The following is a 111,766-nucleotide window of genomic DNA, read 5'->3' on the forward strand; positions in this document are numbered from 1 at the left end:
GGGCAAGGCCAACACTGGGGCGGACTCCGACCGACAGAATGACGAGGTCCGCTTCGAGAGTCGTCGAGTTCGTGAGCTCCACAGTGACCCCGCCGCCGGTGCGCGGCGCGAACGCGGCAGCACCCGTCGAGAGGTGAAGAGTGATTCCGCGGCTACGGAGGTGGTGTTCAACGGGAACCGACATCTCGTGGTCGAGAGGCGGAAGAATTTGGTCGCTCAATTCCACGACATCCACGAGCGCACCACGGTGCTTCAGGTTTTCGGCCATCTCAAGGCCGATGTAGCCAGCACCGATAACGACACAACGCACGGGACCGCGAGCGCCACTGGCCGCCTTCTCTAGGTCAGCATCGAGTTCGGCTTTGATGGCATCCATGTCGCCAATGCGACGGAGGACATGCACCTCGGGAAGGTCGATACCCGGCAGCGGTGGGCGGATGGCTTCCGCACCCGTGCACAGGGCGAGGTTGTCGTAACTTTCGACATACTCACGCCCGGTGTCGACCTCACGTACCGAAACGGTTTTGGCCTGGCGGTCAATCGCAGTGACCTCGTGAGCGATACGCACTTCGATGTTGAGAGACTCGCGCAGGCTCTCGGGCGTCTGCAGAAGCAGTCGGTCTCTCTCAGTGATGACTTCACCAATGTGGTACGGCAATCCGCAGTTCGCGAATGACACGTGATGGCCGCGCTCCAGCACGACAATGTCTGCACTTTCGTCAAGCCTGCGCGCGCGGGCTGCAACCGACGCGCCTCCAGCAACTCCTCCAACAACGACCAACTTCATGGGATGCCATGCCTTCTGCGGCGACCTCTGGGCTATGCCTTTCACAGTCCATCAATGCACCGCTATATATCTCACGCTACTCCTGTGCAGTGCTTGGTGTGGGAGTACTTGGGGCTTGTCGCGATGCACCATTGGGGCGTATCTCCTGGCTGGTTTTCCACAGCTCGGCTGCGGCATCCATAGGGCTGTTTGCTAGTCTGCGAACCTGCCACTGTGCCAGCGCTCCGGAGCCCTGTAACACCGCCGCGGCATCCGAGAGGGTTCGAATGTATTCACCGATCGTCTTTGACTACTGGTTGCCAACGTACGAACGCGAGCCCGCCTTCGACGCGCTGTATGTGGTGCGAGTCGCAGAAACGCTCCCGACGAACACCGCCGTCACGCTGCTGGATGTCGCCGCCGGACCCAGCATCGTCAGCCTCGTGACGTCATTCGCCGAGCGTCTCGATTTCACCAATGGGCAACGCATTAGTGCCGAGCAATTGCGCTCCGAACTCGATGCCGCCGGAGTCGCTCTCAACGGTACCGATCAACTTTTCTACCTCCCCCGGCACGCTCAAGACACCCTTCGCGCCGAGGTGCTTCCTGAGACAACGCGCCAACTGACTGAAGCGGATGCTGCCGAGTTCGAGAAGTTCACCGCAGCCATTCCAGAACGAGAACTCGACGAAGCATTCGTGGAACTTGATCACTGGCTCGTCTACGGAACCTTTGCGGATGACCAACTCGTTGCGGCGTCCAGCATGTACCCGTGGCGCGGCTCGCAGCTTGCCGATCTCGGCATCATCACCCTGCCGGAGTACCGAGGTCGCGGGCTCGCCACCCGCACCGTTCGCGCCATCAGTGCGCGTGCGCTCGCCGAGGGCTACGAACCGCAATACCGCTGCCAGCCCGACAACGCTGGCTCTGTCGCTGTTGCCCTCGCCGCCGGCTTCACCCTCTTCGGGCAGTGGGATGTCGTGCCACTGAACGACTGACCTGCAGTGGTCGCGGCTCAGTCGGAGATAGCGGCAAGGATCGTGTCGCAGAGCGCCATCGTGCGCACGTTATCCGCTGCCGACGGGCTGAGTTCTTTGGTGCCCTGCAGCACTCCGACGAAGTGTTTCATCTCACCGATGTAACCACGCAGATACAGATCTTTGAGACTCCCGGAGCCAGGAGAGTTCGATACGTCGAACGTCACGGACCGCTCGGCAAGGGTTTCGCCCGGCCCGGCAGCAGTGCCGGCAACTTCGCCCGTGAGCACCTGGATGCGGCTCAGGTCGGAGACCCGCACGACGCCGTTAGTGCACGTGACGCTGAGCTCTTCGGTTTCGCGCGACCAGGCGCGGGTGGAGACGAAGTTCAACGATCCGATCACTCCGCTTTCGTGGCGCACGAGAACAATGATCGAGAGCGCGTCGCCCGACGCATTCTGCACCGCGGAAACGTCCACAACGTCACCGAAGACATCTCGCACGAGGTCGATGAGGTGAATGACCGCCTGGGTGATGAACTCGACCGGCGTGAAGTCGGGCTTCCACGCGGCAAAACCAAACTCGCAGGCGTAGGACAAGACGGGGCCCTGCTCTGTTCCCTCTCCAATGAGGGTTTTGAGCTGGGTGTAGGCCGGGGCGAATCGCTTCATGAATCCGAGCATCACGGGCACGCCAGCATCCGCGGCGATTTCGGCAATTTCTCGGGCTTCGGCCGAGGTTGACCCGAGCGGCTTCTCGACAAACACGGCGACGCCCGCGCGAACACAGTCGGCAACGACGTCAGCCTGCAGATGAGGTGCAAGCGACACCACAATGCCGTCGAGGTTCGAGGCTTCGATGAGCGCGAGGTGGTTCGGGAAGATCGGGTGGATGCCACGGGCTTCCGCCTCAGCGATGCGGGCAGGGTTGCGCTCCGCAACGCCAACCAGAGGGACGCCCGTCGCGGCAAACGCGGGATAGAGGTTGAGCGAGGAGTGGCGGCCTGCGCCGACAAATCCGATTCGGGGCTGCGCAGCGGTCGGCATAGTTCCTCACATCCTCTGTGCCCGAGCGGCACTGCCCCATTGTCTCCCACTCTCGCGGTGGCGCGGCCGCGTGAGGAGCTATGGTGTGCGGGTTTGCGCTGGCTGGTGCGTGCATCTGGAATTGTCCGGCTCAATGTCAGGAGCGACTGCTTCACTACCTCCATGGATGCCGCATCGCTCAGTTCTGACGGGTACGACGCTGATTTCTTGGGTGTTCCTGTGCCGTGGCCCTCCCCGGCCTCAGGAGCGCCGATTCGTGAGTTGCCGTATGCGCATTTCTCGGTAAATCTGGATCCGCTGCGGGGTCTCGCCAGCGCCACCGGCGTGAACATCGATGGCGATCAACTCGTTGATGTGGGTCGCGGCAATGACTGGCATCTGGATTCGCGCATCCCGGAGCATGAGCAAACCGGCGAAGCGGTGTACGCCCGCAACGATCTCGACCGCGGGCATCTTGTGCGCAGGCGCGACCCGGTCTGGGGCGACGGGGCGACCGCAAGCCAAGCCAACTACGACACCTTTGCGTTCACGAACGCCGCGCCTCAAGCTGCGGGCTTCAACCAATCGAAAGAGTTATGGCTCGGGCTCGAAGACCACGTGTTGGAGTATGCGCGCACGAACCACAACCGCATCAGTGTGTTTACGGCGCCCGTGCTCGGCAACGACGATCCGGTGTACCGGGGTGTGGGCATCCCGCAACTGTTTTGGAAGATCGCCGCGTGGGTAACAACGATCGATGGCGCCGTCGAACTTCGCGCCGCCGGATTCGTTCTTGACCAACGCCCTCAGCTCGCCGATGTCGATCTTGATGAGGCACGCGCCCAAGCACTCGCTAACGGTACTCCCCCGCCGCTCGGACCATTCCGCACCTTCCAAGTGCCCATCGTTGATATTGCCGAACTCACCGGATTGACCATGGACGCGCTCAGCGCGGCGGATGTGCTCGAGCCCATTCTTGCTGCGACTGACGATCGTCACGAAGCGCGGTGGGTCGAGTTGAGCTCGGCCGAAAGCGTGCGACTGTAGTTCGCGCTTGGCCCTAGGCGCGCGAGTCGCTACCCGCGACATCGGCAATCGCGTCCGCGAGGTCGGGATACTCGAACGTGAAGCCCGCCTCGGTGAGCGTGCCGGGGATGACCCAGCGGCTCTTGAGGATGAGTTCGGGTTCGGTTCTGAGAACCCACATAGCCGGCTCGAGCATCCAACGCCAAGCGGGCAAACCAAACGGTGCACCAACCGCTGTGCGCAGGATGCCCATGAGCGTGCGGTTGTCGGAGGGGTTGGGGCTCGCGAGGTTGACCGGCCCGGCAATCGTGTCGGTGTCGCGCACGAATCGGGCCGCCCTGACCACATCGTCGAGGTGAATCCAGCTGAACTTTTGGCGCCCGCCCGTCTTATGCCCTTCGGCGCGACCGCTGCCGGTTGGTGTCGGGCCGATGCCGCGATAGCGGTTGTGGCCGAACCACCAGCCGTCAATTTGGGGGCCGCCGAGACCGATGCGCGCAAGGCGCAGCAGCAGGTTGGTGGCGGGGCCATCGCCCAGCACGATTGCCATGCGGAGGGCAACGCGGCGCGTGTGCGGCAGGTCGCCTGCGAAGAATTCGTTCTCCCAGTTGCGGGCAACATCCACCGAGAAGCCCTTGCCGAGTTCACCGTTGTCGTCGCTGTTGGGGCGGTCGGTTGAGTGGCGGTAGATCGTCGCCGTGGAGGCGTTCATCCAGATCGCAGGCGGGGCGGATGCCGCGGCAATCGCTTTGCGCAAGGCCCGAGTTGTCTCCACTCGCGAGCGCAGAATCTCGGTGCGGTTCGCGACGGTGTAGCGGCAGTTGACGGATTTGCCGGCAAGGTTCACGACGATCGCCGAGCCGTCGATGAGCTGGGCAATCGCAGCGGGATCGTCCCACGTGACGGCGGCGCTGCGGCCGATGAACCGCACGTCGTAGCCGTCGTCGCGGAAGGCGTCGGCAATTGCTGGCCCGACAAAACCACTGGCGCCGGCGATCACCGCGATTGGCTGCGGTGGCTGCGGTTCTGTCGCTGGCTGTGCCGCTGCCGGTTCCGCTGCCGCTTGCTCCGCTGCCATGACGCCCCCATCAGACTGAAATTTTCTCAGTCCAGCCTATCGAGTTTGCGTGCCCCACTCCCGCAGCTAGGACTGCGCTGGCACCGCTGCCCGCACTAGTTCCCGCGCCAGTTCGATGCTCGCCGAGAGAGTGTCGAGCGAGAGTTGCTGCGTGACGAGGGCGCCCTCGTGCAGCACCAAGAGTTGAGTAGCGAGCGTGTCGGGAGCCGAGCATCCGGCCGCCGTGGCGAGCTCAAGGAACAGGTCGATCAGCCACTGCTTCTGTTTCATGGCGACCACGTGAGCGGGGTGGGTCGCGTCGGGCAGTTCGGCGAGAGCATTGATGAAGGCGCAGCCGCGCGGGTTGTTCTGGTTCCAGGTGCGCTGGGCTTCGAGAGGGGCGAGCACTGCCTCGACCGGTGATTCGGCGAAGGCAATGGTTTCGCGAACCAGCAATTGCCAGCGCTGTTCGCGTTCTTCGAGGTAGGCGACCACGAGCTGATCTTTGGAGCCGAACTGGTTGTAGAGGGTGCGCTTGGTCACGCCCGAGTGTTCGGCGATGAGATCGACACCGACCGCCGTAATGCCACGGCTATAGAAGAGGTCACCGGCGGCATCCAGAATGCGGTGCCCTGCGGCCGTCATCAGTTTGGTCTCCGACATTCGACACTCCTTTACCGATCGGTGTACTGTGGGTTTAGTTCACCGATCAGTATACCCACGAGGAGACCCCCATGGACGTTCCCACCACCATGCGCGCCGTACAGCTCACCCAGCACGGAGGGCCCGAGGTTCTGCGCGTGACCGAGGTTGCAACTCCCACTCCGGGGGCTAACGAAGTTCTCGTGAAAGTGAGCGCCGCGGCCCTCAACAACACCGACCTGTGGACTCGCGAAGGCGAGTATGGCCTACCGGGCCCGCGCGCCGGCTGGCGTGGGCCGCTCGAATTCCCGCGCATCCAGGGAGCGGATGTTGCTGGGCACGTTGTCGCGGTTGGCGAAGGCGTCGACGCGAGCATCCTTGGTTCTCGCGTGGTCATCGACCCCGCCATCTATGACGTTGACGAACCCGACGCGAACATCACGGGACTCATGGGCAGCGAACGCGACGGCGGGTACGCCGAATACGTGATCGCGCCGGCCGACCGCATCCACGATGTGACCGAGTCACCCCTCAGCGACGACCAACTCGCCGCCCTGCCCATCTCCTACGGCACCGCGCTCGGCATGATCGAGCGTGGCCGGTTGCAGTCGGGCGAAACCGTGTTGGTGTCGGGAGCATCCGGTGGCGTCGGCGTTGCGCTCGTGCAGTTGGCGCGTGCCCGTGGCGCCCGCGTGATCGCGATCAGCAGCGGCTCCAAGATTCAGGCGGTTCGGGATGCCGGCGCCGACGTCGTTGTCGACCGCGCGACCGACGTGCCCCAGCAAGTACGCGCGGCCGCCCCTAATGGCATTGATGTCGTTCTCGATGTTGTCGCCGGAGACCTCGTTCACGACGGACTCCCCCTATTGCGCAAGGCCGGCCGCTGGGTCGTCGCCGGAGCCCTCGGCGGTCACACGATCAGCTTCGACGTGCGCGACCTCTACCTGCACAACCTGCAACTCATCGGCTCCACGATGCACACCCCCGAGCACTTCGAACTGCTTATGGAGATGGCACGACAGGGAGAAATCGCGCCCCTCGTCGCGGCGACGTTCCCGCTCGAGCAGGCTGCCGAAGCTCAGGAAGAACTCGCTCGCCGGGCGCACGTCGGCAAGATTGTGTTGCACCCTTAGCCTCACGCAGCGCGACCGACGGCCTTATTGCCGTCACGGTGCTCGACGGCAATAAAGCCGTCAGCGGCCACCGTGCTCGCCCTGCTGCGGTCGCGTTGCTCCCCACAGGCCGCCACCTCATTTAGGCTGAACCCAGCGGTCTGAGCGACCGAATACCGGCAAGAGGATTCCGCCCATGACGACCACCCCCGAGTACGTTCCGACCATCGTTCTGTCGAAGGCTTCCGCCGGTGGTGCACACGAAAAGCCGGAGCTCACGGCGCTGATTCATGGGCTCGAAGCATCCATGAAATCGGCCATCGAAGCCACGGGTGCTTGCGTCATCAGTGTTGATGGTTTTACCGACGCTGACGTGGATGCTGCGCTCAGCCAGGCAGACGGCGTCGTGCTGCTCGGAGGTGGCGACGTTGACCCCGACGAGTACGGGGCGACCGAGCGTCATCCGAAGCTTTACAACATCGACCGCACGACTGACCGCGTCGACATCGAGCTCGTGAACCAGGCCACCGAACGTCGCCTGCCCGTGCTCGCGATCTGCCGCGGGATGCACATCGTGAACGTAGCGCGCGGTGGCACGCTCATCCAACACCTCGAGCCGAGCGCTGTCGTACACAGTGGCGGCGGAGTCGACGCGATGGTCGATCACGACGTGACCCTCGACCCGGCATCACAACTCTCCGAGTTGTACGGCGAGGGCACGATGACGATTCGCTCAGGCCATCACCAAGCGGTGGATGTCGTGGGCGCCGGCCTCACCGCCACCGGTCACGCCGCCGACGGCGTGGTCGAAGCGGTAGAAAGCACCGACCCGACCTCTCCCCTTATTGCGGTGCAGTGGCATCCCGAAGACGGCGCGGCGAGCGAGCGTGACCGCGAACTGCTTTTCGGCTGGCTCACCGCGCAGGCGCGCGAGTTTCACGCAATGCGAGCGAACGCCAGCGCGTAGTTCGCGGCGCACCGAGGCGCAGTACCGAAAGGCTCAACGATGAGAGTTAGCGAACACGAGATCAGCTCTGAGGTGTCACTGTGCCTACCCAACGGCAAGCTCAATCCGAAAGCGGTGGGCTGGACACGTCGACCGCTCCACAACACCGATCGAATCGGCCACGGGAGCTACGGCTGGGGCCGCAACAAGCGCTGGGAGTACTGGGGCATCACAACGCCGACGCACATTCTCGCGTTGACGGTCTCCTCACTGGACTACGCCGCCGTTCACGAAGTGTGGGTACTCGACCGTGCAACGCAGGAGTCGTTCGGCTCCAGCGCCGTGGGGATCCTCGGCAGCAGCGTGACACTCCCTGGCACGATTGCGGCTGGACCGTCACGAGCCCACACCGCCGCCATCACCATCGAGATCGATGAGTTGCCGAACGGTACGCGGTTGCGCGCCAGCACCACTGCTGGCAACTCCCCCGTAAGCTTCGACGTGGTCGCAGAGCGCCCAGCAGGCCACGAGGCTCTCGGTGTTGTCGTGCCGTGGAATTCTCGGCTCTTTCAATACACCGTGAAGGATGTTGCACGCCCCGCCCACGGAACACTCACGATCGACGGGCACGAGTTCTCCGTTCCCGCCGGTGAGTCGTGGGCAGTCCTCGACCATGGCCGGGGCCGCTGGCCGTATTCCCTGAGCTGGAACTGGGGCGCGGCGTCCGGAACCTGCGACGGCCACACGGTCGGTCTGCAAATTGGCGGGCAGTGGACGAATGGCACCGGTTCGACCGAGAACTCAGTTCTTGTCGACGGCCGCCTGCACAAGATCAGCGAAGAACTTACCTGGAGTTACAACGAGAACGACTGGCTCGCACCGTGGCACATTGGCGGTGAGCTCGCCGACCTCACCTTCACCCCGTTCTACGATCGAATCTCGACCATGAACATGCTGATTGTGGCTTCCAACACCCACCAGTGTTTCGGGCACTACTCCGGGTGGGTCGCGACAGAAAAAGGGGACCGGATTCGTGTCGACGGCCTGCTCGGCTGGGCAGAAGCAGTCCACAATCGCTGGTGATCCTACGACCAGCGCACAGGGTATAGCGCGACGAAACTAGCGAACAGCTACTAGCGAACCGCCATGGCGGCGCGAACACCCTCGTTGACGATTTCGCCACCGGCGACATTCAACCCGCGAGCAAGAGCGGGCGACGCAGCCGCAGCAGCATCCCAACCGTGATTCGCGATTGCGACAACGAACGGCAGCGTCGCGTTGCTGAGCGCGCGGGTCGAGGTGCGCGGAACAGCGCCGGGCATGTTGGCAACGCAGTAGTACAGCGAGTTGTGAACGGTGAAAGTGGGGTCGTCGTAGGTCGTGGCGTGGGTGCCTTCAAAGCATCCGCCCTGGTCGACCGCAATGTCGACGAGCACCGAACCGGGCTTCATCGACGCGACCATTTCGTCGGTGACGAGCTTGGGTGCGGCAGCGCCGGGGATCAGCACCGAACCGATCACAAGGTCGGCCTCGAGCAGCTGCTCGGCGATTTCGTAGCGCGTCGAAACGCGGGTCTGAACTTCACCGTTGAAGCGAACTTCGAGCGCGCGGAGACGCGGCAGCGAAATGTCGATGATCGTCACGCTGGCGCCGAGACCGAGCGCGTTGGCGGCAGCGTGCTCACCGGCAACACCGCCACCGATAACGACAACCTTGGCCTTGGGGGTTCCGGCAACTCCACCAAGCAGTTGGCCGCTGCCACCCTCAGCCTTGAGCAGAGCGTGAGCGCCAGCGACGATGGAGAGTCGACCGGCGACCTCACTCATCGGGGCAAGAAGGGGAAGCGAACGGTCGTCGCCCTGAACGGTCTCGTAAGCAACCGCGGTCGTTCCCGACGTCACAAGCGCTTCGGTCAGCGCGCGGTCTGCCGCGAGGTGCAAGTAAGTGAAAAGTACGAGGTCTTCGCGAAAGTAGCCATACTCCGAAGCGATCGGCTCCTTGACCTTCACAACGAGCTCGGCGGATGCCCATACCTCGGCAGCGTCAGCAACAATCTGGGCGCCTGCTGCCGCGTACAGCTCATCCGTGAAGCCACTACCGATACCGGCGCCAGCCTGAATGGTGACGGCGTGCCCGCCAGCCACCAAGGTGTCCACACCCGCCGGGGTTATCGCAACACGATTTTCGTTGTTCTTGATTTCAGCGGGTACAGAAATGCGCATCGACTTACCTTTCGCAGCGGAGTGGAGTTGCTCAACCCTGTCAGAAATTCTGTCTTTTGTGGAAAAGTCAGAATTTTGATCGGAAAGTAGTTCGCGAAGGCCTCATTTCGTGCCAAAATTGCGTTCAATCGCCCCTCTAGCCGAAGGATCTTCGAGTGACTGACGAACTTGACCCGATCGACACGAAGATCCTCACCCTTCTCTCTCGGGATGCCCGGATGAGCAACGCGGCGATCGCGAGCACCGTCGGCATTGCGGCATCCACCGCTCACACTCGCATCAAGTCGCTTTTCGACCGCGGCCTCATCACGGGGTATCACGCAGCGCTCAACCAAGAAAAACTCGGCCGCGGCCTGCAAGCGATCATCGGAGTCTCGCTGCGCCCGGGCGCTCGGCAGGAAAGCATCCAGGCCTTTACGGAAGAAATCCGCCGACTTCCCGAAGTGATTCAGCTGTTCTTCGTCGGTGGCGGCGACGACTTTCTCGTGCACATTGCCGTCGCGAACTCGTCAAAAGTTCGGCTTTTCGTCGTCGACCACCTGTCGGCCCGCCACAGCGTTGCCTCCACCAACACGAGCATGATCTTCGAGTATCACCGCAACGCGGTCGCTACGGACTTCGCCTAGAAAAGGTCGAAGCGCGGGTTCGTGAGCGGCCAATCGCGTTCGATCCATGCCGGCACGAACGTATCGAGCGCGGCTTCAAGGTCGGTGCCGACGTACTCGTCACGCACCCACCAGGAAACGTCGGCATCCGCTGTCTCGTCGTCGCTGGGGTCGATATAAACACAGCCGATGAGCTCCGTCTCGTTCTCGTCGAAGAGCGCAAAGTTGAACGACTCGTGGGTCTGCATTTCGTCGGCATGCCGCTGCAGGTCGGCGCGATCTTGCTCGGCGGTCATCGTCGCCGGCGGCCAACCCCAGGCCTCACCGTAGATCGACCAGAGCCGTCGCTGCGAGCCCATCACGGCATCCATATCGAGCTCAGTATCGGAGGCGCGGATTGGACGGAGGTGGTGTCCCGTCGGCAAAGCGACGTGGGTCGGATGCTGCCAGCCGGGCGGCAGCCACGATTCGGCAGACGGTGACGTGTCGCTGGGGTCAGTCATTGGGGCCCTTCCTAGCTGAACGCTCTAACGCAGTAGTCCATTCTCGTACGCGTGCGCCACGATTTGCACCCGAGAGGTGAGCGACAGCTTCGCAAGAATGCTGCGGATATGGCTCTTCACTGTCGTCTCCCCGATGTACGCGGTTTGCGCGATCTCTGCGTTGCTCAGCCCTCGCGCCGCCAACAAGAAAACTTCTTTCTCGCGCACCGAGAGAACATCAATTGCTTCGGCGACACGCTCGCGCTGCACGGATGATGTTTGCGCTCGGATGAGGTCTACCGTGTCACTCGCAGCGATCACCGACTGCCCGGCGTGCACTGCCCGAATCGCTGCAAGGATGAACTCTGGAGTCGCATCCTTCACTAGAAACCCCTCGGCGCCAGCCTGAATCGCGCGGACCACCGCCTGATCACGCTGGAAGGTTGTCAGCATGATGATCTTCGGGCCTAGTCGGGGTGCTGACCCTTCACTCGCTTCACGTTCTCCCGCGACCTCGACGAGCGCATTCATGATGCGCGACGTCGCCTCGATGCCGTCGAGGAGCGGCATCCGAATGTCCATCAACAGAACGTCGGGGTCGACCTCGCGAGCCAAGGTGACCGCCGCTTCTCCGTCGTAGGCGGCACCCACGAAGGCGAGGTCGTCCTGTGACTCAATCAACATCTGGATACCCGAGCAGAACAACTGGTGATCGTCAGCTATCGCAACACGAATGGGGCTCATTGAGCGGCCACCTCGTCTGCAACCAGCGGCTTCTCGTAGCGTTCTCCGTCACCCGAGTTTTCCTCGCTGGTTGAGGGAATGAAAGCGGTGACGAGATAGACATCGCGCTCATCAGCGGCACCCGTCGTGAGCCACCCGCCCGCTAACCGTGCACGCTCGCGCATTCCGTGCAGCCCCCGAGTCGTGCGCGGAGCGGCCTCCGCGACCGAACCATCGACCGCCGGAGCACCTGTCGAAGAAACGCTCAACGCCAAACCCGGCCCGCGCCAGTCCAGGGTGATGCGTGCCGCGGGTTCCCGCCCGGCATGTTTCAGAGCATTTGTCAGCGCTTCTTGAACGATTCTGTACACGGCGAGGTGTTGGCCAGGCGTGAGCGGTCGAGGGTACCCGAAACTCTCGATCGCGGCGGCAAGCCCGGCCCCGCGCATCCGCTCAACCAGTTCGTCGAGATTCTCGAGCGTCGGGTTCGAATGCCCCTCAGGCTCAGACACCAACGACTCGATAAGGATGCGCACCTCCGAGAGCGACGAGCGCGCTGAACCCGCGATCCGCTCCAATGACTCTCCCATCGCATCGGGCCGCTGGGGGCCAATAAACCGAGCGCCGTCGGCCTGAGCGATGATCACAGCGAGCGAGTGAGCCATGATGTCGTGCACGTCCTGGGCAATACGGTCGCGCTCACGAGACACGATTAGATCGATCTCGGCAGAGTGGAGTTCCTCGACAGTCGCACCGAACTTGGCATCCGTCTCGTGGAGTTGCCGCGAAGACCGAAGCCCGGAAGCAACTGCCCACGTGCCGATCGCACAGGCAAGGCTTGCTGCGAGCACGAGAAAGAACGTCTGATGCACCGGAAGGCTCCCGAGGAAGCGTGACCCGACCCAGGCTGGCCAGCCGGCCCCGTCAGAGAGAAGTGGCACCCCCGTGAGTAGCGCGCACATCACGGCGTACGACAGCATTATGGGAAGCGCCACAAGACGGATTCGCTTGCGCGCGCTCGAGCTCACGATGAAACACGCAATCACAATGCCGAAGTAGACAGGCCACGTCGTCTCGCCATAGCGGGCAGGCGAGAAGGCAAGCTGGAATAGCAGCACGGCTCCCGGGAGCAAGATCGCGATATGAGGATAGGCGCGCGCCAAGCCGATGGCTGCCGCGATGACCGCGAGAGTGAACGGGTAGGCGGGCCAAGGCGCACCGATAGTGCGACCAGTTTCCGCGAGGATCCACAGCACGTAGAAAACGACGGCGACGGTCGGCTCGAGCAGCCAGCGATATTTGCGAAGAGTAATGAGCATGCGGCAATGCTAGATGCGTGACTCAGAGAGAACCTCACGAATTGGCGGAGTTCATCCCTATGGAGGAGGAAGGCCGCCTCTAAGGCGGAGCACGGGCCGCACGAAGCCGTGCAGCGCTGAGCGGAGAAAACGAGGGGCAGCTACAGCCCCTCGCCTTCGGCCTATCCCGCCGTAAGAACCGTCCAGGTGTCTCCGCCATCGAATGACTCGACGAGTCCGCGCTCGTCGATCAGGGCAATGCGGTCACCCTCTGCCCCAACCGCAAGGGCGAAAGCTGTGCCCTGCACGGTTCCGCGGTCAGACCACGCCTCTGTCTCAGCCGAACGCACCCAGACGATGCCTTCGACATCCACTCCCACGAGCACACCAGGCGCTTGCGGCGCTGCGGCAAGCAAATACAGCAGTGGCGCCCCCGCCGTCAGCGCGAATGACTGCCCCGCATCATCGCTCACCGTTAGGCCATCTGGCGTGGTGGCGTACAGCCGGTCAACACTGCTCGGGTCAGCAACGAGTGAATAGGCTTCAATGCTCGCACCGGCGCTCCAGGTCACCCCGCCATCTGTGCTTGCCGACAGCGGCGCACCGTCCGATGACAATCCGTACAGCTGGCTGGGGTCATTCTGGTTGACCGTGAGCGAGTGGAAATCTGTGGCCCCGGCTAGCGAGACGCTCGCCCATGACTCCCCCGCATCAGCGCTCGAGAGCAGCCCCAAGTTGGGACCGTCAAAGGCGTTAGAGCTGGGATCCGGATGCCCCGAGACGAAGTACTGGTCGCCCGCCGCCGCGAAGCCCATCGCGTCGAACGACTCTCCGCCAAGCGGACCGCTCAACTCACCCGTGGCATCCACCCGGTAAATACCCGAATGGCTTGCCACGAGAATGTTCTCGCTGGAGTCGATGCCGAGGCCATGCACGTGCTCGAAAACGCTGAGAGCTGACGGCGTGCTGTCCGCCTCCACAATCGGCGTTACCGCGGTGCACCCGGTCAAGGCAATAGCAGTAATGGTTGTCACGGCTGCGAGCGCACCGGGGTTCATGGTAATTCTGTTCTTCACTGTGTTCCTTCTCATTCGTACTCAAATCGGCGGCGCCCCGAAAGGAGCCGTAAAGATCTCGGCTAAGCCGACATCCCGCCGATTAGGTGCGATTGATAGAAAGCGCGTGAAGCGAAGGTGCGGGAGCGCCCAGGATGGCGCCGGTGCTCTGCGAGTGAGAGGCCGTCAGCGGACCCGCAAGTGCACACTGCGAGCGCAACGAGGCCGGGGCGACGACACCGGTCAACGCAGCAACCGGGGTGCAGTCCACCATCGACATCGACGAATCGGAGTCGCTCGGGCAGGGGCAATGCTCGGCGCTCGAAGGCTCCGAGTCGTGCGATGCTGCGGCGGATTGGGCGATAGCGTGGCCGGTCATAGCCGGAGCCGCCCCTGCTGCCGCTGAGTGCATAGCGAGAAGCGCCACCACTGCCAGCAGTGTTGCGATCACCAGAAGGGCAGCACGAAGCGATTGAACAACGTTCGTCGCCTGCTGCGTCACGGTCACCCTCCCTGCCTTACGTCCCACTGATCGTAATCGACGGCGCACTCTCGCTAGCTGGGCGATAGCCGATAACGAAGACGGGCTGCGCTTCTCAGCGCCGAGCTTCTGGACCCAGATGATAGGTCAGTGCCTGCCGCACGCACTCGCTCAACTCGTCGACCGGGATCTTGTCGCCGACGTTGAACTGCACCGCGCGGTCGCCCTCATACGCGAAGGTATCGCCGAACTGGGTCCGAAAGTCGCTGACTAAGTTCGTGCTGCAGATAAAGAACATCGCATAGTCGTGTGCCGACTTCGCGTTCGTCGGCGCGATACGGATCGTGCTGCCGCTGCGCGTCTCCTTCGTGAGGTACGCGGGCTCGCCCCACTTCAAGGTTTCAGTGATCATGCCAACACCGTCCGTTTCGGATGCCGTGGCAAGAATCAGAGCGCGAAGCCTGAGCAACTCGGCGCGCATCGCCTCGGGGTAGTCGTTGAAGGTCGCTGCGACCTCGGGCGGCATAGCTGCGCTGCCTGAAGCCGCACCCACACTCGTGTTCGTCTTCGCCGACTCACTCATGCTTCGACGCTACCGCTTCTCTTGGCGACGCACCATCTCCGCAATCCACAGCGGTGCATAGGGAGAGGTGCAGCCCCGCGGGGCGGGGTAGTCCTCCAGCACCTCGAGCCGTTCGCCAATCTCGAGCGCTCGCTCGGCGGTCAGTGCCCAGCCGGCGCTACGCACTCCGGCATCCGGGTCATCCGTCCACGCCGCCCGCAACTCTTCGAAGTGGGGGCTCTTCTTGACGACATAGTTGATCAACCAGTCGCGCACCTTCGATGCCCTCGCCTGGCGCACCATGGCATCCAACTCGGCGGCAGTGAACTCTGTGGGCCGACAGATGAGCAGCGCCAAGAGTTGCGCGGGGGCGTCATCCGTTTCCCACAATTCGACGGCGAGTGGATGCTGCGCCTTGAGCCGTTTCGCAATTGCCCGCAGCGTGCTGAGGTTCACCCCATGGTCGTCGCCGTGGCGCTCGTTAATGGCGCGAGCCTTTGGATCCTCGAGCGCCGCCAACTCAGCCATCACCTCAGTTGCTGCAGTGGTATTCACGCCCCGACGCTACTCCGCCTGCGCCTCCCGTGCGCGAGCACTGAGCACGGTCAGATCGAGGCCAGAAAACTCCACCAAAGATTTAGTTGCTTAAGGTAAGTAATATAGTTACTCTCGCTAAGTACTTAAGGAGATGAGCCATGATTGACGAGACGGATGCCGCAGGCCTGCTCACGGGAATGGTCACGATCAGCCGCACCTTTCGCAAGGCTGGTCAACGAAGTCGCGAGCGCAGCCTCGCGGGCACGAAGTACGGATTTTTGCGGTGCCTGATCGACTCTGATGCTCGCCTCGGTGAGCTCGCCAACCAGCTCATCGTCTCGGCGCCCGTCGCCTCCCGCGCTGTTGAAGCCCTCGAGGCCGAAGAGCTCGTCGAACGCCGCCCCGACCCGAGCGATGCGCGCGCCATCCTCATCTCTATCACCGACCACGGGCGCGCGGCAGTGGCCGAAGGCGACAGCCACATCATCCGCAAGTTTGCTACCGCCCTTGACGACTGGTCTCCCGAAGAAGCCGAGCGCGCCATCCGCCTGCTCAGCGTGCTCAACGAACGACTGGCTGACGTACTTCAGCCCTCCGAAGCTTCGGCCGACGCTGAAACCAGCGCTGCGCCCGACACCACCCCAATCAACTGACGCCCTCACCACTAAAGACGAAAAAGAGAACAACGAATGACAGCAACTGCGCGCACCACAACGCAATCGCCCGACGCCTCCGGCGCACCAGCTACGTATACCCACCGCGAAATCTTGCAAGTGATGACCGGCCTCCTTGCCGCCCTCTTCACCGCCATGATCTCCACCACGATCGTGTCAACCGCGTTGCCGACGATCATCGCCGAGCTTGACGGAACTCAGCGCCAGTACACCTGGGTGATCACCGCCAGCCTGCTGACAATGACCATCACCACCCCGATCTGGGGCAAGCTCTCTGACCTCTACAACAAGAAGATGCTGACCCAGCTCTCCATCGTCTTCTTCCTCGTCGGCTCCATCGCCGCCGGATTCGCTGGCTCCATCGGCGTTCTGATGATCGCCCGCGCGCTCCAAGGAATCGCCATGGGTGGCCTCACCGCCCTCGTGCAATCGATCATGGGATCGATCATCGCCCCGCGTGAGCGTGGACGCTACGCCGGCTACATGGGTGCGGTCATGGCAGTCGCCACCGTCTCCGGGCCGCTGCTCGGTGGCATCATCACCGACTCCCTCGGATGGCGCTGGTGCTTTTTCGTCAGCCTGCCGCTGGCGATCATCGCGCTCATTGTGCTGCAACTGAAGCTTCACCTGCCCACCAACCCGCACGCTAAGACTCAGCTTGACTACCTCGGAGCCGTTCTCGTCTCCATCACGGCAGCACTGCCGATGCTCTGGGTGACTTTCGCCGGAAGCGACTACGACTGGATTTCGTGGCAGTCGGGCGTCTTTCTCGCCGCCTTCCTCATCGTCGGCTTCTTCGCTGTCGTCGTCGAGCTACGCGCTCCCGCCCCCATGATTCCCCTGCGTCTCCTCGGAAATTCGACAACAATCTGGATGATCATCGCCAGCGTCGGCATCGGTGTCGGCATGTTTGGCTCCGGGGTGTTCCTCACCCAGTACTTCCAGCTCGGTACCGGCGCGACCCCGACCCAAGCGGGACTGATGACCATTCCGATGATCATCGCCCAACTGCTGTCCGCCACCATCGGTGGAATCATCGTCAGCCGCATCGGTCGCTGGAAGCCCGTCATGCTCGTCGGCAGCATCCTGATGCTCGCTGGCCTCAGCGGCCTCGGCACCATCACCCACGACACCCCGTATTGGGCTGTCGCGATCTACATGGCCCTCATGGGTGTCGGCATCGGCGCCCTCGTGCAGAACGTGGTGCTCGCCGTGCAGAACACCGTGGACGTCAAGGACGTGGGATCAGCATCCGCTGCAATTGCGTTCTTCCGCTCGCTCGGTGGCGCTGTTGGCGTGACCATCCTGGGTGCTGTGCTCGCGAATCGCGTGACCAGCAACATCAAGGATGACCTTGCCGAGATCGGCGTCGACCCCAGCGCGCTCTCGAATGGTTCCGGCGAAACCAGCCTCGATATCACTGGCCTGCCCGACGTCATCCAGACGGCATTCCACCACGCCTACGCGGATGCGTTCGGTTCCATCTTCATGATCGCCGCGTTCGTCACCGCCACCGCAGTGATCGCCATCGCCGTAGCTCGCGGCTCAGTGCTCCGCACCACAATTGGCATGGCACCTCCCGCTGGCGTTGCCGAGAGTGATGCTGATGCTGAAGCTGAAGCTGAGACGGATGTTGAGACGGATGGTGCTGTCGAGACGACCGGTGAGGTCGCGACAACCGACGACGCACCCGACACCTCACAGGAACACACAGATCGATCCAGCACAGACTAAACCGCGCTGACCGGCTTCACCAGAATGGCCCGATGAACACTTCGCCCTCGTGGCGAGTGCGAATCGGGCCGTTCTGTTTAACAGCTGTGCGGCCCGTGCCAGCGTTGGGCACTACGCAAGCGTCGAGCGTTACGCGAGCTCGCGAATAGCGGCCACGAACGCATCGATGTCGGCCGGTTGATGCGCGAACGACACCACAATGCGCACGACACCGGGCTCCCAGCGGTTGGTGTAGAAACCGAAGCCGCGATCGTGGAGCGCACCAGAAAGTTCGTCGGAGAAGACAGCGAAGAGGATGTTGCTCCCCGGCTCGCTGGTGACCGTCACGCCCGCAACATCCGCGATTCCCGTTCGCAGGCGCGCCGCCATGGCATTGGCTTGGCGGGCGTTATCGAGCCAGAGGTCGTCGGTGAGGTACGCGTCGAGTTGTGCGGCCTGAAAACGCATCTTGGAGGTGAGCTGGCCGCCGCGCTTGTGGCGGAACGACAGCTCTGTGGCGAGGCTCGGATCGAAGCAGACGATGGCATCCGCAGTGAGGGCACCATTCTTGGTGGCCCCAAACGAGAGCATGTCGACGCCGAGTTTCCACGTCATTTCGGCAGGGCTCACGTCGAGCGCGACAAGAGCATTGGCGAAGCGAGCACCATCCATGTGGATACGCAGGCCAGCCTCGCGGGCGATCGACGTGAGTTCGCGCAGTTCACCAATCGTGTACACACTGCCGGTCTCGGTGACCTGGGTGATACTGAGCACGGATGCCTGCACGCTGTGCACATCGCCGCGACCAGCCTTCACGGCTACCCGCAACTCGTCGGGATCAATCTTGGAGTGCTCGCCGCCGAGCAACACGATCTTGGAGCCGTCGGTGAAGAACTCCGGCGCACCGGCTTCGTCATTCTGGATGTGGCTGTCGGCGTGCGCGAGGATGCTGCCCCAGGGGCGCGTTAGCGATGCGAGCCCGATTCCGTTCGCTGCCGATCCGGTGCCGACCGCAAAAACTTCGAGTTCGCACTCGAACGCTGCCGCCATCTTGGTGCGCATCTGGGCGGTGAGCGCATCATTGCCATACGGGGCCGCCGGGCCAGCGGATGCCGCAACGACGGCATCCAAAATCTGGGGCGAAGCGCCTGCAGCGTTGTCACTCAAGTAGCCGCGCAGGATGGAGTCGGTCGGGGTCATGGCAGCTTTCGGTAACGAGAAATGTGGGAGGCCAGTCGATGATATCTCCCGGCGGCTGTGCGGGATAGGAACGCGCTCACCCAGAAGGCAGGTCGCAATACTTTTGCGTGTGACGCAACGGGTCGATGCCCTTTCGAGGGCTATGTTCTGATTCTTGCTGCCACTACTCTAGGAACATGAGCATTTTTGCAGTATCCAGCGATGTCGTGAATCCTCTGATGCCTCAGGGGTTCGACATCCTGTTCTCCTCGATGTTCGTGTTCGTGCTTCTCGTCAACTTGGCAGCACTCGTGCTTGTCGTTACGGCACTCGTGTCCATCTCGCGCCATCGCCACATGCTTGTCGGCACCGAACTAGCTCTGTGGGTCGCGATTACGGTGATCGGGACCGGCCTCGGAGCGATTGCTTGGTTTGCGATTGGCCGCCGAAAAGCGCGCGACAACTCTCCCGAAGAGGCGCTGCCAGTGCGCGACTGAGCACCGGATGTTACAAACATCGAAAATGCTCTAATGAAGCCTCGACAGACAGCCCCCACAGGGGTTAACTCAAAGGGAGAGAATTCCCGCGGAGTTGCGGGATGTTTCCCAGCAGTGTCTGAGGTCCTCAATAGTGTGAACTCGAAGGAGTAAAAAACTATGACGATTACCACGCCACGACCGACTGAAGGAACAGCCGACCGCATGCGCCCCACCGTAGCCTGGACGACTATCCAAGCCGGACTCTGGGTCGGCAACACCGCCGGTGAGTTTGCCGGCATGATCGAGCGGAGCTCCGCTGGTGAGTTCTTTGTCACCGACCACCGCGCCCGGCCGCTCGGCACCTGCGCCACCCTCGACGACGCGAAAGCCCGTCATCAGAGGCAGTTGCAGGCCGCCCAAGCTGCACGAAAGCCCACGATCTAAGCCCAACGCTTGATATTAGAATCTGCGCATGTAATCATATTCGCATGAGCGCAGATATCTCCGAGTGGGCGGATCCCGCCGACGACTACGTGTCGGTCGCCGTTGAAATTTTCTCCCTGCTCGCGGATGCCACCCGGTTTCGCATCGTGCTCGCCCTCCGCGAAGGAGAACTCGCCGTGGGAGAAATTGGCGAACGCGTTTCTAAACCACAGGCCACAGTCTCTCAACACCTCGCGAAACTGCGCATGAGCCGAGTCGTGACAACGCGCCACGAAGGCGCCCGTGTCTACTACCGCCTCAGCAACGACCACGCCCTCGAGCTCATCCGCGTCGCTGTCTATCAAGCCGAGCACGCGGTTGACGACACTGTGCGCCACAGCCACCACGCGCCATCCACACCCCTCGGTGATGCCAGGAGCACCAACCCTGTCACCGCCGGCGGCACCAGCACCGGCACCGGCACCGGCACCAGCACCGGCACCGGCACAGACGGGCCCCGCTAATGGGCGCCGGGCACGACCACGCCGCTGGCACCAACAACCGCACTCGGCTCCTCATCGCCTTCATCATTACGGTCGGCGTTGTTATCGCCCAGGCCATCGGCGCCATCGTCACGGGCAGCCTCGCGCTGCTCGTCGATACCGCCCATATGCTCACCGACTCAGCGGGGCTCCTCATGGCACTGCTCGCCGCCGGCCTCATGCAACGCCCCGCCACCAGCAAACACTCCTGGGGCCTCAAGCGCACCGAAGTGCTGAGCGCGATGGCGCAATCAACGCTGCTGTTTGCGGTCGGAATTTACGCACTCGTCGAAGGTATTCGCCGTCTCTTCGACCCACCCGAGATTCAACCGACCGGCTTGCTGATTTTCGGCATCATTGGCCTCGTCGCTAACCTCGCTGCGATGATGGTGCTCACCAGCGGCCGCAACTCCAACCTCAACATGAAGGCGGCGTTTCTCGAAGTCGTCAACGATGCCCTCGGCTCCGTGGGCGTCATCGTCAGCGCAATCGTGATTGCCCTCTTCGGCTGGTACCAAGCGGATGCCGTGGTCGGTATTCTGATCGCCATTTTGATCGTGCCCCGCACCATCATCCTGCTCAAGGCAAGCCTCGGGGTGCTGCTGGAATCGACGCCCAAGGGTATCGACCCCGAAGCAGTGCGCGCCCACATTCTGGCGATGGATCATGTCACCGCGGTGCACGATCTGCACATCACGCGCATCTCGTCTGACCTGCCCGTGCTCACCGCTCACGTCATCGTCGGCGACGCCTGCTTCCGTGACGGTCATGCCGCCGAGATGCTGCCCGCCCTGCAAAAGTGCGTCGCCGAACACTTTGAACTCAGCATCGAACACTCAACATTCCAGATCGAACCCGAAAGCAACATCGACGAAGAGCACGTGCACCACCACTAGCGGGTCATGCTTCATTGGCCATTACTGCCGGTATCTCACCGACGGATAGAGAACGCACTATTTCGCGCGCTGCCCCGGGATCGCTGCAAGCAGTTCGCGCGTATATTCGTGCTGCGGATTCGAGAGCACCTCGCGCGCAGTGCCCGACTCAAGAACCGTGCCCGAACGCATCACCGCAATGTGGTCAGAGATCTGACGGATCACGCCAAGGTCGTGGGAGATGAAGAGGTAGCTGAGCCCGAACTGCACCTGCAGGTCGACCAACAGTTGCAAAATTTGTTCCTGCACTGAGACATCCAGAGCAGATACGGGTTCATCGAGCACGATCAACTCGGGGCCGATCGCAAGCGAACGCGCGATGGCGACGCGCTGACGCTGACCGCCCGAAAGCTCGGTGGGGCGACGCTGGGCTAGCGAGGGGCTGAGGCTCACGTGCTCGAGCAGTTCGCGTGCTACTTCGGCACGGTGGGTGCGGTCACCCACCCGGAAGGCGCGCAGCGGCTCAGCGATGATCTTCTCGATCGACATCTTGGGGTCGAGCGAACCGAACGGGTTTTGGTAGACGACCTGCACGCGACGGCGCAATTGGCGCAGAGCCTCGCCCGACAGCGAAGTGACATCGGTGCCGTCGAAGCTCACAGTGCCTGAATCGGCCGACGCAATGCGCGCCGCGATGCGAGCGGTGGTGGTCTTGCCCGAGCCCGACTCCCCCACGATCGAGAAAGTCGAGCCGCGAGGCACCACGAACGAGACATCGTCCACGGCGCGCAACACTTGCGAGCCTCCACCCTGGCGGCGCAGAGCGAAGGTCTTGACCAGGTTCGAGACCTCAAGAATGTTGTCAGCGGGCTCGGCATCCGCCCCGCTGTCGGCGGCGACGGCTGCTGTTCCGGATGCCGTGGCTGAGCCCGCAGGCTGCGCTGGGCGGGTGTGGGTGAAGAGCTTTCCCGCGCTCGATTGCTGGTTCTCGCCGAGAGCCGTTACCGACGGGGTGAGGCGTCTGCTCGCCAACCCCGGAGCGGATTCCACGAGTTTCTTCGTGTACTCGTGGGTGGGCGCCGACAGCACCTGTTCGGTCGTACCCTGCTCGACAATTTCGCCATTGCTCATCACGGCGACGTAGTCAGCACGGTCGGCGGCGACAGCAAGGTCGTGGGTGACGAGAACGACGGAGGTGTTGTGGCGGCGCACGAGTTCGTCGATGTTGTCGAGAACGTGGCGTTGCACGGTCACGTCGAGGGCACTCGTCGGCTCGTCCGCGATGACGAGTTGGGGGTTGCAGGCCCACGCGATTCCGATGAGCACGCGTTGGCGCATGCCGCCCGAGAGTTCGTGCGGAAACTGGGTGGCGCGAGCATCCGGATCGGGCAGCCCGACCTCATCGAGAATGCGCACGGCTTCGGCCGCTGCTGCAGCCTTGTCGAGCTTGAGGTGCAGGCGCAGCGCCTCGGCGATTTGGTCGCCCACGCGCATGAGCGGGTTGAGCGACTTGCTGGGGTCTTGCGGCACGAAGCCGATGCGGCCACCGCGAATGGAACGCAGCTCGCGCTCCGACATCGGGCCGAGATTGCGCCCTTCGAACTCGATCGAGCCACTGTCGATGCGACCTCCGGATGCCAGCCGCCGAATCAGTGCCTGCGAGGTCGTGCTTTTTCCCGAGCCCGATTCGCCGACAATCGCCACGATCTTGCCGCGCGGAACGACGAAGCTGATGCCGCGCACCGCCGCCACGGAGCCGGAGCGAGTGGCGTACGAAACGTGCAGGTCACGCACGACGAGAATGTTGTCGTCGGCTGCGGCACCGACGCCGACAACCGAGTTCGCACCGGACTCTGCTTTCGCACCAGAACCATGCTCGATCATTCGTCGCCTCCGATCGCTCGTGCTACCCGGTTCACGGCAAGCACGACCACAAGAATTACGGCACCCGGAATGATGCTGAGGCCGGGATTGGTGGCCACATAGTCGCGGCCGGCGGAGACGAGCGCACCCCACTCGGGAGCGGGCGGCGGAGCGCCGAAGCCCAAGAAGGTGAGGGCCGAGACCGAGAGGATGGCCGTGCCCAGCTCGAGCGCCGCCATCGCAATCACGGGGCGGGCCGCGTTGGGCAGGACGTGCTGCACCAGAATCGCGGGCGCCCGAACGCCCAGCGTGCGGGCCGCTTCGACGTACTCTTCGCTGCGGATGCGGATCACTTGCGAGCGCATGACGCGCGCGAAGCTGCCGGCAGCCCCGAGCCCGACACCAAGGGCGAGAGACAAGGGTCCGAAGCCGAGGCTGGCGACGACGATCAGAGCGAGAAGAACTCCGGGAACGGCGATCAGCACATCCACGAAGCGCATGATGATGAAGTCAGTGCGGCCGCCGACGAAGCCCGAGATCAGCCCCACGACGGCGCCCACAACAACGCCGACGACAACAGCGAGGGATGCCGAGAGCAGCGAGAGAGCGGCTCCATAAATAACGCGAGAGTAGAGGTCGCGGCCCAAGTTGTCGGTGCCGAACAGGTACTGAGCGCTCGGTGGCAGCAGCCGGTCTGTCGCGACCGACTCGAAGGGATCGTGGGTCGCGAGCAACTGGGGAGCCAGAGAGGCCACGATCGCCACCGCGATAATGATGAGCCCGAGAACGAAGCCGGGCTTGCGCAGATTCGTCACTTCTTCGCCCCCAGTCGAGCGCGCGAGGGAACGCCGCCCCCGATGCGCGTGCGCGGGTCGATGAAGCCGTAAGCGACATCCACGAGCAGGTTGACGAGCGCATAGATCGCGCCGACCACCAGCACGACGCCTTGGATGACGTTGATGTCGCGAGCGAGCACGGCGTTAACGGTCATGCGGCCGATTCCGTCCCGCGAAAAGACGGTCTCGACGACGGCGGTTCCGCCCGCCAAGTAGCCGATGAGCAAGCCGAGGATCGTGATGGAGGGCAGCAGGGCGTTGCGCAGCAGGTGCTTCGTGAAGATGCGGCGCGGCGGCACACCCTTGGCCACGGCGGTAAAGACATAGGGACTGTTCTGGGCTTCGAGCACGGCAGAAGAGAAGACCTGGAAGAAGAGAGCACCGACGGGCAGGGCGAGCGTGATCGCGGGCAGAATGGCCGCGTCGACGCTGCGAGCGCCGGCCGAGGGCAGCCAGCCGAGAGTGAAGGCGAAGACGCTGATCAACAGCAGGCCGCTCAGGAAGGCGGGCACCGCGATCCCGAATGGCGGAATCTGCAGCAGCAGTTGGCGTAGCCACGGCCACGGTGCGGCGTAGGCCAGGAAAGTGATGAGAACGGCGGAGGTGACGCCGAAGAGCAGAGCGAGTGAGGCGATCTGCACGCTGAAGGGGAAGGCCCGGCCGATCATCTCGGTCACGGGAACACCGGTAGCGATGGAGATTCCGAGGTCACCTTGGGCTGCCGCAATGAGGTGGCCAAAGTACTGCTGCCAGAGTGTTCCGTCGAGGCCGTACTGCACGCGCAGGGCATCGAGTTCAGCCGGATCGATGACCGTTGATGCGCCGCCCTTTGCTGCAAGGGCGGCGATCAACGGGTCACCGGGCAGGAAATGGACCAGCACGAAAACGAGCGTGTAGGTAGCCACGACAACGAACAGGAACTGTCCGAGTTTGGGCAGCAAGTAGCCTGCCCAGGCTTTCACCTGTGTCACGACTGACGCTTTTTCATGCTGGTCACATCACCTAGGGAGAGTTATTCCGAGACGCTGACGTCGTACATGATCAGTCGCGACGACGAGTCGAAGGTCAGACCAGAAACGTTGGCGGTTGAGGCGTGCACCTGAGCAACTTCGAGAAGCGGGATCAGGTACGCACGGTCAATAATCATCTCCTGAATTTCGGCGATGAGTGCCGTGCGCTCGGTGGTGTCTGCCGTGCTGGCCTGCTCGTTGAGCAGTGATTCCAGTTCAGCGTCATCGATGATGGCCCACTTCGAGACGGCATCCTTCGAGAACGTGACCCGCAAAACGTCGGGGTCAGTGCGCGTGAGGCTCGCGCTCAAGAAGTCGTAGTCGCCGGTCGCGATGGCTCCGAAGAAGTCTCCGGCGGTCACGATGTTGAGCTGCAGGTCGATGCCAGCCTTAGCGAGCTGAATCTGAGTTGCCTCCAGAACATCCTGGCCGTAGAACGCGGTAACGCTCATGGTGAGACGCTGGCCATCCTTCTCGCGGATGCCGTCAGAGCCGACTACCCAACCGTTATCTTCGAGCAACTCAGTGGCTGCATCGAGGTCGTAGGCCATGGCGTCTTCCTGGCTGCTGTAGCCAGGAGTGGCGGAGCTCAGCGCGCTCGAAGCGGGCTGCGACTGCGACGAACCGGTGAGTGCCGTGATTTCTGCACGGTCGGTAGCGAGCAGCATTGCCTTACGCACGATCTCGTCGCTGACGACGGGACGCGTGGTGTTGGGCACGAGGCTCGTGGGCATTCCGGGGTTTCCGCGAGCGTAGATGTTGTAGTCCGCGGTGTCGAAGCGGGCCTCATCTGCGGCAGGAAGGTCCTGGATGATGTCGAATTCGCCGGTCTGGAGTCCACCGGTGCGCACGCCTGCCTCCGGCGTGATCGGGAACGTGACGGTGTCAACGAGTGCTTCACCGCTGTGGCCGCGAAGTTCGGATGCCCAGTCGTAACCGACACGCTTGGCGATCACGACGGAGTCGTTAGCCACGTAGGAGTCGATCGTGAAGGGACCAGTGCCGACGACAGTCTGGCAACGGTCTTCGGGGCTGAGCTCGGTGGTGGCGTCAGAGACGAGGCCGAGCGTGATGGTGCTGGCACCCTGCAAGAACTGAGCGTTCGACGACTCGAAGTTCACGGTCACCGTGTTCTCGTCAACAGCGGTGCTGCCTTCGTAACCGGCGAGGTACTGCGAGGCGAGAGATGCGGTGGAACCCATCTCAAAGAGAGCGTCGAGGTTCTTGACCACGGTGTCTGCGGTCAGCGCAGTCTCATCGCTGAAGGTGACGTCATCACGCAGTTCGAAAGTGAACTCGGTGAGGTCATCGTTGGTTTCCCAGCTCTCTGCGAGCCACGGCACCAGTTCGCCGGTTTCGGCATCCTGATCAATGAGCGAGTCAACAACCTGGCGGCCAATGTTGAGCGCGGTGGTGAGGGTGACCTGCTGAGGGTCGAGGCACACGGGGTCACCCGTGACTGCCATCGTGATATCCGTCTTGGGCGAAGCGGCTGGCCCTGCCGCGCAAGAGGCCAACAGGCCCAGTGCGGCAAGTGCTCCGATGGGCGCAATGCCCCAGCGAAGTACTCGGTTTTTCGGGGAGTTCATACTCGGTCCTTTCAGTGCTGAAGACGCAACGTGGTGAGCGTTGCGGTGGTACTGCGGAATGTGATGCGGATGCTGCGAGTGGAGCTGGTGCTGCTGGAGGGTTCTACTGCTGCGTGTTATGCGGTGGTGCTGCCCCGCATTACTGCGGGAGTTCCCCGAACACGACGACACCGCGCGAGACAACCGCGACGATGTTTTCGGTACGAAGCTGAGTGATGTCTTCCCACGGACGGCCCTTGAGTACGACAAAGTCGGCGCCCATTCCGGTCGCGAGGGTTCCCACCTTGGCGGCCAGACCGATTGCATCGGCCGCATCCGAGGTCGCGGACTGCAGCGCACGTTCTGCGCTCCAGCCGAACATCTCGGCCATCAGACGTACTTCTTCCATCTGATCGCCGAATTTTACGAAGATGCCATTGGCATCGGTGCCGAGCACGAAGCGCACTCCGGCGCGACCCGCTGCGGTGAAGTTGGTGTTGCGCTCGATCACAACGGCTTGCGCCTTTTCTTGCGCTTCCGCCGAGACCGGGATGCGGGCTTCGGCGATCACGTCGTTGATCATGAGCGTGGGCGCCACCGAGATGTTGCGCTCGAGCAGTGTTGGCCACTGCTCTTCGGTGATGCCGGTGCCGTGTTCGAGAGAGTCGACTCCGGCATCCAAGGCAATCTGGTTGCCCTCGGTGGAGTGGCTGTGCGCGGCGACCTTGAGGCCGAGAGCGTGGGCTTCGTCGAGGGTTGTCTCGATTTCGGCGGTGGTCTGGTTGCGCCAGCCGACCTTGTCGCCGGTGGAGAGCACGCCACCACTGGTGAAGATCTTGATGCCGTCAACACCGGCGCGAGCGTATTCGCGTACGAGCTTGCGGCACTCGTCTGGACTGTCGGCGGTGGGTGTGCGGTGCGGGTAGTGCGGCGGGATGAAGAGATCGCCGTGACCCGCGGTCATGCCGACGGGGCCGTGCACAAGAATGCGCGGGCCCTGCTGAATGCCCTGATCGAAGGCGCGCTTGACGGCGAGCTGTCGACCATCACCGGAAAGATCGCGCAGGGTGGTGACTCCGTTGCGAGCAGCCTGATGAGCGTTCGCCGCGATGTGGAAGACCTGCTCTTCCCACGGAGTAAGCAGTGGCCACGAAACCCAGTCGACCTTGTCCGGTCCGGCGTAGCCGCCGAGGTGAACGTGAGTGTCGATGAGGCCGGGAATCACGCTGTATTCGGATGCCGTGGTTGCGGCGTCCGAGTCGGTGGCGTTGGCGTCGTTCACGGTTTCTACCGCGTCGATCCGGTCGCCCGTCCAGCTGATGGAGCCAATGCCGTGCGCGGCCGTGCCATCCCATAGCGATATTCCCTCGATGCGCTGGGATATTTCGGTCACGAATGGCTCCTTCAACTTATGATTTGTATGACGCTAGCAGAAGAGTGGCACTTGTAAACAAGTGACAGTACTCTGAAACACAGCAGCGGACACGTCGAATGAGGTGCGCCACAAGCGCACACCACGCGCCCTGTCGCGCCGCCTGAGAGGAATCAACGATGAAAGCCCTCTACAAGGACAAGGCCGGACCAGGCCTCATATTGGCCGAACGCCCCGAGCCCACCCCCCAGCGTGGCGAGGTGAAAATTAGGGTCGCTCGCACCGGAATTTGCGGCACTGACCTGCATATTGAGTCGTGGGATGCCTGGGCCGCCGGTGCCATCAAGGCTCCCCTGATTCCCGGCCACGAGTTCTCGGGTCACGTTGTTGAGCTGGGCGAAGGAGTGACGTCGGTCGAGGTCGGCGCCCTCGTTTCCGGCGAAGGCCACGTCGTCTGCGGGCACTGCCGCAACTGTCGCGCCGGCCGCCGCCACCTCTGCAAATTCACTTCAAGCATTGGTGTAAACCGCGATGGCGCTTTCGCCGAGTTCGTCGTGATTCCCGAACAGAACGTCTGGGCGCATCCGCTCGACATCGACCCCGAGCTCGCCGCCATCTTCGACCCGCTAGGCAATGCCGTTCACACGGCGCTGTCGTTCCCCATGGTGGGCGAAGACGTCTTGATCACTGGCGCCGGGCCGATCGGTCTCATGGCGGCGAAGGTCGCTCGCCACATCGGCGCTCGCCACATCGTGATGACCGACGTGAACGAAGAGCGTCTGCAGCTCGCGCGCGACATGGGCGTCGATCTCGCGATCAACGTCTCGACAACGCGCATTGCCGAAGCTCAAGAACAGCTCGGCATGAAAGAGGGCTTCGACATCGGGCTCGAAATGAGCGGTCACCCCACAGCGCTTCCCGAGATGATCGGCAACATGAATCAGGGCGGCCGCATCGCGATGCTCGGCCTGCCCGCCGAACCCATCGGCATCGACTGGGCCACCGTCGTGACCCACATGATCACCATCAAGGGCATCTACGGCCGCGAAATGTTCGAGACCTGGTACGCCATGAACGCCATGGTGCACACCGGTTTGGATGTCTCTGCCGTTGTCACCGACCGCTTCCCCGCCGAACAGTGGGAAGAAGCCTTCGCGACCGCCCGCCGCGGCAACAGCGGCAAGGTCATCATCGACTGGTCCTAGTCGACCACCCCGCTGAAGCCATCCCGGCCCGCCACCCCACAACTTTCAGGAGCACCGCATGTACGGAACAGTTCGCGACCAACTCACCACGACCCTCGATGAGATCCGCTCGGCCGGTCTCTACAAGACCGAGCGCCAGCTCGAGACCGCGCAATCGGCCCACGTGGAAGCGGGCGGCAAGCCCGTGCTCAACTTCTGCGCCAACAACTACCTCGGCTTGGCCAACCACCCGCGCCTCGTCGCCGCCGCCAAGAACGCCCTCGACGAGTGGGGTTTCGGCATGGCGAGCGTGCGCTTCATCTGCGGCACCCAGACCCAGCACGTTGAGCTCGAAAACCGGCTTTCGGCGCTGCTGAGCATGGAGGCGACCATCCTGTTCCCCTCCTGCTACGACGCGAACGGTGGCCTCTTCGAGGTGCTGCTGGGCGCCGAGGATGCCGTGATTTCGGATGAGCTGAACCATGCCTCGATCATTGACGGCATCCGCCTCTCGAAGGCCGCGCGCTACCGCTACAAGAATCGCGACATGGCCGACCTCGAAGCCCAGTTGATTGCCGCGAAGGATGCCCGCCGCCGCCTCATCGTCACCGACGGTGTCTTCTCGATGGACGGCTACCTCGCCCCGCTCGAAGCGATCTGCGACCTGGCCGAACAGTACGACGCGATGGTCATGGTCGACGACTCGCACGCTGTCGGGTTCGTCGGCGAGACCGGAGCCGGAACGCCCGAGCACTGCGGCGTCTCCGACCGCGTCGACATCATCTCGGGCACGCTCGGCAAAGCCCTGGGCGGAGCATCCGGCGGCTACATCAGCGCCCACTCCGAGATTGTGGAACTGCTGCGCCAGCGTGCGCGCCCGTACCTGTTCTCGAACGCCGTTGCACCCTCGGTGGTTGCCGGCTCAATCGAAGCCCTCAACCTCGTGGCCGAAGGGGCCGAGAGCCGGGCTCAGTTGAAGGAGAATGCGGAGCAATTCCGCAGCGGGATGGCCGAGGCCGGGTTCACGCTACTGCCGGGCGAGCATCCGATCATTCCGGTCATGTTTGCCGACGAGCACGAAGCAGGGGCCATGGCGGATGCCCTGCTCACGCTCGGCGTCTACGTGATCGCGTTCTCGTTCCCGGTCGTGCCGTTGGGCAAAGCTCGTATTCGCGTACAGTTGTCGGCTGGACACTCAAGCGAGGACATCAGCCGCTGCGTTGAGGCTTTTGTGGCCGCCCGAGAGTCGATCGCCGCATAGGAGCGCACATGGAAATTACGGTCCCCGAAGGCCGCATCGTTACTGGATCGCTCACCGAAGACGAGCGAATTCTCAGTGGCGTGCTTCGCCATGTGCGTGAGGCTGCTCGCGACTCCAACTTTCTGCTTCCCGGCGAGCTCAAGCTTGCCGAGTGGTTGAACTGCAGTCGCCCGCAGGTTCGGGTGGCGCTTGCGCAGTTGGAGCGCCAGGGGATTGTGATTCGCAGTCAGGGAGCCGCCACCGTCGTCGACCCGGTTGCGCTGCGATTGAGTGCTCGCTTCGAGGCGAGTGTCTCGTACGGCGAGGTACTCGCGCGCATGGGTTACACGCCTTCCGTCGAGATCTTGACGGCCGAAACGATTGAGCTACCCGCCGATCTCGCTCCCCTGCTGTCGCCGCTCAGCACCAACTGTGCCGTGAAGATCGTGCTGCGCTGGTACGCCGACGACCAGGCCGCGATGGTCGCCGAGTACACGATCCCGTTGCCCGCTGGCGAGCACGACCCGATCAACCCCACCGCCCCGGTCTACGAGTCGGCCAAGAACCTCTGGGGCGAAGGCATCGCGTGGGAAATCGTGACCGCCGGTGTTGCCCTGCTCGACGACAAGTACGCCGACCTGCTGCAGCTCGATAAGGGCACCGAAGCCAAAATGTGGGAGACCATCGGCGTCACCCTCAGCGGCGAGCGCATCTTCTACGCCCTCGAACACCACCACCCCACCCTCGTCATGTACTCCTTCGTGCGCACCATGCGAGCGCCGTGGAGTGCGATCCCCGGGCACTAGCTCGATGCGTGAGTCGCAGCCCGCGGCGGTCGGATGCTGATCTTCTGAGTTTCGGAATTTTGCGGTAGTGGCACCCTGTTGGCATAGACATGAGAGCAATTGTTTACACCGAGACCGGCGACCCCTCCGTACTTCAGCTAGTCGAGAGGCCGGTGACTGAACCCGGGCCCGACGAAGTGCGCGTGCGCATTGTGGTCAGCGGGGTGAACCCCACCGACTGGAAGTCACGCCGCGGTGCGGCATCCGTTCAGGCCTTGCCGTTTGACGAGGTTGTTCCCGGGCAAGACGGTGCCGGCATCGTGGAAGCGATCGGCTCTGACGTTCACCATGTTGCCGTCGGTGACCGCGTGTGGCTGGCGATGGCGGCCTACCAGCGGTCGAATAGCGGCTCGAGCCAGGAGCAGGCCGTTATCCCGGCCGAACGCGTGTTCGCGTTGCCCGCGAGCGCAAGTTTCGATCAGGGTGCGAGCTTGGGCGTTCCGGCGGTCACGGCTTACCGCGCCCTCACGGTTGCCGAAGACGGGCCAGACGAACTGCATCCGACCGCTCTCAACGGCAAGGTCGTACTCGTTGCCGGTGGAGCTGGTGCCGTGGGTCATGCCGCCATTCAGCTTGCGCGCTGGGCCGGCGCGACCGTCATCACGACCGTGAGCGGGCCAGCGAAAGCAGCCCTCGCCACCGCGGCTGGTGCCCACCATGTGCTCACCTACACCGACGCCGACATCGTGGAGCAGATTCGCACGATTGCTCCCGAGGGTGTCGACCAGATTGTTGAGGTGGCCCCTTCCCAGAACGCGGACCTCAACCTCGCGGTCATCCGCAACCGAGGTTCGATCTCTATCTACGCCAACAACAGCCCCGAGCTGACTCTCGATGTGCGCCGCCACATCACGCTCAACGTGCGCTACCAATTCGTGCTGCTCTACACCGTCGGCATCGACGTGATTCGTGCCGCGGGCGCAGCGATCAACATCGCTCTTGAGGATGGTGCGCTCGGCGTCGGCGAAGAGACCGGCCTGCCGTTGCACCGTTTCTCGCTCGAGCAGACCGCGGATGCTCACGCTCTCGTTGAGAGCGGAGCCGTCGGCAAGGTGCTGATCGACGTTACGGCCGCGTGATGCTCGCCGGGCTGTAGTCGAGAATCTGGAAGCGACCACAATCGACCGTGGTTGAGGGCAGGTTTTCGGCCGCAGGCGGCAACGTGAAAGGCGCGCTCTGATCATCAACGATCAGAAAAGAAACGGCCGACGGGGCGAAGTCTGCTCGATCCACCAACCATTCGTAATCGTGGAGTGCGAAATCGGTTTGGATGATCTGGGCTGGGTCATTCAGGTGAGCCTTGACTGCTCGCGCACTCCAGAACTGGCCCGCTCCGATTGCGTCGGATTCGTTCACCCAGTCGACGGCACACTGAAGAGACGGATCGGTCGCCGTTGCCCGCTCGACCGCTGCCGGAAGCGCAAAGGCAGTCAGTACGCCACCGAGAAACGCCGGAAGCGCGGCCAGAGCCAACAGCCGACGCCACGGAACAGCGGCGAGTTTCGGCGGCCGAGCATCCGCCACCAAAACGACCAGGGCGAGTGCCGGCGCAAATGCCCACAGTTGCAAGTAGCGCACTGCGTCGGTTCCCAGAAGGATGAACCCGATCGTCGTCACCAACGGAGCAAACCATGAATAGGCAGCCACTACCGCAGAGCCGATTGCTCCCCGATGCAGCGAACGAACGGTCAGCCACGCGCCGAGCAGGGTCAGCACCAACACCACGACAACGGCCAGAACCCCCGTCGGCGTTGCGAGCCGCTCGCTGACGATGGACCAGTAGTACGCGAATAAGCCCCGAGAGCGCCCCGGTTTGAGGTAGTTGTCTGGATTTGCCACAATCCACGGGGCGAGGGGAATTCTCAGAAGGTACCCCAGAACCGAGCCGGCTCCCAGCGCCGCGATCAGCCGGGTTTGGGAACGCCCCCACGCTGCACCCGACCCGGTCACCACCACGACCAGAATCAGCGGTGCCGTTGCCCACGCAAGGTAGAGAGGGTTAGAAAAGACCGACACCGTTGCGACAGCGCACAGCGCGAACACCAGCGCGTACTGCGGCAGACTGCTACCCACAATTCGGCGGGCGATGCCGACCGAGAGTAACGCTCCGAGAACTGTTGCCGAGTAGTAGGTTGTCGTCGCTAACAACGACGCAAGTTGCGGACTATTCGCGTCGCCACCACTCTCCAGCACCGCGAGAGCACACACCGCCACAAACCCCGAGGTTGCCGCGAGCGCCGCCCGGTTGTCCGTTGCGACGGTGACGGCAGCCGCCCGAAAAACGAAGTAGAGCCCTACAAAGTTCAGCACAGCCGCTACAAACTGTGCCTGCTGGATGCCTAAGCCAACCGCCGCGAGCGCCAAAAAGACGAGCGTCTCCGGCACAAACAGCACCGCCGACATCGCCCAATTACTCGCCGTTCCTTCAAGGAGTGAGCGCGATAACAACGGCACAATCATGGAGTCGCCATCGAGAAACATCAGCTCGGCTCTGCCTGCGGGGCCGGCGAGCTGCGTCACCACACCCAGCGCTAAGCCCAGCGCACCCAAAAACCACAGGGACTCAAGCAGTAAGCGACGCCGCCGGCGCACGCTGTGCATGCGAGAGCGAGTTGCGACTGCAACAGCACTCATTCCACCCTGCTCTCTTTCCACCTGCTCTGGCGATAAGCAGAATCTAACACCGGCAATCGCCGCAGTCCCGTAAGCAACAACCGTGAGCGAGACGAGCATCCGCCACGAGCGAACACGCTGGTGGCCTGCCCTCGGGTGCTGTTGCATAAAGCCATGCGACACATACTCATTCTTGGCGGGACCGGATGGCTCGGCCGCGCGATCGCGCAGGCGGCGTTGCGCGGTGGTGCGAGCGTGACCTGCCTGGCACGAGGAGAATCGGGAACGGTTCCCGCCGGGGCTGCTCTCGTTCGCGCCGACCGCACTCAGCCCGGCGCCTACGACGGAGTACGTCGTGACTGGGATGACGTGATTGAGATTTCGCGCGACCCCGCACAGGTGGAGTCGGCACTGCAGGCGCTAGCCCAGCACGCAGCACATTGGACGTTCGTGTCGACCGTCTCAGTGTACGAACGCAATGACGAACCCGGTGCCGACGAGGCGGCAGCGCTGGTGGCCCCGGTGGATCTCGCGGACTATGGGCAAGCCAAAGTCACCGCGGAGCTCGCGAGTGCTCGCCACATCGGCGAGAAGCTGCTGATTGCCCGCCCCGGACTCATCGTGGGGCCTGGCGACCCGTCAGATCGTTTCGGTTACTGGCCCGCCCGACTTATGCGCGGAGGCCACGTGCTCACCCCCACCCTCGCCGACCGGTTTGTACAAGGGATCGACGTCGCCGACCTCGCCGAATGGATTGTTCGCGCCGGCCTCGCGGGCGCCACCGGCGCCATTAACGCGGTCGGCGATTCTCACCCGCTCGCCGAGTTTCTTCGCCTTACCGCGGAGACAACCGAGTTCAACGGTCACCTCGACGAGCGCGAAGATGCGTGGTTGTTAGCGAGAGACGTTGATTACTGGGCCGGACCACGATCGCTTCCACTCTGGATACCCGCCAGCGACTCTGGGTTTTTGCGACGAAACAACGACCGCTACCGAGCTGCCGGCGGCACGCTTCGCCCCCTTCGGGACACCATCCGGCGCGTTACAGATGATGAAATCGCCCGCGGCATCGACCGTGCACGACGATCTGGGCTCACGCCCGCTGACGAAGCCCACGCCCTCGCTGACGACTGACGGGGACTGGCAGCTGAATAACCGACTTAAGGCGCGGGGTGCTCGACGCCGGGTAGAGTCCAGATAGCGCAGGTGCGGGCGGCCGCCGAGAGCGTGAGCCCGGCGGCGGAGGTTGCCAGAATCGCCTCGCCGGAGAGGAACGCGGGGGTCGCGGCATCCGCCCCACTTGCAGCGTGCCCGGAAGCAGCCCCGTCGGAAGCGGTCGTCGCCGCCAACTCGACGCCGAGCGCATTGGCAGGCAACGTCACCGTCAGTGGCGAGCGCGCCACCACAACGAGAACGGTGGCGTCGGCATCCTCGCGCACGAAGACGAGCGCGTCATCCGCAATGTGCAGCCAGCGCAGACCGCCGTGCGACAGCGTGGGCAGTTCGCGTCGCAGCGCGATCAGCTGGCGATACACGTCGAGCGTGGGCGCCACGGCGGGGTCAGTTTCGGTTCCCCACGGGATGGGCGTGCGCGACATTTCGCCGTCGTCACCGCTGAGGCCGAACTCGTCGCCCGCGAAGACGACGGGCACTCCCGGCAGCGTCACCGAGAGAGCGAGCGCGAGCGGAACGTTCTCGGCGGGCGCGTGCGTGCTGAACCGCGCGGTGTCATGAGTGTCAAGGGGGTTCATGTTGCCGAGTCGGATGCGCCACGGAATGCTCGCCGTGAACCGTACCGTCATCTCGGCAAAGTCGCGGGCGCTGTAGTTCGGGATGCCACCGAGGGGTTGCCCGAAGAACCACGCCTCCGGATCGATCGAGCCATCCGCGGTGACGTGGGAGGTGTCGCCGGGTTCCGTGAGCCAGCCCCACACCGGCCGCGTGAACGACGGATACGTCATCGCGCCGTGCCAAGCATCACCCTGCAGATCGCTGGCGGCATCATTCGTCGATTCGGCCAGCAGCACGGTATCCGGATTCACAGATTCCATCGTGCGACGCGTGATTTGCCGAACTTCCTCGTTGAGGTCCTCGGCACCCATCCGGCCGGTCATGTTCGCGACATCCACGCGCCAACCGTCGAAGTTGTAGGGCTCCTTGAGCCAGTGGGCAACCACCGAATCGTCGCCCTCGATGAAGCGGCGACGCAGCTCGGCCGAGTTCCAGTTGAACTTGGGCAGGCTTGGCGTGCCCAACCAGCCGACGTACTCGGTGTGCTCGTCATTCGTGAAGTAGTAGAAGTCACCCTCGGGCGCCTCGGGTTTTCCGAGCGCGGCCTGGAACCATTCGTGCGCGTCACCGGAGTGGTTCGTCGTGAGGTCGCCGATGACCTTGAGGCCGCGAGCGTGGGCCTCCCGCACCAAACGGATCAGCGCTTCGCGCCCGCCCAACAGCTCATCGACATCCACGAAGCTCGACGCGTCGTAGCGATGGTTCGAGCGCGCCGGAAAGATCGGCGTCAAATACAGCATCGTGACGCCGAGCGCGGTCAGGTGGTCGAGGTGCTCGGTGATGCCGTCGAGGTCTCCCCCGTAAAACTGCTTCGAGCGGCCGGGCAGCACCGGGTCGACCGGCTCATCCCAGCGCGCGGCGATGGCCCACTCGGGCTTGGCATGAGAGTCGGCGGCGGATGATCGGGCAAAGCGATCAGGGAACACCTGGTACATCACCGTCTCCGCCAACCACTCCGGGGCAGCCGGAGTCGCGAGCAGCGCAAAGTCTTCGGCGTCGAGCGTTTCGAGCGAGTGCAGTCCGCTCTGGTTGAGCCACTCGATGCGGCCAGCCTTGCCGTGGCCCGGCGGCGCGGCGGTGCCGTCAGCGGCCGCACCGTGCGCGGCAGCACGGCCAGCGGCCGCCTCGTGCACGAGCAGCCACCGATAGCCATGCCGCGGGTTCTCGACAACCACTTCGGCCTGCCACCAGTCCCAGCCGGCGGCAGTTCCGGTGAGGCGAGCATCCGTCCAGCGTGGTTCGTGATCCGGATTCTCGCGCACCCGCACAGCCTTCAGCGGCCCGTAGCCGACCGGCACGCGAAGACGCAGCGTGACCGTATCGCCGAGCGCGGGCGTCTGCGTAGAGACGTGCAGCGCTGAGCCGTCGTGGTGCGGGAGGAGGGCATCCATTACTTCACGCTTCCTGCGGTCAGCCCGCCGACGATGTATTTCTGCAGGAACAAGAACAGAGTCATCACGGGGATGGCGGCGAGCACAGCGCCGGCCGCGAAGATGCTCCAGTTGCGCGAGAACTCTTGAGAGACGAATTGGTAGAGACCCACCGCGAGGGTCTGCTTGTCGGGGTCGATGAGCACGATGCTCGCGATCACGAACTCGCTCGTCGTGCCCACGAACGACAGCAGGCCAACGACAGCCAAGATCGGGGCAACGAGGCGCAGGATGATCGTGAAGAAGATACGTGCATGACCCGCACCATCGATCTTCGCCGCTTCATCGATGGAGGACGGAACCGTGTTGAAGAACCCGTACATCAGGTAGGTATTCACTCCGAGCGCGCCACCGAGGTAGACCATGATGAGCCCGATCTGGCTGTTGAGCCCGATCGCCGGGAAGATTTCGGAGATTCCCGAGAGCAACAAGAAGATGGCGACGACAGCGAGCAACTGCGGAAACATCTGCACGAGCAGCAGCGTGAGCAGCCCCACCCGGCGACCGATGAACCTCATACGCGAAAAGGCATATGCCGCGAGGGCGCCGAGGAAGACGGTACCGAGCGACGAGATACCGCCGATCAGTAGAGTGTTGCCAAACCACGCAGCGTACGGCTGCTGCGGTCGATTGAAGAGATCGACGTAGCTTTCAAAGCTGAAGTTCGAGAAGAGCGAGTTGGCGGTCACGAGGGTGCCGCCGGGGTTCAGCGACGCACTAAACACGTAGAGCAGCGGGAACGCGGCGAAGATCGACATGGCGATCCCGACGAGGTGACGCCAGCCGGTTTCGCGGAAATAGCGCTTGAAAGTCCGCTTCGGGTGCCCGACGGCAACGTCCGAGCGCATCGCGGCATCCGGGTTCTGCTTCTGAGTTGTTGCAGTCATCTCAGTTCAACTCCTCAAGCGATTTCGTGCGACGGAAACTGATGATGGCGATACCCGCCACCAGAATGAAGATGATGATCGCGAACGCGCTCGCGAGGCCGTAATCGCGGTTGGCTCCCACGAAGGCGACCTTGTAGACCATCGAAATTAGGATGTCCGTCGCGCCCACATTCACCCCCGCGGATACGTCGCGCGGCCCACCATTGGTGAGCATGTAGATGAGGTTGAAGTTGTTGAAGTTGAACGCAAACGACGAGATCAACAGCGGTGCAACGGAGACCAACAACAGGGGCAGCTTCACGAATCTAAAGATGGCCCACGGCTTCGCGCCATCCACTGTCGCAGCTTCGGTGAGCTCTTCAGGGATGGCCTGCAGCGCCCCCGTCGTCACCAGGAACATGTACGGAAACCCGAGCCAGAGATTCACGAACAGTATTGAGCCTTTGGCCAGCCACTCGTTCGTGAGCCACGGCACTTCGGCTCCGCCCAGCAGCACCACATTGATGAAGCCGAACTCTTGGTTCATCATTCCGGCCCACACCAGTGCCGACAAGAAGCTAGGGAACGCGTACGGCAAGATCATGATGATCCGGTAATACTTGCGGCTCTTCATCCGCTTGTCATTGAACACAATCGCCAAGAACAGTCCGAGTGCGAAGGTCGTGAATACCGAGAGGAACGCGAACGCGAAGGTCCACACGGTCACGCTAATCAGTGGACCACGGATGGAGTCCTCAGTGAACGCTCGAACGAAGTTGTCGAGCCCGACCTCAATTTTCCATCCCGGCAGCAGCTCTTGGCCGGCATCCGAGGTGAAGGCACCGGTGCCGATATCGGAGTACACGGTGCCGGAGTTCGTATCGCGCATCGTGCCCGCGGCTTCGTCGTACTCAAGCGACGAGGTGTAGAGGAAGGCGCTCGACCCGTCGGGGGTGCGCAGCATGCCGTCGTTGGGATCGTCGGTCAGTGGGACGCTGATGGCGGCGATCTCGGTCTGCTTGCCGAGGATGTCTTGGAAGCCCAGACTCGTATACCCGTCGAGGCCAACCGCGACGCCTCCCTCAAGCTGGGCGTTGTGCACCTCTTTGAGCGGCCGTTCGTTGCCACCGATGCTCACACTGCCGTCGGGTTCGGTGACGAGGAAGGAGATTTCGCCCAGTTGCTCGAGCACCGTCAGACGGTAGTTTGGCGAATCGGCGACGCGGTTCTGCGATGACAGCAGTAGCGAATTGACCGCATCCGCTTTCGTGGAATTGTGGCCGGTGCCATAGTTCGTGAACGCGATGTAGCCCGAGTACAGCAGCACAAAGATTTGGAAGATCGCGAGAAAGATCAGGCCCGGCGCGAGGTACTTGGCGGGCAGCTTGCCGCGGGAGAAGTAGATCCAGTTGACGAGCAGCGTGACCGCAACGACGAGTCCAGCCACGAGCCACGATTCGCTGCGCACGAGCACAAACAGCGCGTAGATCGCGATCGCGTCGACGACACCGAGACCCAGGATCTTGACGGACACAAGTTTCCAGCCACCGGAGGCGGCATCCGCAATTCTGGTCGCACGTTTCGCGCGGGCAGACTGCCGGATTGGGCCGGGATCAGTCTCGGGGGGTGTCGTCACGGGGATTCTCCATTGAAGGCGTGCAGGTCAGTCGAGCGGTGCGAACCGGGACTGCGTTCTGAGAAGGCAGTCCCGGCTCGGTGGTGCTGCAAGGAAGTGGCCGCCCGCGTGCAGACGGGCGGCCACCGTGAGCTATCCGGCGATAGCGGTTTCGATGTCGCCTGACATCTTCTGCCAGAGCGACGTTGCGTCGCCACCGTTGATGATGGCGGCTTCGGTGACACCCCAGAACTCCCAGACAGCTCCCATGGCGGGGATCGAGGGCATGGGCACTGCGTTCTCACCGACGGCACCGAACCCGGCAACGATCGGGTCGGCGCTTGCTGCTTCGAAGGATGCCGTGAGCGCTGGTGCGCGTCCGCCCACTTCGAACAGTGCGGTTTGAACTTCTTCGCTGCCCATGTAGTTGACGATGAACTCGTTCGCGGCGAGCGCATTCTCGCTCTTAGAACTGACGAAGAAGCCCTGCACTCCCACGAATGGTTGTGCGGTTTCGCCACCGGCAGAGGGGATCGGGTCGATCGCCACGTCGATGCCTGCTTCGACGGCGGCGGGCACGTTCCACGGTCCGGTCAGGTAGAAGGGCGATTCTCCGGCGATGAACTTTTCCTTGGCGAGGTCGCCAGTGATGTTGGTGTTGAGTACGCCTGCAGCGCCCTGTTCACCGAGCCAGGCCGCGAACTTGTCGCCACCCGCGTTGCCGATTTCGAGGGCGTCGGCGTCGTAGCTTCCGTCAGCGGCGGTGCCGAAGACGGGCGCACCGAACGAGGTCTGGAAGGGGTACAGGTGGTACGGGTCGGCCGCTTCAGGGTCGAGCCCCACCAAGAACGGGTATTCGGTTCCGGCAGCTTCGCCCATGGTGACCATCTCGTCGAAAGTCGCGGGGGTGCTGGGCGCGAGGGCCGTGTTGCGCACGAGAGCGATGTTTTCGATCGAGTAAGGAACGCCGTAGACCTGGCCTTCGTAGCTCATGGCGGTGATTCCGACGTCTTGGAAGGCATCCGCCTTGTCTCCGAGTTCGACGGGAGCAACGACACCGTTGGTCACGAAGGTTCCGAGCCAGTCGTGGGCGCCGATGACAACGTCGGGACCCTTCCCGGTGGGCACTTGGGCGATGAACTGGTCGCGAATGTCACCGAATTCTTTTTGTACAAGCTTGACCTCGACACCGGTCTCGGCAGTGAAGTCTGCTGCGGCGTCTTTGAGCACGGCTGCGCGATCGGCGTCGACCCACACGGTGAGTGCTTCGCCGGTTCCGGCGCTGTTATCTGCTGTGTCGGATGCTGCTGTGCATCCGGTCAGTACTAGCGATGCAGTAACTGTGAGTGCGCCTACGGCCCACAGTCCTTTGTTGTTCACCCTCATTGGTGCTGCCTTTCGTCAGTGAAAGCATTGCAAACTGCAAGCGCTTCCATGTATACCTCCTATGGGTCGGGTTCGGCAACAGCCTGTTCCAAAATTTTCAGCATTTATAGCGAGAGAAATGAGACGAACAATGTGGAAGCGCTTAGCTTTTGGGGCCAATGGCGATAGTGTGGCGGCTATGACTTCCGTGCTTCAGGACACCGAATGGTGGCGCTCCGCCGTTATTTACCAGATCTATCCGCGGTCATTTGCCGACGCAAACGGCGATGGAATGGGCGATCTGCTCGGCATCCGCGACCGACTTCCTGCGTTAGCTGAGCTCGGCGTCGACGCCGTGTGGCTTTCGCCGTTTTACACGTCACCGCAGCGCGATGCCGGCTACGACGTTGCTGACTACTGCGACGTGGATCCCCTCTTCGGCACGCTCGATGACTTCGACTCGATGACGAGTCGCGCCCACGAGCTGGGACTGCGGGTCATCGTCGACCTCGTGCCCAATCACTCCTCAAGCGACCACCGGTGGTTCCAGGCCGCACTTGCCGCGGAGCCCGGCAGCCCCGAGCGCGATCGCTACATGTTCCGCGACGGTCTCGGCGAGAACGGTGAGCTGCCACCCAACAACTGGCAGTCGGTGTTCGGCGGCGACGCCTGGACCCGCACAACGAACCCCGATGGCACGCTCGGTCAGTGGTACCTGCACCTCTTCGACACCACCCAACCCGATTTCAACTGGGAGAACCGCTGGGTGCGCGACCAGTTCGCCGACATCCTTCGCTTCTGGCTCGACCGCGACGTTGACGGCTTCCGTGTGGATGTCGCCCACGGCATGATCAAAGCCGACGGCCTGCCCGACTGGACTCCCCCGGTCGCCGGCGGCAGCATGGGCGGAGCCGGCACGACCGACGCCGAGCTTGCCGCATCCCGCGCACCGTTCTGGGCCCAAGACGGCGTGCACGAGATTTACCGCGAGTGGCGCGAGATTCTGAACAGCTACGACGGCGAGCGCATTCTGGCGGCCGAAGCGTGGGTCGATCCGCTCACCGACATGGCCAAGTGGGTGCGTCCGGATGAGATGCACCAGGCCTTCAATTTTCCTTACCTCGAGACACCGTGGGCTGCTGGCCCGCTGCGCTCCGTGATCGATGCCTCGATCAGCGCGTTTTCTGCTGTCGGAGCACCCAGCACGTGGGTGCTCTCTAACCACGATGTTGTTCGTCACGCGTCACGTCTCGCGCTGACTGCCGACAACCCACAGGGTCACGGCATCGGCCCGAAGTCAGCCGGCCTCCCGATTCCGGAGCTTGGGCTTCGTCGTGCCCGCGCCGCGACCGCCCTCATGCTCGCCCTGCCGGGCAGCGCCTACCTCTATCAGGGCGAAGAACTCGGCCTGCCCGAAGTAATCGACCTCCCCGATGAGGCCCGCCAAGACCCGACCTGGTTCCGCACCAATGGCGAGCGCTACGGTCGCGACGGCTGCCGCGTTCCGATCCCCTGGGAAGCAAACTCGCCCTCCTACGGCTTCGGCCCCACGGATGCCTCGTGGTTGCCGCAACCCGCAGAATGGGCAACTCTCGCCCGCGACGCCCAACGCGACGACAGCACCTCGACACTCTCGCTGTACCGCAACGCTCTCGCCCTGCGCCGCGCTCACGAGTTGGCCACCAACGAACTCGAATGGCTCGACACCGGCGCCGAAACGGTGCTCGGTTTCCGCACCGGCGACGTACGTGTCTTTGCCAACACCGGGGACGCCGCCGTGGCTCTCCCGGCCGGCGAAGTGCTGCTCGCGAGCGGCCCTCTCAGCAACGATCAGCTGCCGGCAGACACCACGGTGTGGCTGAGGGCATAGACCAACGCGGCTCCGAATTCTCGCGAATGGATGCCGGTCGATAGAATCAGCAGCGGCGCGACCGCTGTAGGGCGGCATCCATTCTCGTCAGAATCCAACGGAGGGCAGCTGATGGCTAGCATCGAAGATGTTGCTCAGCGCGCTGGTGTGTCCACCGCGACCGTGTCTCGGGCGCTCAGCGGCAACGGCCCCGTATCGGCGGCTGCGCGTCTCAAAGTGACGGAGGCTGCGGCCGCTCTCGACTATGTCGTCTCGTCGAGCGCGTCGAGTTTGGCATCGGGCCGCACCAAAAATGTCGGCCTCATGGTGCCGTATTTGACCCGCTGGTTCTTCACTTCTGTGGTGGAAGGCGCCCAGCAAGCGTTGATGCGCCACGGCTATGACGTCACTCTCTACAACCTTTCGGGCAGCGTCGCTGAACGCGAGAAGGTCTTCGACGTCTTCTTGCAACGCAAGCGCATCGACGGCATCATCACTGTTTCCCTCAAGCTTTCCCCCACTGAGGTGGAGCGGCTTCACGCCCTCGATCGCCCAGCGGTCGGAGTCGGTGGGCCGATCGACGGAGTGCGCACTCTGACCTTGGATGACGACGCCGTGTCGAGCCTCGCCACCGGCCACCTGTTGGCGCTCGGCCACACCAAGATTGCTCACATCGGTGGCTCTGAAGACTACGATCTCGAATTTCATATCCCCACGAATCGGCGCCACGGCTACGAAGCTGCTCTGCGCGAAGCGGGAATCGAGCCACGACCCGAGTTCTTTGCCACCGCCGACTTCACCATTCAGGGCGGCTATCACGCAGCCAAGCAGCTGCTCGGCAACCCGCTACTACGCCCGACAGCGATCTTCGCTTCGTCAGATGAGATGGCCATCGGCTGCATCTTGGCCGCCCGAGACCTCGGCCTCGTGGTGCCGCGCGATATTTCCATCATGGGAATCGACGGCCACGAACTCTCCGAGTTCTTCGGGCTCACCACGGTGTCGCAGTCCCCGCAGGCTCAGGGCGAGCATGCCGTCGAGATCCTGATGAACCTACTCGTGCCCGGCAAGCATCCCGAGATCCCCGAAAACTCACCGATCGACTACGAGCTCATCGTGCGGTCGAGCACGAGTCGTCCGCCCGAGTAGCCCCACCCAGTTCGGGTTACCTCGGGCTGTTCTCTCGTTTCGCTGTGGCACAATCAGAATCGAATGGCCTATTGCAGGCGTCGAGAGTCTGGGGGCAGACGTGAGCACTGGGAGAGATCACTCGTCTTTGCCTGCCGACTCTCTCGATCAGATAGCGGATGATCTGCAACGACTGCGGATCGCTGCCGGGGAAGTGTCGTACTCCGAGCTTGCATCGCGCATCGCTCATCGCCGTGAGGAAAACGGCGTTAGCCCTGCCGCTGCGCGGGTTGCCCGTTCGACGGTCTTCGACATCTTCCGCACCGGACGAAGCCGCATCAATGCGGGCCTTGTCGCCGAAATCGTCGTAGCGCTAGGCCACGATGAGGCAGAAGCCGAAGCCTGGCGATCACGATGTCTGGAGGTTCGTTCGACGGCGAAAGCCGCAGCCCCTCATGCTCCCCTTCCCCCAGCCCAGAATCCCGATTCACGCCTCGCCTTCGTCGTCGTCCTCATGGTGGCGGCTGTCGGCTTGAACCTCTTCGGCGGAAGCGTTGTCGCAAAGTTTGAACTACCAATCTTTCTCGACATGATCGGCACCGCAGTCGTCGCGATCGCTCTTGGCCCTTGGCAGGGTGCCCTCGTAGGACTCTCAACCAACGTCATCGGCGTCTTCGCAACAGTGCCGCAAACTCTGGCCTACGCCATCGTTAACGTCGTCGGAGCACTCGTGTGGGGGTATGGTGTTCGGTTGTGGCGCATGGACAAGTCGCGCTTGCGGTTCTTGCTGCTGAATGTGCTGGTTGCCCTCGCTTGCACCATCACTGCGGTGCCAATCACTGTGCTCGTCTTTGGCGGAGTCGCAGGCCACGCGGGTGACGACTTTATTGCGACGCTGCGGGCGATTGGTGACGGCCTGTGGGCGTCGGTCTTTACCGTCAACATCTCGATCTCACTCGCCGACAAGCTCATCACCGGTTACACGGCTCTCGCCATCATTCACCTGCTCGGCAGGCTTGGCCTGTCCGAAATCAGCCGCGGCAACGGCCCGCCGCTCAACACGCGACGCTGAGCCCCGGAGAGGTCGCCGACCGTTCGTCATGCGATTGCTCGCTCCCGAACTGCCGCGCAAACCGACGATCGGCCCAGCGCTGCGCGTCCTGATGGCGCGTCGCGAGTTCTGACGCTCGCTGCGCTGGTTCGAGCGACTCGAGATAGAGAGCGTCGGCGCGCGCGCAGAGGCCTGTCGCACTCGCCCACATCGTCTGTCGCGCCTGCGCGGGGGTCGTGCCTAGCTTCTCCCGCAGCTCTGCCTCGGGACCTTCGAAGGCGTGGGATAGCATTTCGGCGCGTTCCCCGAGGCGAGCGATCCACACCGATCGCATGGCGAATGTTCCGACCAGAATGACGAGCGAGAAGACCATCGCGAACGGAACGACGAAGAATCCGCCCACCGCAAGGGCCACAAGCAGGCTCTGGGCGAGCATCCGACCACGATCGTGGTTCTTCAGGTGTCGCGCTTTCTCAGCTACCTCAAGCGCGATCTTATGGTGGTCCTCGTTATAGGCGGTGAGCGCTCGGCGCAGCTCAGAGGTGACGGCAGCGAACTCTAGTTTGCCGATTCCCTTGAGGCGAGTGACATCGGTGCGTTGGATGATAGCGACTAGGTCGGGAGCAACGCATGAAGCGGTAATGAGCTGGCTATCCGCCTGCATCATCGCCTCGCTGAGGATGGCGGAAATAGCTCGTTTATCGTCGCTGGTGTGTATGGTCATGCCGCCCCTTTCGGTACTCACGGGTCTAGTCGTCAGCGTCCAGTACATCCCCTGCGAGCACTGCACCCGTGCGATTTCGACGATCCCGAACGAACCCGGACACCCCACGGATGGCGTCGCCGGGCTACTAAGAGTGGGGCTCTACAAGCCGGCGGGCGGCTTCGCGCACGGAGTCGCAGCGCGCTTTCTCGCTGCCTGCGAACTCGGGGCATCCGATGGAGCGCAGTTCGGCCGGAGCGCGCTCCCAGTTGCTGGCAACGGCCAGCAGCAGAGCGAGCAGCTCTTCGGGCTTCCACGAGGAATCGACGATCCCTCGTTGCTGGGCGTCGGCAATCACTTCGAGCTTGTGCTTGTAGCCCTCGACGCGCCCTTCAGAGAATGATCCGAGCGTTTCGGCATCGTGCAGCCAGGCCCACATGGTGACGCGTTGCGCGCTCTGGTCGTTGACGAAGTAGTTGTGCAGTCGCACGGTATATTCCACGAGATCAGCATCGATCGGCACGGCATGAGCGAGACGGTCGAGCCCGGTCTGCATGACGTGATCGAAGAGAGCGTCTTTGTCGCCAAACCAGGCGTAAATACGTTCCTTGCTCGCCTTCGCTGTTTCTGCGATGCGATTGATACGGGCGCCAGCGACGCCGTACTCCGCAAATTCGGCTGCTGCAGCCTCAATTACGCGCTGTTTTGTTTCGCGGCCGCGGAGTTGATCACGCGGCATTTCTGTCGAAACCACCAAACACCTCCTAATCGAACCGGTTGGTTTGACTTAGCCTACACGCCAACGTACTGTCGAACCAATTGGTTTGATAAGAACCAACGGGCTCGGAAACGAGCACCATGGTTTTGTTAGGAGTCAGCATGACAAACGTATTGATGGTCCTCTCGGCAGCGTCCTACCTGACGCTCGCTGACGAAACGCAGCACCCCACTGGAGTCTGGGCAGAAGAGTTCCTTGAGCCGTACCGCATCTTCACCGAAGCAGGCTGGAAGGTTCAGGTCGCCAGCCCCGCAGGAGTGGCCCCCACTTTTGATGCGATCAGTCTCAGCGAAGGTGGCGTCGGTTCCGCCGAACGCCTCGCTGACTTTGAGGCCCGCATCGCGGAACTCCAGCCGGTGCTGCAGCATCCGCTCCGCTTGGATGCCGTCAACGCCAGCGACTATGACGTGATCTTCTACCCCGGAGGCCACGGCCCCATGGAAGACCTCGCCGTCGACGACAACTCCGGCCAGCTCATTGTTGAGGCCGTGAAATCGAACACGACACTCGGTGTGCTCTGCCACGCCCCCGCAGCGCTGCTCGCCGCGAACGACAAGGCAACCGGCGAATGGGCCCTCAAGGGTCGCAAGATGACCGGCTTCGCGAACACTGAAGAAGAGCTTGGCGGTCTCGCCGACAAGGTCAAGTGGCTCGTCGAAACCCGCCTCGTTGAGCTGGGTGCCGACTACTCGAAGGCAGCAGAACCTTTCGCCCCGTACGTCGTCGTTGATGGCGCGCTGTACACCGGTCAGAACCCCGCATCATCCGTCGCCGTTGCTGAGCGCATCGTCGCCGACAAGTCATAACCAGCACACACTTCCCACTTTTCACACTTCATCAATTTCAAGGAGATTTTCATGACAACTGTTACAAGCACCCAATGGCAGCTAGCCTCACGCCCCACCGGCGTTCCGACCACCGACAACGTAGTGAAGGTTCACATCGAGCTCCCCGAGCTCGCTGATGGCGACGTTCGCGTACGCAACACCTTCCTCTCTGTCGACCCCTACATGCGTGGTCGCATGAACGAGGGCCGCTCGTACGTTGCTCCCTTCAACCTCGGCGAGACCATGGGCGGCGCAGCCGTTGGTGAAGTTATCGAGTCGAACGACGCATCACTGCCTGTTGGCACTCTTGTTCAGCACCAGCTCGGATGGCGCGACATCGCGCAGGCTCCTGCTGGCCAGTTCACGGCGCTCCCCAACGTTCCCGGCATCTCGCCTTCGCTGTTCCTCAGCGTCCTCGGCATCACCGGAATCACCGCCTGGACCGGACTCACCCAGATCGCGCACATCAAGGAAGGCGACACCGTCTTCGTTTCTGGCGCAGCAGGTGGGGTCGGCACCATGGTTGGCCAGATCGCCCGCCTCCTCGGCGCAGCACGCGTCGTCGGTTCCGCTGGCACCGACGAGAAGGTTGCACTGCTCACGAGCAAGTACGGCTACGACGCCGCCTTCAACTATAAGAATGGTGACATTGCTGGCCAGCTGGATGCTGCGGCCCCCGACGGCATCGACGTCTACTTCGACAACGTGGGTGGCGAGCACCTCTCGGCAGCCCTCGGCGCATTCAAGGATGGCGGCCGCGTGGCAGTCTGCGGCGTCATGTCCTTGATCAACGGCAAGGATGAGGGCATCAAGAACAGCGCCAACATCGTGACCCGTGGCTTGACCATCAAGGGCTTCACCATGGGCAGCTACTTCCACCTCGCCCCCGAGTTCGGTGCGGCAATGCAGGGATGGCTCTCCGAAGGCAAGATCGCCTACGACGAAACCATCACCGATGGCATCGACAACGCGCTCGACGCCTTCAACGGCATGATGAACGGTGCAAACACCGGCAAGGCGATCGTTCGCCTCTAACCGTTTCGCGACTGCCGACCCGAACGGCACGCACCGGCCGCACCTAGCGTGAAAGAGAAATGCCCCACAGCATCAGCTGTGGGGCATTTCTCTTGCCTAAGTCGCGTTCATCAACTCGTGAGCGCCGGGATGATCGCACCCGAGAACACCTGCCACGCGAGCGCGGTCTTCGCGACCAAGCTGAGCGTGATGTAGGTGCGCTCCCCCTGCAGGTAGCTCTTCCACTTACCCACTTGCTTGTATTGCAGCCACTGGTTGAGCGCGAACGTGTTGAAGAACACGAAGAGCGAAATCACGATGCCGACGACAAAGCTGGGGGCCGCTACTTCGTTCGCACTGCCCGGTCGCAAGAAGTAGATGAGGATAAGAATCCACGGCACGACGCCGACCATTGATCCGAAAATAAAGGGCAGCATCCCGCCGGAGCCTGGCTTCTCGTATTTCTCTTGCAAGGCGCCGAACAGAATCATCGCGGCGTTCACAGCGAAGACCGCGAAGAGGGCGGCGATATCGGTGACGCCGTTGATCGCGAGAATGAGCCAGATCATGATCGAGGAGCTGAGCGAGTACTCCGTCCAGCGGAAGTAGTTGCGACTCTCCAACAGACCCGTCTTGTAGCGCCCGAAGAACCACGGGCTCGAAACCAAAAAGTGGAAGAACGCGCTCAGCGCGAGAAAGGCCACAACGCCGACGCCGATATTGACCTCAAAAACGGTCACCCGCTCGGGCGGAATGGGCGCTCCGGGAGGGCCAGCCAAGTAGTCGGCCGTAACGGCGAACAACACTTGAGTGCTGAGCATTGTGAGAACAATCGCAAAGCCGATGGCCTGCAGCAGGTGCAGGCTGCCCGCCACAACGTTGTAGACGCGTAGTCGGTCGACTTGTTGTTCCGGTGAATAGGTCTTCTTTGACACGGGATATTCCCTTCGACGGTGGCTGCCACGTTAGCACCGGCCCACCCAGCGAACGAGTCCTCTAGCGCGGTCGTTCTCTTCCCCTTACGGCAGCGCGGCGAGCGGCCCATTTCTGCCGACAAACACCGTGCGATCCGCAGTGCCCGGCAAAGGGTGAAGGTGCAGTTTGTGAGCGAGCGCAACCGAAGCAGCATTGGCGGGGTGCACGACCGCCACGAGCAGTAAGGCCTCAATCGTGGTTCTCATATAGGCGAGAAGGGGACGCATCGCTTCGTACGCGATTCCTTGGCCCTGATACGCGGGATGCACAATCCAGCTCACCTCGAGACACCGCGCAGCGGCTGTGAGCGACCGCAGCTGCAGGGTGATCTCGCCCACCAGCTCGCCGTCGTGTTCAATGGCCAACGCCAGCACGTCATCCACGCGGCGCATCTGCGTTTGCCGTGTTCTCAATTTCAGCTGCCGCAAGGACGATCGCACGGTACGCTGCGGCCACGTCGTGTACTGGCGCACGTGCGGGCTCGATTGGATTTCGTGCCACCGTTCGGCGTCTGCCAACCGATGCGGTCGCAGCAGCAAGCGATCGGTATGGATGATCGGCACGCGCAGAGGCGATCCGAGCGTGGGCCGAGCATCACTTCTGGGCATGAACCTACCGAACCGATGTATCCGTCGAGCGTGCCAATCATGGTGTTCGCAGCAGTCTGACACAACGGCTGACACTATTCGGTCGCGGGGGTTCCGCTCCTGTAAACAGGAGGTAAATTACGCCGGATGCGCTTCAGCGTCGAGCACAGAGCGCGGGTGACTACCGCGCTTGGCGTCGGCGGCCAGGCGTCGACTTGCCCTTGGCTGCGGGTGCCCGACCTCTGCCCTTAGATGCCTTCGCTTTGCCACCGGGTTTTGCGACGGACTGTGCCGCTGATTTCGCGGACTTCTCTAATTGCCTCTCGGCGTCAAGAAGATACGCTTCGCCTTTCGGCGTGAGTTGGGTCGTACTCGCGGTGTTATCAAACAGCTCATAACCGAGCTGTGCTTCCAGAGATCTAACGGCCGCAATCAGGCTCGAGCGTGGCACACCACATTCTCGAGCCGCGTGGGCAAAGTGGAGGAGTCGCCCAGCGGCGACGAACTGTCTGAGCAGGGAAGGATCCATTACCCTCAGAGTAGGCGATCACGCTGCCCGCAGCGTCATTGCCGCCGTGCGTTATTGAGCCAGCAGGCCTGTAGAGACGAAGATTATTTCGCCATCGCTGCCATCGAATGGCGTGAACCCGAGTTTCTGCGCCAGAGCCATTGACGCGGTGTTTGTGGGGTGCACGAGCGCGAAAATCACTCGGGCTTCGAGGCGCGTAAATGCCAGCTCCAGCATCGCTCGGGCGGCTTCAAACGCGTAACCATGCCCCTGGGAGTCTGGGTGCAGAATCCAACTAATTTCAGCCGAGCGAGTGACTGTTTCGACGGACCTGAGGTGCAGGGAAACATCACCGATCAGGATGCCATCGTGTTCGACGGCCAGCGCCAGAAAGTCGTCTGCCTGCTTCAGCAACACATGGTGTGTGCGGTTCTTGAGGTGGCGGCGGGATTCTTCACGATTCCGCTCCGGCCACGAGGTAAATGCCCGCACTTGAGGGTCAGATTGGATCTCGAACCAGCGGTCGCTGTCGGCCATCGAGAAGGGGCGCAGCGTGAGCCGTTCTGTGTGGATGACCGGGGCTTCCACCGGAACAGGAAGTGAAGCTCCACGCATCAGTCGTGGACGTGTGATGCCGAACATAGTCATCGACCTCGGTTGACGTTTCGCGGTCGCGAGACCACGCGTCCGATTGAATTGTGTACTGACGTTTAACCTAACAGCACCGGTTTGCGCGACAACCTGCAAAACGCCATTGTGCTGCCCTGTTCGCAATTACAGGGAGTAATGGCAAACATCACGAAGAATCGTATTTGTACTCCTTCGCCGATGAGCTAACGGGGGAGATTTCTCCACCACCGCGTAACTACAAAACCCCCGGAATTCCGGGGGCCTCGGTTGTAGCTGAGGCGGGATTCGAACCCGCGACCTCACGATTATGAGACGTGTATCCGTTGTAGCCGCTCGTTATGCGAGCAGACACTTCCACCACCGAAACCGGCGCAGCTGAGGTTATCGCGCGCGGCTGCGTGCGCCCCATCAAGACCTCCACGGGCATTTGGGTGCGTTGCGGTTCTCGCATCAAGAGCAGCTGCGGCTCGTGCGCGGAACTGTACCGGGGCGACTGGGCATCCATCGCTCGCTCCGGCGTTTTCGACGGGCCGGTGCAGAACTATCGGTTCTACCTACTCACGCTGACCGCTCCTTCCTTCGGCTCGGTTCATCGTGTCCCTCGAAGCGAGAAGAAAACCGCGCCGGTGTGCGGTTGTGGCGTTCAGCACTCGGTGCAGGATGCGGGCTTGCGCGGTGTGCCGCTTCGCCCGTCGAGCTACGACTACGCGGGGCAGGCCGCATGGAACCGTGACGCGGGCCTGCTCTGGGATCGCACGCGGCGTCGGCTGCGGGATCGCTGGGACTCGGTGGAGTACTTCATTGTGCGGGAATGGCAAGACCGGGGCGTGCTGCACGTTCACGTTCTGGTTCGCATCGAGCGTTCCGAAGCTCCGGACGCTGCCGTCTTGCGTGAAGCGGCACGCTCGGCTGTCGCGTTCTCCAAGATCGACGGCGCGCGGGTCGAGTGGGGCGCACAAGCGAAGTGCGATGTGTTCCGGGCTGACGGTGACGGCGCAAAAACGATCTGGTATCTCTCCAAAGCGCTGAACTACGTCATGAAGGACGTCGTCCACCAGGGCGAGACAGTGCACCCACGAGTCTGGTCGCATCTGCTCGCGCTCGAGCAAGCAGCGCGGGCCATGCGTTGCGCGCCGGACTGTGAGCCGGAGTTCTGTCGTGGGCGCGTGCACGAGCGGTACGGCGCACGCTCTCAAGTGGTGAGCGCGTCCCGCCGCACGAAGCACCGCCCCGGCTGGTCGTTCACTGGCCTCACTCGCACAGTGCAGCGTCGGCTGCGGCTCGAGTGGTTTCTAGCAAACGTCGAAGCACCGGAAGCGGCGGCGCATCTAACGGAGCGAGCCGAGGCCCTCGAGGGCCGCTCGCTGCGCATCCGGCGAGAACTAGCCCCCTGTGCGGCGGCGGTTCCATGAGCGGGAAGGGAGGTGATGAGAATGGCTCAACCTGATTGCCAAATCTGCGCGATGATGGGCCTTCGCGCATGTGACGCATGCGGAAACCCCACCCCGCCGAAAGAAGAACGTGACGCGTTTGGGCGCGAGTTGTGCTCTTACTGCGTCTGACTGGTGGATGTAGCCGGCCATGAAGGTGGCTGGCTGGGCGGGTGTCGCGCGTGGCAGCCCCGGAGGGGCGAACGAGCGGCCCCGCACGGCCACCCGCCTACACTCCGGGCCATTGACTCGGCCACACCGGGGAGCCAACCACGAATCCGAGGGCAACCGTAGCGCGAAGCGCGTAGGGCGGCAGCCCCTTTCGCACAACAAGATCAGTGCACACGTTTCGTTGGCCCCGGGCCTCTGCTGTCTTGATAGAGCTGTGTCCCCTGGTTTGGCATTCGCTATAGTTCGGTAATGAACTCTGCTCAAGATCTAAGTATTCGGCGGCAACGCACAGGGACGATCGTCGTAGTCTCTGTTGCTGCAGCGTACCTAGTCATCGGCGGCCTCCTCCTGCTTAAAGTGCCTGGACTTCTGCTTCAGGAATGGCTCCCCAAAGGAAACACCGACGACTACGGAAAACTACTCGGCGTTGCTGCTCAGATAGTCCTCTTTGGTCTCGGAGGCGTAATCGCGATTGCGGGTGTCTCACTCAGCATCCTGCGACATCGCCAAGAACTCGCGGCCGCTGAACGCGACCGCCAAAGGCTTCGTGACGACCGCGAGCGAGAGCTTCGGGCTCGTTTTGTTACCGCGGTAGATCTCTTGAGCGCGGACAGCGCCACGAAGCGGACTGCCGCACTCTATGCGTTAGCAGCTTTAGCTGACGACTGGGACTCTTACGGGCGTGGCGACGAGGTTCAAGTTTGCGTAGATGTTATTTGCGGCTACCTTCGCGCACCCTTAGCTGAGGGGACCACCAGTACCCCAGTCGCCGAAGTAGCCGTAAGAAATGTCGGGTTTGCCCTCATCAACCAGCACCTTCTCGATCAAGCGCGCCATTCGTGGGGTGCGCGCACTATAAATCTCGCGAGGATTTATCTCGACCAACCAGCCATCTTCTTCCGACCCAGAATCCGAACCGGAGGGCACCTCACTTTTGATGGAGCGACGATTGCCGCCAAAGGGGCACTCAGCCTGGGCGAAGCGACAGTTCAGCAGGGCGGAACTATTTCAATGACCGGTGCGCGAATCGAGGAATTGGGCGAAGTTGAAATCGATGAATTGACCGTCTGTAAAGGTGGGTTGCTAGAGATGCGCCACGTGTCGGTCAGGTTAGTTGGTGCTGTTTCCATTACCAACTCAACAATCCTGAACGGTGCATTGTTGGATATCGACGAGGCCATTGTTCATTCTGGTGGCTACATCAATCTTGGCGGCTTAGCCATAGAGTCAAGAAACGGCGTCACTCTGCGCGGTGCGGAGATAGGTGAAGAAGCAGAGCTTTCCCTTTACTCTCTCTATTTCGCGGAGGGAGCGACCCTCTCGTTAGACCAATCGAAAACCCGCGGGAGTGGACAAATCTTGTTCGACGGCGCCACCATCCAGAACAATAAAGTCTTGCTGGACGGCGCAAAAATTGCATCCACCGGGCCGATCGAATTACCGTCCGGGGACTGGCTTCTCCCCGAAGCGAACTAAAATCAGAGCGCGTCTTGATCTTGTATAGAAGATTTCGGGAGAACTAAAAACTAGTCGCGTGCATCCTGTGCTTCGAGGGGGTTCTGCGCCCAACGGTTCACCGTGCTTGCTGCCACCCCGAGATACCTCGCGACGTCGCGCTGAGATAGCCCCTGACGCTCCAACGCATACTCGGCAATCGCGCGTTCCCAGTACTCGTAGTTCCTGCGGAACTGCTTGAGGCCCGAGAGAGTTCGGATAACGACGGCTTCAGTGCGCCTGTCGAGTTCATCGATAACGTCATCGTCCGTGACACCGTGAACGCGGATTTCTTGCAAGTCCCGCTTCACGTCATTGGCCTCTGCGCGGTTCGCGACAGTGTTTAGCTGCTCGGCAAGCGTCTCAATTAGAGCGCCGAGCTGGTCGAACGTAACTTCTTCGAGCGCTAGCGGCGGCGCGTCCTCGGGTTCTTTGCTCATTTCCCCAGCGTACCGCGATGCACCGATATTGCTCGTGATCGCGAACGAGTGCGTCACTGTTTGCGTTCGCTAACATTAACCTCTAGAGTGCTCCTATGTGCTAACACTGGCGCACTCATGGGAGAACGATGGAATCGCAAAGCGTAGGGACTCAAGCGGCACTAACCGCTGCGCTGCGCCCATCGGCGGTGACGCTCTCGGAGTTCCACGCGGAGTATCACTCGATCGTCAACGAAGACTTGGTTTCGAACGCGATTGCTGCGTACGAACGTGCTTGGCGATTACGAGTCAAACCGTCCCTCGGTGGATTGGCACTCGGAAAGCTAACGCCGCTGACCATCTCCCGCGCTCGCGCCTCGTGGAACGGCAGCGCTTCCACAAAACAGGATGCTCTCGCACTGCTGTCCCGACTGCTGGGCCTAGCCGTGATGGAAGGCCTCATTGCCTCGAATCCTTGCAAGTCTCTCCCTCGGTCACGCGGCAAAGCCAACGATGCTGACCCCGTAAGCCGCGCACTGAGCGACGTTCAGGTCGCACGAATGCTCACACTCGCGGACTTCCACCCGTTCGGACAGCGTTCGCTCGCGGGTCTCGCCTTCACCGGCTTGCGCCTAGGGGAACTTGTTGGGCTGCGCTGGGAGGACGTTGACGCGGGACAAGGCCTCATTACGGTGCGCCGAACCTACTCCCCCAACGGCAGCGGCAAACTCGAGATTCGCCCCACGAAGAGCGGGCACATCCGAAGCGTGCCAATCCTCAACGAACTGCTGCCGTGGCTCGAGCAGGCACAGCAAGCCGGATTCGACCATGTTTTCACGGGCGTGCGCGGCGGGCCGTTCGATAGCGGCAACCTGTCGCGGGCCGTGAGGTGGCCCCAAATTCGTGAACAGATCGCGACGTTCCCTGACGGTCGTGAGCTTCGGTTCCATGACCTCAGGCACACGTTCCTGACGCGGCTCGCGCGGGCGGGAAACTCGCCCCAGAACATCCAGCGCGTAGCTGGTCACGCGTCCATCACCACTACCGAGCTTTATACGCGCTCGTCGTCAACGGATGCAGCACTAGCAGTGCGAGAGAAGATGAACCCCTCGAATCGTGAGGTCACATTTCGAGGGGGTGAGAACGCGGCAAATCTGCGGATTCTCGGGCATCTTTAGTTGTAGCTGAGGCGGGATTCGAACCCGCGACCTCACGATTATGAGTCGTGCGCTCTCACCAACTGAGCTACTCAGCCGCATCATCCAATTACTGGATAAGCGAGCCCCCTGTGGGAATCGGACCCACTACCTCTTCCTTACCAAGGAAGTGCTCTACCAATGAGCTAAGGGGGCACACAAAAGCGCTGAACGCGCAATTGGCACCGTAAGAGACTAGCACCCGTTTAGGGCCTCTCAGTACGCTTTTGGGCCAAAATCGACCCTTCAAGAATATTAGTCGACAGCATTCACTGTGAGCCACGCATATGGGTCAACGGGAACACCATCGAGGTGTACTTCGAAGTGCAGATGTGCGCCATAGGCAATGCCAGTTTCGCCGACAAGTCCGATGAAATCGCCGGCGCTAATCTGTTGCCCAACCACGAGGGGACTGGAGTCGGTGATCATGTGGGCGTAAAGGCTTTCAACCTGCTGACCATTGATCACGTGGCTGATTACCGCATGGTAGCCGTAGCCCGACCAGTCGGCCTGGATGAGATCGACAGTGCCGTCGGCGATTGCGTAGATAGGCGTACCGGATGCGGCCGCAAAGTCTGTTCCCTTGTGGAATCCACTCGCGCGGTACCCGAAACCGTCTGTGATCGGCACCTCGTACGGGAACGGCCACCGCACTGCACCAGTGGTCGCAATGTATTCGTAGTCGGCACCGGCGTACTTCAACGCGAGCACTTCAGCGGACGAAACTACTTTGAGGTCATCGTGGGCGGTGACCTCGCCGCTCACATCGTCAGAGACAGCAAGAGATTGGGCGGTGCGGGCCGAGCCGACGTCGGCAAGATCCCCCTCAGGGGCGATCGCGGCTATGGCCACCGAGTTCTCATTGACGAACACATTTGAGGGCACTGAGACCCCCACGAGGATCGCACCGGCAAAGAGCATGGCGACGAGCGACAGGGCTTTGGATGCCGCGGCTTTCGTGCGGCGGCGGGGTGTTCCACTGGGCGCGAATGCTGCGCTCGACACCCAGACACGCTTCGACTTTACGGCGGAGCCACGGGGTGCGCGCGAGGCTGGCGCCGTGGCAGCCTTCGCTGCTTTCGCCGGCTTGAGCGCACGAGCACTCTTGGCCGCTTTGCCCGACTTTGTGCGCGGACGCTCGTCTGCGACATGTGCAGCCGGGGAAACCGAAACCGCTTGGGTAACGACAGCGGGATCAGGGGTGATGCCGAAGATGCTGAGCGGCTCGTCGGCCGACGCCTCCTGAGAAACAGAATCAGACGCGGCGGCGGCCGCGGATGCTGGCACCGTCGCGATGGGAGCCGTAAAGAGTCGTTCGGAAACCGTTGGTGCCCCCGCTGCCGGTGCAGTGGTGCCGAGCGCAGACGTTGGCATTGTGGCGGGTGCCGCAGGAATTGCGGGGGCTGCGTGTGCCTGTTGGGCACGCAATGAGCGCCTGCTCGGCAACGACGCTTCGACCACAGGAGTCGCTTCAGCTACCGGAGTTGCTATGACAACGGGGGCGGCTTCTGCCACCAGGGCCACGTCCGCGACCTGAGCCGCTTCTTCAACGCGAGCCGCTTCTTCAACGCGAGCCGCTTCAACGACGCGGATGACGTCGACGGCTGCTACCTGCTCGATCGGTGGCGCGGGCTCGACTACCGCGACGTAGTCGCTTGCAGGCTCCTCTGCCGAGTGGGGCGTAAACAGATCAGCGAGCACGGGAACAGTCGGCGCCTCCACCGACTGAGTCGCAGCGGACTGCTTGGTGCCGCGCTGCTTCGAACCGCGCTTCTGCTTTGCCTCTAGTTGGGCCACACGTTCGAGCTCACGCAGCTGCTTGCGTGTGAGCGGAACGTTGCCCGTGGTTCCCGGTTGCTGTGGGAACAGGTGATCGTGGCTCATAGGGCCAGACCTGTGGAGCGGGAGGAGAAAGTCGCTGCGGCGCAGGCGCTCGTCAGTGACATTCTTCTCCTCCACGCGATTCACCTGCTAGGTGTGAATGCATAATTCGGGCATGAACCCACGCGCGTACGGGTTGCACGCAGGTAACAGATTCATAAAGGCTAGCGCGCAAGTGGTCTAGTTGCCACACCTTTTCAAAGTGGTCTAGTTCACGCGTCCAGCTGCATCAATGCTGCCTCAAGTTTCTGGGCAACAGCTGGTTCCGCAGCAAGGATGAAGTCCTTTCCCTCTGCCTGATCTCCGCGGCCTTTCACCGTGGCCCCAGCCTCCCGAGCAATCAACGCACCAGCCGCATGGTCCCACGGGTTCAGGCTTTCTTCGTAGTACGCGTTCACGCGCCCCGAGGCCACCATGCAGAGGTCGAGGGATGCGGTGCCCATTCTGCGAATGTCCCGAATTTGTGGAAGCAGGCCGGCAACCACTCGCCCCTGTTTCACCCGCAACTCCTGCAAATAGGAGAATCCTGTTGCCACTAGCGCCTGCGAGAGGTCTACCGATTCAGCCACGCGCAGGGGATTTCCGTTGAGGCGCGAACCTCCTCCAGCAGTGGCGGTGTAGGTCTCCTGGGCTCCAAGATTCACGACGGCTCCGGCGAGCGCCCGCCAAGTCGTGGGGTCAGGTTCGCCTTCAACAACGGCGACACTGATGGCATAGTGCGGGATGCCGTAGAGGTAGTTCACGGTGCCGTCGATGGGATCGACGACCCAGGTCAGTCCACTCGTGCCCGTGTTGGCTTCGCCCTCTTCGCCCAGGAATCCGTCGTTGGGCCGCGCAGCAGCAATCAGGCTGCGGATGAGTTCTTCGCTCTCCCGGTCGGCGTAGGTCACGACATCCACTGACGACGTTTTGCGATCGGCAATGGCAACACCTTCGATGCGGCGTCGCGCGGCAAGCTCTGCAGCCTGGGTCGCAACAGAACGAGCAAGGTCAAGAAGTTCGTCGTGAGGCATTACTCAAGCCTAGGGTGCGGCAGGGGAAGCAAGCTCCGGAGCAGAGCCTTTTCGGCGAGGCCGATGCGAGCAGCGAATCGTGGTGCAGGTCCCGCCTGCGCCTGTAACATGACATTCCGTCCGAGGTCGATTCGGTGGGGAGACCAAGGTGCAGGATGAACCGGAAACGAGTCATCCTTCTCGCCTTCACACTGCTCGCCGTCGCATTGCTCGTGAGTGTGCTGCTGGTTTCCCAGACGGGTGATTCTGCGGGCCGTTCCCCCGTAACAAGTGACGAGTCTGATGGCCTCGTGCCCTCGCCACCCAACCCCCTGCCGCCGGGTCGATCCCTCGTGTGGAGTGACGAGTTCGATGGACCGGCGGGCTCGCCGCCCAACCCCGACTACTGGAGCAACGAAGTCGGAGGCGACGGCTGGGGCAACGAGGAGTTGCAGTTTTACACGGAGGGCGCAGAGAACGCCGCGCTCGATGGAGCCGGCAATCTCGTGCTCACCGCTCGGGCTCTCGATCCCCTCTCGTCAGATCAGACGTGCTGGTACGGACCGTGCTCTTTCACCTCGGCTCGTCTCATCACGGCTGACAAGGTGACCGTGGAGTTCGGGCGAGTAGAGGCGCGCATCCAGGTCCCTAGCGCGGGGGGCGTGTGGCCGGCGTTCTGGATGCTCGGCGAAGACCTCTCCGATGTGGATTGGCCGCAGTCGGGCGAGATCGACGTCATGGAGTTCGTGGGAAATTCACCGACACAGATTTTCGGAACGCTTCACGGTCCCGGCTATTCCGGCGAAGAGTCTTTCGGTGGCGTCTACGACCTCGGCACCCCGGTTGCCGACGAGTGGCACGAGGTCGCGGTGGAGTGGTCCCCCGGGCGAATCGTGTGGGAAGTCGATGGCACCGTGTACCACGAGGCTGTGCCGGCGGATGTGGCACCGAACCCCTGGGTCTTCGATCAACCCTTCTTCCTCCTCGTCAACCTGGCGGTCGGCGGCAGCTTCGGAGGCGACATCTCCGATGGCATCAGGCAGCCTCAGGAATACCGCCTTGATTACATCAGGGCGTACGAGCTCTCAGCCTGACGCTTTCCCAGCCCGAGCGATCACGCTTCAACGGTGACGACGGATGCGCCGGCGGACATTCCCTCATGCGCGTCGAGTCGCGCCCGAAGGGAGCGTGAGATCGCTAGGGCTTTCGCGTCGCTTGAAGCCAGCTCGTCGCTAGTCGCACCGCCGGGTTGACTCCGCATCAACGCTAAGTCTGCCGCGAACACGATGCGAGCCCAATCCGCTGGGGAGTGCTCACCCCCAGCGGCGAGGGCGATCTGAAGGCGTTGGATGTCCTCGTGCAATGCTTCGGCAGTGTCAACGCCCCACATCCGCAGCAGGTCTGGTTGGGCAGCTGCTGGCGCGAGTAGTCGACTGAGCCCGAGCGAGAGCAGCGATTGCTCGTCGTCGCGCAGATCTAACTGAACGGAGGGAGCGAGACGCTCTTGCTCGGCGTGATCTGCCTCTTCCCGCTCAACACGCAGCGATGACATCGTGTCGACGATGACGGCGATAAACAAGTTCAGGGTGATGAACGCGGCGATCAGGATGAACGGCACGAAGAACAGCCACGCCAACGGCATCACTTCCATGATCGGGCGCACGATCCCCATCGACCAGCTTTCGAGGGTCATGATTTGGAATAGCGAATACGTCGACTTTCCAATGCTGCCGAACCACTCCGGGAACTGATCGCCGAAGAGTTCCGTCGACATTACCGAGGCTACAAAGAAGACAAGAGACATCAGCAGGGCGATGGCGCCGATGCCCGGAAATGAACGGATGAGGGCTTCAACGACCATCCGCACCTGCGGCATGAACTTAATAACTCGCAAAATACGCAGCACCCGGAGCGCACGAAGAACCGAAAGTGGTCCAGCACTGGGCACAAGGGCAATGCCCACAACAATGAAATCGAAGACAGACCAGCCGTCGGTGAAGAACCGCTTCGGTCCGTAGGAAACAAGCTTGAGAACCAACTCAATGACGAAGATTACGAGAGCAATCGAGTCGAGAGCGTGCAAGACGTCGTAGGTCGCTGTTCCCTGTTCCGCTGCCGTCATCAGGGCAATAATGACGGCGTTGATCACGATGACCGCGAGAACGAAATTCTGAACGAGGGCTGAGTCAACAAACTGAGCCAGCCGGCGACGAAACGATGGACTCTCGGGTGGAGTAGATAGATTCACGCGCCCATTATTCACGAAAGGCCCCATGCTGTGCGCACGGGGCCTTTCGGATAAGTGGTGGCGAGTGAGGGATTCGAACCCCCGAATGCGAAGCAGTCTGATTTACAGTCAGATCCCTTTGGCCACTTGGGTAACTCGCCAAGACGCCTCCGGCCACATGTATTCATCTGACCGAACGCGCTGAACCAGAATACAAGGAATCTGGGGCTCACGTGACCACTTCCCGAAAACTGGTCTGTGGGAGTTCGGGGCTGACCCCGGGTAGCATGGGCGCATGGCTGATTCTTCGTTTGACATTGTGAGCAAAGTTGACCAAATGGAGGCGGAAAACGCCGTCAACCAGGCGCAAAAAGAGCTTGCTCAGCGCTACGACTTCAAGGGCGTAGGAGCTTCGGTGGAGTGGACCGGCGAGAGCCTGCTCCTCAAGGCAAGCGCTGAAGAGCGCGTGAAGGCGGTTCTCGAGGTGCTCGAGGCCAAGTTCATCAAGCGCGGCATTTCACTGCGCAGCCTCGACGCGGGCGAGCCGTTCCCCAGCGGCAAGGAGTACCGCATCGAGATCAGTCTGAAGAACGGCATCTCGTCTGAGGATGCCAAGAAGATCTCCAAGATCATCCGCGACGAGGCCCCCAAGAGCGTGAAGTCGCAGATTCAGGGCGATGAGCTGCGCGTGCAGTCAAAGAGCCGCGATGACCTTCAGGCCACGATGGCACTGCTGAAGGGCAAAGACATCGAAGTCGCTCTCCAGTTTGTGAACTTCCGCTAAGACTCCCCCGGCATGGATGTCTTCCTGCTGATCTTTGCTGCGACCCTGCTAGTCGCGGTGCTGTTCTCTGCGCTCGCGGGGCGAACAGTGTTGTCGGCGGCTGTGCTGTTCTTGGCTGTCGGCTTTGCGATCGGCTCGGAGACCACGGGCATCCTCGATCTCGATTCGTCGTCGACTGAGGTCTCGACGATTGCCGAGATCGCCCTCTTTGTGGTGCTCTTCACGGATGGCATGAAGATGGGCTGGGCCGACCTGCGCAAGGCGTGGCGTCTTCCCGGTCGCGCTCTCGGGTGGGGTTTGCCTCTCACTCTCGCCATCACCGCGGTGTTGGCGCATTTCATGCTCGGGCTGGATTGGCCTGAAGCGTTACTGATCGGCGCCATCCTGGCTCCCACTGACCCGGTGTTCGCGGCGGCTCTCGTCGGAAACAAACAGGTGCCGGAGCGGTTGCGTCAGCTTCTCAATGTGGAGTCGGGTGTCAACGACGGATTGGCGTTGCCTTTCGTTGTCGTGTTCTTGGCCGTCAGTTCGGGCTCGGATGAGTTGCACTTGGGCGAGCTAGGAATAGAGCTTCTCGCGGGCACCGCCATTGGCGTCGCTGTGCCGTGGATCGTCATCAAGGCGCTCCACACCCGCCTCTTTGCCGCTGCCGGCGTCTTTGAGCCGATTGTGCCGATTGCTATCGGGTTGCTCGTGTTCGCTTTGGCGAGCTACACCAACGCCAACCTCTTCCTGGCGGCGTTTGCTGCTGGCGTGATGGTGGCAACAATCGGTCAGAAGGAACGCGAAGCCTTCGAGGAGTTCGGCGAGATCATTTCCGAGTTGCTCAAGCTACTCGCGCTCATGGTGTTTGGCGCCCTCTTGTCGTTCAAGTTCTTGGGCGAAATCGCGTGGACGGGCTGGCTCTTCGCCGTGCTCGCACTCATCGCTGCTCGCCCGATCGCGCTGTACTTCTCGTTCCTCGGCTCCGGCTTGTCGATGCGCGAACAGGTTGCGGCGATGTGGTTCGGGCCCAAGGGATTCGCATCGGTCGTGTACGTGCTCGTCGTGGTCTCGGCCGACATCCCCGCTGGCGACCTGATTTTCCACATCGTGGCGCTCACAATTGCGATGTCGATCGTCGCCCATTCGTCCACGGATGTCGTGGTCGCTCGATCGTTCGTGAAGCCCGATGAGACCCCCGCGTGGCAGGGCCCTCCCCCGCGCTGGTAGCCCTCTCGTCATCGCAGCCCTGCAGCGGGCGAGTAGCGAGAACTCGGTAGACTTCGCCCATGGACCTGAGCGGCATTGACTTCAGCTTTACGGCAGTGCTCGCCGCGTTTTTGGTGCTGCTCGACTTTGCAATTCGCGTGCTCGCTCTTATCTACGTGCCGCGCAACCGGCGACCGCAGACCGCCATGGCGTGGTTGCTGGCCATTTTCTTCATTCCGTATGTCGGCATCCTGCTTTTCCTGATTCTGGGCAGCAGAAAGTTGCCGAAGGGCCGCCGCGACAAGCAGAGCGAGATCAACAACTTCATCCTCGACACCACTGAGGGGATGGACCAGGTGAGCGCGGAGCAACCGTGGCCGGTCTGGCTCAAACCAGTTGTTGAGCTCAACCGCACGCTCGGCGCGATGCCGCTCGTGGGCGGCAACTCCGCGAAACTGTACTCGGAGTACCAAGAGTCGCTGGATGCCATGACCGCCGAGGTTGGCACCGCCCAAAACTATGTTCATGTCGAGTTTTACATTCTGAGCCTCGACGCCACAACGACACCGTTCTTCGACGCCCTCGAGCACGCGGTTGAGCGCGGCGTTCGCGTGCGCGTGCTTCTTGATCACCTTGCGTCTCTGCGTGCCCCCGGCTATTTCACAACCATCCGGCATCTCAAGAAAATTGGCGTCGAATGGCAAGTCATGTTGCCCTTTCAACCGCTCAAGTGGAAGTTCCAGCGCCCCGACCTTCGCAACCACCGCAAGTTACTGATCATCGACGGCTTGGTCGCCTATACGGGGTCGCAAAATATGGTGGATGCATCGTATAACAAGAACTCCAACCTCAAGCGAGGGCTGAAGTGGAAAGACCTCATGGTGCGCTTTGAGGGGCCCATCGTGGCGGGAATCAACGCCCTTTTCATCACCGATTGGTACAGCGAAACCGATGAGCTTCTCGTGCGCGAGGGGGCACTCGCGCAGCCCACTGCTCCCGACGCCGTTCTCGATGCCCAAGTTGTTCCGAGCGGCCCCGGCTTCGAGGGCGAAAACAATCTGCGGCTGTTCAACTCGTTGCTCTATGCCGCCCAAGAACGCGTAATCATCACGAGCCCCTATTTTGTGCCGGATGACTCGATGCTCTATGCCATCACAACGGCAGCCCAGAGCGGCCTCGACGTGCAACTCTTCGTCTCAGAGGTCGGCGACCAGGCGATGGTGTATCACGCCCAGCGCAGCTACTACGAAACCCTGCTGCGGGCCGGCGTGAAGATTTGGTTGTTCCCCACACCGACCGTGCTGCACGCGAAGCACTTCACGATTGACGACGAGATCGCGGTCATCGGGTCGAGCAACATGGATATGCGTTCGTTCAGCCTCAACCTTGAGATTTCGGTGATGGTGCACGGCGCCGAGTTCATCGCCGACATGCGCGAACTCGAATCCGAGTACCGAGCCGTCAGCCGCGAACTCACTCTCGATGAGTGGATGCAGCGGCCCCGACGTTCCAAAGTGCTCGACAATATTGCGCGGCTCACCGCAGCGGTTCAGTAGCTCAGCACCTGCAGCTAACCGCCCGTCGCTTGCAACCCGCAACGAGCAGCACGAAGCTTGCTGTTAGCTGGCGTCGGCTTTCTTGGATGCCGCAATCATTTCGTCGCGATCAACCAGCTTGATGCGCGCGCGGCCTTCAGACTCGCCCAGAGCGATCTCGTGGGCATCCAGTGACTGCCAGCCGGCCAGGTTGGTGTAGTCAATGCCCCGGCTCTTCAGCAGGTCGATGACGGACTGCTCGTCGGGATGCTCGGGAGCCCACCAGTTGGCTTGGTCATTCATGACGTGGCTGATGGTTTCCATCGCGTCTGACTTGGTGTGACCGATGAGACCGACGGGCCCGCGCTTGATCCAGCCGGTCGCGTACACACCATTGACCTGTTCGTCGTTGTCGTCGATGACTTGACCCTCGCGGTTGGGGATCACGCCTCGGCGGTCATCGAACGGGATGCCGTCAAGCGGTGACCCGAAGTAGCCAACAGCGCGATACAGGCTTTGCACCGCAACCTCACGGAACTCGCCGGTGCCGACAACTCCGCCTTCACCATCGGGCTTCGTACGTTCGTACCGGAAGCCTTCAACGCGATCGGTGCCGAGCACCTCAACGGGGCCAGCGTAGAAGTGCAAGTGCAGGCGACGTGACGCCGTGCCCTTTTCTTCGCCGCGCCACTTCGTGAAGATGCGGTCGAGCACCATGATCTGCTTGTTCGATTCGATGGCCGCTTTGGAGGCAGCGTCATAGTCAAAATCTTCTTCGTAGACGACGAGGTCGACGTCGTTGAGTTCGCCGAGTTCCCGCAGTTCGAGCGGGGTGAACTTCACCTGCATCGGTCCACGGCGACCGAAGACGTGCACGTCAGTCACAGGGCTCGCTGTGAGGCCCTCGTAGACGTTGGCGGGGATCTCTGTCGGCAGCAGGTCATCCGCGTGCTTAGCGAGCATTCTGGCGACGTCGAGCGCGACGTTTCCATTGCCAATGACGGCGGTCTCTTTCGCATCGAGGGTCCACTCGCGCGGCACGTCAGGGTGACCGTCATACCAGCTGACGAAGTCGGCGGCGCCGTGGCTGCCTGGCAGCTCGATTCCGGGAATCGGCAGCGGGGCATCCCGCACAGCACCAGTCGAGAAAATCACCGCGTTGTAGTGCTTCTTGAGGTCATCGAGCGTGATGTCGCGGCCATACGTGACGTTGCCGAAGAGGCGGATGTTGCCCGTGTCGAGCACGTCGCGCAGCGCATTCACGATGCCCTTGATACGCGGATGATCGGGCGCAACGCCATAGCGAACAAGACCGTACGGTGCCGGCAGTTGCTCAAAGAGGTCAATCGACACTTCGAACTGTCGCTCTGCCTTCAGCAGGATGTCGGCGGCATAGATTCCGGCAGGTCCTGCACCAACAATGGCGAGTCGCAGTTTGCTCATCAGTTGTCGTTTCCGTTCATCTCGGGGCGCCCGGGGCGCGGGCGAGTGGGGAGTAGTTAGTTCGAGCGTTCGACGACGTTTTCGGCGAAGCGCGTGAGTGCCTTCTTGACGGGACCATCGGGAAGCGGCGCAAGCGCGTCAACAGCTTCGCGACCCCAACGACGGGCTTCGTCGAGAGTCTTCTTCGTGACGGGATGCTCGCGGAGCTCGGTCACTGCGGCATCGAGAGCTTCTTCGTCGCCTTCACCATAGAAGTTGGCATTCACGTCGCGCTCAATGCGGGTCAACAACTCGGCAGCATCGCTGTTGGTGACGGCGAGCTCGCGCAAGTACAGCAACGGCAGCGTGGCAACGCCACTGCGCAGATCGGTTCCTGCCTGCTTGCCCGTCTTGCCAGTCTCATCAGACAGATCAATCACGTCGTCGATGAGCTGGAACGCGATGCCGACCTTTTCGCCGAACTCGCGAACCGGCTTCGTGTATTCCGCCGGGGCATTCGAGAACATCACGCCAACCTCGGCAGCGGTCGCAATAAGCGAGCCCGTCTTGTCAGCCAATACCTGCAAGTAGTGCTCAACGGGGTTCTCGCCCGGCTTCGGGCCGAGAGTTTCGTGCAACTGCCCGAGACACAACCGCTCAAACGTGTTCGCCTGCAAGAGAAGTGCCTCTTCGCCGAGACCCGCTACGAGCTTGCTGGCCCGGGCAAACAACAGATCGCCCGTGAGGATCGCCACGGAATTGCCCCACACACTCTGAGCGCTCGGAACACCGCGGCGCAACTGCGCTTCGTCCATGACATCGTCGTGGTAGAGCGACGCGAGGTGAGTGATCTCTACAGCCTGAGCCGCCGTGACGACGTCAGCGTTATTGCCGTCACCCAGCTGAGCAGTGAGCAGTGCCAGCACCGGGCGCACGCGCTTGCCGCCAGCTTCGAGCAAGTAGCGGCTCGTGGCATCCGCAACTTCGTCGGCAAAGGCCATCTGATCGAGCAAGCCGACCTCTACCTGATTGAGACCTTCCTCGATCGCGGCAGCGAAACGACGCTCATCGCTCGAGGCAAAGAGCTTCTCGCCCAAGCCCAGAGAGGAGCTCAGGGTGTTGCTGCGGCGAGCAGACGGAACACTCGGGTTCACTATCAACCGGTTTCTTTTGCGAAGCGCTACGGCTTCGGTGTGCTATCAGAAGAGGTCTTGGGCGTCTTGGGCATAGTGATCGTCTTGATCGGACGAGTGGCATTGCCCTTGCGCTTAGCGACGGAGGCCAGCACTGTTTCATCAACAGGCTTCTGGCCACGGTGCATGGCAACGATGCCTGCGGTGAGATTGCGGTACGCAACGCGAGTGAATCCGGCAGCTCGAATCCACTGGCTGAGTTCGCCCTGGTCGGGCCACTCGCGAATCGACTCGGCGAGGTAGGTGTAGGCCTCAGGGTTCGAGCTTGAGCGATCAGCAATGATCGGCATGACGCGGTTCAAGTAGGTGAAGTAACCGGCACGAACGATCGCGACGGGAGGCTTAGAGAATTCGGTGATCACCAGACGGCCACCAGGCTTGAGAACGCGGTACATCTCCGAGAGCGCTGCGCGCGGATCGTTAATGTTGCGCAGACCGAAGCTGATCGTGACGGCGTCAAACTCATTGTCGCCAAACGGCAACTGCTGAGCGTCGCCCTGAATGAACTCGATCTTCTTGTGACGCTTGCGCGCCTGCTCGACCATGCCGGTCGAGAAATCGAGACCAACAACGCGAGCACCATTGCGGTGCAAAGCTGCCGAGCTTGTGCCCGTGCCAGCCGCAATATCGAGGATGCGTTCGCCCGCTTCTGGGGCAACCGCACGCACCGTAGCAGCGCGCCACAGCAGCGCATTTCCGGCGGAAAGGACGTTATTGGTGCGATCGTAGTGTTTTGCGACACCATCGAACATTCCGGCTACGTCTTCCGGTCGCTTGTTCATGTCAGCCTTACCCACGCCTCTAGTCTAGGGCGCTCAGAGCGGATGCTCACTTTCCTGCCCGCAACTGACAGGTACTCTGATACTTGGGAGACATTGTTGGGGCAAAAGCCGTCCGGTCACGGGCAGAATCGGAGAAGGTGCCATGGCTAGCACCCATGCCGTCCTGAGCAGTGTTACGCGCCCAACCGCATCCGTCGATCGACTACTCGACTGGATCACCCCGCAGCATCCTCTCGGCTTCATTCGCGACGGCGAAGGCCTTGTCGGCATTGGCGAATTGCTGCGACTCGAGTTCCGAGGTGCCACCCGATTCACCGACGCCGCGGCCGCCTGGAACGAACTCTCGCGCACCGCAATCATTCACGACAGCGTGAAGCGCGCTGGCACCGGCCTGATCGCCCTCGGCAGCTTCGCATTCGCCGATTCTTCGGATGCCGTGAGTGTGCTGATCATTCCCCGCATTGTTGTCGGGAGCCGCGACGGCATCCAGTGGGTCACCACCATTACCGCCGGAGAAGCCAGCGGCCTGCCCGTGACCTCCGATGGTCTGCCCTCTGATCCTCGAGCGGCCGCCGGGGACCCCGTGCACATCGTTTTCACCCCCGGTGAGATGAGCGCAAAAGGCTTCACCAAGACCGTCAAAGCGGCACTGCGCGAAATCTCCCACGGCGCGGCAGCGAAGATCGTCATTGCGCGAGACCAGCATGCTGAGCTGCCCGAGAACGCCGATCTGCGAATCCCCCTCAGCGCCCTTGCCGCACGCTACCCCGATACCTTCACGTTTGCCGTCGACGGCCTCATCGGCTCCAGCCCCGAAACCCTCGTGCGAGTGCAGAACGGTGCCGTCAGTGCGCGCGTGCTCGCCGGCAGTGCCGCGCGCGGCGGGGACCGCATCTCCGACGGGCGAGCCGCCGGAAGCCTCATGAACTCCCCCAAAGATCAGAAAGAACATGCGCTCGCTCTTGCCAGCGTTATGGATGCGCTCACACCGCTCAGCAGCGAACTGCATGCGGCATCCGCGCCCTTCACACTTCAGCTGCCCAACCTGTGGCACCTTGCGACTGACATCGATGGCCAGCTCCGGGAGCACGCGAGCGCGCTCGACCTGATCGAGATTCTGCATCCGACCGCGGCCGTCGCAGGCACCCCAACACCCGACGCCATCCGCATCATCGATCAACTCGAAGGCTTCGATCGCGGGCGCTACGCCGGCCCGGTTGGCTGGGTGGATGCCCACGGCAACGGCGAATGGGCTGTTGCGTTGCGCTGTGCCCAAGTGACTGACAGGCGCATCACGGCCTACGCCGGAGCGGGAATCGTGGCGGGCTCTGACGCCAAGAAGGAACTCGCCGAGACTGAACTGAAGTTCCGCCCCATCGTCGAAGCCTTCGGGTAGCGACGCGGACAAGCCGCTGCCGCTGCCGCTGCCGCTGCCGCTGCCGAAAGCTACGGCGCGATCTCGCGCAGCAGTTCTTCCACACGCGCGCGGATCTCATCGCGCACCCGTCGAACTCCGTCGAGGTCGAGGTCGGCAGGGTCAGTGAGCTGCCAATCGAGGTAGCGCTTGCCCGGGTAAATCGGGCAGGCGTCGCCGCAGCCCATCGTGATCACGGCATCCGCAGCACGCACGACATCGTCGGTGAGTGGTTTGGGAAAATCGTCGGTAAGGGCGATGCCCTCTTCTGCCATGGCGTCCACGACAAGAGACAGGATGCTAGCGCCCGGCTCTGATCCGGCGGAGCGCACATGAACGCGCCCCTTGCCGAGCTCGCGCAGCCACGCTGCGGCCATCTGCGAGCGCCCGGAGTTCTGCACACAGACAAAGAGCACCTCGGGCACCGTCTTCGGAATCACGCCCTTAGCCTGAGCGAGAGCAGCGAGACGGTCGTGCGCAAAGCGGTAGGAGAGGCTCGCGAGGTGCGTCGAGACTTTCGCGGTGCGCGCGAGCGCAGCGTAAGACTCGAAGAGAACTCGCTCGATGGTTTCCTCACTCACGAGGCCGTCGTACTGCACCGCAAGACGTTCAGCGCCGCGGCGAAGAACGTCGTTGGGGTCAGTAAGCGGCAGTTGACCAGAAGGTGGGGTGCGCATGATTCCTCGTTTCGATTGAACACTCAAAGCATAGATGAACGTCTATGTATTTTCGAGTGTTCGCGAGCAGATTCATTTCCTGTTCACGAACCGCCAGCCTCACGCCTGCCGACTAGCTATTCGCGAGTCGCACTTTCTCCGCCTCAACGTCGTAGTCGGCGCTCGGCCACTGCAGGTTAAGGCTCTCCAACGCCTCAAGCAAAAGCTGCTGAACAGCCCAGCGCGCGTACCACTTGTGGTTCGCTGGAATCACGTACCAGGGAGCGTTCTCGGTCGTCGTACGGCGCAACGCGATCTCGTAAGCCTCCTGATAGTCATCCCACAGCAGTCGCTCGTCCACGTCTCCCGGGTTGTATTTCCAGTGCTTCTCGGGGCGATCGAGGCGCTCCTGCAGGCGGTCCTTCTGCTCGTCGGCGCCGATGTGCAACATGACCTTGATGATCGTCGTGCCCTGCGCGATCAATTCGTTTTCGAACTCCTGAATGATGCCGTAGCGCTCCTCGACCGTCTCGGGCGTTGAGAAGCCACGCACGCGGTGGATCAACACGTCCTCATAGTGCGAACGGTCAAAGACACCGATGAACCCGGCCTCAGGAAGCTCCTTGCGAATGCGCCACAAGAAGTCGTGTGACTTCTCCTCATCGGTCGGCGCTTTGAAAGCATGAATCTGCACGCCCTGCGGATCAACCCCACCGATCACGTGACGCAGGATGCCGCCCTTGCCCGCGGTATCCATCGCTTGCAACACGAGCAAAACGCGGCGCTCGCCGCCGAACTTGCTCTCGGCGAAGAGCCGCTCTTGAAGCGCAGCGAGACGTTCGCCGTTCTTCTCGAGAGCTTTTTCGGCATCCTTTTTGCTGCCATCAAACTCAGGAGTGGAGGACGGATCGATGCTGGCAAGCTCGAAATCGGCGGTGACAGGCGTGAGTGTGCTCATGCCCCAAGGCTACTCGGCACGCTTCTATTCACCACCGAAACCGTGCTCGACGGCAGACAGGACCTCGGGCGTTAGCGCCCGAGCGGAACCTCGATGATGGTCGGCTCGGGGTGAGCAGACAATGCCTGATCGAGTTCTCCTCGCGTTGCCGCAGAAACATACCGCCAGCCGTACGCGACAGCGAGCGCCTCGATGGAGGCATTCTGTTGCGTGAGCAACACCCGGTCGAAGCTGTCGCCAGCCTGGCTCGCCACCTCGAGGCCGTCGAAGATGGTGCCGCCGTTGTCGTTGCCGACAATGACTTGGATGCGCGGTCGGGGTTCGCCGACGCCAAACATCAGCGCGCCCACGTCATGGAAGATCGCCAGATCGCCAAGGAGCACCCGAGTGACGCCCTCATTGCCGACTTCGGCTTGGCTCGCGAGCGCGATTCCGAGAGCGGTCGAGATCGTGCCGTCAATACCGGCGAGGCCACGATTGGAGTGCACCGAAATCTTCTTGCCCGGCACCACACGGTCGACCTCGCGGATCAACCGTGACGCGCCAAGGACGAGACGGTCGTGCGGCCAGGTGGCGCGCCAAACGGCTTCGGCGAGCATCCGCCGGTCAACGGGGGTGCGCACGATGGCGAGTTCTGACTTGGCGTGGGTTCCGGCATCCGCCTCGATATCAGGAGCGATGCTCTCGGTTTCGAGCAACTGACGGCTCGACATCACCCAGCGACCCAACCACGCGCGATCGGTGGCTTCGCCCGAGACCGAAACCTCGTCAACGAAGAGGCGAACGCAACGACCAGGGTTGTAATCGTCAGCCGAAGGATGCCGCACCACAATGGTTTGCACCCCACGACGCTGAATGAGCGCGGGAATCTCTCGGCTGAGAGTCGGATGCCCAAACACGATCACCCGTGCGACTCGGTCGCCGAAGTTGGCGGCGTTCAGCAGCTCGCGGTAGGCGACCACCAGGTTGGGCCCGAAGTGGGCCCCACTCGCGACCTCCGCGATGAGCGGTGCACCGAGTTCGCGGGCCACTTGCTCAGCACGGGGACCAGCGCCGGTGCCCGCGATAACGACGGTGGCGGGCGACGGTGAGATAGCGAGAGTCGTAGGCGCACCCGGCGACTGGTGAGTGGTGTTCTCCACGACGGGGTCGAGGTCACTAAAAAGGTCAGGGAAGACGGGTTCGCGAGTGCCTGCCGGCTCGGGGGCCACGTCTGCTGCGGTGGGCTCCCACACGAACGGGGCCGACAGCGGATCGTCAAACGAGAGATTGAGGTGCACGGGGCCATCGACCGCGGCGATCGCATCGCGAGCGAGTTGCGCTGCGGCATCCATTTCGCCAGCAGCACCGGTCGGCGCCTCAACGTCCCACGTCTGGTGCACAGCGGTGCCGAAAATACCGGGCTGCTGGGTGGTCTGGTTAGAGCCAATACCGCGCAACGAGTCAGGGCGATCAGCGCTAATAATGATCAGCGGAACGGCCGAGTGGTGCGCTTCAAGGACCGCAGGGTGCAGGTTGGCGACGGCAGTGCCCGAGGTGGTGATAACCAGCACGGGCGAACCTGTTTCGACGGCAAGGCCCAGCGCGAGGAAGGCGCCAACGCGCTCATCGATGCGCACGCGCAACCGCAGCAGTCCCTGCTTCTCGAATTCGGCAGCCGCCAACGCGAGAGCCTGCGAGCGCGAGCCGGGGCTCAGCACAACATCTCGAACGCCGAGACGAACAAACTCTTCGAGAAGGGCTACCGAGTAGTTGGTGGCTGGAGAGTTAGTTGGTCTTATCGTCATCGTCGAGATCTGCTAGTTCCTGTTCGAGGCGGCGAATGCGCTCATCTTGTTCTTCCTGACGGCGCATCTTGCGCAAGAAGTCAGGGTCATCGTCGGGGGCAACGCTGCGTGTGTGGCCAGAACTGGCACTACGTGCCTTGCCGAGCATGAACCAGAGCACAACACCGATGACCGGTAGCAGCAGAATCACAATGATCCACAACACCTTCGGCATCGCGCGAACCCGGCTGCGTTCGGTAAGAATCACATCCACAATGGAGAACACGTCTACCGCAACGAGCGCGAAAGCGAGGACTACCAATAGGCGAGGCATGCGACCATTCTACGCTCGCAGTCTGCACGCGGGTTGCGAGCCTAGACTGTTGCCGTGAAACCTTGGATCTCCTACTCTCTTCTCCGCGTCGGAGTCTTCGCCGCAGCCTTCACCGTGCTGATGATCGCGAACGTTGAGCCGTGGATCGCCGCCCTCATCGCCGCAATTCTGGGATTTGCTATTTCGTATGTGTTTTTCTCGAAGCTTCGGGATGCGGTGGCGCTCGACCTTGCTTCGCGTCGCGGGCGCCCCAGCCACGATCCTGACCGTGACGCCGAGGATGCCGCTGTCGACCACGATGCTGCCGAGGAGCAAGCGGATGCCGGTGCTGACGCAGAAGCGGAAACTAGCGCGTCATCCGCCGATCAGAGCACTACACCTGCGCCTCGTAACGACGCCCAGTAACAACGATTAGAACGCGATTGCTGCCGCGAGCCCTAGGCCGAACAGCAGCGCGGTGAGCCCGGTGAGGCGCAACGCCAAGATCAGTTCGGCTGGCGTTTTTGCGGTGAGCACAATCACGCAGGCGGGCAGTGCCACGAGCAAGACGAAGTTCACGAGATAGGCGTTGAAGTACAGCAACGAGTAGACGCCCAGGATGACGAACGGCACGAGCATCGCGACGACGTAGAAAATACGCGACGGTAGATTGCCCATCCGCACGGCCAAGGTGCGCTTTCCGGCGATCTTGTCTTGGGCGATATCACGGATGTTGTTGACCATGAGAGTTGCAACAGCAAATAACCCGACAGCAACCGCTGCCAGCCACGACTCGAGGTTTACGGTGCCGGCGAGCACGAACGTGGTGCCGGCGGTGGCGACGAGGCCGAAGAAGATGAAGACGAACACTTCACCGAGGCCGAGGTAGCCGTAGGGGCGCTTGCCTCCCGTGTAGAAGTAGGCGGCGATGATGGCCGCGGCGCCGACGGCAAGCATCCACCAGTGTCCGGTTCGCACGACGATGACGAGTCCGGCGATGGCGGCGATACCGAACCAGGCAAAGGCAACAGTGATGACGGTGCGCGGGCGAGCGGCACCCGAAGCGGTGAGGCGACGAGGGCCGACGCGGTGGTCATCCGTTCCCCGCACTCCGTCGGAGTAGTCGTTGGCAAAGTTCACGCCAATTTGCAGCGAGACCGCAACGACGAGGCAGAGCAGCGCGCGGACCCAGTGCCAGCCGGCCCCATCAACGTCGTGCGGAAGCACGTAGGCCGCCGCTGTGCCGAGCGCGACAGGCGCAAAAGCTAACGGCAGGGTTTGGATGCGGGCGCCACTGATCCAGTCGCGCACGGTTGCTTTCGCAATCTTGGGCGCCTTGGGCGGTCGCCCACCGGGACGTCCGCTCTTTTTCTTCGCCGCAGCGGTCGAAACGGTTGCGGGGTCGATGCGTTGCTTTTTAGGAGAGGCCACGGAGGGATTCTACTTAAGCACGACTGTGGCTAAGGCGAGTCGATCGGGTTTTCCTGTCGAAAGCAGAGGAATCTCATCGATCAGCATCACGCGCGCGGGTGCGGCAGCAGCCGAAGCCAACTGAGTTGCCACCGCTTGGCGCACCACGTCGAGAGCGATCGCCCGCGTCGTGATCACCACGGGGGCTTCACCCCACTCAGGGTGGGGAGCGGCAACGACGACGGCTGAGTCTTGGCCGGGTAGCGTGCGCACAGCGGTCTCCACCTCGGCAATGGAGACCTTCACGCCACCGGAAATGATCATGTCGTCGGCTCGTCCGCGCACGCGCAGCACGCCGTCGACGAGCTCGCCGACATCGTCGGTGCGGTACCACCGCACGCCATCCTGCACGCGGAACGAGAATGCACTGCGCCGCAGGTCGTCAAGGTAGCCCTCGGCGAGCATGGGTCCAGCGATTTCGATGCGGTCATCAACGAGGCGCACCTGCGCGGTGGGCAGCGGTATGCCGTCCCAGACAGCGCCGCCACTGGTTTCGCTCGACCCATACGTGGTCGAGACGGCGAGACCGCGAGCGCGGGCTGCCGCCAACAACGCTACGGGGATCGACTGGCCGCCGACCAGAATCTGCTGGAAGGTGGAAAGCGCCGCAATGGACTCTTCCGATTCGAGAAGACGCGCCAATTGCACGGGCACGAGTGACACGAAACGCCGTTCCCCCGTGAGCTGAGCTGCCGCCTCCACGAAGGTGGTCGCGGTGAAGTCACGCGTCGACATCATGATCGGCTCGGTGCCCGCAAAATAGGAGCGAGCCAGCACATTGATACCGGCAATGTAGTGCGCGGGCACGGCGAGAAGCCACTGCCCCTGGCCACCCAGCAGCTCATCGGATGCCGCAGCACTCGCCTTCAGGGCGTCAGCACTCAGCATCACGCGCTTGGGTCGGCCGGTCGATCCGCTCGTTTCTACGATCACCGCGACGTTCGCGGGCACGGTTTCTGGCAGGCCAGAGGGGGAGGCCGGGTGCGGCAGAATCGCGGCTCCCGTTCCGTCGAGTGCCGGCTTCAGCGCCGCCCAGACTTTGCGGGGATCGCGGGCGTCGATAGACCAGAGTTCTCGGGTCGAAGTGGTGTCAGCGGTCACGGGTAAACCTCTCTGGGTTAGAACTGCGGGAGCGTTAGGGATGCCTGGGCGTTAGTACTGCCAGGGGAAGGGCGACCAGTCGGGTTCGCGCTTCTGCAGGAACGAATCGCGGCCTTCGACAGCTTCGTCGGTGCCGTAGGCGAGGCGCGTCGCTTCGCCCGCAAAAACTTGCTGACCAACAAGGCCGTCGTCAACCGCGTTGAGGGCAAACTTGACCATGCGAATAGCGGTCGGCGATTTCGTCATGATGGTTTGCGCCCACTCGTAGGCGGTGGCTTCGAGCTCGGCGTGGGGCACGGCAGCGTTGATCGCTCCCGCGTCGAGGGCGCGTTGCGCGTCGTACTCGCGGGCCAGGAAGAACACTTCACGGGCAAACTTTTGGCCTACTTGGCGAGCGAAGTAGGCACTGCCGTAACCGGCGTCGAAGGAGCCGACGTCGACATCCGTCTGTTTGAAGCGGGCATGCTCGGCGCTAGCAATCGTGAGGTCACAGACCACGTGCAGCGAGTGCCCTCCCCCGGCAGCCCAGCCGGGAACGACCGCGATAACGACCTTGGGCATGAAGCGGATGAGGCGCTGGACTTCAAGAATGTGCAGGCGTCCGGCGGCGGCGCGGCGCTTTCCCGCAGCGGCGGCAGCATCGGCCTCGGCCTCAGCCGCGGAGAGCCCGGCGGCAGCGGTCGGATTCGTTGCGCCCTCTTGGCCTTCGTACTCATAACCAGCACGGCCACGGATGCGCTGATCGCCGCCAGAGCAGAACGCCCAGCCGCCATCTTTCTCGCTCGGGCCGTTGCCCGTGAGCAGCACGACGCCGATGCGAGGATTCTGGCGCACGTCATCCAGTGTTTGATACAACTCGTCGACGGTGTGTGGCCGGAAGGCGTTGCGCACTTCGGGACGATCGAACGCGATGCGCGCAATCGTTCCGCTCACATCGTGGTGGTACGTGATGTCGGTGAGGTCATCGAACCCGGCGACCGATCGCCACAACTTCTCGTCGAAAATTTCAGAAACAGGCGCCATGGCTCCACCCTAACCATCGGGGTGGAGAGCAGGCTGATGCCGAACCGGGGATGTTCGGCTTTCGTTCGTCGCGACGAACCTTTAGCTGCCGAAGAAGCGGAACACGTACAACACGATGAGTGGGTTCGAGAGAACGGCGACGGCAAGCCCAAATGCTGCCCAGCGGCGCTGCAGGCCGAAAATGAGACACAGCATGGCGGTAATGGCGGCTGAGATTGACACCACGATCGCGGCATACGCCAGAGCAGTGCCGTTCGAGTAGTCCCCGCCAGCAGAGACGATCATCGCGATGATGAACAAGACGAGAGTGGCGACGCCGAGTGCTGCGGCAACAAAGCCCAGCCACCGCGGGCGTGATCTCCGCGCAACTGGCACCTCTTCGGCGTCGGGGGTTGGCTCGTGCTCGCCGTCGGCGGGCAGCTCAGTTTCTTCGTCGTCGACAACACCTACGACGTAATAGGGCACCACTTTGGTCGCAATGCGCTCGATATCCCCCGGATTAGTCACGCAATTACCCTAACTGACAGTGGAACTTGTCAGACTGGGAACATGTTCCCTTCAGCGAACGACATTCTCGACACCGCTCACGTGGTGTCCCTGCCCATGACCTCCCGTTTTCGCGGCATCGATCAACGCGAAGCACTCCTGTTTCGCGGCCCGCAGGGGTGGAGCGAGTTCTCACCATTCGTGGAGTACGACGATGTCGAAGCAACCCCGTGGCTCTTGGCCGCGATCGATTATGCCTACAACGAGATGCCGCCCCTCGTGCGCGATCGTATTTGGGTTAACGCCACCGTGCCCGCTGTTCCCGCCGAGCTGGTCGAAGCGGTTCTCGAACGTTTCCATGGCTGCCGCACCGCCAAGGTGAAGGTTGCCGAGCCCGATCAGACCCTCGAGGATGACATTGCCCGCGTCGCCGAAGTGCGCCGCGTCATGGGGCCGACTGGCCGCATCCGCATTGATGCGAATGGCGCGTGGACGGTCGATGAGGCCGAGCGTGCTGTGCATGCCCTTGCCGGATTCGACCTTGAGTATGTCGAGCAGCCGTGCGCGACAGTGGAAGAACTCGGTGAGCTGCACACGCGCATTGCCTATATGGGCATCCCCGTCGCGGCTGACGAGAGTGTGCGCAAAGCCGCCGACCCGCTCGCGGTCGCCCGCGCGGGTGCCGCCGACCTCCTCGTCATCAAGGCACAGCCTCTGGGTGGCGTCTCGCGCGCTCTGGAGATCGTGAAGAATGCCGGGCTGCCCGTTGTGGTCTCCAGCGCCCTTGAGACCTCGGTGGGGCTCGCGATGGGCGCGCACTTGGCTGCCGCCATCGATCCCCTCGACTATGACTGCGGACTCGCCACGGCATCCTTGCTCGCCGCCGACGTTACCGCTGCTCCCCTGCGCGCTCGCGACGGGCACCTCGAAGTGCGCCGCATCGAGGCCGACGAGGCGCTGCTCACTCGCTGGGCCGCTAATCCCGAACGTACGCAGTGGTGGCGAGATCGCCTCGTCCGCTGTCACGAACTAGGTAAAAACTACTCAGCACAGTAACGCGGCCGCTCAGTAGGGTGGACGAACTGGTTGTCTCCGAGGGCAATCACTTCCGAGGAGTACACATGAGTCTTGAATCGCGCCGTCTAGGTGCCATCGCCGCCGTGAGTCTGCTCAGCCTCGCCGTACTCACCGGGTGCTCGGCGCCGGCCGACGAACCAAGCACTCCCACGGTGGAGACGGATGCCGCAGCCCCCGAGGAAGTCGAAGAGGACGCTGCCACCGGCCCCGAGTGCCTCATCGGAGACTGGTACATCGCCGAGGATCAGATGCAGGGCTTCTACTCCGCTGTCAGTGGCTCTAACGACGGACTCGACATCTCAGTCGAGGGTGGAACCGGGCTCGCTTTCACCGACGCGACCTACACCTACACTCCCGACTTCGAGATCCTCTTGCAGGTTGCTGGCACTGAGGGCACGGGAGCCATCACTGGCGGCATCAGCGGCGATTACACCGCCACTGACACCGTGATTACGACTTCACAAGAGGTGAGCGACATCGCCGTCAGCGTGACGGTCTCGGGGGTCACCATGGATGGCGCTGATCTCACAAACAGCTTCTTGGCGGATGCCCCGATCAACTCAGCACCGTATGAATGCGGTGACGATGGCCCGATCATCCACTTCTCCACGGGAGAGGGAAACCCCACCGTGCCGATGCAACTCACGCCCGCCAGCTAGTCACTACTACCGTGAGCCCGAAGGGGCTCTCCCCAATCAAACGCTGGGGTGCAGCTCGGTGCGGCCCCAGCGTTTTTCTTCGCCACGGGCGCGCCGCGATCTGCGCCGCCCGCAGCGGTCGTTTACAGGCCGGAGTAGGCGTGAAGTCCCTTGAAGAAGAGGTTCACGACGGTGAAGTTGAAGATAACGGCTGCAAAGCCCACGATCGCAAGCCATGCTGACCGCGATCCGCGCCAGCCGCGGGTTGCCCGGGCGTGAATGTAACCGGCATAGATGGTCCAAATGATGAAGGTCCAGACCTCTTTGGTGTCCCAGCCCCAGTAACGACCCCAGGCCCGCTCGGCCCAAACAGCGCCAGCGATGAGAGTGAAGGTCCACATCACAAAGCCGACCACGGTCAGACGGTAGGCGAGAGTCTCAAGGCGGTCGGCCGCAGGCAGAGTGTCAAGGAAGCGCAACTTGAGCGCCTTGCCCGCTTCGCGACGCGACTGCATGAGCTGCACCACCGAAAGTCCGGCCGCGAGGGCAAAGAACCCGGTGCTGAGGCTCGCGACGAAGACGTGAATAACCAACCAGGCCGACTGCAGCGCTGGCGGCAGGGGCACAACATCCACATAGAAGCTTGAGGTGCCGACGCCGAGCGCGAGCAATGCGAACCCGGTGATAAATGAGCCGAGGAAGCGCAGGTCTTGCCAGAACTGCACCAGCAAGAAAACGCCGACGATCAGGGCTGTTGCGGTGAGCGTGAACTCAAACATATTCGCCCACGGAACGCGGCCCGCGGCAACCCCGCGGAAAATGACGGCACTCACGTGCAGCACCCACGCAATTACGGTCAGCGCCATGGCGATTCGCAACGACTTGGGCGAGTGAGCAATAGCGGCATCACCCGTCGAAGCGGGGCTCGCGGTTAGCGTTGCCGTACCGCCAGAACTTGCCGCTTGCATGACAGATGACTGCTGGGCGGATGCCGTAGCCAACCCGGTTGCACTCGCTGCGGAAGCATCGCTCGACTCCGCCGAGCGGCGTGCCAAATCGACGGCGAACATTATGAACGCAAAGGTATAGATCGCCATCGCTGAATAAACCGCAATCAGCGAATACGACACGAGGGTCTCAGTCACGATTCCACCCTAACTCTCAGTTGCTGGGAATGCTTATCGGCAAAGTCGGCGACTGCCGCTTCGAGGTTAGGGTCGTCGCCACGAGCCAGCGCGGCATACTCAACTGTTGTCACGCCAGCGGCGTCAGTCGTGGCGGCCACCCACATGCGGCGACGGGGCACGAAGAGGCTCGTAATGAGGCCGCCAAAGAGAAGCATGGCGAACAACAGCACCGGCAGTTGCGACGGATCATGGTGCACATCGAGGGAGACGAAGCGCGGGATGCTCGTCAACTCGACACTGCCCAAACCGTTGGGCAGTTCGAGCCGGTCGCCGGGAGTGAGGCGCAAGGTTTCAGCGTCGGAACTCCGGCCCGCGATTTGCTCGAGAGAGTCAGTGTTGAGCGAATAGGCGTTGGTGCCCTGCCCGTTGTCGAGACCGAGGTCGCCCTCGTACACCTCCAACGTGAGCACGGGTGACACCAGGTCGGGATACACGGAAGCTAGTGCTCCGGAGCTGAGGGTTCCGGCGGTCGGATACAGGAAGCCGAGCATCCCGATCTGCTGATCGAGTCCGTCGGGCACTTTAATGATGCAGGTGCTGCCGAGGTTGGCGTCGAACGGCAGGCACGGCGTTGGTTGCGACCAGATGACTTTGTCGTCCGCATCACGCACGGTGATAACCGGGGCATAGCCGTTGCCGAGCAAATACAGGTTGGTGCCGCTCAGGCTGAGAGGCTCATTGACCTTGATTTGAGACTGCTGAGGCTCGTCGCCGCGCACCGTGGTCGTGACGTTGGCGGTGAAGTCAATCGCTTGACCGATCGCCTGTTGGTTCTCGATTTCGTAGACCGGCTCGAAAGAGTCAAGCGCGACGGTGTACGGGTCGAGAGCGTCATCGCTGAAGAACCGGCCCGGGTTGAACGAGTCATAGCTGGCGAGCGAGTTACTGAATGCATAGCCCTCTACGACTACGCGCTGCCCGGTGTAGCCGAAGCCGCCGCCGATCCCCACTGTCACGAGAACGCCGACGAGAGCGGCGTGAAAGACGAGGTTTCCCGTTTCGCGCAGGTAGCCGCGTTCAGCGCTGACCGAATCGCCATACAGCTCGGTGCGGTACCGCTGCGAGCGCAGCAGGCCACGTGCTGAATCGATCGTCGTTGTGACATCCGCCTCTGTCGTGCGGGTGGTGAAACCCTGCAACCGCGAGAGACGCGCTGGAGTCTTGGGTGGGCGAGCACGAAGCGCATCGAAGTGATGTTTGGTGCGCGGCAGCACACAGCCGATGAGGGAGATGAAGAGCAGGAGGTAGATCGACGAGAACCACACCGAGGAGTAGGTGTTGAAGACTTGAAAGAAGTCGAGAATCGCTGCGGTGTCTGGATAGTTGTTGCGATAGGCAATGACGCCGTTAGGGTCCGACGTGATTTGCGGCACGAGAGAGCCCGGGATTGCCGCAACGGCCAAGAGAAGCAGCAGGAACAACGCCGTGCGCATGCTCGTGAGCTGGCGCCAGAAAAAGCGACCGTAGCCCGCAAGCCCGAGCTTCGGCTGCGTGATCTTGCTTTCCGGCGCAGGCGTTGGCGCGTCCATGTGGTCGCTGGGACGCGTGGCATCCCCGCCCGTTACCGAATCGCCAGCTTCTGAATCAGAGGAGTGTGTCGAAGCCACCGATTACCGCCCCCAAACTTGTCACGATTGCACGCCACACACCGGTGACCATGAGTAGACCGATCAACACGAGCAGTGCTCCGCCGATCAGATTAATAAGACGGATGTGGCGGCGCATCCACGCCACCGAACCGGTCGCCCAGTTCAATCCAAGAGCCACCAGCAGGAACGGGATGCCGAGACCGAGACTGTAGGCGATGCCGACGATAGCGGCCCGGCCGGGGTCTCCGCCATCCAAGACCATGCTTCCGACGGCGATGAGGGTGGGACCAACGCACGGGGTCCAGCCGAGGGCGAAAACGACGCCAAGCAGCGGTGCACCAGCGAGGCCGGTTGCGACCTTGAACTTCGGCTTGATCGTGCGCTGCGCGAAGGTGACCTGCCCAATGAACACGACACCCATCACGATCACGAGCGCCCCGGCGATGCGGGTGATCAGATCAAGCCAGGGCCGCAGCAGAAGACCGGCGGTGCCAAACAGTACCGTGAAGGCCACGAAGACCACGGTGAAACCCAGGATGAAGAGGCTCACGCCGAGAACAAGGCGCTTCGTGCTGCCCTTCTCCTCTGCGCTCGTGAACCCGCCGATGTAACCAAGGTAGCCAGGCACGAGAGGCAGAACACAGGGTGAGGCAAACGAGACTAGGCCTGCAAGGAGCGCAATCGGAATCGCGAGAAGGAGGTTGCCGCCGAGAATGAGCTCCCCGACCGGACTCGACACTACTGTTCCTCAGCGATGACGGAGTCCATCATCGCTGCGAGGATGCTGGGGTCGCGCACCAGACCGCTGATGCGTGCGGCAACGCGCCCTTCACGGTCGACCACGAGAGTGGTGGGCACCGCGTTCGGTGGCACGGAACCGGCGAACGCCAGCTGCACGCCCGCTGTCGTGGCATCCACGACGGAGGCGTACGGGATGCCGAACTCGTCAGCGAAGGTGAGCGACGTTTCGGCAGTGTCGGATACGTTAACGCCCAAGAAGGGAACCTCGGTGTACTGCTCGCTCAGCGCGGCGAGGTCGGGCGCTTCGAGGCGGCACGGCGGGCAACTCGAGTACCAAAAGTTCACGACATAAACGGACCCGGCGAAGTCATCGCTCGACACGGTCTCGCCGGTGTCGAGAGTTGCCTCGTAAGTGACGGGTTCGTCGCGACTGTCGGCCGGAATCTCGACCGTCGAACCGTCGCCGGAGATATAGCCCTCTTCTGATCCGTTCTCGTACTGCTGCGCGAGACTTTCGGTGGTGCCGGAGCACGACACAGTAAACAGGGCGAGACTCGCCACAACAGCGGCGATAAGACGGCGGTTCACACTGCTCCTAGATCGATGGATGCTGCGAGCAAGTCTCCCGCAGGTTCCTGATAGTCAACCTCGACGAAATGGTCTCCCTCGCGAGCGAGAGTCGTGATGCTCGACAGCGTGCAGCGACGGTGGCGGGGGTCGTGGGCGAGCCGCATCTTTTTGACGGAACGCGCGACCATCACGATCGGCAGCTGGTGGCTGACCATGACGACTTCGCCGCCCTCGGCAGCGGCCCACGCCTCATCAATAGCGGCAAGCATGCGCGCTTCGATGCTCACGTATGCCTCACCCCAACTGGGCTTGAGCGGGTTGATCAGGTGCGGCCACGCGCGTGGCTGCGTGAGAACTTTCGGAAACTGCAAGCGACCGCCCTCAAACCAGTTGTGGGGTTCGATGATGCGCTCTTCGGTCGTGATGGGGAGGCCGTAGCGTTCCGTCCAGGGTTGCGCTGACTCTTGAGCGCGCTGCAGGGGGCTCGCATAGAGCGCTGTGAGGGGCCGCTTCGCGAAGCTTGCGGCGGCGACATCCGCCATTTTATGACCGAGTTCACTGAGGTGATACCCGGGGAGACGGCCATAGAGAATGCGGTCGGGATTGTGCACTTCACCATGGCGAACGAGATGGATGAGGTCTGCTGGCACGGTATTCAGTCTACGTCTGCTGCCCTGCCGCACTTTCTCTTGCGTGATCCCTTGTAAACTCGGCGCTGTGACTACACGCACCCTCACTAAGAACCTGGCCGCCGCAAGCGATGGAGCAACCTCCGTTTCGGGGTGGGTCGACACTGTTCGAGATCAAAAGAAGGTGCAGTTTGTCGTGCTGCGCGATGAGTCGGGTGCGGTGCAGCTTGTTCACCCCCGCTCGTTCAACGACGACGGCACCGCGGCAGAGGATCCCCTCGCCGAGATCATTTCGGGCCTCGCTCAGGGCACCTTCCTCACCGCAACCGGTGAGTTGAAGCACGACGAGCGCGTGAAGCTTGGCGGCGTTGAGATCAAGCTCGACGGCATCGAACTTGCTGGCGAGGCAATCGCTGAAACCCCGATCGCTGAAGACACCAGCGTCGACAAGCGCATGGACTGGCGCTTCCTCGACCTTCGCGTGCCGCGCAACAACCTGATCTTCCGCATCCAGACCACGCTCGAGCACGCCTGGCGCACCTACTGGGTCGAGAACGACTTCATCGAGGTTCACACCCCCAAGCTCATGGCCAGCGCCAGCGAGTCGAAGGCTGAACTGTTTGAGGTCGACTACTTCGACACCAAGGCTTACTTGGCGCAGAGCCCCCAGTTCTTCAAGCAGATGGCGCAGTCCGCTGGCTTCGGCAAGATCTTCGAGATCGCCCCCAGCTTCCGTGCCGACCCCAGCTTCACGTCGCGTCACGCCACCGAGTTCACGATGGTCGACAGCGAGATCAGCTGGATCTCCAGCCACGAAGACGTCATGAACCTGCACGAAGAGCTCATGGTTGCCGGCTTCCAGGCTGTCAAAGACAAGCACGGCGAAGAGATCGAGAAGCTGTTCGGCATCGAAATGACGGTGCCAACTCGCCCCTTCCCCCGCATCCCGCTTGCCGAGGCTAAGCAGATCGTCAGCGACCGTGGCTACACGGTGCCGCGCGCCGACGCCGACATGGACCCGGAGGGCGAGCGCCAGATCGCCGCCTACGTGAAAGAAACGTACGACCACGATTTCGTGTTCTTGACCGACTACGCCGCCAGCATCCGCCCGTTTTATCACATGCGTCACGCGGATGATGCGGGCCTCACGAACAGCTACGACCTCGTGTTCAACGGCGTCGAGATCTCCACTGGCGCCCAGCGCGAGCACCGCGTTGACGTGCTGGAAGCACAGATTCGCGACAAGGGCATGGACCCGGCCGAGCTCGATTTCTACCTCGACTTCTTCCGCTACGGCGTACCGCCGCACGGTGGATTCGGCATGGGCCTCGGGCGCGTGCTGATGTTGCTCCTCGGTCTGCCCAACCTGCGCGAAGCGACGTATCTGTTCCGCGGACCAACCCGCCTCACTCCGTAGCCGCCCTGTGGGGCTCGCGAGGGCCTCACAGTTCGACACACCGAACCCATAGCCAGCGCATAGCCAATTAGGACAGGATGACCTCATGTCAAAGAAAATTGATTCGGCACTCAAAGACCTGAAGAAGGCACTGAATAAGCACGCTGAGGTTGTGGGCAGCAGTGCTGTCTCGCTCAAGAAGGCTCAGCGTGCGAGCGCAAAGGTAGCGGCAGCAGCAACGGCCTACGCCGAAGCAGTGCACTCCAAGAGTGGGATGGGCAATCCCTTCGATGACATGCTGCAGCCAGGCCTCGACAGCGGAACGCTGGCATCACTGGCCGCTGAACGGGACTCGATCAAGAACCACATGACGGGCCCGATCGAAGTGAGTAAGTAGCAGGCCACACAATCGTGCTCGCGAGGATCCCCCGCGAGCACCGAACGCCTGTATTACGTAAGGTCTTCGATGCTGGCTCCACCGGCGCTCTTGATGACCGACTCCACAGCACTCTTCGCCGATGCTTTCGCCACGTAATTCTCGCTCACCGCGAGAGTTTGGCCATTGCTCGCAACGATGCGCCAGAAGAATGGCTGCGTCTCGCTCTTGCCTTTGACGATTTGAAACTTCATAGTTTCCTCTTTCGATCCTCGTTTCGGGACCACGCGAGAGCGCGGTAAGTGCCCCACATCCTAATGCGGGCGCATGAGCAGCCGACAAGAGGCGGCGTCGTTCCCCCGCTTAAAGCTCGAAGTCGACGCAGGCCCGTTCACGAGTGTTTGCCTTCACCACAGCACCCGCTTCCACGTGCAACGGATGAGTTCCGTACGCCGCAAGGGCCTCAACCGAAGTGTGATCAGACACAAGGATGACGTCCCAATTTCCGGCGACGGTTGCCACATCCGGGCGCACGGTTAGCGCTTCGAGACCATCGATCTTGCCGACGAGAGGTTCCAGCGCAGCAGCCATCGCATCCGCTGCGATCTTCTGGTCTGCGGGATCTTCGGCGATGAGCTTCCACATAACAACGTGACGGATCATTCTGTTTCCTCCAGAAGAGCAGCGCTGAGGCGCTCGGGTTCGACACGCCAAATGGTGTGTACGCGGTCGTTGATGAGCACAACAGGAATCTCGTCCCAGTACTTCGCGTTCAACTGCTCATCCTCCAGAATCGACTGCTCAGTGAGTTCGATCTCGATGGTTGAGGCCAGTGCCGCGACGACCTGATTGATCGTTTCGCGGGCATCGTCACAAAGATGACAACCGGGTTTGCCAATTAAAGTGAGACGTTTCGTGGGCACGACCCTAGAATAATGCGAATGCACGAGGTAACGTCGCCCCCGCCCAGCCAGAACGCCGTTGTGGCTTTCTTTGACGTGGACAACACGCTCATGCGTGGTGCGAGTGCTTTCTATTTGAGCAAGGAAGCCTGGCGGCGCGGAATCGTGGGCTGGCGAGATATTGCTCGCTTTGCCTGGCACCAGTTTCGGTTCGTCGCTGTGGGAGAAAACCACAAGCACATGACCTCCGCGCGGGAACGGGCGCTTGAGATCGTGGGCGGACATTCCCTGCAGACGCTCATCGATCTCGCCGAGACCATCTACGAGCGAGACATTCTGCCCAACCTGTGGCCCGAAACCGTCGATCTGGCCAAAGAGCACCTCGCGAAGGGCCACGAAGTGTGGCTCATCACCGCAACGCCCCAGTTTGTGGCGCAAGTGATCGCCGAGCGACTCGGCCTTACGGGCGCGCTCGGAACCCGCGTGCGCGCCGAAGACGGCTTTCTCACGGGAGAACTCGACGGCCACGTGCTTCACGGGCCAGAGAAGGCTGCCGTCGCCACAGAGCTCGCTGGGCGGCTCGGGGCCAACCTGGCAGACTGCTGGGCATACTCCGATTCCAGCAACGACATCCCGCTACTGAGCGCCGTAGGCAATCGTGTGGCCGTGAACGCGGATGTGAAACTCACCCACTATGCCCAAAAAATGGGCTGGCCAGTACTGCCGCTCAGCCGCGCCGGCCTCAAAGAAGCCCGGCGCCGCGTGAAGCAGCAAGCCAAGATCGTGCGCAAAAACGCTCGTTAACGCCGAACACCCGATCGTTCAGATGAACGTTCGGGTGTTCGAGTTGTGACCGTCTCGAAAGACGGCCCCTAGTCATTGGGACTAGTTACTTCTTGTTGCGACGCTGGTGGCGTGTCTTACGAAGCAGCTTGCGGTGCTTCTTCTTTGCCATACGCTTGCGACGCTTTTTGATGACTGAACCCATAGGAACCTCACTGATTTCTGAACGAACCGACCCGGTCCGATTCAGAACCGCGGAAAGACATACCGGAAGAGTTTACCGCACCGGGCGGGTTTAAAAGTCTCGATGAACTGGGAATGAACCCTCAGCGACGATTCGCCGCTATCCAACCTCAGAGATTGGGGGTGCAACGGCGCTCGCTACAGCCGATTCCGGGATGCGGAATGAACGGCCAAAACGAACAGCCGGGAGTTCACCGGAGTGAACCAGACGATACACGGTCATGTTTGAGACGCGCATCATATCCGCCACCTCAGCGACGGTGAGAAAACGCATCTCAGATAGATCCCGTGACATCGGACCAGCCCCTTAGTTTCACCAACTGCAGAACGCACGAAACGACTGCACAAAGCACCCAGCATGTGACTGAAGTGCTAAACGGTAACAATAGGGGCTGGTGTGACTCGCTGTCCACCCCTCAAGGTGCGCGCCCGGCGCGCCTCCCGCTTAGTCCTTGCGGAAGATGCGAGAGCGAACGCTGCTCGGCAGGTGCTTTGCAGCCTCCGCGACGTCGTGCAGCGCGGTGCGAGCCCGGTAGGCGCGATCCGCAACCTGGCGGCCCAAGTTGTCTCCGACATCTGCTCCCGACCAGGCCGAGAAAGCGCCGGTCGAGGCGAGCAGCTCCTCGTCAAAGTCTTCTTGGAAGTCCGCGCTCAAGAACGGGATCAGCCAGTCTTCAATCTCTTCAAGAGGAGAAGAATCGAGGCGGTAATAGCGGTGTTGGCCGTCTTCACGCACCGACACCAACCCGTGATCGCGCAGCACCTTCAGGTGCTTGGAGACCGTCGGCTGACTCAAATCGAGTTTTTCGACAATCTCACTTACGCTCAGCTCGCCGCTCGGAGAATCAGAGGCGATGTACTGCTCAAGCAGCACGGTCAGAAGGCTACGCCGCGTTGAATCGGCTACTACGTCAAAGATGTCGGCCATTGCAATAGGGTACCGGGCGTTTCTGAGGAGTACCATGGCCTCCTGTGCGTGGGGAGATAAATTTATGAGCTCTTGGGCACCTATGCGTGCGCACCCGCGTGAACGCAGCATCCTCGCCCGCGTCCGTGATGTGATCGATCGTTTCGCCGCTGCGACTCCCGCGCGCTTCGCTATCGCCATCTTCTCGGCGCTCGTTGTGGTGCTCACGACCATTCTCGTGTTGCCCATATCGGCTCGGGATGGCCAAGCCACCCCCCTCGTGGATGCACTCTTCACCGCCGTCTCCGCCATCTGCGTGACCGGCCTCACCACCGTCGACATGTCGACGCACTGGTCAGCCTTCGGCAACTCCGCGATCCTCATCGGTCTGCAAGTCGGCGGAATCGGCGTGCTCACTCTGGCCAGCATGCTGGGCCTCGTCGTGTCGCGCCGCCTCGGGCTGCGCCAACGACTCATCGCCGCGAGCGACTCGAACCCCTCGCGCATCCACGTCGGCCCTGTTTCTGAATCCCAAGCTATTCGTCTTGGCGAAATTGGTGGGCTCCTCGCGACCGTAGCCATCAGCGCGCTGGCCATCGAGGTCGTGCTCTCGCTCGTGATCATCCCGCGCCTGCTTGTGGAAGGTTTCGACGTGTGGCCCGCCATTTGGCAGGGCTTCTACTTCGCGGCATCGGCCTTCACAAACACCGGTTTTGTGCCGGCGGTCAGTGGCATGGAAGCCTTCGCTCAAGATCCTTGGATGCTCGGCGCGATTGGCGTCGGTGTGTTCCTAGGAAGCCTCGGCTTCCCCGTGATCTTCGCTGTAGTCCGCAACCTCAAAGACGGCGCCCGCCTCTCGGTTCACGCACGCCTCACCCTCTTCACGACGGTGCTGCTGATCTTCCTCGGGGCACTAGCAGTGCTCATTCTGGAATGGAACAACACCAACACCATCGGTGGGCAAAGCCTGATCTCGCGCCCCCTGACATCCACTTTCTTATCGACCATGACACGCTCGGGTGGGTTCTCCACCATCGACATCAATGAGCTGAATGGGTCGACGCTGCTCGTCTTCGACATGCTGATGTTTGTGGGCGGCGGCTCTGCCTCCACCGCGGGTGGCATCAAAGTCACGACTCTCGCTGTGCTGTTCTTGGCTGCCCTTGCGGAAGCTCGCGGTGACAACGACATGCACGCCTTCGAGCGTCGTATCCCCACCGACGTACTTCGCCTCGCCGTCAGCGTCACGCTGTGGGGCGCAACGATCGTCGCCATATCGACCATCGCCATCTTGCAGATAACCAAGGAGCCCCTCGACAGGGTGCTTTTTGACGTGATTTCGGCCTTTGCCACGTGTGGGCTCTCTACGGGGCTCACCGAAACGCTGCCCGACGGCGGCAAGTACATCCTCGCCGCCACAATGTGGGCTGGACGAGTGGGAACGGTTACGCTGGCGGCAGCCCTTGCGGCCAGTCAGCGCCGTCAATTGTTCACGAGAGCAGAAGAGAGGCCCATCGTTGGTTGACAAGATCGCCCACAATGCCCCGGTGCTAGTAATCGGGCTCGGTCGCTTCGGTGCGGCCACTGCCGGTCAGCTTCAGCGCCTCGACCGCGAAGTTTTAGCGATCGATGCTGACCTCAGCCTCGTACAAAAATGGTCGGAACGCGTCACTCACGCCGTGCAGACGGACGCTCGCAGCCTCGACGCTCTCCAGCAGATCGGCGCGCAAGACTTCTCGATCGCCGTCGTGGCTGTCGGCTCGTCGATCGAAGCCAGCGTGCTCATCACGGCCAACCTCGTTGACCTCAAGATTCCGCAAATCTGGGCGAAAGCGATCAGCCGCTCCCACGGCAAAATCCTCAACCGCATCGGCGCCAACCACGTGATCTACCCCGAGGCAGAAGCCGGCGAGCGCGTTGCTCACCTGGTTTCGGGCCGGATGATCGACTTCATCGAGTTCGATGATGACTTCGCCATCGTGAAGATGTATCCGCCGAAGCCCATCCGCGGGCTCCCGCTGAGTGAGTCGCAAGTGCGCCGCAAGTACGGCATCACGGTGGTCGGAGTGAAGTCGCCCGGCAAGGAATTTACCTACGCAACCCCCGAGACGGTGATCTCGAACCACGACCTCGTGATCGTCAGCGGCAACTCCGTCGACATCGAAAAGTTCGCGACACTCGCAACGTAGCCCCGTTCGTGGACTGATCCGCGCGCACCGGCTACCTGTATCTTGATTCCGTGAGCAAAAAACGGGCGACCCCGGGGTCGCAAACTTCGCTCCGCGAAGCTAACCGCGCTCGCATCGTCGACGCGGTGAAGCACCATGGTGGCCTCACGCAGATCGAATTGGCCGGGGTAACGGGTCTTTCGCCCGCGACGGTCTCCAACATTGTTAAAGAGCTCGTCACCGCCGGGGTGCTCGCGACCACGATGAGCACGCGCAGTGGTCGTCGCGCCCATCAGGTCACGCTTGCTCGCGCGCTTGGCCTCGTCGCCGGCGTTCACTTCTCCGAACGCCACATGCGCGTTGCCCTTTCCGATGTTGCGCACACCGTCGTTGCTGAGCACCACATGCCGCTCGCGAAAGACCATCGCGCCGACAACGAACTCAACCGGGCCGCCCAACTCATCACCGACATGCTCGAGTCGGTCGACGCCACTCACGACGAGATCCTCGCGGTTGGCCTCGCGATGCCCGCGCCCATGGATCAGTCAACCGGCATCATTTCGCGCACAGGAATCTTGCGCGGCTGGGACGGCGTTCCTGTCGCAGAGTCTCTCGGCATCCGCCTCAACAGCCCGGTGTATGTCGACAACAACGCCAACATGGGCGCGCTGGCCGAGTACCGTTCGGGCGCACTGCGGGGCAAGCCCAACTCTCTCTATGTCAGCATCGACGACGGTATTGGCGCGGGCCTCATCCTGAACGGGGCGGTGTTCCGCGGCCACCACGGCACAGCCGGTGAATTCGGTCACATGGTTCTCGACGAAGATGGCGCGCTCTGCCGCTGCGGCAATCGTGGATGCCTCGAAACTCTCGCCGGTGGTCAGGCCATCGTTGAGTCGGTGCGCACTGGCCGTCGCGGTCTCAAGCTTCACGATGTGGTTGTTCGCGCAATCGCTGGGGATAACGCGTGTATCCGGGCCATTGCCGACGCCGGACGGCATCTCGGCATCGCCGCGGGCAACCTCAGTAACGTTTTCGATCCGGAGCGCATTGCGGTGGGCGGCGAGCTCTCGCAGGCGGGCGAACTCTTATTGGGCCCGATGCGGCACGCGATGGAGCGTTCGGTCATCGTGGGGTCTGGGCAGGCTGCCGATCTGGTGCAGAGCCAACTGGGGCCGCGCAGTGAGCTGTTGGGGTCGATCGCTTTTGCGATTGATCAGCTCACGATTGGTGCTGATGCCACGTTGAGTGCTGAACCTGCAGAGGCGGAGGCTTCGTGACATCCGTCCGTGCGCGAATGATGCGACTGATCGCTCTTGCGCTTGTGGCGGTGCTCGCTCTGGGGGGTTGCGCCTTGATGGAGCCCGGCGCTTCGAATGATGGTTCGCGCACGATTGCTCTGCTGCTGCCGGAGTCGAAGACGGCGCGGTACGAGGCTTACGATCGCCCTTTCTTCGAGGCCAAAGTTGCTGAGCTGTGCCCCGAGTGCGACGTGATTTATGCGAATGCCGATCAGGACCCGGCGAAGCAGCAACAGCAGGCGGAGTCGGCTTTTGCTCAGGGCATTAGCGTGCTCGTGCTCGACCCCGTTGATTCTTCGGCGGCGGTGACAATCGTGGCGACGGCCCAGTCCTACAAGGTTCCCGTGATTTCGTACGACCGCCTGATTGGCAGCCCCGAGTTGGCCTTCTGGGTGTCGTTCGATAACGAAAAGGTCGGAGCGCTGCAGGGCAAAGCTCTCGTCGAGCGCCTCGCCGAGGAGGGCTACTCCGAGGGCAACATTGTGATGATCAACGGCTCCCCCACCGACAATAATTCGCGCCTGTTCAAGAAGGGCGCGCACAGCGTGATCGATGGCAGCGCTTATACCGTCGTCGCCGAATTCGACACTCCCGACTGGAGCCCAGACAAGGCCCAGGAGTGGATGGCAAGCCAAGTCACCCAGTTCGGCGACAGCCTCATCGGCGTCTATGCCGCCAACGACGCAACGGCCGGGGGTGCGATCGCTGCGCTCAAGGCTGGCGGGGTGACCCCGTTGCCTCCCGTCACCGGTCAGGATGCCGAACTCACCGCCATCCAACGCATCGTGAGTGGCGACCAGTACATGACCGTCTACAAGGATCTGAAGCGAGAAGCTGAGATCGCGGCGACGCACGCGGTGGCGCTGCTCGACGGCAAGCAACTTGTGGGGCAAAGCGAAGAAACCAACGGCGTTCCGACAACGCTGCTGACTCCCGTGATCGTGACAATCGACAACATCATGGAGACCGTCGTCGCTGATGGTTTTTATAGCGTTGAGCAGATTTGCACGGCCGAATACGCCCAAGCCTGTGCGGCGGCGGGGATTCAGTAATGCCCAACGACACCAGAGCGGTCAACGAACTCAGTACGGTCAATGAACTCAGGGAAGAGAGCCACTATGACTGATGTCACTCCGGCCACCTCAGACGATGAGCCGATCCTTTCGCTGCGTGGAATCAGCAAGCAGTTCGGCGCGATCGAGGCGCTGAGCGATGTGTCGCTCGACATTTATCCCGGCGAGGTTGTGGCGATCGTCGGCGACAACGGTGCGGGAAAGTCGACGCTCGTGAAGGTGCTCGCGGGCGTGCATCCGGCCAGCTCGGGCACTATTTCGTATCGCGGTGACGAAGTGTCATTGTCGAACCCGACGGATGCCCGCGATCTCGGCATCGCGACGGTGTTTCAGGATTTGGCGCTATGCGACAACCTCGATGTGGTGTCGAACCTGTTCTTGGGCCGCGAGCTGGGCACTCGGGCGCTCGACGAGGTCGAGATGGAGCAGCAGACCTGGGCGCTCTTGCGGCAGCTATCAGCCAAGATTCCTTCCGTGCGCACTCCCGTTGCGGGGCTCTCGGGCGGGCAACGCCAGACCGTTGCCATTGCGCGTTCGCTCATTGGTAATCCGTCGATTGTGGTGTTGGATGAGCCCACCGCTGCCCTCGGCGTCGCTCAAACTGCTGAGGTGCTGAACCTTATTGAGCACCTCCGCGAGCGCGGTCACGGCATCGTCTTAGTGAGCCACAACATGGCTGACGTGCAGGCCGTCGCTGACCGCGTTGTGGTGTTGCGTCTTGGGCGCAATAACGGTGACTTTGCGGTGGTCGACGTGACGTACGAAGACATCATCGCGGCGATTACGGGCGCAACGGATAACGCGGTGAGCCGGCGCGCTGGCCTCACCGGCGCGACCTTCACCCGCATCAAGGAAGGACTCAGCTCATGAGCACCTCCGACACGCAACCGCCCACGAACAACACCCCCGCGGTCGAACTTCCGCCCGCGTCAGGACTCGCAGAATCCTGGGCCGCGTTCCGGTCACGCGTCAGAGGGGGCGACCTCGGGGCGATTCCCGTTGTCGTGGGTCTTGCCCTCATCTGGACCATCTTCCAGATCCTGAACCCCACGTTCCTGTCGAGCGCCAACCTCGTGAACCTCGCGATGCAGTCCGCCGCGCTCGGCACGATCGCGCTCGGTGTAGTGCTCGTATTGCTGCTCGCCCAGATCGACCTCTCGGTCGGGTCGCTCTCTGGACTCGCGGCCGCGATTCTGGCGGTCACGTTCACCCAGCTGAACTGGCCGCTGCCGTTCGCGATTCTTGCCGCGCTCGCCGCTGGTGCACTCTTCGGATGGTTCTACGGGTTCTTGCTGACCCGCTTCGGCGTTCCCAGCTTCGTCATCACCCTCGCGGGCCTGCTCGGCGTGCTCGGGCTCCAACTGTGGGTGCTCGGCAAGCTCGGCTCGATCAACATCCCCTTCGACTCCGGGATCGTGCAATTCGCCCAGCTCATGTTCTTGCCCGCGTGGCTCTCGTACGTGCTCGCCGGGCTTGCGACTCTCACCTACGTTGGAACACATCTGTCGTTAGCGAACCGCCGCATCCGCGCTGGCCTGCTGCCCGAGTCGCGCACCGCGATCCTGCTTCGCGGCGCACTCATGATCGTCGCTCTGCTGTTCGGCGCCTGGTACCTCAACACCGACCGCGGCATCGGCCTCATGTTCCTGCTCTTCGTTGTGCTCGTGATGGCCGTCAACTTTGCGCTCAAGCGCACGCGCTGGGGGCGCTCCATTTATGCGGTCGGCGGCAACGTCGAAGCAGCCCGGCGGGCAGGCATCCGGGTTGATCGGGTCTACATTTCGGTGTTCGTAGTGAGTGCGACACTTGCAGCGCTCGGTGGCATTCTGGCGGCATCACGACTGGCCGCCGCCAACCAGAGCAGCGGCGGGGGCGACACCAACCTCACTGCCATCGCAGCAGCCGTGATCGGCGGTGCAAGCCTCTTCGGCGGTCGCGGAAGCGCCTGGTCTGCCCTGCTGGGCATTGTCGTCATTCAGTCGATCTCGAGCGGCCTCACGCTGCTGAGCCTCGACTCCTCGGTGCGCTACATGGTCACGGGAGCGGTGCTACTGCTCGCCGTGATCATCGACTCGATGTCTCGTCGTTCGCGCGCGCTGCACGGCCGCTTCTAAAAGCGGTCGCGCAGCCGCATGCGCGAGGCGGCACGAATGGGGCCGCACGAACGGGTAAGAGCGATTAGCCGGCAGCGAGCTCCGTGGCCCGAGCGAGCGCCGCAGCGGTCGCCTTGTCAAAAATTGCCTTCAGATCGGCAGCCTGCAGCTGTTCAACCGCACGCTCGGTCGTGCCCTTAGGGCTCGTAACCTGCTTACGCAGTTGCGCCGGTGAACTATCGGATGACGCCAGCAGTGCGAGCGATCCTTCAAACGTTCCGGCAACCAGGGTCAGTGCCTGCTCGGGCGTGAAGCCCATGTCGACGGCGGTGCGAGCAAACTCTTCGAGAATCAAGAACACGTAGGCCGGGCCGGAACCCGAGATGGTGCTGAGCGCATCAATCTGCGATTCCGGTGTTTCGACGACGGTGCCGACCGTCTCAAACACGGCGCGGCCGAGGGCGAGGTCATCCGCGGTGGCGCGCGACCCAGCGCTGAGTCCCGTCACGGCCTTGCCGACGATAGCGGGAGTGTTGGGCATGGCACGCAACACAACGTTGTCGACGATGCCTTCCATCCGTGCGGTTGTTACACCCGCAGCAACGCTGATGATGATCGCATCGGGTTCTAAGAATGGGGCAAGGGCGGTAAGGGTGCCGGGGATCATGGCGGGCTTTACCCCCAGCATCACGACCTTCGCCCCCTTCACAGCGCGCGCATTGCCATCAGGAGTATTCTCCAGCGCAAAGGACTCCACGCCCTCAGAACGCACCACAGCAGCCTTAGCTTCGGTGCGATTTGTGACGCGGATTCCCCCGCTTACAGTCACCGAGGGGTCAAGCAAACCCGACAGGATGGCACCTCCCATTGATCCGGCGCCGACAATTGCAATGCTAGGAAGAGAAGTAGTCACGTGAACATCCTAGAATCGATCGTATGAGCGCGTCAGGCGGAACTAAGGCAATCATCGCTGCAATGGTGGCGAACGGCGGAATCGCTGTCACCAAATTCATTGCGTTTCTGATTTCGGGGTCCAGTTCGATGCTCGCGGAGAGCGTGCACTCCGTGGCAGACACGAGCAACCAGGCGCTGCTGTTGCTCGGTGGCAAGCAAGCCAAGAAGAACGCGGATGCCGAGCATCCGTTCGGTTATGGCCGCGAGCGCTACGTGTACGCCTTCGTCGTTTCGATCATCCTGTTCTCGGTCGGTGGCGTGTTCTCGCTCTACGAGGGCATTCATAAGCTGCAAGATCCGCACAAGCTTGAGCAAGCGTGGCTGCCCATTACCGTTCTGCTCATCGCGATCGTGCTCGAAGGCTTCTCGCTGCGCACCGCCGTGAAAGAGTCGAATCTCGTGCGCGGCAAGCAGGGCTGGATCGCGTTTATTCGTCACGCGAAAGCTCCCGAGCTTCCCGTAGTGCTACTCGAAGACGTTGCCGCTGAACTCGGTCTCGTGCTCGCTCTGTTCGGCGTCGGTCTCACCGTCATTACGGGCGACTCGACCTGGGATGCCATCGGCACGATTGCCATCGGTATTCTGCTGATCATCGTCGCGATCATTCTGGGCATCGAGACCAAGAGCCTGCTCGTCGGCGAGGGTGCAACCACCAAGCAGCGCAACCTCATTCGCGACACCATCAACGCCCACCCTGACGTTCGCTCGCTCATCCACATGAAGACGCTCTACCTCGGCCCGGAAGAGCTCCTGGTCGCTGCCAAGGTCGACTTCGGAGCGCAAACTCGCTTGAGCGATGTGGCGGCGAGTATCGATAGTGTCGAACAAGACATTCGTACAGCTGAACCGATGGCGCGCGTGATCTACATCGAACCCGACGTTTACCGCCGCCCAGCCGAAGCGGCACCACCCACCGATGCCATTGTCATCGTGGGCAACGACTAAAGAAGGATCCCGAAACCATGAACTTCGAACCAATCATTCACACCGTGCTCGCGCTGCACATTCTGGGGCTTGCGCTCATCATCGGATCATTCGCTCTTCAGCTGCGCCGCAAAGAAGGCTTTGAACTGGGCACGATGCTGATCGGTGCCATCACGCAGCTCGTCACCGGACTCATCCTTGTTGGCCTCGTGCAGATGAACGACGAAGACGTCAACAACGCCAAGATCGCCGTGAAGCTGATCTTCGCGATCGTCGTGCTCGTCGCCGTCATGATCGCGCGCTCACGCCAGGCCAAGGCCCTCAGCGCGGGCACCAGCGAGAAGAAAGCCACCTTGCCGTTCCTGCACCTCGCGGGCATGGGCGCCCTCATCAACGTGTTCGTTGCGGTGCTCTGGCACTAAGCCGGGCCTAGCGGGCTAGCGACGGGCTTCGAAGAAGTCCGTCAGCAGCGAAGCGCATTCAGCCTCTTGGATGCCCGCCACAACCTCGACCTTGTGCGGAAGCCGGCGGTCACGCAGCAAATCATTAACGCTGCCTGATGCGCCGGCTTTTTCGTCCCACGCCCCAAACACCACGCGCGGGATGCGGGCCTGCAGAATCGCGCCAGCACACATCGTGCACGGCTCAAGGGTGACCACGAGAGTCATCTCGTCGAGGCGCCACGAACCGGTGGCCGCGGCCGCTGCTCGGATTGCCACTACCTCGGCGTGCGCCGTGGGGTCGCCCGTGAGCTCCCGCTCATTGCGCCCAACGGAGACGAGATTGTCGTTCTGATCGAAGACGAGAGCGGCGACTGGAACGTCGGCAGAATCGGCCGTGAGCTTCGCCTCGGCGATGGCCCGCGTCATCCATTGATCGAACTTTGTCACGATCGGTTCTCCAAGTGGTCCGTACCTCAAGTAGATTTAGCCTATGCGAGTTCACGTTGCCGACCACCCGCTCATCACGCACAAGCTCACCGTGCTGCGCGACAAAAACACCGCCGCCCCCACTTTTCGGGCGCTGACGGAGGAGCTAGTGACGCTTTTGGCGTACGAAGCGACCCGTTCGGTGCGCGTTGAAGAGGTCGACATTGAGACCCCCGTCACCGCGACGAAGGGTGTGGCAATCAGCTCACCCAAGCCTCTCGTGGTGCCGATTCTTCGTGCCGGGCTCGGAATGCTCGAAGGAATGGTCAAGCTCGTACCCACCGCCGAAGTCGGCTTCTTGGGCATGGTGCGCAACGAAGAGACTCTGCAGCCCGACACCTATGCCGAGCGCCTGCCCGACGATTTGTCGAACCGCCAGTGCTTCGTGCTCGACCCCATGCTGGCTACCGGTGGCTCGCTCATCGCCGCGATTCAGTACCTGCTCGACCGTGGCGCCACTGACGTCACGGCGGTCTGCATCCTCGGCGCCCCAGAAGGCCTCGCTGCCCTCGAGAAGGCCATGGGCGACAAAGACGTCACGATCGTGCTCGGCGCGCTCGACGAGCGCCTCAACGAGAACGGCTACATCGTGCCCGGCCTCGGCGATGCTGGCGACCGACTATACGGTCTCGTCTAGCAGCACAATTTTCGCGCGCAACTTGACAGAGGCGCGCTGCATGAAACATCATTGCAACCATGACTGTACAAACTCGCGACCTGACCGCCCTCGTGGCTTCCAGGACCGCTGGCGCACTGCTTTCGAGCACCGTGTCGGCAAGCGCGATGCTGTGTTGTCGAATGTGTGCCTAGTAGGCCAACCGTGAGCCGGGCGTTTTCACCAGAATGAACGCCCCCAGATTTTCGTCCTCATAACGGCGACTCTCTGACTTGACACACCTGTTTTATTTCGAAGGATCACACCCTCATCATCAGAGGCCCTTCACCCCTTCTCCAAGGATTTCTGGACCCATGTCACTTGCAACAATCGAACGCACCACTCGCACCTCTTTCGCCGCAGCTGCTCCCGCACGCCGGGCACCGCACGCCGCACCCCACACTGCTCGCGAGCTTTCGCTCGCCGTGCAGCCGGCGCGAGACACACGCCCGGCCACTCCGGTCGCTGCTCCCGCAGCCCCCGCTGCTGACGCGCCGCACTTGCGCGCTGTTCCTCAGGGAACCGAAGCCCGCGGCTTCGTGCTTTACGTCGGCATCGACGAGCTGAAGGCCGCCGCCGCTGGCACCGATCTGAGCGCGATTGTGGAACAGCTCAAGCAGCTCACGCAGCAGCTCGTGCCGAACTCCGAAACTCACGCCGCCGTGGCGCTCGCCCCCGTCGGCGCTGGTGGACGCGACGTTGATGTTGTGCGCCTCGCCCTGCAAGACCCTTCCGCTCTCGCCAAGCACCGCCAAGTCGAAGAACCCGAGGAGAAGCCGGCAAGCGGTGTGGTCGTTGACCTCTCCCGCAAGCGCGTGCTCATCGACGACGAGCCCGCGGCCCTCACCTACAAAGAGTTCGAGTTGCTGCAGTTCTTGATTCTGCGCGAATCGCAGACCATTGACCGCGCGCAGCTCATCGCGACTCTCTGGTCCGCCGAAGACGACGAAGCCCCCAACGAGCGCACCATCGACGTGCACATCCGACGCCTGCGCTCCAAGCTCGGCGCGTACGAAGATGTTGTTCGTACGGTTCGTGGCATCGGGTACCGCTACGACCGTCATCCTGATGTTTCGGTGCGCTTCGCCTCGACACCCAGCCCCGACTTCATCTAACGGCAGCTCACACGGCCCTCGCGTGCGCGGAGAACCACTCTCGCTCGGCGTAGAGGTTCAGCGCTGGCGCGTGTCACACTGACCGGATGACAACGACTGATGCCACCCGGATGCCCGAGAAGATGTCACGGGATCGGGCGGCCCTTGACGCTCTTCTCGACTCGGAGATTGTCGGCAACGTCGCTTATGTCCAAGAAGACGGAACGCCCGGTGTTCTGCCGACCGGGGTCGCACGCCTCGGCGATGAGCTGATCGTGCACGGCTCCAGCGGGTCACGCTGGATGCGCTTGGTTTCCGGAGCGCCTGTCGCGATTTCTGTCACAGCAGTCGGCGGCATTGTGGTCGCACGCTCGGCCTTCGAATCATCGTTGATTTACAGCAGCGCAGTGTTGTTCGGATCGTTCCGGGTGCTGGAGGGCGAGGAGAAGGCCGCCGCCGTCAACGCCATCACCGAGAAACTGATCCCTGGCCGCCTCAGCGAGGTGCGCCCCAACAGCAAAAAAGAACTCGCAGCAACCCTCGTGCTGGCGTTGCCGATCGCGGAGTGGTCGTTGCGCACCTCCGACGAGTGGCCCGATGACACCGACGCGGATATCGCGGGCGATGCGTGGGGCGGGCAGGTGCGGTGGGGAGCTCGAGCCGTTGAGGTTGTTGCCACGCCCGACCTGCGCTCCGGCATCCGCGTGCCTAGGTCTGTTCAGGCATTCGAGTAGGCCTCGTCGTCGGTTCTCCCAGACGGATCCGGGCGCGGAAACCTAGCCGGGGCGCCAAAGAAGACGCTGAGCGGCGAAGCTAGTTAATGCTCCACAGCGCACTAGCTAGAGAGACGCTCGCGATGGAGGCGAGCATGACAGCGAGATCGGCGATCGCCCATCGCAGCAGCGGTTTGCGCTGCACCCCTAGAAACACCCACGCTGCGAGGCCAGCAAGTGCCACGCCAAGCGCGCTTAGCCAGATCACGATCGAGGAGAACGAAAGGTAGTCGGAGCTCAGCGTCTGGCGGTCGATTCCGGTGATCCACCAGTTGTGCGAGCCGGAAGCAAGGCCGTCCAGTGCGGTGAGCCCCGCAACGTAGCAGAGGACGATGAAGGCGCAACCCGCATACGCAAACACTATGAAACCCAGCGCTCGCTCCCTCACTTCCTTGGTGTCGAGCAGGGCGACAACAGTGGAGTAACGTGCTGCCTCCGACCGAAAGCGCCGCACGATCAACACATTCACGGCCGCAACCGCGACCGCGACGACAACCACAACGAGTGGTCCAGCGTCCCCGAGAAAAAGAGCGGTGGCGTACAGCGCGACCCCTAGAGTGAGCACCGTCGCGAGCCCCACAGGCCCCAGATAGAGAAGAACCAGGGCTCCGAGCATCCAGAAGCTGGTGCGGAAATCGACAAAGTAGACGGCGAACGCGGCGAAGGCCCCCGAACCGATCACGTAGCCGATCTGGACTGGCCTCGCATCAACAAACGAATTGATTCTCACTAACTGAGCATTGCTGAGTAATCACGGCGGCGCTACCCCACTAACGGGCCGCGCGAGACGGCCGATGCCCCGTTGCGGTTCCGGCCTGACGTGGGGGATTTGATAGTGTGGCGGAGTAGCCGCAATAGTCGGCTCCCGACGACGGATCAGTACCGGGTACGCGACAAGACTGGCCAAGGAGACTGTTGTGTACTGGCTTATTCTGATTCTTTCCGGTGTGCTCGAAGCCGTGTGGGCCACCGCCCTCGGCAAGTCGGAGGGCTTCACGAAGCTCTGGCCGACCGTTGTTTTCGGTGTCGCGATTCTCGCCAGCATGGGCGGCCTCGGCTATGCCATGCGCGAGATCCCCATCGGCACCGCCTACGCCATCTGGGTCGGCATCGGGGCGGCACTGACCGTGGCCTACGCCATGATCTTCGGCGGCGAACCCGTCTCCTGGATCAAGATCCTGCTGCTCATGGGGCTTGTGGGGTGCGTTGTCGGGCTGAAGTTGGTCGACTCTTCGCACTAGGGTCCACAGACGCTCTTACCGAGACACGAAAGGAGGACGCGCGAAGGCGACCTCCTTTCGCGCAAAGCTGCGCTACCTCGCTACTGCGCGGTATAGCCACCGTCGACGAGGTGCTGCGAACCGGTGATGAAGCTCGCCTTGTCGCTCAGAAGAAATAGCACGAGCTCAGCAACTTCCTCTGAGGTGCCGAGGCGGCCGGCCGGGTGCTTTGCTACAAGCATGTCGTAGATTTCCGTCGGGATTCCGGCAAGGAGGGCAGTGTCGATGTAGCCCGGGTGAACCGAGTTGATTCGAACTCCCTTGGAGGCATACCCAAGTGCGGCCGCTTTAGTCATTCCAGAGACACCGTGCTTAGCCGTGACGTACGGTAGCGCGTTCGCGTCGCCCACAACCCCGAGAATCGACGAGGTGTTAACGATCGCGCCACCGCCGGCCGCGACAATTGCAGGTGCCTGGAAGTGCATTCCGTAAAAGACGGAGTGAAGGTTTACGTCCATGAGCTTCAGGTAACCCTCGATGTCGATGTCTTCGGCGAGACCCTGAGGACCGCCGACGCCGGCATTGTTGAACGCTAAGTGGAGTGCGCCATAGCTGGAAACCGCGAGGTCGACCGCGGCTTTGACATCATCCGGGTTGCCGACATCCCCTGCGATCGCTGTAGCGGTTCCGCCGACAGCGACGATCTCATCCACGACAACCTGGGCGACCTCGTGCTTGAGGTCGTTCACGATGACATTTGCACCCCGTGACCCGAGCCCGAGAGCAACAGCTCTTCCGATGCCTGACCCGCCGCCGGTAACGACTGCGGTTTTTCCTTCGAATTCTTTCGTCATTTCATTCTCCTTGCGCCCGGTGACGGGACTAGCTAGCGAACAATCGGTTGACGAGGCAACCATTATGCAATCAGCGGCGATGCCACAGAACGCTGTTCCTACGATGGAACCCCTAGCAACGGTGCTGTTGTTATATCTATTCAATCAAATAACTTGGGGCGAATTCGGTGCCGCCCGCGACGGGGAACATCAACCGCCTCGGGGAGCATTCGCAGCCTTGCGCGTGCTCCACCGCCATGCGAGTAGCGCGGCTCGCACCCCCGCCGCTCATCTGCGCAGAAAGCATCCGTTTTAAGCCTGTTTCGCCCAGAAATGCAGGGGGTAGACAACCTTTTCTGTGAAATCTCTAAAAATAACAGAACGATAACTAGACAGCGTTATGTTTCCGTTATACATTCATAGAGCAGAAGTTGTTTGCTGTGGCAGCTACTGCGGAATGTGATTGCAGGACACTCTTGGTGCAAAGGGAGAGGGTCGGTTTCATGCCTCTGAAACCGGCCCTCGAACTATTTAACGGGTGCCCGAATATTCAAGCGGGCACGACTGAAGCGGGCACGACTCCGGTGGGCACGATCTAGGCTGGCACGACCACCGAATCGAACGGATGACCGTGACCGCCGCCCCTCTGCATCCGGATGTCGCCCACGCCATCCACAGCCTCGGCGACGCGCTACCCGAGCACGATCAGCTCATTGCTGAGCCCGACAACGCCGAATACGGCGCCGTGACCACTCACCCCGCTGCAACGCGGTTTCGGGTCGCGAAACTCACCCCCCACCAAACCCGGCTTCTTCGTCACCGTCTGGCGGCGAGACACTGACGGCACGACGCAACCCCTCGGCAGCGACGACGGCACTCAGCGGCTCGTCGTTGTCGCCCGCGACGACAACAGCTTCGGCGCCTTCATCTTTCCGCTGAGCGTGCTGATCGCGCGCGGCATCGTTTCGGTCGACGGCCACGGCGGCAAACGCGGCTTTCGCGTGTACCCGCCTTGGGCCGACACCCGCAACCGTCAAGCGCAGAGCACCCAGCGCTGGCAGTGCGAGCACTTTTACCCGCTCAACCGACTCTGAAAATTCCGGATGCGACGACCGCGCCGATTGCAGTGAACCAGCCCCGCTAGCCGCCCCGCGATCTACTCCGCTTCGCGCTTGCGAGTGCGCGCCGATCCGTCTTCGATCTTGAGCTGCTGAATGGGGAACGGGATCTCGATGTGCGCATCGCCGAGCGCCTTCTTGATCGCCTCAAGCACCTGATCCTGAGCTTCGAGAGCCTCGCGACGGTTCGGCGGGTTGATCCAGAACCGCACCTCGAGGTTCACGCTGAAGTCACCGAGCGACGTCACCAAAACGGTCGGGGCAGGGTCGTCGATGATGCCGGGTAACGCGGCGATGGCGTCGACGATCGCGGTACGGGCATCCGCAATGCTGTCGTCATAACCGATGCCGACGGCCACACTCAGTCGCCGCTTGTCGAAGGCCGTGTTGACGACAACGCGCTCGGTATAGAGCTGGCTATTCGGGATCACGACAACCCGATTGTCGTAGGTGCGCACCCGCGTGGCCCGCACCTGAATGTCAATAACTTCACCCTCGTGATCGCTCGACACAATCTGATCGCCGATGCGGAATGGGCGCGTGAACAGGATCAGGATGCCCGACAGCAGATTCTGAAAAATGTCCCGGAACGCGAACCCAATCACCACACCGCTCACCCCAAGCGTGCCGAAGAGCGACGCCGGCGTGATCGTCGGAAAAATGATCGTCAGCGCCACCAGCAGCCCGAACGCGAGAATCGACCATGCGACCAGCCGACTCAGCACGACCTGCAAACCGCGCGGCTGACCCGCCCGCTGCGCCGCCGCCCGCACGAGCTTCGCCACCAGCCACGAAATTGCCCAGAAGACCACAAAGGCCAGCACGCCGAGAATGACGTTGGGCAGTGCCAAGAAGAGATCCGTGAAAATGCCCTGCACCCGGTCGAGCACGTCGCCGAAGTCGGCCGTCTCGTAGCGAACACCGAAGAAAGTCATAGCCGGTCACCCTTCTCGCGCATCGCCACCATCGGCAACGCGACCTGTGAGGCGCGATTCTACGCCTGCTCTTTTCAGGCGCGAAACGTAGAGTGGCGGGGTGAGCGGAAACCAGAATCAGCCCTCCGTCGTATGGTTGCGAAACGACCTGCGACTAGCCGACAACCCAGCCCTGACGGCGGCCGCGAGTGAAGGCCGACCACTCGTGGTTGTGTACATTCACGACGAAACCGGCGACGGCATCCGCCCGCTGGGTTCGGCAAGCAAGTGGTGGCTGCATCACAGCCTCACTGCTCTGGATGCCGCCCTGCAGAATCTGGGCGGCCAACTGACCCTGCGTCACGGCCCTGCCGCGCAGGTGCTGCCGGCGCTCGTGGACGAGCTCGGCGCCGCCTCGGTGCACTGGAACCGTCGCTACACGGCAGCCCGCGACATTGACGCCGGCCTCAAAACGAGCCTGCGCGAGCAGGGGCTCACGGTCGAAAGCCATCAGGGCAATCTGCTGAACGAGCCGTGGCACATCCGCAATGGGCAGGGCGAGCCGTACAAGGTTTTCACTCCGTATTGGCGTGCGGCACAAGATCGTCCGGTGCGCGAGTTGCTACCGACGCCCGAAGCGAGTGCGCTGAGTTGGCCCGCCGACTCCCCCGCGAGCGACGACCTCGCCGAGTGGTCGCTGCTGCCGACGCGCCCCGACTGGGCCGAGGGGCTGCGCGAGACGTGGACTCCCGGCGAGACCGGCGCGCTTGAGCGCCTCGAGAGCTTCGTCGCCGACCGCCTGGCCGACTACCACCGCCGTGATGAGCCCTCCGTGGATGCCACGAGCGGCCTCAGCCCGCACCTGCGGTTTGGCGAGATCAGCTCTGCGCAGATCTGGCACCGGCTGCGCGGCTCGGGCTCTGGCAACAGCGCAGGCTCCGGCCCCGAATCTGGCTCGGCCGGCATCCCCACCGCGGCGCGCAAGAACGTCGCCAAGTTCTTGAGCGAGATCGGATGGCGCGAATTCTCCACCGCCCTGCTCTTCGAGAACCCTCGCCTTGCGACCGACAGCTACCGCCCGGCCTACAACGCGTTCCCCTGGGGATACACGGTCGACGAACTCGGCGCCGTGGACGAACCCGCGGGAGTCAGCGAAGTCGAAGCGTGGCGTCGTGGCCGCACCGGCATCCCCCTCGTCGACGCCGGGATGCGCGAACTTTGGCACACCGGCACCATGCACAACCGCGTGCGCATGGTCGTTGCAAGCTTTCTGATCAAGAACCTGCTCATCGACTGGCGCGCGGGCGAACAGTGGTTCTGGGACACCCTCGTTGACGCCGACGAGGCCAGCAACCCCGCCAACTGGCAATGGGTCGCGGGATCCGGGGCGGATGCTGCCCCCTACTTCCGTGTGTTCAACCCGGTGTTGCAGCAGAAAAAGTTCGACCCCACGGGCGCCTATGTCTCGTACTGGATTCCCGAACTCGGCACCGACGCGTATCCCGAACCCATCGTGGATCTCGCCGAAACCCGCCGCGAAGCCCTCGAGGCATACACGGCCGTGAAGGCTGCAGCGGCGGAATAGGCCACTGGATGCACCGCCCGGCACTTCGCCAGAATCCACTCAGTTGACTGCCAGCTTGCGCTAACAGCCCCGGAAACATGCGGATCTGTACGCTCCCGAGCGCCCGCATCCGCACTCCGATTGCTCGAATTTCGCCTTCTTTCGACTGACCCCCAAACCGGTCATAGCCTCGCTCCGGAGTACTCATTGCGGCTCGGGAAAGCCTCGAGACGCAGGGCCTCTACGGAGGCTGACGACGTAAGAAGGAGTTCAGTAATGAACGCATTCACGAAGAAGACCACGATCGGCGCAACCGCTACCGCAGTAGCCCTCATCGCAGTTGGAGCAGCAGCTCCCGCTATGGCCGCAACCGGCGACAGCTACACCTCGACGAAGTCATACTCCTACTCTTCCCCCAAGCAGACCGACATCCCCGTCGTCGTAGCACCCGAGGTTGGCGACGTTGACCTCCTGGGTGGCGACCTTCTCGGTGGCGGCATTCTCAACGGTGATCTCCTCAACGGCAACGCTGTTGCGTCCGGCAACGAGGTCAACGCTCCCGTAGCTTCGGGCAACGACACCGCCGTCGGAAATGTGAGCGACTCCGCGAACGTTTCTGACGTAGCGAACGACGCCAACGTCTCTGACGTCGTGGACAACGCCACTCAGGTGACCGACGTTGTCGACAACGCGACTGACGTCGTGACCGACGTAACCGACATCGTTGATGTTGACGACATCCTCAACGACGTTGTCGACGCCGACGACCTCATCGGTGACATCACCGGTGACCTCGGCTTAAACGGCATCTTCAACTAACTTTCTTCACCCGCTTGCCCTCGCCTGATGTTCTCCGGGCGGGGGCAAGTGTCTTTAACTACGTCCGGCCGTACTTCAATCTTCGGCTCTAGACTGGGCGCATGTCGGTTACAGAGCTCTCGGTCAGCACCCAGAACTATCTGAAGACCGTGTGGAGTCTTTCCGAATGGTCGGATGCCCCCGTCACAGCAACGGTGATCGCCGAACGCACCGGTTACACGCTTTCGAGTGTGTCGGATGCCGTGCGTCGCCTCACCGCTCAAGGCTTCCTTGATCATGCCCGCTACGGTTCCATCGCGCTCACCGCGGTGGGCAGCGCTCACGCCGTGGCGATGGTTCGCCGCCACCGCCTCATCGAATCGTTTCTCGTGAGCGTGCTCGGCTACCGCTGGGACCAGGTGCACGACGAAGCCGAAAACCTTGAGCATGCCGTCTCTGACTTCATGGTCGAACGCATCGACGAGTTTCTCGAACACCCCACCCGCGACCCGCACGGCGACCCGATCCCCAGCGCCGACGGCGTCATCACGATTCCGGATGCTGTGCAGCTCAGCCGCGTCGCCCCCGGCAACACCGTGGTCGTGGAACGCATCTCCGACGACGACCCCGAACTGCTCAAGTTCTTCGAAGAGCGCGGCATCGTGTTCGAAGCGACCCTCAGCGTGAACGCCGGGGCACCGTATTCGGATGCGCTTGAAGTGGTGGTGGTCGGCGACGCCGGCGAGGCGAGCAACAAGGGCGGGCGCCAATCCGCTGTGCCGATCAGCCTGGGCCGGAGCGCGACCGACGCACTCTACGTATCGGGCGGCACCCTCACCGAATGACCTGAGGCGCACCGCGCGGGTTCTGCGCGCAGGCGGTGTCTTTGCCTTTACTGGGCGGCGAGCATCCGCTGCCGCTTCATTGCGCCGAGTCGCTTGCCGATCACGCCCTGCGTGGGGCTGAACAGGTAAACGAGCGCGAAGATGCAGCCTTCGACGAGCACGATCATGCCGCCGGATGCCGTGTCGAGGTAGTAGCTGAGGTAGAGCCCGGTGACGGCCGCGAGCGCCGACATCGCCGGAGCGATCACGAGCATGTGCGAGAAGCGATCGGTGAGTAGATAGGCGGTGGCGCCGGGGATGATGAGCAGCGCCACGACGAGAACGACGCCGACCGCCTGAAGGGCAACGACCGCGGTGAGGGCGAGAAGCCCGAGGAGGGCGGCGCCGAGCACTTTGGGGTTGAGGCCAATCGCGTGGGCGTGGGTAGCGTCGAAGGCGTAGAGGGTGAAGTCGCGGCGCTTCACGAGCAGGATCGTGAGCGTGATCGCACCGAGGATGAGCACTTGGGTGAGGTCGGCCCAGGAGACTCCGAGCAGGTTGCCGAAGATGATGTGGTTGAGGTCGGTCTGCGACGGGGTTACAGAGATGAGCACGATTCCGAGGGCGAACAGGGTGGTGAAGACGATGCCAATCGCGGCATCCTCTTTGATACGGCTCGTGTTCCTCACGATGCCGATGAGGGCGACGGCAAGGAAGCCGAAGATAACCGCGCCCACAGCAAACGGGGCACCGACAACGTAGGCGAGCACGACGCCGGGCAGCACGGCGTGCGAAACGGCATCGCCCATGAGCGACCAGCCCACGAGCACAAGCCAGCACGAGAGCACCGCGCACACAATCGCGGCGGTCACGCTCGTGGCGAGGGCCCGCACCATGAAGTCGTAGCTGAGGGGTTCGAGGAGAAAGTCGATGGGGTTCACGCGGCATCCCCCGCCGTGACGTCGAGGCCGAAGGCGCGCGCAAGGTTTTCGGGCTTCAGCACCTCGGCGGGAGTGGATTGCAGCAGCACGGTGCGCATTAGCAAGATCGCTTCGTCGGCGAGCTTCGGTAGGGCATTGAGGTCGTGGGTGGAGACGAGCACGGTGGCTCCCTCGGTGGCGAGCTCCCGCAGGAGTGTCGTGATTGTTCCCTCGGAGCGTTTGTCAACGCCGGCGAAGGGCTCATCGAGCAAGAGGATCGTCGCGCCCTGGGCAATGCCGCGCGCCACGAATGCCCGCTTCTTTTGGCCGCCCGAGAGCTGGCCAATTTGGCGGTCGGCGAGGTCGGTCAGTTCGACGCGGGCGAGAGCCTCGGCAACGGCAGCTTTGTCGGCGGCCTTCGGGCGGCGGGAGATGCCCATGTGCCCGTAGCGGCCCATCATCACGACGTCGCGTACGGAAAGCGGGAACGCCCAGTCGACGTCTTCGCTCTGCGGAACGTAGCCGACCGCTCCGGCCTTGCGCGCGAGTGCAGGCTGCTGACCGGCCAGCGCGACAGTTCCGCGGTCGGGGCGCAGCATCCCGGTAATGGTCTTGAAGAGCGTGGACTTGCCCGAGCCATTCATGCCGATGAGGCCGTAGATGCGGCCGGGCGCAAGGCTGAGGCTCACGTTGTCGAGCGCGAGCACGTCGCCGTAGTGAACGGTGACGTTGCGCACATCGATGGCGGGCACGTCGATGGCGGGCACGATCATTGGGACGCCCCGGTCAAACCGGCGATGATGGTCTCGGCGTCGTGGCGCAGCAACTCAAGGTAGGTCGGCACTGGGCCACCTTCCTCCGACAGGGAGTCAACGTAGAGGGTTCCGCCGAAGCTTGTTTCGGTTGCTTCGACAACCTGCTGCATGGCGCTATCGGACACGGTGGATTCGCAGAAGACGGCGGGCACATCGTTGTCTCTCACGAATTCGATCACCGACGCAATCTGGAGCGGGGTCGACTGCTGCTCAGCATTGACCGCCCACAAGTAATGCTCGCTCAGCCCGGCGTCGCGTGCCATGTAGGAGAATGCTCCTTCGCACGAGACGAGAGCGCGCTGTGAGGCCGGCAACTCGGCGAGCTCGGCCGTGAGCTCATCGTTCACGAGCTGCAGTTCGGCTTTGTACGCCTCAGCATTGGCGGCGTAGTCGGCGGCATTATCGGGGTCGAGTTCGGAGAACGCGGCCTCCATATTGTCGACGTAAATCTGTGCGTTGAGGGGGCTCATCCACGCGTGCGGGTTGGGCAGGCCAGCGTAGGCATCCTCGGTGATATCGATCGGGTCCACCCCGTCAGACACCACAACGTGGGGAACGTCGAGACCATCGACGAACTGCGCGAACCACGCTTCAAGGTTGAGTCCGTTGTCGAGAATCAGGTCAGCGTCGGCCGCCTTCGCAATGTCGCCCGGCGTGGGCTCATAGCCGTGGATCTCAGCACCTACCTTCGTGATGGATTCCACCCGAAGGTTGTCGCCGGCTACGTTCTCGGCGATGTCGGCAAGAACCGTGAACGTCGTGAGAACGACAGGACGGTCATCATCCGCGTCAGTCGTGGCGCCCGCATCCGACACCGCAGTGCAGCCAGCGAGACCGAGAAGAAGGGCGGATGCCGCAGCGACAATCGTCGTCGTGCGCGCTGAATTCTGACGGTGTGTTCGGGTTCTCGAAGCCATGTTCTGATCCTATGTTAGGCATGCCTCTTTACTAGACTACGTCTGGACGTAGTTTCTCGAAAATGCGGTGAACCAGCAAAAGTTGCGAATCTTTTATGGCGCGACGAGAGTCCACCGGAATTCAACCGTGGAGCTGGGCGGACCAAAACAAGCGACACCCAACGCGGCTCGCGCTAGGTGTCGCTTGGTCGTTTCGCTGAGTCACGCGAAGGCAACTCGCCTATGGCTGCTGGTAAATGCTCAAAGGCGCGCCGACTGCATCGCATTCGACAGCGAGGGCCGTCGTCGCTTCTCCCAACGCTGACGCATCGCCTACGGCCGGTTCGGAACCGTCGGCGGCCAGCTCCTTAATTGCCGAACGCAAATCGTCGACTTGGGTGCTCAAGGTCGCGTCGTTGTGCAAGATTCCGAGAACCGGGAAGCCGCCGGCAATAGTGGCAATAACGTAGTCGAACGATTCCCTATCCAGCTCGCCGGTCTCGTACCCCGAGACCACGCCCTCCAACGTCGTGAGTTCAATCGACAGCGAATGGCACAGCCCAACGTTGCCGTCCTCCGCTGAGGTTGACGCTGCACTTGACGAAGATTCGGAGGGCGGAGGCGGCTCAACTGGTGTGCACGCAGAGACCGGAATCAGAATCCCGGCACACACGGCTGCAGACAGTAAACGTCTCATTAGGCTCCTTAGGCAGTTGCGGCTCCAACGAACCGCGCAAGTGGGGCTGTGTGCGATGCGTTTCCGAAGGCACCGATTCCCCTGGAATCAGCTACGTTAAATCAATGATCTCTCATATTTCGCCGACCTGTCTACCTTCACTACACTTGCCCTCGAAGTGAAGACACAGCCTGACGCGCTGGAGGCAGAACTTGCACTTCACTAGAGCTGCCACTTACCTAGCGGCATTCGGGCTCACCATCTCGGCGCTAGCTGGGTGTAGCGACGTGACGTCCTTCAATGACATGCCAGCCCAAGCAGATGACGCAGCGTTCAGCCGCACCGCCTTTATTTTCGAGGATGCCCGCAATTGCATTCAACTCCGTGCGGAAGAATCTGCTCCGGTGACAGACCCTGAGAAATTTGCGGAAAATATCGACGGCTGCGTGAGCCTGAACATCTACGGGTGGACGGATGACGAGATCGTGTCCGGGTTCAGAAGCGGGGACGCTAGTTGGCTCACGTCGAGTTCGGTCGCCGAAGACCGCATGAACGTAGTTGTGTTCACGACCAGTTTTGGACGAGCCGACTCCGGGCTGTCCGCCCAAACGCGTGTGTACAGCTTGTGCTGGTCCCTGAACTTCGACGCCCAAACGGGTAGCGACGTCGTAGTTTCTGATGAGACATGCAACCCCGCCATCTTCCTAGCGCTCCCCCAGTACACCCTGACCAACGTCGCAGAGTTAGAAGCGGGACGTTAGGAGCTTCTGCACGGTTGAGTCAGAAGAAATGCGGTACACCTGACTTCGGCAACGGCGTCTCGTAGTGAGCGGCCGAAGCGTGTGTGATGACATCAGCGCATTCGGCGCTCCGCTTGTGACACCGTTCGAACTCCGGGATGCGGACGCGAGTATTGAAGTCGAACTGCGGTGCTGAATATAGTTGAGCTAACCGAGAAGGGACCAACGATGTTCACACGGTTTCTCACTGTGATGGGTCGGGTCGCTAAGCGCCTGGCATTCGTGTTCACCCAGTCGGGCGGAGCAGCCAACGGTGGCCGAAGCGCGGATCCCAGCGCTCGCTCACTCTACGAAGACCGCGAAGACTACCGACCGTAATAGGTTCCCCTTACGGACGGTCGCGGTCGCGGTCGCGAACCGTCCACATTGGGTGCACCCTAAATAAGCGTCAGGGTGAGCAGAGCCCAGCACCGCATTGCTACTGTGACCTCAT

The 111,766-nt window shown here is 62.2% G+C and carries 119 protein-coding genes, 3 tRNA genes and 1 riboswitch (2 of these 123 cut by a window edge); of the genes, 55 read left to right on the forward strand and 67 right to left on the reverse strand.

Translation table 11 applies throughout. The features are described 5' to 3' along the window. Positions 1–787, reverse strand: partial view of an FAD-dependent oxidoreductase gene (locus I6E74_RS12370; RefSeq protein ID WP_197126100.1) — the 5' end (the start) only. Its footprint begins 1,736 nt before the window's first position; only the first 787 of its 2,523 coding nucleotides appear in the window; it begins with the start codon at positions 785–787; its stop codon lies off the left edge, out of view. Between the two features lie 266 nt (positions 788–1,053). Between I6E74_RS12370 and I6E74_RS12375 the strand changes: the two genes are divergently transcribed. Then, positions 1,054–1,764, forward strand: coding sequence for a GNAT family N-acetyltransferase (locus I6E74_RS12375; protein ID WP_197126101.1), 711 nt, complete (start codon positions 1,054–1,056; stop codon positions 1,762–1,764). 17 nt (positions 1,765–1,781) lie between these two features. On the opposite strand, the gene I6E74_RS12380 is transcribed toward I6E74_RS12375, so the two are convergent. Further along, positions 1,782–2,789 carry a Gfo/Idh/MocA family protein gene (locus I6E74_RS12380; protein ID WP_197126102.1) on the reverse strand — a complete coding sequence of 336 codons (1,008 nt, stop codon included), beginning with the start codon at positions 2,787–2,789 and terminating at the stop codon, positions 1,782–1,784. A gap of 162 nt (positions 2,790–2,951) precedes the next feature. Here I6E74_RS12380 and I6E74_RS12385 point away from each other — a divergent pair, with 162 nt between their 5' ends. Continuing rightward, the gene (locus I6E74_RS12385) at positions 2,952–3,815 is read left to right on the forward strand and encodes a DNA/RNA non-specific endonuclease (RefSeq protein ID WP_197126103.1); all 864 of its coding nucleotides are present in this window, start codon (positions 2,952–2,954) and stop codon (positions 3,813–3,815) included. A 13-nt stretch (positions 3,816–3,828) separates the two neighbouring features. Here the strand turns inward: I6E74_RS12385 and I6E74_RS12390 are convergent, their stop codons facing one another. Continuing rightward, positions 3,829–4,872 (reverse strand): epimerase, encoded by a 1,044-nt coding sequence (locus tag I6E74_RS12390; RefSeq protein ID WP_231604996.1) that lies wholly within the window; start codon positions 4,870–4,872, stop codon positions 3,829–3,831. A gap of 66 nt (positions 4,873–4,938) precedes the next feature. Next, complete coding sequence (locus I6E74_RS12395; RefSeq protein WP_197126104.1) at positions 4,939–5,514, reverse strand: TetR/AcrR family transcriptional regulator; 576 nt, start codon at positions 5,512–5,514, stop codon at positions 4,939–4,941. A gap of 71 nt (positions 5,515–5,585) precedes the next feature. Between I6E74_RS12395 and I6E74_RS12400 the strand changes: the two genes are divergently transcribed. The 3 genes from I6E74_RS12400 (at position 5,586) to I6E74_RS12410 (ending at position 8,634) form a co-directional block, all read left to right on the forward strand. After that, positions 5,586–6,626: a zinc-binding dehydrogenase gene (locus I6E74_RS12400; RefSeq protein WP_197126105.1), complete on the forward strand. Its 1,041-nt coding sequence runs from the start codon at positions 5,586–5,588 to the stop codon at positions 6,624–6,626. A 175-nt stretch (positions 6,627–6,801) separates the two neighbouring features. Continuing rightward, positions 6,802–7,572, forward strand: coding sequence for a gamma-glutamyl-gamma-aminobutyrate hydrolase family protein (locus I6E74_RS12405; protein WP_197126106.1), 771 nt, complete (start codon positions 6,802–6,804; stop codon positions 7,570–7,572). A gap of 39 nt (positions 7,573–7,611) precedes the next feature. After that, positions 7,612–8,634 (forward strand): DUF2804 domain-containing protein, encoded by a 1,023-nt coding sequence (locus I6E74_RS12410; protein ID WP_197126108.1) that lies wholly within the window; start codon positions 7,612–7,614, stop codon positions 8,632–8,634. A gap of 50 nt (positions 8,635–8,684) precedes the next feature. On the opposite strand, the gene ald is transcribed toward I6E74_RS12410, so the two are convergent. Further along, the gene (ald, locus tag I6E74_RS12415; protein ID WP_197126114.1) at positions 8,685–9,773 is read right to left on the reverse strand and encodes an alanine dehydrogenase; all 1,089 of its coding nucleotides are present in this window, start codon (positions 9,771–9,773) and stop codon (positions 8,685–8,687) included. A gap of 155 nt (positions 9,774–9,928) precedes the next feature. On the opposite strand from ald, the gene I6E74_RS14790 reads away from it, so the two are divergent. Further along, positions 9,929–10,399, forward strand: coding sequence for an Lrp/AsnC family transcriptional regulator (locus I6E74_RS14790; RefSeq protein WP_197126115.1), 471 nt, complete (start codon positions 9,929–9,931; stop codon positions 10,397–10,399). Here I6E74_RS14790 and I6E74_RS12425 read toward each other — a convergent pair. The 7 genes from I6E74_RS12425 to I6E74_RS12455 form a co-directional block, all read right to left on the reverse strand. Beyond that, the gene (locus I6E74_RS12425) at positions 10,396–10,881 is read right to left on the reverse strand and encodes a GNAT family N-acetyltransferase (RefSeq protein WP_197126116.1); all 486 of its coding nucleotides are present in this window, start codon (positions 10,879–10,881) and stop codon (positions 10,396–10,398) included. The genes I6E74_RS14790 and I6E74_RS12425 overlap by 4 nt on opposite strands. A gap of 24 nt (positions 10,882–10,905) precedes the next feature. Then, positions 10,906–11,604: a response regulator transcription factor gene (locus I6E74_RS12430; protein ID WP_197126117.1), complete on the reverse strand. Its 699-nt coding sequence runs from the start codon at positions 11,602–11,604 to the stop codon at positions 10,906–10,908. Continuing rightward, the gene (locus I6E74_RS12435; protein WP_197126118.1) at positions 11,601–12,902 is read right to left on the reverse strand and encodes a sensor histidine kinase; all 1,302 of its coding nucleotides are present in this window, start codon (positions 12,900–12,902) and stop codon (positions 11,601–11,603) included. Before I6E74_RS12435 ends, I6E74_RS12430 begins: the two co-directional genes overlap by 4 nt. A gap of 161 nt (positions 12,903–13,063) precedes the next feature. Continuing rightward, on the reverse strand, positions 13,064–13,957 hold the full coding sequence (locus tag I6E74_RS12440; protein WP_307784472.1) for a F510_1955 family glycosylhydrolase: 894 nt from the start codon (positions 13,955–13,957) through the stop codon (positions 13,064–13,066). A gap of 82 nt (positions 13,958–14,039) precedes the next feature. Beyond that, positions 14,040–14,444 carry a hypothetical protein gene (locus I6E74_RS12445; RefSeq protein ID WP_307784308.1) on the reverse strand — a complete coding sequence of 135 codons (405 nt, stop codon included), beginning with the start codon at positions 14,442–14,444 and terminating at the stop codon, positions 14,040–14,042. A gap of 88 nt (positions 14,445–14,532) precedes the next feature. Then, a complete protein-coding gene (locus I6E74_RS12450; RefSeq protein ID WP_197126026.1) occupies positions 14,533–15,000 on the reverse strand; it encodes a DUF1801 domain-containing protein in 468 nt (155 codons plus the stop codon). Positions 15,001–15,009: 9 nt separating this feature from the next. Then, on the reverse strand, positions 15,010–15,534 hold the full coding sequence (locus tag I6E74_RS12455) for a DNA alkylation repair protein (protein ID WP_374189170.1): 525 nt from the start codon (positions 15,532–15,534) through the stop codon (positions 15,010–15,012). Between the two features lie 140 nt (positions 15,535–15,674). On the opposite strand from I6E74_RS12455, the gene I6E74_RS12460 reads away from it, so the two are divergent. Together I6E74_RS12460 and I6E74_RS12465 are read left to right on the forward strand one after the other, a co-directional pair. Beyond that, positions 15,675–16,169: a MarR family winged helix-turn-helix transcriptional regulator gene (locus I6E74_RS12460; protein WP_197126120.1), complete on the forward strand. Its 495-nt coding sequence runs from the start codon at positions 15,675–15,677 to the stop codon at positions 16,167–16,169. 36 nt (positions 16,170–16,205) lie between these two features. Continuing rightward, complete coding sequence (locus I6E74_RS12465) at positions 16,206–17,924, forward strand: MDR family MFS transporter (RefSeq protein ID WP_197126122.1); 1,719 nt, start codon at positions 16,206–16,208, stop codon at positions 17,922–17,924. A gap of 129 nt (positions 17,925–18,053) precedes the next feature. Here I6E74_RS12465 and I6E74_RS12470 read toward each other — a convergent pair whose 3' ends face one another. Then, entirely contained in the window at positions 18,054–19,103 is a 1,050-nt protein-coding gene (locus I6E74_RS12470) for a low specificity L-threonine aldolase (RefSeq protein WP_197126124.1), read from the reverse strand. Positions 19,104–19,279: 176 nt separating this feature from the next. On the opposite strand from I6E74_RS12470, the gene I6E74_RS12475 reads away from it, so the two are divergent. The 4 genes from I6E74_RS12475 to I6E74_RS12490 all read left to right on the forward strand — a co-directional run bounded on the left by I6E74_RS12475 (position 19,280) and on the right by I6E74_RS12490 (position 21,422). Continuing rightward, positions 19,280–19,579: a hypothetical protein gene (locus I6E74_RS12475; protein ID WP_197126126.1), complete on the forward strand. Its 300-nt coding sequence runs from the start codon at positions 19,280–19,282 to the stop codon at positions 19,577–19,579. 159 nt (positions 19,580–19,738) lie between these two features. Then, positions 19,739–20,005 (forward strand): hypothetical protein, encoded by a 267-nt coding sequence (locus I6E74_RS12480; protein WP_197126128.1) that lies wholly within the window; start codon positions 19,739–19,741, stop codon positions 20,003–20,005. A 44-nt stretch (positions 20,006–20,049) separates the two neighbouring features. Continuing rightward, positions 20,050–20,508 carry a metalloregulator ArsR/SmtB family transcription factor gene (locus I6E74_RS12485; RefSeq protein WP_197126130.1) on the forward strand — a complete coding sequence of 153 codons (459 nt, stop codon included), beginning with the start codon at positions 20,050–20,052 and terminating at the stop codon, positions 20,506–20,508. Beyond that, on the forward strand, positions 20,508–21,422 hold the full coding sequence (locus I6E74_RS12490) for a cation diffusion facilitator family transporter (protein WP_197126132.1): 915 nt from the start codon (positions 20,508–20,510) through the stop codon (positions 21,420–21,422). Before I6E74_RS12485 ends, I6E74_RS12490 begins: the two co-directional genes overlap by 1 nt. 57 nt (positions 21,423–21,479) lie before the next feature. Here I6E74_RS12490 and I6E74_RS12495 read toward each other — a convergent pair whose 3' ends face one another. The 5 genes from I6E74_RS12495 to I6E74_RS12515 form a co-directional block, all read right to left on the reverse strand. Then, positions 21,480–23,285 carry an ABC transporter ATP-binding protein gene (locus tag I6E74_RS12495; protein WP_197126134.1) on the reverse strand — a complete coding sequence of 602 codons (1,806 nt, stop codon included), beginning with the start codon at positions 23,283–23,285 and terminating at the stop codon, positions 21,480–21,482. Then, entirely contained in the window at positions 23,282–24,079 is a 798-nt protein-coding gene (locus I6E74_RS12500; RefSeq protein ID WP_197126136.1) for an ABC transporter permease, read from the reverse strand. Before I6E74_RS12500 ends, I6E74_RS12495 begins: the two co-directional genes overlap by 4 nt. Continuing rightward, a complete protein-coding gene (locus I6E74_RS12505) occupies positions 24,076–25,071 on the reverse strand; it encodes an ABC transporter permease (protein WP_197126138.1) in 996 nt (331 codons plus the stop codon). The genes I6E74_RS12500 and I6E74_RS12505 overlap by 4 nt, the downstream gene beginning before the upstream one ends. 41 nt (positions 25,072–25,112) lie before the next feature. Further along, complete coding sequence (locus I6E74_RS12510; RefSeq protein WP_197126139.1) at positions 25,113–26,699, reverse strand: ABC transporter substrate-binding protein; 1,587 nt, start codon at positions 26,697–26,699, stop codon at positions 25,113–25,115. Positions 26,700–26,838: 139 nt separating this feature from the next. After that, on the reverse strand, positions 26,839–28,071 hold the full coding sequence (locus tag I6E74_RS12515) for an amidohydrolase family protein (RefSeq protein ID WP_197126141.1): 1,233 nt from the start codon (positions 28,069–28,071) through the stop codon (positions 26,839–26,841). A gap of 158 nt (positions 28,072–28,229) precedes the next feature. On the opposite strand from I6E74_RS12515, the gene tdh reads away from it, so the two are divergent. From tdh to I6E74_RS12535, 4 genes are all read left to right on the forward strand, one after another. Next, the gene (gene tdh, locus I6E74_RS12520) at positions 28,230–29,255 is read left to right on the forward strand and encodes an L-threonine 3-dehydrogenase (RefSeq protein ID WP_197126143.1); all 1,026 of its coding nucleotides are present in this window, start codon (positions 28,230–28,232) and stop codon (positions 29,253–29,255) included. 58 nt (positions 29,256–29,313) lie between these two features. Continuing rightward, positions 29,314–30,495: a glycine C-acetyltransferase gene (locus I6E74_RS12525; protein WP_197126145.1), complete on the forward strand. Its 1,182-nt coding sequence runs from the start codon at positions 29,314–29,316 to the stop codon at positions 30,493–30,495. Between the two features lie 8 nt (positions 30,496–30,503). Then, positions 30,504–31,280, forward strand: a complete 777-nt coding sequence (locus I6E74_RS12530) for a GntR family transcriptional regulator (RefSeq protein WP_197126147.1) — start codon at positions 30,504–30,506, stop codon at positions 31,278–31,280. 89 nt (positions 31,281–31,369) lie between these two features. Next, positions 31,370–32,398: an NADPH:quinone reductase gene (locus I6E74_RS12535; protein WP_197126150.1), complete on the forward strand. Its 1,029-nt coding sequence runs from the start codon at positions 31,370–31,372 to the stop codon at positions 32,396–32,398. Here the strand turns inward: I6E74_RS12535 and I6E74_RS12540 are convergent. Further along, complete coding sequence (locus tag I6E74_RS12540) at positions 32,385–33,953, reverse strand: hypothetical protein (RefSeq protein ID WP_231604998.1); 1,569 nt, start codon at positions 33,951–33,953, stop codon at positions 32,385–32,387. The two genes, I6E74_RS12535 and I6E74_RS12540, sit on opposite strands and share 14 nt — an antisense overlap. 153 nt (positions 33,954–34,106) lie before the next feature. On the opposite strand from I6E74_RS12540, the gene I6E74_RS12545 reads away from it, so the two are divergent. Then, positions 34,107–35,066, forward strand: a complete 960-nt coding sequence (locus I6E74_RS12545; RefSeq protein ID WP_197126152.1) for an NAD-dependent epimerase/dehydratase family protein — start codon at positions 34,107–34,109, stop codon at positions 35,064–35,066. A 26-nt stretch (positions 35,067–35,092) separates the two neighbouring features. Here the strand turns inward: I6E74_RS12545 and I6E74_RS12550 are convergent, their stop codons facing one another. The 4 genes from I6E74_RS12550 to I6E74_RS12565 form a co-directional block, all read right to left on the reverse strand. Continuing rightward, entirely contained in the window at positions 35,093–37,114 is a 2,022-nt protein-coding gene (locus tag I6E74_RS12550) for a glycoside hydrolase family 13 protein (protein ID WP_197126154.1), read from the reverse strand. Then, positions 37,114–38,001, reverse strand: coding sequence for a sugar ABC transporter permease (locus I6E74_RS12555; protein WP_231601568.1), 888 nt, complete (start codon positions 37,999–38,001; stop codon positions 37,114–37,116). Before I6E74_RS12555 ends, I6E74_RS12550 begins: the two co-directional genes overlap by 1 nt. A gap of 40 nt (positions 38,002–38,041) precedes the next feature. Further along, the gene (locus tag I6E74_RS12560; RefSeq protein ID WP_197126157.1) at positions 38,042–39,655 is read right to left on the reverse strand and encodes an ABC transporter permease subunit; all 1,614 of its coding nucleotides are present in this window, start codon (positions 39,653–39,655) and stop codon (positions 38,042–38,044) included. 132 nt (positions 39,656–39,787) lie between these two features. After that, on the reverse strand, positions 39,788–41,020 hold the full coding sequence (locus I6E74_RS12565) for a maltose ABC transporter substrate-binding protein (protein WP_197126159.1): 1,233 nt from the start codon (positions 41,018–41,020) through the stop codon (positions 39,788–39,790). 178 nt (positions 41,021–41,198) lie between these two features. Between I6E74_RS12565 and I6E74_RS12570 the strand changes: the two genes are divergently transcribed. The 3 genes from I6E74_RS12570 to I6E74_RS12580 all read left to right on the forward strand — a co-directional run bounded on the left by I6E74_RS12570 (position 41,199) and on the right by I6E74_RS12580 (position 45,048). Next, positions 41,199–42,869, forward strand: coding sequence for a glycoside hydrolase family 13 protein (locus I6E74_RS12570; RefSeq protein ID WP_231601508.1), 1,671 nt, complete (start codon positions 41,199–41,201; stop codon positions 42,867–42,869). Positions 42,870–42,980: 111 nt separating this feature from the next. Further along, the gene (locus tag I6E74_RS12575) at positions 42,981–43,997 is read left to right on the forward strand and encodes a LacI family DNA-binding transcriptional regulator (protein ID WP_197126163.1); all 1,017 of its coding nucleotides are present in this window, start codon (positions 42,981–42,983) and stop codon (positions 43,995–43,997) included. A 100-nt stretch (positions 43,998–44,097) separates the two neighbouring features. Further along, complete coding sequence (locus tag I6E74_RS12580) at positions 44,098–45,048, forward strand: ECF transporter S component (protein WP_197126164.1); 951 nt, start codon at positions 44,098–44,100, stop codon at positions 45,046–45,048. Here the strand turns inward: I6E74_RS12580 and I6E74_RS12585 are convergent. Both I6E74_RS12585 and I6E74_RS12590 read right to left on the reverse strand, forming a co-directional pair. Beyond that, positions 45,032–45,751 (reverse strand): hypothetical protein, encoded by a 720-nt coding sequence (locus tag I6E74_RS12585; RefSeq protein WP_197126166.1) that lies wholly within the window; start codon positions 45,749–45,751, stop codon positions 45,032–45,034. The two genes, I6E74_RS12580 and I6E74_RS12585, sit on opposite strands and share 17 nt — an antisense overlap. A 127-nt stretch (positions 45,752–45,878) precedes the next feature. Beyond that, positions 45,879–46,484, reverse strand: coding sequence for a TetR/AcrR family transcriptional regulator (locus I6E74_RS12590; RefSeq protein ID WP_197126168.1), 606 nt, complete (start codon positions 46,482–46,484; stop codon positions 45,879–45,881). A 125-nt stretch (positions 46,485–46,609) separates the two neighbouring features. Here I6E74_RS12590 and I6E74_RS12595 point away from each other — a divergent pair, with 125 nt between their 5' ends. Beyond that, positions 46,610–47,314, forward strand: a complete 705-nt coding sequence (locus I6E74_RS12595; RefSeq protein WP_197126170.1) for a type 1 glutamine amidotransferase domain-containing protein — start codon at positions 46,610–46,612, stop codon at positions 47,312–47,314. Between the two features lie 51 nt (positions 47,315–47,365). After that, positions 47,366–48,370, forward strand: a complete 1,005-nt coding sequence (locus I6E74_RS12600; protein ID WP_197126172.1) for an NADP-dependent oxidoreductase — start codon at positions 47,366–47,368, stop codon at positions 48,368–48,370. A gap of 110 nt (positions 48,371–48,480) precedes the next feature. Here the strand turns inward: I6E74_RS12600 and heR are convergent, their stop codons facing one another. The 4 genes from heR to I6E74_RS12620 form a co-directional block, all read right to left on the reverse strand. Beyond that, positions 48,481–49,284 (reverse strand): heliorhodopsin HeR, encoded by an 804-nt coding sequence (gene heR / locus I6E74_RS12605; protein ID WP_197126179.1) that lies wholly within the window; start codon positions 49,282–49,284, stop codon positions 48,481–48,483. Positions 49,285–49,368: 84 nt separating this feature from the next. After that, positions 49,369–49,932 carry a GNAT family N-acetyltransferase gene (locus I6E74_RS12610; RefSeq protein WP_197126181.1) on the reverse strand — a complete coding sequence of 188 codons (564 nt, stop codon included), beginning with the start codon at positions 49,930–49,932 and terminating at the stop codon, positions 49,369–49,371. A 160-nt stretch (positions 49,933–50,092) separates the two neighbouring features. After that, positions 50,093–50,440, reverse strand: a complete 348-nt coding sequence (locus I6E74_RS12615; protein WP_197126183.1) for a LysR family transcriptional regulator — start codon at positions 50,438–50,440, stop codon at positions 50,093–50,095. A gap of 51 nt (positions 50,441–50,491) precedes the next feature. Next, positions 50,492–51,061: a GNAT family N-acetyltransferase gene (locus tag I6E74_RS12620; protein WP_197126185.1), complete on the reverse strand. Its 570-nt coding sequence runs from the start codon at positions 51,059–51,061 to the stop codon at positions 50,492–50,494. A 326-nt stretch (positions 51,062–51,387) separates the two neighbouring features. Between I6E74_RS12620 and I6E74_RS12625 the strand changes: the two genes are divergently transcribed. Both I6E74_RS12625 and I6E74_RS12630 read left to right on the forward strand, forming a co-directional pair. Further along, positions 51,388–52,461 carry a replication initiator gene (locus I6E74_RS12625; RefSeq protein ID WP_197126187.1) on the forward strand — a complete coding sequence of 358 codons (1,074 nt, stop codon included), beginning with the start codon at positions 51,388–51,390 and terminating at the stop codon, positions 52,459–52,461. A gap of 438 nt (positions 52,462–52,899) precedes the next feature. Continuing rightward, positions 52,900–54,126 carry a hypothetical protein gene (locus I6E74_RS12630; protein WP_197126189.1) on the forward strand — a complete coding sequence of 409 codons (1,227 nt, stop codon included), beginning with the start codon at positions 52,900–52,902 and terminating at the stop codon, positions 54,124–54,126. A 50-nt stretch (positions 54,127–54,176) separates the two neighbouring features. Here the strand turns inward: I6E74_RS12630 and I6E74_RS12635 are convergent, their stop codons facing one another. Continuing rightward, positions 54,177–54,584, reverse strand: a complete 408-nt coding sequence (locus I6E74_RS12635; protein WP_197126191.1) for a helix-turn-helix domain-containing protein — start codon at positions 54,582–54,584, stop codon at positions 54,177–54,179. Between the two features lie 128 nt (positions 54,585–54,712). On the opposite strand from I6E74_RS12635, the gene I6E74_RS12640 reads away from it, so the two are divergent. Then, the gene (locus tag I6E74_RS12640; protein WP_197126193.1) at positions 54,713–55,741 is read left to right on the forward strand and encodes a site-specific integrase; all 1,029 of its coding nucleotides are present in this window, start codon (positions 54,713–54,715) and stop codon (positions 55,739–55,741) included. Positions 55,742–55,744: 3 nt separating this feature from the next. Here I6E74_RS12640 and I6E74_RS12645 read toward each other — a convergent pair. The 4 genes from I6E74_RS12645 to I6E74_RS12660 all read right to left on the reverse strand — a co-directional run bounded on the left by I6E74_RS12645 (position 55,745) and on the right by I6E74_RS12660 (position 58,653). Continuing rightward, a tRNA-Met gene (locus I6E74_RS12645) sits at positions 55,745–55,818 on the reverse strand. 25 nt (positions 55,819–55,843) lie between these two features. Then, positions 55,844–55,915 (reverse strand) — tRNA-Thr (locus I6E74_RS12650). A gap of 99 nt (positions 55,916–56,014) precedes the next feature. Beyond that, positions 56,015–57,643, reverse strand: a complete 1,629-nt coding sequence (locus I6E74_RS12655; protein ID WP_231604999.1) for a M23 family metallopeptidase — start codon at positions 57,641–57,643, stop codon at positions 56,015–56,017. 209 nt (positions 57,644–57,852) lie between these two features. After that, positions 57,853–58,653 carry an inositol monophosphatase family protein gene (locus tag I6E74_RS12660; RefSeq protein ID WP_197126195.1) on the reverse strand — a complete coding sequence of 267 codons (801 nt, stop codon included), beginning with the start codon at positions 58,651–58,653 and terminating at the stop codon, positions 57,853–57,855. Between the two features lie 155 nt (positions 58,654–58,808). On the opposite strand from I6E74_RS12660, the gene I6E74_RS12665 reads away from it, so the two are divergent. After that, complete coding sequence (locus I6E74_RS12665; protein ID WP_197126198.1) at positions 58,809–59,726, forward strand: family 16 glycosylhydrolase; 918 nt, start codon at positions 58,809–58,811, stop codon at positions 59,724–59,726. A gap of 20 nt (positions 59,727–59,746) precedes the next feature. Here the strand turns inward: I6E74_RS12665 and I6E74_RS12670 are convergent, their stop codons facing one another. Further along, complete coding sequence (locus I6E74_RS12670) at positions 59,747–60,880, reverse strand: ion transporter (protein ID WP_197126200.1); 1,134 nt, start codon at positions 60,878–60,880, stop codon at positions 59,747–59,749. Positions 60,881–60,935: 55 nt separating this feature from the next. Next, positions 60,936–61,020 (reverse strand) — tRNA-Tyr (locus tag I6E74_RS12675). 134 nt (positions 61,021–61,154) lie between these two features. Between I6E74_RS12675 and I6E74_RS12680 the strand changes: the two genes are divergently transcribed. The 3 genes from I6E74_RS12680 to cls are packed head-to-tail and all read left to right on the forward strand — an operon-like array spanning position 61,155 to position 64,390. Beyond that, entirely contained in the window at positions 61,155–61,643 is a 489-nt protein-coding gene (locus I6E74_RS12680; RefSeq protein WP_197108252.1) for a YajQ family cyclic di-GMP-binding protein, read from the forward strand. Positions 61,644–61,655: 12 nt separating this feature from the next. Continuing rightward, positions 61,656–62,855, forward strand: coding sequence for a sodium:proton antiporter (locus tag I6E74_RS12685; protein WP_197126202.1), 1,200 nt, complete (start codon positions 61,656–61,658; stop codon positions 62,853–62,855). A gap of 59 nt (positions 62,856–62,914) precedes the next feature. Then, positions 62,915–64,390, forward strand: coding sequence for a cardiolipin synthase (cls, locus tag I6E74_RS12690; protein WP_197126210.1), 1,476 nt, complete (start codon positions 62,915–62,917; stop codon positions 64,388–64,390). Between the two features lie 63 nt (positions 64,391–64,453). Here the strand turns inward: cls and I6E74_RS12695 are convergent, their stop codons facing one another. Genes I6E74_RS12695 through ubiE form a run of 3 tightly spaced genes read right to left on the reverse strand, consistent with a single transcriptional unit; the run spans position 64,454 to position 67,781 of the window. Continuing rightward, positions 64,454–65,812, reverse strand: a complete 1,359-nt coding sequence (locus I6E74_RS12695) for an FAD-dependent oxidoreductase (protein WP_197126212.1) — start codon at positions 65,810–65,812, stop codon at positions 64,454–64,456. A 56-nt stretch (positions 65,813–65,868) separates the two neighbouring features. Further along, complete coding sequence (locus I6E74_RS12700; RefSeq protein WP_197126214.1) at positions 65,869–66,945, reverse strand: polyprenyl synthetase family protein; 1,077 nt, start codon at positions 66,943–66,945, stop codon at positions 65,869–65,871. 26 nt (positions 66,946–66,971) lie between these two features. Then, on the reverse strand, positions 66,972–67,781 hold the full coding sequence (gene ubiE, locus I6E74_RS12705; protein ID WP_307784473.1) for a bifunctional demethylmenaquinone methyltransferase/2-methoxy-6-polyprenyl-1,4-benzoquinol methylase UbiE: 810 nt from the start codon (positions 67,779–67,781) through the stop codon (positions 66,972–66,974). Positions 67,782–67,908: 127 nt separating this feature from the next. Here ubiE and I6E74_RS12710 point away from each other — a divergent pair, with 127 nt between their 5' ends. Further along, positions 67,909–69,162 (forward strand): isochorismate synthase MenF, encoded by a 1,254-nt coding sequence (locus I6E74_RS12710; RefSeq protein ID WP_197126216.1) that lies wholly within the window; start codon positions 67,909–67,911, stop codon positions 69,160–69,162. Between the two features lie 50 nt (positions 69,163–69,212). On the opposite strand, the gene I6E74_RS12715 is transcribed toward I6E74_RS12710, so the two are convergent. From I6E74_RS12715 to I6E74_RS12730, 4 genes are all read right to left on the reverse strand, one after another. Further along, a complete protein-coding gene (locus I6E74_RS12715; RefSeq protein WP_197126218.1) occupies positions 69,213–69,857 on the reverse strand; it encodes an arsenate reductase ArsC in 645 nt (214 codons plus the stop codon). A 112-nt stretch (positions 69,858–69,969) separates the two neighbouring features. Continuing rightward, on the reverse strand, positions 69,970–70,794 hold the full coding sequence (locus I6E74_RS12720) for a polyphosphate kinase 2 family protein (RefSeq protein WP_197126219.1): 825 nt from the start codon (positions 70,792–70,794) through the stop codon (positions 69,970–69,972). A 71-nt stretch (positions 70,795–70,865) separates the two neighbouring features. Next, complete coding sequence (gene menD / locus I6E74_RS12725) at positions 70,866–72,581, reverse strand: 2-succinyl-5-enolpyruvyl-6-hydroxy-3-cyclohexene-1-carboxylic-acid synthase (protein ID WP_197126221.1); 1,716 nt, start codon at positions 72,579–72,581, stop codon at positions 70,866–70,868. After that, entirely contained in the window at positions 72,562–72,894 is a 333-nt protein-coding gene (locus I6E74_RS12730; RefSeq protein WP_197126222.1) for a PLD nuclease N-terminal domain-containing protein, read from the reverse strand. Before I6E74_RS12730 ends, menD begins: the two co-directional genes overlap by 20 nt. A 54-nt stretch (positions 72,895–72,948) precedes the next feature. Here I6E74_RS12730 and I6E74_RS12735 point away from each other — a divergent pair, with 54 nt between their 5' ends. After that, complete coding sequence (locus I6E74_RS12735) at positions 72,949–73,299, forward strand: DUF4229 domain-containing protein (protein ID WP_197126224.1); 351 nt, start codon at positions 72,949–72,951, stop codon at positions 73,297–73,299. Positions 73,300–73,305: 6 nt separating this feature from the next. Here the strand turns inward: I6E74_RS12735 and I6E74_RS12740 are convergent, their stop codons facing one another. The 4 genes from I6E74_RS12740 to I6E74_RS12755 all read right to left on the reverse strand — a co-directional run bounded on the left by I6E74_RS12740 (position 73,306) and on the right by I6E74_RS12755 (position 76,974). Further along, a complete protein-coding gene (locus I6E74_RS12740) occupies positions 73,306–74,304 on the reverse strand; it encodes a 1,4-dihydroxy-2-naphthoate polyprenyltransferase (RefSeq protein ID WP_197126226.1) in 999 nt (332 codons plus the stop codon). Between the two features lie 9 nt (positions 74,305–74,313). Then, positions 74,314–75,444 (reverse strand): AMP-binding protein, encoded by a 1,131-nt coding sequence (locus tag I6E74_RS12745; protein ID WP_197126227.1) that lies wholly within the window; start codon positions 75,442–75,444, stop codon positions 74,314–74,316. A gap of 51 nt (positions 75,445–75,495) precedes the next feature. Further along, a complete protein-coding gene (locus I6E74_RS12750; protein ID WP_197126229.1) occupies positions 75,496–76,467 on the reverse strand; it encodes a 1,4-dihydroxy-2-naphthoyl-CoA synthase in 972 nt (323 codons plus the stop codon). Between the two features lie 81 nt (positions 76,468–76,548). Further along, the gene (locus tag I6E74_RS12755) at positions 76,549–76,974 is read right to left on the reverse strand and encodes a 1,4-dihydroxy-6-naphthoate synthase (protein ID WP_197126231.1); all 426 of its coding nucleotides are present in this window, start codon (positions 76,972–76,974) and stop codon (positions 76,549–76,551) included. A gap of 42 nt (positions 76,975–77,016) precedes the next feature. On the opposite strand from I6E74_RS12755, the gene I6E74_RS12760 reads away from it, so the two are divergent. Both I6E74_RS12760 and I6E74_RS12765 read left to right on the forward strand, forming a co-directional pair. Next, a complete protein-coding gene (locus I6E74_RS12760) occupies positions 77,017–78,009 on the forward strand; it encodes an o-succinylbenzoate synthase (protein ID WP_197126233.1) in 993 nt (330 codons plus the stop codon). Positions 78,010–78,074: 65 nt separating this feature from the next. Beyond that, positions 78,075–78,689 (forward strand): hypothetical protein, encoded by a 615-nt coding sequence (locus tag I6E74_RS12765; protein ID WP_197126234.1) that lies wholly within the window; start codon positions 78,075–78,077, stop codon positions 78,687–78,689. 122 nt (positions 78,690–78,811) lie between these two features. On the opposite strand, the gene ccsB is transcribed toward I6E74_RS12765, so the two are convergent. From ccsB to I6E74_RS12790, 5 genes are read right to left on the reverse strand one after another with little or no spacing between them, the layout of a single operon-like run. Beyond that, entirely contained in the window at positions 78,812–79,813 is a 1,002-nt protein-coding gene (ccsB, locus tag I6E74_RS12770) for a c-type cytochrome biogenesis protein CcsB (RefSeq protein WP_307784474.1), read from the reverse strand. Further along, the gene (locus I6E74_RS12775; RefSeq protein WP_197126422.1) at positions 79,810–81,384 is read right to left on the reverse strand and encodes a cytochrome c biogenesis protein ResB; all 1,575 of its coding nucleotides are present in this window, start codon (positions 81,382–81,384) and stop codon (positions 79,810–79,812) included. Before I6E74_RS12775 ends, ccsB begins: the two co-directional genes overlap by 4 nt. A 55-nt stretch (positions 81,385–81,439) precedes the next feature. After that, positions 81,440–82,183, reverse strand: coding sequence for a cytochrome c biogenesis protein CcdA (locus I6E74_RS12780; RefSeq protein ID WP_197126235.1), 744 nt, complete (start codon positions 82,181–82,183; stop codon positions 81,440–81,442). Beyond that, positions 82,183–82,773, reverse strand: a complete 591-nt coding sequence (locus I6E74_RS12785) for a TlpA disulfide reductase family protein (protein ID WP_197126236.1) — start codon at positions 82,771–82,773, stop codon at positions 82,183–82,185. The genes I6E74_RS12780 and I6E74_RS12785 overlap by 1 nt, the downstream gene beginning before the upstream one ends. Continuing rightward, entirely contained in the window at positions 82,770–83,405 is a 636-nt protein-coding gene (locus I6E74_RS12790) for a histidine phosphatase family protein (RefSeq protein WP_197126237.1), read from the reverse strand. Before I6E74_RS12790 ends, I6E74_RS12785 begins: the two co-directional genes overlap by 4 nt. 67 nt (positions 83,406–83,472) lie before the next feature. Between I6E74_RS12790 and aspS the strand changes: the two genes are divergently transcribed. Together aspS and I6E74_RS12800 are read left to right on the forward strand one after the other, a co-directional pair. Then, positions 83,473–84,801 (forward strand): aspartate--tRNA(Asn) ligase, encoded by a 1,329-nt coding sequence (gene aspS / locus I6E74_RS12795; RefSeq protein ID WP_197126238.1) that lies wholly within the window; start codon positions 83,473–83,475, stop codon positions 84,799–84,801. Positions 84,802–84,886: 85 nt separating this feature from the next. After that, a complete protein-coding gene (locus I6E74_RS12800; protein ID WP_197126239.1) occupies positions 84,887–85,177 on the forward strand; it encodes a hypothetical protein in 291 nt (96 codons plus the stop codon). 53 nt (positions 85,178–85,230) lie between these two features. Here the strand turns inward: I6E74_RS12800 and I6E74_RS12805 are convergent, their stop codons facing one another. From I6E74_RS12805 to I6E74_RS12815, 3 genes are all read right to left on the reverse strand, one after another. Continuing rightward, on the reverse strand, positions 85,231–85,410 hold the full coding sequence (locus I6E74_RS12805) for a YegP family protein (RefSeq protein WP_197126240.1): 180 nt from the start codon (positions 85,408–85,410) through the stop codon (positions 85,231–85,233). A gap of 109 nt (positions 85,411–85,519) precedes the next feature. Further along, complete coding sequence (locus tag I6E74_RS12810; protein ID WP_197108327.1) at positions 85,520–85,819, reverse strand: Dabb family protein; 300 nt, start codon at positions 85,817–85,819, stop codon at positions 85,520–85,522. After that, a complete protein-coding gene (locus tag I6E74_RS12815) occupies positions 85,816–86,079 on the reverse strand; it encodes a glutaredoxin family protein (protein ID WP_197126242.1) in 264 nt (87 codons plus the stop codon). Before I6E74_RS12815 ends, I6E74_RS12810 begins: the two co-directional genes overlap by 4 nt. An 18-nt stretch (positions 86,080–86,097) precedes the next feature. Between I6E74_RS12815 and I6E74_RS12820 the strand changes: the two genes are divergently transcribed. Further along, the gene (locus tag I6E74_RS12820; RefSeq protein ID WP_197126243.1) at positions 86,098–86,862 is read left to right on the forward strand and encodes an HAD family phosphatase; all 765 of its coding nucleotides are present in this window, start codon (positions 86,098–86,100) and stop codon (positions 86,860–86,862) included. Between the two features lie 85 nt (positions 86,863–86,947). On the opposite strand, the gene I6E74_RS12825 is transcribed toward I6E74_RS12820, so the two are convergent. From I6E74_RS12825 to I6E74_RS12835, 3 genes are all read right to left on the reverse strand, one after another. Continuing rightward, positions 86,948–87,046, reverse strand: a complete 99-nt coding sequence (locus tag I6E74_RS12825) for a 30S ribosomal protein bS22 (protein ID WP_003792170.1) — start codon at positions 87,044–87,046, stop codon at positions 86,948–86,950. A gap of 138 nt (positions 87,047–87,184) precedes the next feature. Next, the gene (locus I6E74_RS12830; RefSeq protein ID WP_129072959.1) at positions 87,185–87,379 is read right to left on the reverse strand and encodes a helix-turn-helix domain-containing protein; all 195 of its coding nucleotides are present in this window, start codon (positions 87,377–87,379) and stop codon (positions 87,185–87,187) included. Positions 87,380–87,529: 150 nt separating this feature from the next. Further along, a complete protein-coding gene (locus tag I6E74_RS12835) occupies positions 87,530–88,012 on the reverse strand; it encodes a helix-turn-helix transcriptional regulator (protein WP_197126244.1) in 483 nt (160 codons plus the stop codon). Between the two features lie 64 nt (positions 88,013–88,076). Here I6E74_RS12835 and I6E74_RS12840 point away from each other — a divergent pair, with 64 nt between their 5' ends. The 6 genes from I6E74_RS12840 (at position 88,077) to I6E74_RS12865 (ending at position 94,647) form a co-directional block, all read left to right on the forward strand. Beyond that, positions 88,077–89,516, forward strand: coding sequence for a TrkH family potassium uptake protein (locus I6E74_RS12840; protein WP_231601500.1), 1,440 nt, complete (start codon positions 88,077–88,079; stop codon positions 89,514–89,516). Beyond that, positions 89,509–90,180 (forward strand): TrkA family potassium uptake protein, encoded by a 672-nt coding sequence (locus tag I6E74_RS12845; protein WP_197108335.1) that lies wholly within the window; start codon positions 89,509–89,511, stop codon positions 90,178–90,180. Before I6E74_RS12840 ends, I6E74_RS12845 begins: the two co-directional genes overlap by 8 nt. A 50-nt stretch (positions 90,181–90,230) precedes the next feature. Continuing rightward, entirely contained in the window at positions 90,231–91,439 is a 1,209-nt protein-coding gene (locus tag I6E74_RS12850; protein WP_197126245.1) for an ROK family transcriptional regulator, read from the forward strand. Then, complete coding sequence (locus I6E74_RS12855) at positions 91,436–92,512, forward strand: sugar ABC transporter substrate-binding protein (RefSeq protein WP_307784476.1); 1,077 nt, start codon at positions 91,436–91,438, stop codon at positions 92,510–92,512. The genes I6E74_RS12850 and I6E74_RS12855 overlap by 4 nt, the downstream gene beginning before the upstream one ends. A 66-nt stretch (positions 92,513–92,578) precedes the next feature. Beyond that, positions 92,579–93,403: an ATP-binding cassette domain-containing protein gene (locus I6E74_RS12860; protein WP_197126246.1), complete on the forward strand. Its 825-nt coding sequence runs from the start codon at positions 92,579–92,581 to the stop codon at positions 93,401–93,403. Further along, positions 93,400–94,647 (forward strand): sugar ABC transporter permease, encoded by a 1,248-nt coding sequence (locus tag I6E74_RS12865; protein WP_197126247.1) that lies wholly within the window; start codon positions 93,400–93,402, stop codon positions 94,645–94,647. Before I6E74_RS12860 ends, I6E74_RS12865 begins: the two co-directional genes overlap by 4 nt. A 64-nt stretch (positions 94,648–94,711) precedes the next feature. Here I6E74_RS12865 and proC read toward each other — a convergent pair whose 3' ends face one another. Then, entirely contained in the window at positions 94,712–95,539 is an 828-nt protein-coding gene (proC, locus tag I6E74_RS12870) for a pyrroline-5-carboxylate reductase (RefSeq protein WP_197126248.1), read from the reverse strand. 23 nt (positions 95,540–95,562) lie between these two features. Between proC and I6E74_RS12875 the strand changes: the two genes are divergently transcribed. Then, on the forward strand, positions 95,563–96,525 hold the full coding sequence (locus tag I6E74_RS12875) for a cation diffusion facilitator family transporter (RefSeq protein ID WP_197126251.1): 963 nt from the start codon (positions 95,563–95,565) through the stop codon (positions 96,523–96,525). 17 nt (positions 96,526–96,542) lie between these two features. Continuing rightward, on the forward strand, positions 96,543–96,926 hold the full coding sequence (locus I6E74_RS12880; RefSeq protein ID WP_197108368.1) for a hypothetical protein: 384 nt from the start codon (positions 96,543–96,545) through the stop codon (positions 96,924–96,926). A gap of 15 nt (positions 96,927–96,941) precedes the next feature. On the opposite strand, the gene I6E74_RS12885 is transcribed toward I6E74_RS12880, so the two are convergent. Further along, positions 96,942–97,394 carry a nucleoside deaminase gene (locus I6E74_RS12885; RefSeq protein ID WP_307784477.1) on the reverse strand — a complete coding sequence of 151 codons (453 nt, stop codon included), beginning with the start codon at positions 97,392–97,394 and terminating at the stop codon, positions 96,942–96,944. A 43-nt stretch (positions 97,395–97,437) separates the two neighbouring features. Between I6E74_RS12885 and upp the strand changes: the two genes are divergently transcribed. The 3 genes from upp (at position 97,438) to I6E74_RS12900 (ending at position 99,916) form a co-directional block, all read left to right on the forward strand. Beyond that, a complete protein-coding gene (gene upp, locus I6E74_RS12890) occupies positions 97,438–98,070 on the forward strand; it encodes a uracil phosphoribosyltransferase (RefSeq protein ID WP_197126253.1) in 633 nt (210 codons plus the stop codon). Between the two features lie 332 nt (positions 98,071–98,402). Beyond that, entirely contained in the window at positions 98,403–99,203 is an 801-nt protein-coding gene (locus I6E74_RS12895; protein WP_197126255.1) for a winged helix-turn-helix domain-containing protein, read from the forward strand. Positions 99,204–99,289: 86 nt separating this feature from the next. Next, entirely contained in the window at positions 99,290–99,916 is a 627-nt protein-coding gene (locus tag I6E74_RS12900) for a pyridoxamine 5'-phosphate oxidase family protein (protein WP_231605000.1), read from the forward strand. Between the two features lie 79 nt (positions 99,917–99,995). Here the strand turns inward: I6E74_RS12900 and I6E74_RS12905 are convergent, their stop codons facing one another. Next, the gene (locus I6E74_RS12905) at positions 99,996–100,685 is read right to left on the reverse strand and encodes a hypothetical protein (RefSeq protein ID WP_197126257.1); all 690 of its coding nucleotides are present in this window, start codon (positions 100,683–100,685) and stop codon (positions 99,996–99,998) included. 113 nt (positions 100,686–100,798) lie between these two features. Then, positions 100,799–100,863, forward strand: a riboswitch (guanidine-III (ykkC-III) riboswitch). Positions 100,864–100,872: 9 nt separating this feature from the next. Between I6E74_RS12905 and I6E74_RS12910 the strand changes: the two genes are divergently transcribed. Next, entirely contained in the window at positions 100,873–101,196 is a 324-nt protein-coding gene (locus I6E74_RS12910) for a multidrug efflux SMR transporter (protein WP_197126259.1), read from the forward strand. An 80-nt stretch (positions 101,197–101,276) separates the two neighbouring features. Here the strand turns inward: I6E74_RS12910 and I6E74_RS12915 are convergent, their stop codons facing one another. Continuing rightward, positions 101,277–102,029 (reverse strand): SDR family NAD(P)-dependent oxidoreductase, encoded by a 753-nt coding sequence (locus I6E74_RS12915; RefSeq protein ID WP_197126261.1) that lies wholly within the window; start codon positions 102,027–102,029, stop codon positions 101,277–101,279. Between the two features lie 740 nt (positions 102,030–102,769). On the opposite strand from I6E74_RS12915, the gene I6E74_RS12920 reads away from it, so the two are divergent. Continuing rightward, complete coding sequence (locus I6E74_RS12920; protein WP_231605065.1) at positions 102,770–103,102, forward strand: MepB family protein; 333 nt, start codon at positions 102,770–102,772, stop codon at positions 103,100–103,102. A 62-nt stretch (positions 103,103–103,164) separates the two neighbouring features. Here the strand turns inward: I6E74_RS12920 and I6E74_RS12925 are convergent, their stop codons facing one another. After that, positions 103,165–104,061: a mechanosensitive ion channel family protein gene (locus tag I6E74_RS12925; RefSeq protein ID WP_197126263.1), complete on the reverse strand. Its 897-nt coding sequence runs from the start codon at positions 104,059–104,061 to the stop codon at positions 103,165–103,167. 100 nt (positions 104,062–104,161) lie between these two features. Here I6E74_RS12925 and I6E74_RS12930 point away from each other — a divergent pair, with 100 nt between their 5' ends. The 3 genes from I6E74_RS12930 (at position 104,162) to I6E74_RS12940 (ending at position 107,247) form a co-directional block, all read left to right on the forward strand. Beyond that, the gene (locus I6E74_RS12930; RefSeq protein WP_197126265.1) at positions 104,162–105,625 is read left to right on the forward strand and encodes a deoxyribodipyrimidine photo-lyase; all 1,464 of its coding nucleotides are present in this window, start codon (positions 104,162–104,164) and stop codon (positions 105,623–105,625) included. Between the two features lie 255 nt (positions 105,626–105,880). After that, positions 105,881–106,423, forward strand: coding sequence for a hypothetical protein (locus I6E74_RS12935; protein WP_197126267.1), 543 nt, complete (start codon positions 105,881–105,883; stop codon positions 106,421–106,423). Positions 106,424–106,524: 101 nt separating this feature from the next. Further along, positions 106,525–107,247: a metal-dependent transcriptional regulator gene (locus I6E74_RS12940; RefSeq protein WP_197126269.1), complete on the forward strand. Its 723-nt coding sequence runs from the start codon at positions 106,525–106,527 to the stop codon at positions 107,245–107,247. A gap of 47 nt (positions 107,248–107,294) precedes the next feature. Here I6E74_RS12940 and I6E74_RS12945 read toward each other — a convergent pair whose 3' ends face one another. The 4 genes from I6E74_RS12945 to I6E74_RS12960 form a co-directional block, all read right to left on the reverse strand. Next, positions 107,295–108,167 (reverse strand): metal ABC transporter permease, encoded by an 873-nt coding sequence (locus tag I6E74_RS12945; RefSeq protein ID WP_197126271.1) that lies wholly within the window; start codon positions 108,165–108,167, stop codon positions 107,295–107,297. Beyond that, positions 108,164–108,904, reverse strand: coding sequence for a metal ABC transporter ATP-binding protein (locus tag I6E74_RS12950; protein ID WP_197126432.1), 741 nt, complete (start codon positions 108,902–108,904; stop codon positions 108,164–108,166). The genes I6E74_RS12945 and I6E74_RS12950 overlap by 4 nt, the downstream gene beginning before the upstream one ends. An 11-nt stretch (positions 108,905–108,915) precedes the next feature. Beyond that, a complete protein-coding gene (locus I6E74_RS12955) occupies positions 108,916–109,878 on the reverse strand; it encodes a metal ABC transporter substrate-binding protein (protein ID WP_197126273.1) in 963 nt (320 codons plus the stop codon). 220 nt (positions 109,879–110,098) lie between these two features. Next, complete coding sequence (locus I6E74_RS12960; protein WP_197126275.1) at positions 110,099–110,554, reverse strand: hypothetical protein; 456 nt, start codon at positions 110,552–110,554, stop codon at positions 110,099–110,101. A gap of 266 nt (positions 110,555–110,820) precedes the next feature. Here I6E74_RS12960 and I6E74_RS12965 point away from each other — a divergent pair, with 266 nt between their 5' ends. From I6E74_RS12965 to I6E74_RS12975, 3 genes are all read left to right on the forward strand, one after another. Beyond that, positions 110,821–111,294, forward strand: a complete 474-nt coding sequence (locus tag I6E74_RS12965; protein ID WP_197126276.1) for a hypothetical protein — start codon at positions 110,821–110,823, stop codon at positions 111,292–111,294. 207 nt (positions 111,295–111,501) lie between these two features. Next, positions 111,502–111,651, forward strand: a complete 150-nt coding sequence (locus I6E74_RS12970; RefSeq protein WP_197126277.1) for a hypothetical protein — start codon at positions 111,502–111,504, stop codon at positions 111,649–111,651. Between the two features lie 113 nt (positions 111,652–111,764). Next, on the forward strand, positions 111,765–111,766 hold a 2-nt sliver of the coding sequence (locus I6E74_RS12975) for an NAD(P)/FAD-dependent oxidoreductase (RefSeq protein WP_197126278.1). It continues 1,366 nt past the right edge of the window; only 2 of the gene's 1,368 nt are visible here; only part of the start codon is in view: it crosses the right edge, with 2 bases visible at positions 111,765–111,766; its stop codon lies off the right edge, out of view.

Origin of the sequence: Salinibacterium sp. SWN139 (assembly GCF_015864625.1) — a bacterium.
Classification (GTDB): domain Bacteria; phylum Actinomycetota; class Actinomycetes; order Actinomycetales; family Microbacteriaceae; genus Rhodoglobus.

Bases quoted from the DNA above. Each gene is read 5' to 3' on its own strand.
- I6E74_RS12575 (WP_197126163.1), top strand. From the start codon at position 42,981: ATGGCTAGCATCGAAGATGTTGCTCAGCGCGCTGGTGTGTCCACCGCG.
- I6E74_RS12810 (WP_197108327.1), bottom strand. From the start codon at position 85,819: ATGATCCGTCACGTTGTTATGTGGAAGCTCATCGCCGAAGATCCCGCA.
- I6E74_RS12775 (WP_197126422.1), bottom strand. From the start codon at position 81,384: ATGGACGCGCCAACGCCTGCGCCGGAAAGCAAGATCACGCAGCCGAAG.
- I6E74_RS12555 (WP_231601568.1), bottom strand. From the start codon at position 38,001: ATGCGCTCGGACGTTGCCGTCGGGCACCCGAAGCGGACTTTCAAGCGC.
- I6E74_RS12540 (WP_231604998.1), bottom strand. From the start codon at position 33,953: ATGAGTGCTGTTGCAGTCGCAACTCGCTCTCGCATGCACAGCGTGCGC.
- I6E74_RS12875 (WP_197126251.1), top strand. From the start codon at position 95,563: ATGAGCGCGTCAGGCGGAACTAAGGCAATCATCGCTGCAATGGTGGCG.
- I6E74_RS12940 (WP_197126269.1), top strand. From the start codon at position 106,525: ATGTCGGTTACAGAGCTCTCGGTCAGCACCCAGAACTATCTGAAGACC.
- I6E74_RS12805 (WP_197126240.1), bottom strand. From the start codon at position 85,410: ATGAAGTTTCAAATCGTCAAAGGCAAGAGCGAGACGCAGCCATTCTTC.
- I6E74_RS12860 (WP_197126246.1), top strand. From the start codon at position 92,579: ATGACTGATGTCACTCCGGCCACCTCAGACGATGAGCCGATCCTTTCG.
- I6E74_RS12450 (WP_197126026.1), bottom strand. From the start codon at position 15,000: ATGAGTGAGTCGGCGAAGACGAACACGAGTGTGGGTGCGGCTTCAGGC.
- I6E74_RS12600 (WP_197126172.1), top strand. From the start codon at position 47,366: ATGACAACTGTTACAAGCACCCAATGGCAGCTAGCCTCACGCCCCACC.
- I6E74_RS12510 (WP_197126139.1), bottom strand. From the start codon at position 26,699: ATGAACTCCCCGAAAAACCGAGTACTTCGCTGGGGCATTGCGCCCATC.
- I6E74_RS12460 (WP_197126120.1), top strand. From the start codon at position 15,675: ATGATTGACGAGACGGATGCCGCAGGCCTGCTCACGGGAATGGTCACG.
- I6E74_RS12615 (WP_197126183.1), bottom strand. From the start codon at position 50,440: ATGGATCCTTCCCTGCTCAGACAGTTCGTCGCCGCTGGGCGACTCCTC.
- I6E74_RS12550 (WP_197126154.1), bottom strand. From the start codon at position 37,114: ATGGATGCCCTCCTCCCGCACCACGACGGCTCAGCGCTGCACGTCTCT.
- I6E74_RS12880 (WP_197108368.1), top strand. From the start codon at position 96,543: ATGAACTTCGAACCAATCATTCACACCGTGCTCGCGCTGCACATTCTG.
- I6E74_RS12665 (WP_197126198.1), top strand. From the start codon at position 58,809: ATGAACCGGAAACGAGTCATCCTTCTCGCCTTCACACTGCTCGCCGTC.
- I6E74_RS12470 (WP_197126124.1), bottom strand. From the start codon at position 19,103: ATGACCCCGACCGACTCCATCCTGCGCGGCTACTTGAGTGACAACGCT.
- I6E74_RS12820 (WP_197126243.1), top strand. From the start codon at position 86,098: ATGCACGAGGTAACGTCGCCCCCGCCCAGCCAGAACGCCGTTGTGGCT.
- I6E74_RS12720 (WP_197126219.1), bottom strand. From the start codon at position 70,794: ATGAGCACACTCACGCCTGTCACCGCCGATTTCGAGCTTGCCAGCATC.
- I6E74_RS12620 (WP_197126185.1), bottom strand. From the start codon at position 51,061: ATGTTCGGCATCACACGTCCACGACTGATGCGTGGAGCTTCACTTCCT.
- I6E74_RS12840 (WP_231601500.1), top strand. From the start codon at position 88,077: ATGAGCTCTTGGGCACCTATGCGTGCGCACCCGCGTGAACGCAGCATC.
- I6E74_RS12800 (WP_197126239.1), top strand. From the start codon at position 84,887: ATGTCAAAGAAAATTGATTCGGCACTCAAAGACCTGAAGAAGGCACTG.
- I6E74_RS12585 (WP_197126166.1), bottom strand. From the start codon at position 45,751: ATGACCATACACACCAGCGACGATAAACGAGCTATTTCCGCCATCCTC.
- I6E74_RS12635 (WP_197126191.1), bottom strand. From the start codon at position 54,584: ATGAGCAAAGAACCCGAGGACGCGCCGCCGCTAGCGCTCGAAGAAGTT.
- I6E74_RS12395 (WP_197126104.1), bottom strand. From the start codon at position 5,514: ATGTCGGAGACCAAACTGATGACGGCCGCAGGGCACCGCATTCTGGAT.
- I6E74_RS12475 (WP_197126126.1), top strand. From the start codon at position 19,280: ATGAGCATTTTTGCAGTATCCAGCGATGTCGTGAATCCTCTGATGCCT.
- I6E74_RS12535 (WP_197126150.1), top strand. From the start codon at position 31,370: ATGAGAGCAATTGTTTACACCGAGACCGGCGACCCCTCCGTACTTCAG.
- I6E74_RS12715 (WP_197126218.1), bottom strand. From the start codon at position 69,857: ATGCGCACCCCACCTTCTGGTCAACTGCCGCTTACTGACCCCAACGAC.
- I6E74_RS12655 (WP_231604999.1), bottom strand. From the start codon at position 57,643: ATGAGCCACGATCACCTGTTCCCACAGCAACCGGGAACCACGGGCAAC.
- I6E74_RS12530 (WP_197126147.1), top strand. From the start codon at position 30,504: ATGGAAATTACGGTCCCCGAAGGCCGCATCGTTACTGGATCGCTCACC.
- I6E74_RS12925 (WP_197126263.1), bottom strand. From the start codon at position 104,061: ATGACTTTCTTCGGTGTTCGCTACGAGACGGCCGACTTCGGCGACGTG.
- I6E74_RS12610 (WP_197126181.1), bottom strand. From the start codon at position 49,932: ATGCCCAGAAGTGATGCTCGGCCCACGCTCGGATCGCCTCTGCGCGTG.
- I6E74_RS12490 (WP_197126132.1), top strand. From the start codon at position 20,508: ATGGGCGCCGGGCACGACCACGCCGCTGGCACCAACAACCGCACTCGG.
- I6E74_RS12625 (WP_197126187.1), top strand. From the start codon at position 51,388: ATGCGAGCAGACACTTCCACCACCGAAACCGGCGCAGCTGAGGTTATC.
- I6E74_RS12760 (WP_197126233.1), top strand. From the start codon at position 77,017: ATGTTCCCTTCAGCGAACGACATTCTCGACACCGCTCACGTGGTGTCC.
- I6E74_RS12865 (WP_197126247.1), top strand. From the start codon at position 93,400: ATGAGCACCTCCGACACGCAACCGCCCACGAACAACACCCCCGCGGTC.
- I6E74_RS12525 (WP_197126145.1), top strand. From the start codon at position 29,314: ATGTACGGAACAGTTCGCGACCAACTCACCACGACCCTCGATGAGATC.
- I6E74_RS12485 (WP_197126130.1), top strand. From the start codon at position 20,050: ATGAGCGCAGATATCTCCGAGTGGGCGGATCCCGCCGACGACTACGTG.
- I6E74_RS12400 (WP_197126105.1), top strand. From the start codon at position 5,586: ATGGACGTTCCCACCACCATGCGCGCCGTACAGCTCACCCAGCACGGA.
- I6E74_RS12685 (WP_197126202.1), top strand. From the start codon at position 61,656: ATGGATGTCTTCCTGCTGATCTTTGCTGCGACCCTGCTAGTCGCGGTG.
- I6E74_RS12630 (WP_197126189.1), top strand. From the start codon at position 52,900: ATGAACTCTGCTCAAGATCTAAGTATTCGGCGGCAACGCACAGGGACG.
- I6E74_RS12955 (WP_197126273.1), bottom strand. From the start codon at position 109,878: ATGGCTTCGAGAACCCGAACACACCGTCAGAATTCAGCGCGCACGACG.
- I6E74_RS12765 (WP_197126234.1), top strand. From the start codon at position 78,075: ATGAGTCTTGAATCGCGCCGTCTAGGTGCCATCGCCGCCGTGAGTCTG.
- menD (WP_197126221.1), bottom strand. From the start codon at position 72,581: ATGACGATAAGACCAACTAACTCTCCAGCCACCAACTACTCGGTAGCC.
- I6E74_RS12710 (WP_197126216.1), top strand. From the start codon at position 67,909: ATGGCTAGCACCCATGCCGTCCTGAGCAGTGTTACGCGCCCAACCGCA.
- I6E74_RS12405 (WP_197126106.1), top strand. From the start codon at position 6,802: ATGACGACCACCCCCGAGTACGTTCCGACCATCGTTCTGTCGAAGGCT.
- I6E74_RS12425 (WP_197126116.1), bottom strand. From the start codon at position 10,881: ATGACTGACCCCAGCGACACGTCACCGTCTGCCGAATCGTGGCTGCCG.
- I6E74_RS12545 (WP_197126152.1), top strand. From the start codon at position 34,107: ATGCGACACATACTCATTCTTGGCGGGACCGGATGGCTCGGCCGCGCG.
- I6E74_RS12900 (WP_231605000.1), top strand. From the start codon at position 99,290: ATGACAACGACTGATGCCACCCGGATGCCCGAGAAGATGTCACGGGAT.
- I6E74_RS12730 (WP_197126222.1), bottom strand. From the start codon at position 72,894: ATGCCTCGCCTATTGGTAGTCCTCGCTTTCGCGCTCGTTGCGGTAGAC.
- I6E74_RS12465 (WP_197126122.1), top strand. From the start codon at position 16,206: ATGACAGCAACTGCGCGCACCACAACGCAATCGCCCGACGCCTCCGGC.
- I6E74_RS12430 (WP_197126117.1), bottom strand. From the start codon at position 11,604: ATGAGCCCCATTCGTGTTGCGATAGCTGACGATCACCAGTTGTTCTGC.
- I6E74_RS12680 (WP_197108252.1), top strand. From the start codon at position 61,155: ATGGCTGATTCTTCGTTTGACATTGTGAGCAAAGTTGACCAAATGGAG.
- I6E74_RS12640 (WP_197126193.1), top strand. From the start codon at position 54,713: ATGGAATCGCAAAGCGTAGGGACTCAAGCGGCACTAACCGCTGCGCTG.
- cls (WP_197126210.1), top strand. From the start codon at position 62,915: ATGGACCTGAGCGGCATTGACTTCAGCTTTACGGCAGTGCTCGCCGCG.
- I6E74_RS12970 (WP_197126277.1), top strand. From the start codon at position 111,502: ATGTTCACACGGTTTCTCACTGTGATGGGTCGGGTCGCTAAGCGCCTG.
- I6E74_RS12480 (WP_197126128.1), top strand. From the start codon at position 19,739: ATGACGATTACCACGCCACGACCGACTGAAGGAACAGCCGACCGCATG.
- ald (WP_197126114.1), bottom strand. From the start codon at position 9,773: ATGCGCATTTCTGTACCCGCTGAAATCAAGAACAACGAAAATCGTGTT.
- I6E74_RS12565 (WP_197126159.1), bottom strand. From the start codon at position 41,020: ATGAGGGTGAACAACAAAGGACTGTGGGCCGTAGGCGCACTCACAGTT.
- I6E74_RS12915 (WP_197126261.1), bottom strand. From the start codon at position 102,029: ATGACGAAAGAATTCGAAGGAAAAACCGCAGTCGTTACCGGCGGCGGG.
- I6E74_RS12495 (WP_197126134.1), bottom strand. From the start codon at position 23,285: ATGATCGAGCATGGTTCTGGTGCGAAAGCAGAGTCCGGTGCGAACTCG.
- I6E74_RS12380 (WP_197126102.1), bottom strand. From the start codon at position 2,789: ATGCCGACCGCTGCGCAGCCCCGAATCGGATTTGTCGGCGCAGGCCGC.
- I6E74_RS12435 (WP_197126118.1), bottom strand. From the start codon at position 12,902: ATGCTCATTACTCTTCGCAAATATCGCTGGCTGCTCGAGCCGACCGTC.
- I6E74_RS12660 (WP_197126195.1), bottom strand. From the start codon at position 58,653: ATGCCTCACGACGAACTTCTTGACCTTGCTCGTTCTGTTGCGACCCAG.
- I6E74_RS12750 (WP_197126229.1), bottom strand. From the start codon at position 76,467: ATGGCGCCTGTTTCTGAAATTTTCGACGAGAAGTTGTGGCGATCGGTC.
- I6E74_RS12375 (WP_197126101.1), top strand. From the start codon at position 1,054: ATGTATTCACCGATCGTCTTTGACTACTGGTTGCCAACGTACGAACGC.
- I6E74_RS12410 (WP_197126108.1), top strand. From the start codon at position 7,612: ATGAGAGTTAGCGAACACGAGATCAGCTCTGAGGTGTCACTGTGCCTA.
- I6E74_RS12695 (WP_197126212.1), bottom strand. From the start codon at position 65,812: ATGAGCAAACTGCGACTCGCCATTGTTGGTGCAGGACCTGCCGGAATC.
- I6E74_RS12960 (WP_197126275.1), bottom strand. From the start codon at position 110,554: ATGAGACGTTTACTGTCTGCAGCCGTGTGTGCCGGGATTCTGATTCCG.
- I6E74_RS12830 (WP_129072959.1), bottom strand. From the start codon at position 87,379: ATGTCACGGGATCTATCTGAGATGCGTTTTCTCACCGTCGCTGAGGTG.
- upp (WP_197126253.1), top strand. From the start codon at position 97,438: ATGCGAGTTCACGTTGCCGACCACCCGCTCATCACGCACAAGCTCACC.
- I6E74_RS12895 (WP_197126255.1), top strand. From the start codon at position 98,403: ATGTCACTTGCAACAATCGAACGCACCACTCGCACCTCTTTCGCCGCA.
- I6E74_RS12935 (WP_197126267.1), top strand. From the start codon at position 105,881: ATGAACGCATTCACGAAGAAGACCACGATCGGCGCAACCGCTACCGCA.
- I6E74_RS12390 (WP_231604996.1), bottom strand. From the start codon at position 4,872: ATGGCAGCGGAGCAAGCGGCAGCGGAACCGGCAGCGGCACAGCCAGCG.
- tdh (WP_197126143.1), top strand. From the start codon at position 28,230: ATGAAAGCCCTCTACAAGGACAAGGCCGGACCAGGCCTCATATTGGCC.
- I6E74_RS12570 (WP_231601508.1), top strand. From the start codon at position 41,199: ATGACTTCCGTGCTTCAGGACACCGAATGGTGGCGCTCCGCCGTTATT.
- I6E74_RS12825 (WP_003792170.1), bottom strand. From the start codon at position 87,046: ATGGGTTCAGTCATCAAAAAGCGTCGCAAGCGTATGGCAAAGAAGAAG.
- I6E74_RS12835 (WP_197126244.1), bottom strand. From the start codon at position 88,012: ATGGCCGACATCTTTGACGTAGTAGCCGATTCAACGCGGCGTAGCCTT.
- I6E74_RS12595 (WP_197126170.1), top strand. From the start codon at position 46,610: ATGACAAACGTATTGATGGTCCTCTCGGCAGCGTCCTACCTGACGCTC.
- I6E74_RS12385 (WP_197126103.1), top strand. From the start codon at position 2,952: ATGGATGCCGCATCGCTCAGTTCTGACGGGTACGACGCTGATTTCTTG.